Here is a 112,537-nt window from a genome sequence, read left to right on the forward strand (position 1 = left end):
CAGCAGCGGGTCGGCGAGCACCGAGCGCCGCTCGTCGGTGACCTCCGCCCAGTCCGCCACCAGCACCACGCGCAGGTCGTGCTCGTCGCTGGCGAGCAGCCGGTCGACACAGGTGCGGACCAGCTCGTACCGGCCGTGCGCCGGCACCACCGCGGTGACCAGCGGGACGGCCCAGCCGCGGTGCGCCGACGGTCGCAGGTAGCGGGGTTGGGGCATCAGGTCGGCCAGGAACGGGCGGTTGTAGCGGCGCAGCGCCTCGCCCCGGGTCATCATGTGCGACGGGCCGAGGTGCCAGCTACGGGCTCCGGGCTCCGGCACGAAGACGGCCCCCGCCTGGGCGAGCCGGTAGCCGAACTCGGTGTCCTCGCCGAGCCGCAGCTCGGTGTTGATCCCGCCGGTCTCCTCGTACAGGTCGCGGGTGAGGGCGGCGGTGGCACCGACGTGCGCCCGGAAGTTGAGGTGGTCGCCCGCCCGGAGCTGGTCGGTCTCCTCGATCAGGCGCTCCACGTAGTCGTGTGGCTCGGTCTCGGCGAGCGGGAAGAGTTCGTCGACGGTGCCGGCGGCACAGCGTTGCGCGACCTGCTCGGCGGTGGGCCAGGCGTCGGCCACGAAACGCTTGTAGCCGAGCGTCACCACCTCGTCGCTGACGTGCTGCCAGCGCACCTGCGCCGCGACGTGCTCCGGAAAAACGATCATGTCCGCGTCGAGCCAGTGCAGGATCTCGCCCTCGCTGCGGCGGGCCCCGACGTGCAGGGCGTTCGAGCGGCCCCAGCCGGTGGACGTGTCGCAGACCCGGACGATCCGGCAGTGCTCCGGGCGGATCGGCGGCAGCGCGACCGGCGGGCCGCTGCCGTCGTCGACGACCACCACCTCGAACAGGGCGGCCGGATAGGTCTGGTGGCGCAGCGCGGCCAGCGTGAGGTCCAGCGACGGCTGGCAGTTGTGCGCCGGGATGACCATCGAGACGGACCGGGTCGGCCGCCAGTCGCCCAGCTCGGGCGGGCGCAGTGGGCTCCAGTCGTTGCGGAACAACCGGATGGGGGCGCCGGCCGGGACGGCCGCGCGACTACCGCTGGACACGCGCCACAGTGTAACGACGTGATCGCGCAGGGCTGATGGATCCGAGGTAGACGCGGCCGGGTTTGTGGAAATTCTCCGCCGGGTCGGCTCGGGATCTTCCGAACCCTCCGCTACCGTGAGTGTCTTGGCGATGGCGGGGCGTGCGCCCACGATGGACGGGAAGGGCTCCGTCCGTCACCGGTCGACGAGGGGATCGGCTTGCCGAGCAGGGACAACCCGGAGAAGTACCTCCGCTGGCGGGTGACCGTCGGCGACCCGGCCGGGTGGCGGCGCCAGCGGTGGCCGCTCGCCATGCTCGGCGCCCGGCAGACCGAGGTGCCGGAGCCGGCCGGCCGGCGTACCGGCCGCCCGGTGGGGCCCTGGGAGCGGCTGTTCGCGTCCCGGATGGTCGTCGCCGCCCAGTCGGTGCGATGGCTGCGGCACCTGCTCGACCATCCGGTCTCGCTGGCCAAGGTCCGCCGGGTCACCCTCGTGGTCGACGACTGGCACATCCCGCAGCGCGGCTGGTCCGGCCGGCTCGGGCCGCTGCCGCACCTGCTCAATCAGCGGATCCGGATGCCCCGGCACGACCGGGGGCGGGCGGTGGTCGAGATCGAACTGCGGTGGTCCGTCCCGCTGCGTGCGGTGGTCGCCGCCGTGCTGCCGCTGCTCGCCCCGGGCCGTTCGATGCCGGTGCCGGCCAGCCCCGACCTGACCGCCCGGGACGTACTGCCCGGCTGGCTCGGAGCGGGCCCGACCGTCGCCGTGGTGGCCGGCGAGCTGCCGGGCAGCGACGACATCCGGGCGCACGACCTGGTGCTGGAGCCGGCCGACAGCGTCACCGACGGCGCCGGTGCCGTCGCGCCCGCGTACCGGGCACGGCTGGCCGTCGACCCGCTCGTCGCCGGGCTCAACGCCGGCCCCGGGCTGGTGCTGGTCGACCTCGAACACGCCGTGGCCACCGGCCGGTACGGCCCGTTCGGGCCGGACGCACCCCGGGCCGAGCTGACCGTCGACCCGGAGGACCGGAGCTGGCGGATCACCGGACCGGGCGGGTCCACCCCGGACGGCGGCCCGGGCGGCCTGGCCCGGGGGCGGCTCGACCGGCCCTGGCTGCCCGAGGAGGTACGGGCGGCGCTGGCCGGGATCGGTCTCGTGGAATGCCGGCTGCCCGGTCGGCATCCGGCCGGCGAGGCGGCTCTGCTGGTGCACCTGGCGCTGGCCGGAGTCCCGGTGCACGCACCCGACCTGCCGCCGGCCTGCCGGGCGCACCTGGCCGAGGAGTTCGCCGGCCCGGTCGGCGACCCGCTGCCCGACCGGTACGCCTCCGACCTGGACTGGGAGGTGCGGGCGGTACGCCAGCGGCGGACCGCGATGCGCTGTCACGGCCGGGCGACGGCGCTGCCCGCGATGGCGGCGCCCGCCTTTCCGGGCGTCGCCGAGCTGCCCTCGGTGACCGCGCTGCTGGTCACCCGCCGGTTGGGGTACGTGCTGGACGCCGTCGCCGCGATCGAGGCGCAGACCTATCCGGAGCTGGAGATCGTGCTCTGCCTGCACGGCGTCGAGCTGTCGGCCGGGCTGCGGTCCCGGCTGGCCCGGTGCGGCCGTCCACTGGAGATCCTCACGGTGCCGGCCGGGCAGAGCTTCGGGGCGGCGATGGGGCGGGCGACGGCCCGGGCCCGGGGCAGCCTGGTGACCAAGTTCGACGACGACGACACGTACGGGCCGGAGCACGTCTGGGACCTGGTGCTGGCCCGGCACCACTCCGGCGCCACGGTGGTCGGCAAGGCGGCCGAGTTCGTGTACCTGGAGACTCTGGACACCACGGTGCGCCGGGACGCCGGGGAGCCGGAGACGTTCACCAGGCTGATCGCCGGGGGCACCATGCTGATCAGCCGGGGCGACCTGGAGGAGGTCGGCGGTTGGCGCCCGGTGCCCCGGTCCGTCGACCGGGGGCTTCTCGACCGGGTCCGCCGGGCCGGCGGGCTGGTCTACCGGACCCACCCGCTGGGCTACGTCTATCAGCGGCGCACCGCCGGGCACACCTGGGACCCGGGGCTGGAGTACTTCCTGCGGGGCGGTGGCACGCAGTGGTCGGGGTTGCCCCGGCACGGCGAGTTCGGCACGCTCGGTCCGCGCGGCGCCCCCGCCCGGTAAGCCCGGCTTGGGGCGATTGACACGTTCCAATTGGTTCCAATGGGCTCGGTAACCGTCATGTCACAACATGAACATGGCACGTTTACCCGATGGGCGTAAGCGATGATCCTCGTCACAGTCATTCCGGGCTGGCCATAACGCTGCGGGGAGGTGACGGTGACAGCCGTCGCGCTCAAGGACGTCACGAAGGTGTTCCCGGACGGAACGGTGGCGGTCGACAACGTCAATCTCGACGTCAATGACGGAGAGTTCATGGTGTTGCTCGGCCCCTCCGGCTGTGGCAAGTCCACGGTCCTCCGGATGGTCGCCGGGTTGGAGGATCCGAGCAGTGGCGCCATCCTGCTCGACGGCGAACTCGCCAACGAGCTGCCGCCCCGGGAGCGCCGGATCGCGATGGTCTTCCAGGACTTCGCGCTCTACCCGCACATGACGGTGGGGGACAACATCGCCTTCCCGCTGCGGCTCGCCGGGGTGGAGCAGGGGCCGAGGAGTGAGCGGGTGGCCGACGTGGCCGCCGCGCTGGGCATCGGCGACGTGCTGGCGCGCAAGCCCGGACAGCTCTCCGGCGGGCAGCGCCAGCGGGTCGCGATGGGCCGGGCGATCGTCCGCCGGCCCGGACTGTTCCTGATGGACGAGCCGCTCTCCAACCTCGACAGCGGGCTCCGGGCCGAGCTGCGCGCGGAGATCTCCGGGCTGGTCCGCGAACTCGGGGTCAGCACCATCTACGTCACCCATGACCAGGCCGAGGCGCTGACCATGGCGGACCGGGTGGCGATCATGCGCAAGGGCGTGCTGCAGGACGTCGGCACCCCGACCCAGGTGTACGGCCGGCCGGCGACCCTCTACGTCGCCGCGTTCCTCGGCAGCCCCCGGATGAACCTGCTGGAGGCGACGGTCTACGTCCACCTCGACCGGTACGTCACGCTCAACCTCGGCGAACAGTCGCTCTACCTGCCGTGGGACGACATCCGGGCCCGCGCGGTGGCGCACTACCACGGTGAGCGGATCGTGGTGGGGATGCGGGCGGAGGCGCTGACCCCGGTCGCGCCGGACGCCCCCGGCGACGTGCTCCAGGGCCGGATCAGATATCTCGAACACCACGGGCACGAGTCGCTGGCCTTCCTCGACATCGGCGCCACCGCGATCGTGGTGGACGACCTCGGGGGCCCGGTGACCGAGGCGCGGACCGCCGGCACCGGTCAGCGGATCCGCCGGCTCGGCCAGGTGATGCAGCGGCTGGCGGGTCGCCCCGCGCCGCGGGCCACCCCGGAGAACCCGCCCGGCTCGACCCGGGACAGCGTGCTGAACGACCCGGGCCGCCACCACCGGCGGCCGGCCGAACTCGCGGTACGGCTCGCGCCGTACCCGGCCGTCTCGGCGGGCCACCCGATGGCCATCTCGGTACGGATGGACGCGCTGCACTTCTTCGACGAGCGCGGCGACCGCATCGACGTGGGATGGCGCTGACGCTGCTCGCGCCCGGCCGCCGGCGCTGACGGCGCGCGCGCCCGCTGCCGGTGTTAAGCGGGGGCCCTTCCTCTACCGAAAGCGATAACAGGGGGCCCTTCCTTACCGGCAAGCCCTGATTTTGGCCCTGAGTTCCGGCGTCCGCCCTGGACTGCGGCTCTGATAGGAAGACACGCTACATGTAGGTGTCCGAGATATCGGAGTGGTGCGGAACGGTGGGGGGCGGACGATGGCCGGCGGAGGATCGCGGCGATTGATGAAGGCGCTGGTCGGCATGCTCGCCGGGGTGCTGCTGCTCTGCGGGGCCGGCTCGGCGGTCGGCGTCCGGGTCTGGACCAGTGCCGTCGTCGACACCCGCGGGAAGGTCGACTTCGTCAACCGGCTCGCCGTGCCGCCGCTGGCGCAGTCCCGGATCGACGAGCGGGGCCGCCGGGTCTTCGACCTGCGGGCCCAGCCCGGCCGGCGCGACTTCGGTCGGGGCGGGCCCACCCCGACCTGGGGTTACAACGGCGACTACCTCGGCCCGACGCTGCGGGCGAAGCGCGGCGAGGAGGTGCTGGTCAACGTCGCCAACGGGATCGGCGAGCCGACCAGCGTGCACTGGCACGGCATGCACCTGCCGGCGGCGATGGACGGCGGCCCGCACCAGATGGTCGCCCCGGGCGCGACCTGGTCGCCGCACTGGCGGGTCGACCAGCCGGCGGCCACCCTCTGGTACCACCCGCACCCGCACGGCGAGACCGAGCAGCACGTCTACCGGGGACTGGCCGGAATGTTCATCCTGGACGACGACGAGTCGGCCCGGCTCGACCTGCCCCGGCGCTACGGCGTCGACGACATCCCGCTGATCGTCCAGGACCGTGCCTTCGAATCCGACGGCCGGTTCGACGACGGGACCGGCGAACTCGGCGGGATCGGCATCCTCGGCGACACGCTGCTGGTCAACGGCACCGTGGCGCCGTACCTCGACGTGCCGGGCGAGCGGGTCCGGCTGCGCCTGCTCAACGGCTCGAATGCCCGGACCTACGACTTCGGGCTCGCCGACAACCGGAGCTTCGCCCTGGTCGGCACCGACGGCGGGCTGCTGACCGCCCCGCACCAGACCCGCCGGATCCGGCTCTCCCCCGGGGAGCGGGCCGAGATCGTGGTGTCGATGCGCCCCGCCGAGCGGGTGACGCTGCGCAGCTATCCGCCGGAATCCGGACTCGACTTCTTCAACCGCCGGTTCACCGGCGGGTCGGACACCTTCGACGTGCTCCAACTGCGGGCCGCCGGCACGCTCCAACCCTCGCCCGAGGTGCCGACCAGGCTCGCCCCGATCGAGCGGCTCGACCCGGCCTCGGCGACCACCACCCGCCGGTTCGACCTCGCCGGCCGCGACATCAACGGCAGGCGGATGGACCTGGGCCGGATCGACGCGGTGGTCACCCGGGACAGCACCGAGATCTGGGAGATCAACAAGGTGGACGGCACCCCGCACAGCTTCCACGTGCACGACGTGCAGTTCCAGGTGCTCTCGGTCGCCGGCCGGGAACCGCCGCCGGAGCTGCGCGGCTGGAAGGACACCATCCTGCTGGAGGCGCGGCGGCCGGTCCGGATCATCGCCCGGTTCGCCGACTACGCCGACCCGGACATGCCGTACATGTTCCACTGTCACCTGCTCCGCCACGAGGACCAGGGGATGATGGGGCAGTTCGTGGTGGTGGAGCCGGGCCAGCGGCCGGGCCGGCCCCCGGCGGCCGGCGCCGGGCACGCCGGGCACGGCTGAGCGGGCTCCCCAGGGCGCGAGGCGCGGGTTCGCCCGGCGTGGGAGACCGGTAAAGCACGCCGGGCGGGGACACCCCGGTTAAGTTGTAGAGCGTGCTGGGCCTACCCGATCACGTGACGGCATGCCTCTTCGACCTGGACGGGGTGTTGACCCAGACCGCCCGGGTGCACAACGCCGCCTGGGCGCGGACGTTCGACGACTTCCTCCAGCGGCACGCGGCCCTGACCGGCGAGCCGTTCCGGCCGTACGACCCGGCCGCCGACTACAACCGGTACGTGGACGGCCGGCAGCGCGCCGACGGGGTACGCACCTTCCTCGCCTCGCGCGGGATCACCCTGCCGGAGGGGCACCCCGACGACCCGCCCGGGGCCGACACCGTCAACGGGGTCGGCAACCGGAAGAACGTCGTACTGCTCCAGCGGATCCGCACCGACGGCGTGCAGCCGTACGCGGGCTCGGTGGACTACCTGCACGCCGCCCAGCGGGCCGGGCTGCGCCGGGCGGTCGTCTCGGCCAGCGCCAACTGCGCGGACGTGGTGATGGCCGCCGGCCTGTCCCCCCTGCTGGAGGTACGCGTGGACGGCGTCGTGGCCCGGCAGCGGGGCCTGCGCGGCAAACCCTTCCCGGACACCTTCCTGGCCGCGGCGGAGGCGTTCGGCGTCCGGCCCGAACAGGCCGCCGTCTTCGAGGACGCCCTCGCCGGCGTCGCCGCCGGCCGGGCCGGCGGCTTCGGGTACGTGATCGGGGTCGACCGGGTCGGCCAGGCCGACGACCTGCGCGCGCACGGCGCCGACGTGGTGGTCCGGGACCTCGCCGAGCTGCTGACCGCCGCCGACCCCCCGCGACCCCGGGCGGGCGGCGCGGGATCGACCGAAGGCGCCGCCACGTGATCCGGGAACGGGCCTATCCGGTCGAGCCGTGGCACGTCCGGGAGACCCGGCTCGACCTGGACGTGCTGGCCCAGGCGGAGTCGGTCTTCGCGCTCTCCAACGGGCACATCGGGCTGCGCGGCAACCTGGACGAGGGGGAGCCGCACGGGCTGCCCGGCACGTACCTCAACTCCTTCTACGAGCTGCGCCCGCTGCCGTACGCCGAGGCCGGCTACGGCTTCCCCGAATCCGGCCAGACGATCGTCAACGTCACCAACGGCAAGCCGATCCGGCTCCTCGTCGACGACGAACCCTTCGACGTGCGGTACGGCGACCTGCTCAACCACGAGCGGGTGCTCGACCTGCGGGCCGGCACCCTGCACCGGGCGGTCGAGTGGCGCTCGCCGGCCGGCGACACGGTGCGGATCCGCAGCACCCGGCTGGTCTCCTTCAGCCAGCGCTCGGTCGCGGCGATCTCCTACGAGGTGGAGCCGGTCGACACCCCGCTGCGGCTGATCGTGCAGTCCGAGCTGGTCGCCAACGAGCAGTTGCCCGCGCAGAGCCGGGACCCCCGGGTGGCGGCGGTGCTGGAGTCGCCGTTGCAGGGCGAGGAGCGCCTCGTGCACAGCGACGGCGGGCTGTTGATCCACCGGACCAAGGCGAGCGGCCTGCGGGTGGCCGCCTCGATGAGCCACGAGGTGTACGGGCCGGAACGCAAGCTGGTCGGCACCGAGGCGTACGAGGACTGGGCCCGGACCACCGTGACCTGCGTACTGCGCCCCGGGGAGAAGCTGCGGATCGTCAAGTACGTGGCGTACGGCTGGTCGAGCCGCCGGTCCCGGCCGGCGCTGCGGGACCAGGTCGCCGCGGCGATCGCCGGCGCCCGTTTCTCCGGCTGGGACGGGATGTGCGCCGAGCAGCGCGCGTACCTCGACGAGTTCTGGGACGCCTCGGACGTGCGGGTCGAGGGCGACCCGGAGGTGCAGCAGGCGGTCCGGTTCGGCCTCTACCACGTGCTCCAGGCCGGCGCCCGGGCCGAACTGCGACCGATCGCGGCCAAGGGGCTGACCGGCCCCGGCTACGACGGGCACGCCTTCTGGGACACCGAGCAGTTCGTGCTGCCGGTGCTGACCTACACGCTGCCGTCCGCGGTCGCCTCCGCGCTGCGCTGGCGGCACTCCACCCTGCACCTGGCGCAGGAGCGGGCCAGGACGCTCGGGCTGCGCGGGGCCGCGTTCCCCTGGCGGACCATCCGGGGCCAGGAGACCTCGGCGTACTGGCCGGCCGGGACGGCCGCGTTCCACATCGCGGCCGACATCGCCGACGCGGTGCGACGCTACGTCCAGGCCACCGGCGACGAGCAGTTCGAGCGGGAGGTGGGGCTGGAGCTGCTGGTGGAGACGGCCCGGCTGTGGCGCTCGATCGGCCACCACGACCGGCACGGCCGGTTCCACCTCGACGGGGTGACCGGCCCGGACGAGTACACGTCGGTGAAGAGCGACAACGTCTACACCAACCTGATGGCCCAGCGGAACCTGCTCGCCGCCGCCGAGGCGGCGACCCGGCACGGCGAGGAGGCCTGGCGGCTGGGCGTCGACGACGAGGAGACCGCCGCCTGGCGGGACGCGGCCAACGACATGCACATCCCGTACGACCAGGAGCTCGGGGTGCACCCGCAGGTGGAGGGGTTCACCCGGTTCCAGGAGTGGGACTTCGCCGACACCCCGCCGGAGCAGTACCCGCTGCTGCTCAACTACCCCTACTTCGACCTGTACCGCAAGCAGGTGGTCAAGCAGGCCGACCTGGTGCTCGCCATGCACTGGCGCGGCGACGCCTTCACCGACGCCGAGAAGGCGGCCAACTTCGCCTACTACGAGCGCCGTACGGTCCGCGACTCGTCACTGTCGGCGTGCACCCAGGCGGTGCTGGCGGCCGAGGTGGGGCACCTCGAACTGGCGCACGACTATCTGGGCGAGGCCGCCCTGATGGACCTGCACGACCTCAACCAGAACACCCGGGACGGCGTGCACGTGGCCTCGCTGGCCGGCGCCTGGATCGCCCTGGTGGCCGGGTTCGGCGGGCTGCGGGACCACACCGGCACGCTGGCCTTCGCGCCCCGGCTGCCGAGCCGGCTGGAGCGGTTGGAGTTCTCGCTGATGTGGCGCGGGCTGCACCTGCGGGTCGACGTACGCCAGCGCGAGACGACGTACTCGCTGCGCAACGGTGGGGCCGGGGCCGGGATGGAGCTGCGGCACCACGGCGACCTGGTCCGGGTCACCAGCGACGAGCCGCTGACCCTGCCGGTGCCGCCGGCGCATCCGCCGGGTCCCAGGCCGGAGCAGCCGGCCGGCCGGGCGCCGGTGCGACGCACCGCCGAGCACGAGCCCTAGGCCGGCCCGTTCTACAGCAGCGACAGGTGTACGTGGTTGGTGTGGTCGCTGGACGGGTCGCCGTGCGAGGCACCGTAGGACTTCCAGCCGGTGGCCGGGAACCAGATCTGCCGGTACCAGATCACGTAGAGCACCCCCAGCCGGTCGGCGTTGCGGACGAAGAACGCGGCCAGGTTGTTGCCGTACGTCTTGTCGGCGCCGTGGGCGTCGCCGCCGAAGCCCCCGGGCGCGGAAGAGAAGTCGCAGGCCCGCCCCTTGGGGTGCTCGTAGGGGCCGCCGGGCCGGTAGCACGAGGTGTACCGCTTGAAGCCGGCGCGCCGGGCCTCGGTGTAGGCGTGCAGGGTGCGCGGCGTGACGCAGCCGGAGGTGGTCGGGTCGGCCCGGCCGCACGACTGCCTCGGCCAGGACCCGTCGCCGTTGCGCGGGGCCGGCCGGGCGACCGGTGAGTCGGCGGCGACGAAGCCGCCGGTGGACCTGCCGCCGACCAGGGCGAGGGCCCGTTCCGCCTCCCGCTTCTGCCGCTGCATCACGGCCACCTGCCGGCGCGCCTCGGTGACCTCGGCGTCGAGTGCCAGCTTCGCCCGGCTGGCGCGCTCCCTGGCCTGGTTGAGCTCGTGCAGCCGGTGGTTGTCCCACAGCGCCATGGTCTCCAGCCCCCGGGCGCGTTCCAGGAAGTCGTCCGTCGACGAGCTGTTGAGCAGTGCCAGCACCGGCCCGATCCGGCCGGTGCGGTAGGCGTTGCGGGCCAGCAGGTCGATCTCGGGCCCCAGTTCCGCGATCCGGTCCTGCACCTCGCGCAGTTCGGTGGCGAGTCGCGCCTGGCGCGCCTGGGACCGGGCCAACGCGGTCCTGGCCTGGACGTAGCCGCGACCGGTGGCCTCCAGCACGTCCCGCAGCAGTGGTGTGCCGCCCTCGTCCCCCGGTACGCCCGGAGGCGGCGACGCCGAGCCGGCGCCGGGGCGGAGCACAGCTCCGGCCAGCGCACCGACGACCACCACCACCGTCAACGCCAGCGTGCACCGCCGACGCCCCGATGCCGTCATGCACGTTCCTCCCGTCGGCCGCCTGCCGGGTTAGCTGACGGGCTCGGGACGGAACAACCCCTACCGCGGGCGCGGATTAACCCCACCTACCTGGTTCCCCGGCTCGCCATGTGGCGATTCGGCGGCGGCCGTGCCGGCGGGGGTCACCGGCGCCAGACCGCGGTCAGCTTAGCGGATTCCGGTGCCGGTCCGGGCCGAAATCGGGGCGATCAGGCAGGGAAAACTCCGCAGCGGAATCGAATGGTCACCGGTTGGGGCCGCTGGAGGGCAGCCCGGCCGAGTCGTGCGGCGGTAGCCGGCGCGGGTCGTCGAGGCTGCGCGCCTTGGCCGCCTCGTCCGCCCAGTCGCCCCGGCCGCCGGGCTCCTCCTGGCGCTCCTCCTCCGCCTCGGGGGCGGCGGTGGTGGGCTCGGATCGAGCGGGTTCCTGGCGGGTCATGGCATCCCTCACTTCGCCGAAGGTCGTCCAGCGGCCTTCCCGCCGTGCCCGCCGGCAAACGCCGGCCGCCCGGACCGGCGCCGGGGCGTACGGCCGGCCGGGCGGGGCGGTTGGCCACCGGACCAGCGGGTACGACCGGCCGAGGGCGTGGGCCGGGGAGCGGGGGCGACCGGAGCGGAGGCGACAGGATGGGTACCCGGACGACCGAGACGACGATCCCGACCGGCGGCGTCGAGCTGACCGGTGACCTCGTGGTGCCCGCCGACCCGAGCGGGATCGTGCTCTTCGCGCACGGCAGCGGCAGCTCGCGGCACAGTCCGCGCAACCGCGCCGTCGCCGGGACGCTCAACCGGTACGCGTTGGCGACCCTGCTGGTCGACCTGCTCACCCGGGGCGAGGAGGAACTCGACGACCGGACCGGAGAGCTGCGTTTCGACATCGGGCTGCTCACCGGGCGGCTGGTGGGGATCGTCGACTGGTTGCGCGGCGGTGGCGCCGGCGCCGCGCTGCCGATCGGTCTCTTCGGCGCCAGCACCGGCGCCGCCGCCGCGCTGTCCGCGGCGGCCGCCCGGCCGGCCGAGGTGCGCGCGGTGGTGTCGCGCGGCGGGCGCCCGGATCTGGCCGGTCCGGACCTGTCCCGGGTACGGGCCGCCACGCTGTTGCTGGTCGGCGGGCTGGACGAGCAGGTGATCCCGCTCAACGAGCAGGCGCTGGCCCGGATGGGGCCGGTGGCGCAGCTGCGGATCGTCCCCGGCGCGACGCACCTGTTCGAGGAGCCGGGAACCCTGGAGCAGGTGGCCCGGGACGCCGCCGGCTGGTTCGGCACCCACCTGGGCGCCGGCCCGGCGGACCCGCCCGGCCGGGCGGGATAGCCGCAGCCGCGCAGCGGCGGCAGGTGGTCCAGGTTCTTCAGGGACAGCCCACCGCACGTCGGTACCGGCGTCTCGGCCGGCGGGGGCACCGCGTGGGGAGCCGGGCGGGTCAGCTCGGCGGTGCCCCGGTCGCGGTGCGGTATGCCGCGACGCCCGGACCGGTGCTCCCGGCGACCGGTCGGGACGGCCGGCCGTCCGGCTCGGTGGGGAGCACCGGGAAGCCGTCCGAGCGGTAGCAGAGTTCGTCGGCGGTGACGATGCCCACCTCGTGACCGGGCAGGGCGGCCAGCCAGCGCAGCCCGGAGACGCCCATCGCCACCCCGGCGGTCGCGTACGCGTCGGCGCGGCCGAGGTCGGCGCCGACCACGGTCACCGAGGTCAGGCCGGTCGCCGGCACCCCCCGGTACGGGTCGACGACGTGGAAGCCGCGCTCGTACGTGCCGGAGGTGGCGATGGCGAAGTCGGTGCCGCCCAGCACCCAGCAGACCCTGTCCGGCTGCCACGGATGCCGGATGCCGATCCGCCACGGTTCACCGGGTCGGGGCCCGCCCCGGGCCCGGATGTCGCCGCCGGCGTTGATCCAGTGCGCGTCGCAGCCGGCGGCCAGCAACCGGTCCGAGGCCACCTGCACCGACCAGCCCTTGACGAAGCCGGACGGGTCGAAGCGCCCGGTCGCGTACGCGTCGAAGTAGCCGTCGGTGTCCCGCCACAGGTCGGCGCAGGCGTCCACGACCAGGCGGAAGTCGGCCGACGAGTCCTCGATGGAGAGCTCACCCCGGTCGAACCGGTTGACCTCGCTCTGCTCCTTGTACGTGCTGAACCGCAGGTCCACCTCGCGGAACCAGTCGAAGACCTCCTCGGCCAGCTCGGCCAGCCGGGCCGCCGGCAGCGGGGTGGCGAGGTGCAGGCTGATCGGCGTACCCATGATCTGTTCGACCCGGCGGAGTCCGGCGGTGGCCATCGGATCAGGCCTTCGCCTTGTCCAGCGCCGACTGGAGCGACGCCCGGTACGCCGCGCTGGTCAGGCTCGCGCCGGAGACGGTGGAGATGTCCGCGCTCTGCGCGGCGAGCGTCGCCTGGCGCAGCCTCGGGATCGCGCCGGTGTTGATGCCGACGCTGGTCGGGTCGTCGTCCGGGTAGCTGGCGTCGACGTCGGAGACCTTGCCGTCGCTGACCGTGACGGTGACCTTGATGCTGCCGTACGCGTAGGTGGCGCCGGCGCCGGCGAAGGTGCCGTCGCGCAGGCCGCTCGACGCGGGCGGCTTGGCGGTGGCCTTCTTCGCCGGCGGCGCGCTGGTCTTCCGGCCGGCCGGGGCCTTCGGGCTGGCCTCACCGCCGGCCGCCGGCGCGTCGTCGCCGGTCTCCAGCGCCACCTGGGTTTCGGAGCCCGGTGCCGGGGTGCCGAGCTTGGCCCCGACGAGCAGGGTGGTGCCGATGGCGGTGCCGAGCACGGCGAAGGCGGCGCGACGCACGGGGGGTACCTCCGGGGGGTTCTTCGGGACGGGCTCAGGTGGGGAACGGGCGCAGGACGGGACGGGCTCAGAACTCGAACGGGTCGAGGTGGATCTGCCGGCGGGGCACCCGGAGCTTGCGCATGGTGCGCAGCGAGACGTCCACCAGGCCGGGCGGCCCGCAGAGGTAGATGTCCCGGCGGCGCACGTCCGGCACCAGCTCGCGCATGCCCTTGGCGGTGAAGAGGTGGCGGGGCGCCACGTCCTCGCGGGAGCCGATGACGTACCAGACCTGCGCCTCGCGGGCCCGGGCCAGCCAGTCCAGCTCGTCGCGGAAGAGCAGCTCCTCCTCGGTACGGGAGCGGTAGATGACCACCGTGTGCTCGGGCAGGTCCTCCAGCAGGGCGCGGATCGGGGCGATGCCGCTGCCACCGGCGATGAGCAGGGCGCGCGGCCGGATCGCCCGGTTGGCGGTGAAGACCCCGGAGGGACCCTCGGCGAAGATCCGGGTACCCGGCTCCAGGTACTGGAGAGACTCGGTGTGGTCCCCGACAATCTTGACGGTCAGCCGCAGCCACTGCTCGTTCGGGGCGGCGGAGAGCGAGAACGGGTGCGCCTGCCACCAGCAGCCCTTGGTCAGGAACCGCCACCGGAAGTACTGGCCCGCCCGCGCGTCGAGCTCGTCCAGCCGGTGCCCCGAGATGTAGATGGAGACCATGTCCGAACCCTCCGGGACCACGTCCTCGACCCGGAGCCGGTGCCGCAGGTTGAACCTGATCGGCGAGATGATCCGTCCCCAGAGGACGGAGCAGATCACGAAGACGTAGAGGCCGGCCCAGAAGTACCGGCCGAAGCCCGACCGGACGAACTCCTGCCCGGTGGCGAACTGGTGCCCGTAGCTGAACAGCAGCACCAGGTAGGTGCTCAGGTGCAGGTAGTACCAGAGCTCGTAGTTCATCATCCGGCGTACGGCCCGGATCGCGAGCAGCGCGATGCCGACCATGATGCCGGTGGCCACCGCGGCGCTGATCATGTCCTCGTACGTGCTCAGCAGCCGCCAGGTGCCGTCCACCACCGGCTCGTTGGTGAGCTTGCTGTAGCCGACCGCGATGAACGCGACGTGCGCCAGGATGGCGAGCAGCAGGAACGCGCCCAGCTCCCGGTGCCAGATCAGCAGCGAGTGCGCCCCGATCCACCGTTCCAGCCAGCGGACCCGGCTCATCAGCAGCACCTGGGCCAGCAGCAGGAAGCCGCCGACCAGGCCGGTGAGCCGACCGGCGGCGATGAGGATGTCCGCGGTGGTGGCGATGGAACCGGTCGGGGTGTTCAGCCACCAGAGTTCGAGGGTGGTGGCCAGGGCCGACCAGAAGACGATGTGGAAGAAGAGCCGACCGCTGCGGTCGTACGTCTCGACCTCGGCGGTCTCCCGGTGACGCGCGTCGTTCGCGGCGTACGGTGCCGGGCGGTACGGCGGCGCGTCCTCGGCGTACGAGCGCGGCTGGCGGGCCGACGCGGTCGACCACCCGTCGGCGGACCACCGGTCGGCGGGCCGGACGGCAGGGGGCTCCGGATACCGCTCGGCGTCGACGTACCGCTCGGCGTCGACGTACCGCTCGGCGTCGACATAGCGCTCGGAGTCGGCGTAGCGCTCGGCCGAGCGGTACGCCTCGGGCTCGCGGTACTCCTCCGGCTCCCGGTAGCGGCCGGAGTCCGGGTAGTCCTCGGAGCCACCGCGCTCGGATCCACGGCGCGCCGAGCCACCGCGCTCGGATCCCCACCGCTCCGAGCCATGCCGCTCCGAGCCATGCCGCTCGGAGTCGGGGTAGCGCCCGGGTTCCGGGCGGGTTGGCAGGTTGAGCGGATCCGCGGCGGGGGCCTGCGGCACCAGGGCGGTCAGCCACTCGGTCAGCGGCTCCGCGGTATCGACGTCCCGACGGCGAGTCACGGACAAGGTCTACCGGGTCGGTGCCGGCGACACCAGCCCGAGGGGCCGGCTTAGCCGAGTCTTAAGCCTCGCCAGGGTGACGCATAAGGAACGGCACAACCGAGGGTCGGGGAAGCGTGCCGCCCGACGGCCGCGCGGTGGTGCCCGACGCGTTCGCGCCCGACACCACCGCGCCCCCCGTTGGCCGCCCTGTCCGGCCCCGTCGCGCCGCCCCCCGGCGGCCCTCCGGTGCCCCCGCCCGTCCCCGGCGCGGCGGTCTCCTCGCCGGTCCGCCCCGGCGGTCCCGCCCCCTCCCGGGCCGCGGCGGCGGAGCGTACGCCGGTCCGCCGTCAGGCGGGTCCGACGCAGAGGACGAAGTCGCGCGCCGTACCGATCGTGCTGTCCTGGTAGAGGTACATCGTGTACTCGGTGGACTCGCAGGCGCTCTCGCCGGTGGTGCCGTTCTTGCGCAGCAGCACCTGGTACGCGCCCTTGACGCCGCACCTGGCCGGCTCGACCTTGTCGGTCGCCTCGTCCACCGTCAGGCAGTCGCCCTTCTGGTAGCGGTCGAGGTCGCCCTCCACGGTCTCCTCGCTGGGATTCGGGCTGCCGCTGGCCTTCGGGTTGCCGTCGGCCTTCGGGCTCGCCTGGGAGGCGGCCGCCTCCGGGGCGGCACCCGACGGCTCGTCGTCACCGGTGAGCAGGAACGCCCCGATCCCGCCGCCGCAACAGAGCAGCACGAGCCCGAGCACGATGCCGACGATCAGCGGCGCCCGGCTCTTCCTCGGCGGCGCGGCGGCCGGCTCGGCGGGCAGCCCGGGACCGGTCGGCGTCGACGGTGCCGGCGGGCCGTACCCGGGCTGGTCCGGATACGGCCCGGAGCCCTGGCCCGGCTGCTGGGGCGGCTCGCCGGCGGGCGGGCCGTATCCCGATGGAGGATATGTGGACATCATGACCTTTCAGAAATGGTCGAGAGGGCCGGCGACCGTCCGAAGTGGGCGGTCGGGCGATCCGCGTCGGCCGGGACGTACCGGTTGACCGGCAACAGCACCGGCGGCATCACTGTCGGCGTACCCCTCGGGAGGATTCGATCTGGTCGGCACCGCCGCGCGGTGCCGACTGGCTGGCGCGGCGCGGCACGTGCCGGAAGCGCCCGGAGCGGCTCCGCCCGCGCAACTCCAGCAGCTTCGGCGGGCCCGCCACACGCCCGCCACACGGCCGCCACACCGGCGGCCCGCCGCGCCGGCCGGGGCCGTTTGCCGGCCGTAGTACGGTTTCATGTCCGTGACTGGCCCGTGGCTCGGGGAGACGGCGAGTGAAGTTCGGGGTTCTCGGCCCGCTGCGGGTCTGCACGGACGCCGGCGTCGAGGTGGTGCTGCGCAGCCGCCACCAACGGACGGTGCTGGCCGTGCTGCTGGTCCGGGCCGACCGGCTGGTACCGGTGGACCGGCTGGTGGCGGCGCTCTGGCCGGACCGGCCCCCGGCCTCGTACGCGTCGAATCTCCAGACCTACGTCTCCCGGCTGCGGGAGCGGCTGCCCGGCGTCGCGATCGAGCACCGCGGCGACGGCTACCTGCTGCGCGCCGACCCCGACGACCTGGACGTGCTGGTGTTCCGCCGCGAGCTGGCCACCGGGCGGGCGGCGCTGGCCGCGGGCGAACCCGGGGCGGCGGCGGAGGGGTTCCGGCGCGCGCTGCGACAGTGGCGGGACCGTCCCCTCGCCGACCTCTCGGTGCCGCTGCTGGAGCCCGACACCACCCAGTGGGAGCTTGAGCGGCTCGGCGCCCGGGAGGAGTGCGCGGAGGCCGAACTCGCCGCCGGCGGTGATGTGCACGCCGTCCTCGTCGACCTGCACCGGCTGGTGGCGGAGCAACCGCTGCGGGAACGGGCGTACGGCCTGCTGATGACGGCGCTGTCCCGGGCCGGGCGCCGCGCCGACGCGCTCGCCACCTACCAGGGCGCCCGGGAGACCCTGGTCGCCGAGCTGGGTGTGGAACCGGGACCCGAGTTGCGCCGGGTACACCGGGCGGTCCTGCGGGGCGAGGAGTCGACCGACCCCCGACTGCCGACGCGCTCGGCCCCGCCCGTGGGATCGGCGTCCGGTCCCGGGTCGCCGTTCCCGGTCTGCCAGTTGCCGCCACCGCCGCCGGGATTCGTCGGCCGGGGCGCGGGCGTCGCCCGGATCGAGTCACTGCTGCACCCGAGCGCCGGCACCGTGCCGCTGGTCGCGGTCTCCGGCCAGCCCGGCGTCGGCAAGAGCGCCCTGGCGGTGGTGGCCGCGCACCGGATCCGGGCCAGGTTCCCGGACGGGCAGCTCTTCGTACACCTGGCCGGCGCCTCGGCCGCGCCACGGGACCCGGCGGCGGTCCTGGCGGACCTGCTGCGGGTCCTCGGCGTACCCGGCTCGGCGGTGCCGCAGAACCTGCCCGCGCTCGCCGCCGCCTACCGGGCCCGGCTCGCCGACCGCCGGGTCCTCGTGGTGCTGGACGACGCCGCCACCCCGGCCCAGGTCCGGCCGCTGCTGCCCGGCACCCCCGGCAGCGCGGTACTGGTCACCGGCCGACGCCGGCTCACCGGGCTCATCGACGCCCAGCACCTGCCGGTCGACCCGTTGACCGACGACGAGGCGAACGCCCTGCTGGCCCACGTGGTCGGCACCGGGCGGGTCGCGGGGGAGCCCCGGCAGGCCGCCCGGATCGCCGCCGCCTGCGGCAACCTCCCGCTCGCGGTACGGATCGCCGGTACCCGGCTCGCGACCCGCTCCTGGCCGCTGGCGGTCCTCGCGGACCGGCTGGACGACGAGCGGCAGCGCCTCGACGAACTCGCCGCCGGTGACCAGCAGGTCCGGGCCAGCCTGGCGCTCAGCGTCCAGGCGCTCTCCCCGGCGACCCGGGAGGCGTTCGGCCTGCTCGGCTCCCTCGGGCCGGTCAGCGTCGCCGCGTGGGCGGTCGCCGAACTGCTCGACCGGCCGGACGCCGAGCGGATCGTCGAGGAACTGGTCGAGGCGAGCCTGTTGGAGGTGGCCGTACCGACCGGTGGGGGCGAACCGCGCTACCGCCTGCACGACCTGCTCCGGGTCTACGCGGAGGAGATCGCCGCGACCCGGGAGGCCGCCCGCGCGGCGGCGCAGCGGCGGCTGGTCGCCGCCGGGGCCGCGCTTGCCGCGACCGCCGCGCACCGGCTGCCCCGTACCCTCACCTGGGCCCGGTCGACCGAACCGGCCCTCCCGGTACGCCCGCGCCGGGCGGTGGTCGACCGGGTGGCCGCCGACCCGCTCGGCTGGCTCGGCGCCGAACTCGACCTCCTCACCGGTCTGCTCGGGCTGGCGCCGGGCTGCGGCGCCGACCGGGAGGCGGTCCGGCTCGCCGCGCGGCTCGCGCCGTTCCTCTGGGTGCACGGGCACTGGACCCAGCTACAGGCGGTGCAGCGCCTGGGCCGGCGGGCGGCGGAGCGTACCGGCGACGAACGGGCCGTGGCGCGTACCGACTTCGTCGGTGGGGTGCTGCGGTTCGCCCGTGGCGACCTGCCCGGCGCGTCGGCCCAACTCGGCCGGGCCCGGGAGCGCTTCGAGCGGATCGACGACCGGCACGGCCTGGCCTGCCTGCTCAGCGACCAGGCCGCGCTGCACGACTACCAGAACCGGGTCGGGGAGGCCGCGACGACGGCGCGGCGGGCGATGGAGCTGTTCCGCAGCGAGGGCGACCCGCTCGGCGCGATCCTGGCCGCGCCGGTGCTGTCGGCGGCCCTGCGCGGCCTCGGCCGGCTGGACGAGGCGCTGGAGGTGGACCGGGCGACGGTGGCCGAGGCCCGTGCGCTCGGGGTCGCCGAGATAGTCCTGGCCCGGTGCCTGAACGGGCTCGCGGTGACCCGGTTGCTGCGCGGCGAGGCGGCGCTGGCGTACGAGGCGGCCGAGCGGGCGGTCGCCCTGCTGCGCGCGGTGGGCGACCGGTACGTGCTGCTGGCCGCCCTGCGGCACCTCGCCTCGGCGGCGGTCTGCCTCGGCCGGCGCGCGGAGGCGGTACGGCTGCTGCGGGAGAGTCACGAGCTGGCGGTCCAGCTCGGCGACCGGCCGTGGTCCACCGGGCTGGCCCGGGACCTGGCGGTGAGCTGGATCGGCGACGGCCGGGCCGGGGCGGCGGTCGAGGTGCTGCGGGACTGCCTGCGCGCCTTCGAGGAGATGGAGATGCCCTCCGCCCAGGCGGCCACGCTCGGCATGCTCGCCCGGGCGTACGACGAACTGGGCGAGGAGGGCGCGGCCCGGGACGCGCGGTTCTGGGCGGCCCTGCTGAGCGATCCGGCCGACACCCGTACCCCCGCCCTGGCGAGGATCGTGCTGCGGCTCGCCGACGCGCCCGGCCTGCTCACCAGCACCGGCTGAACCGTCGTACCCCGTCGATAGAGTCGGCAGGTGAACCGTACCGATCGGCTTTATGCCCTGGTGGAAGAGCTGCGCGCGGTCGCCCCCAGACCCCGCAGTGCGCGTTGGCTCGCCGAGCGATTCGAGGTCGACGCGCGCACGATCAGGCGGGACATCGGCGCCCTCCAGGAGTCCGGCGTGCCCATCTACCCGGAGGTGGGGCGGCGCGGCGGCTACGTGCTGGACCGGGCCTACACGCTGCCGCCCGTCAACATCACCCCGCGCGAGGCGATCGCCGCCGCCGTCGCCCTGGAGACGATGGTCGACACGCCGTTCCTGGACGCGGCCCGTTCCGCGCTCTACAAGATCCTCGCGGTGATGTCCCGGTCCGATGTGGAGGCCGCCCGGGAGGTCGCCGGCCGGATCCATCTCCTGGCGCCGCCGGGCCCGACCGAGGCGCCGGCCCCGGCGCCGGCCCGGCAGGTGCTGCGGGCCGCCGGGGAGGCGGTGGTGACCCGGACCGTGCTCTCCATCGAGTACGTCGACCGGCACGGCACGGCGTCCCGCCGGCTGGTCGAGCCGGTGGCGCTGCTGGGCGCCGGCCGCCAGTGGTATCTGGTGAGCTGGTGTCGGCTCCGGCAGGAGGTGCGCGGATTCCGCCTGGACCGGATGCGGCAGGCCGCCGCGACGAGCGAGATCGCCCCACCCCGCGCCATCGAGCCGGCCTGGCGGGGCGGTTTCCAGCTCCCGGCCACCCGGCTGAGCCTGCCCGGCCGGCCCGCCTGAGGACGCCGGCCGGAAGCCGGCTGCCGGGGTGCCCGGGGCCTGCTGCGCCGGGGGTGCCGGCGGGTCCGTCGCGGTGCCGCCGGGGTGGGCGGGTGCAGTGGAAATCGGCGGAGATTCGTCGGGAAACGCGGACAGGATGGTGTCCCGGGCACCGTCGAGGATGGTCTCGACGAGATCGGCGCAAGCGGACGCCGAACGAGCTGGTGAGCCGGACCGGCCACCGCGCACGGGAGGAAATCTCGCGATGACCATCAACCCGAACCACGGCTCCGCCCTGGTCACGGTCGATCCCCGGCCGATGCTCTGGGAAAACTGGATGGCGCTGCGCAACGGCAACCTGTCACTCGTGGCCGAGATCATCGCTCCTGACCTGACCGTGCACCTGTCCGCCGTGGGTGACCCCGGCGGACGGCTGCGGGGTCGTGCCGCCCTCGTCGCCTGGGTGAGCGCGCTGCACGCCGCCCACCCGGCGGCGCGGCTGACCGTCGAGGTGGGGCCCGTCATCGGGCCCGACCTGATCGCCGGCCGCTGGCACCTCACCGGGATTCGGCGGGGGGTGGACTGGGGCCGTCCACTTCAGAAGATGGCGACCGGCGTCGACATCATCCGGATCGCCGGGGACCGGATCGTCGAATACTGGGGGCACGACGACGACCTCCGGCGCGAGCGGCCGCTCCGGCGCGTCGCGGCCTGACCGCGCGGGGCCGCCGGGCCGCGGGCCCGGCGGCCCGGCGCCGCGTGCGGATACTCCGGGCGCGGCGGCACCGGAGGTGCGGCTCACCCTGATAGGTGCCGAACGACGGGCACGGCTCACCGTCCGGCGGCGCTCCGGCCGCGTTTCGCCGGCCGGCCGCCGGGTACGCGGCCCGGGTGCTGTCCGGGCGCCGTACGGGTCCTTCGGGAGCGACGCCCGACCGGAAGGGGGAGGAACCGTGCGGATCGGGATCGTGGGGACCGGACACGTCGGCGGGACACTGGCGGAGCTATTCGAGAAGGCCGGGCACGAGGTGGCGGTCGCCAACTCGCGGGGCCCGGAGACGCTGCGCGGACTCAGCGAGCAGTTGGGTCCGCAGGTGCACCCGGCCACCGCCGAGGAGGCCGCCCGGTTCGGCGACATCGTGGTGGTCTCCGTACCGGTGGGGCGTTATCCCGATCTGCCGGCCGGGCCCATGGCGGGCCGGACGGTGATCGACACCGGGAACTACTACCCCGAGCGGGACGGTCACCTCCCGGAACTGGACGACGACCGGACCACCTCCAGTGAACTGTTGCAGGAACACCTGGCCGGTGCCCGGGTGGTCAAGGCGTTCAACACGATGCGCTGGGACCACCTGCGCGACCACGGGCGCCAGTCCTCGGCCATGCAGCGGTACGGCCTGCCGGTCTCCGGCGACGACGTCGGCGCGAAGCGGCAGGTCTTCGACCTGATCGAGCAGGTCGGGTTCGAGCCGGTGGACGCCGGGAGCCTGGCCGACGGCGGCCGCCGGCAGCAGCCGGGCACGGAGATCTACCTGGCCGAGTTGACCGGCGGCGAGCTGCACGACCGCCTCGGCGCACCCTGACGGACCGGCCCGTCCCCGGGTTCGGGCGACCGGACAGCGGTGATCCTGGCACCGCCTCAGCTTCCCGCGACCCCCGTGGCGTCGCCGGGACCGGACCGGGACGGCGGGTCAGCCGGCGCTCCGGTCGGGGCGTGGGCCCCGGCCCGACGGTCCTCGGAGATCGTCCGGAGCACGTTGTAGACCACGGCGGTGATGGGAACCGAGACGAAGGCACCCGCGATCCCGCCCAGCAGCGTGCCGGCGGTGACCGCCACCAGCACCACGACCGGGTGCAGGCGTACCTGCCGCTTCATGATGAGCGGCTCCAGCAGGTTGCCCTCCAGTTGCTGCACCGCGATCACCGCCGCCGCCACCAGCAGGGCGGTGGTCGGGCCCTTGGCGGCGAGCCCGACCAGCACCGCGACGCTGCCCGCGACGGTGGCGCCGATGATCGGTACGAAGCCGCCGAGAAAGGTGATCACCGCCAGCGGAAGGGCCAGCGGTACGCCGAGGATGACCAGGGCGATCCCGATCCCGATCGCGTCGATCGCGGCGATCATCACCGTCCCCCGGGTGTACGCGCCCAGGGTCCGCCAACCGGCCCCGCCGGCGTGCGTGGCCATCGGACGGCTCCGGTCGGAGGTCCGGCCCAGCACCCAGTGCCACATCGGGCGACCGTCCTTCAACAGGAAGAACAGCAGCACCAGGACGAGCAGGAGGGCGCCGGCCGCCTCGGCGACGGTGGCCGCACCGGTGACGGGGTCGGGTGCGGAACTCCGTAGCCCGCTCACCGCCCGTCGGGTCCACTCGTCGAGCTGCCCGGGGCTGATCGGCAGCGCGGAGGTGAGGAAGTCCCGGGTCCGGGTCAGCCCCTGGTCGAGTTGCTTCGCCAGGTCGGAGAACTGGTCGGCGGTGAGCCGCCAGACCAGCACGATGGCGCCGACGAGCAGGCCGAGCAGCAGAAGCAGGGTGGCGAGGGCGGCCAGGGCCGGCGGGGTCCGATGCCGGCGCAGCCAATTCGCCACCGGGTCGAGCAGTGCCGCCAGGAAGAGGGTGGCCGCGAGCGCGATCGTCAGCGGGGCGAGCAGGGCGGCGATCCGGGCCAGTACGTACACCCCGGCGGCGACGATCAACAGGCAGGCGCTGCCCACCACCGCCCACCGCAGCAACCAGGGGAGACGATCCAGGAACCGGTCGCGCCCGCCCGACCGGTCGGTCGCCTCACCCATGTCGCCTCCTTCGGCCCCGGCTGCCCGGGTACCCGGCCGACCCTCGGCGACACCTGCCGACCGGCGCCGGCCGATCCGGCACCGGCCGAGGCGGCGGCCAGCCGGGATGGCGGCCAGCCGGGGCGGAGGTCGGCCGGGGCGGCGGCCGGCCGGGCGGGCGCGGGGACCGGGCGGTGCCGGCGTCGCACGGAGCGGTCCTGCCGTCGACCGCTGGCGCGGCGCCGGACCGCCCGGTCGTACCTGAGACGTCCGGGTCAGGAGGCGGACCCGGGCCGACGCTCCGACCAGCCGGCGCCCGGCGAGGCGGCCCGGCGCGGTCGCCGTACCGGTTGGCGGGCGGCCGGCGGGCGGCGGTAGTAGTCGTCCCGGTGCGCGAACTCGACCGGCAGTGCTCCGGGCAGGTCGACGCCGCGCCCGGAGTCGGCGAGGGCGTCGGCGAACGGGGCCGTGCCGGCCCGGGCCAGCAGGGCGTCCCACTCCGGCGGGGCGAGTTCCACCGTGCCGGGGTTGGCCAACCGGAACTCGGCCACCGCCCGGCGGACCAGGGTGGCCAGTTCCCGCATGGCGCCCGCCGCGCCGAGGGAACCACCCGAGAGCGCCAGGCCGGGCTGCCCGGTGGCCCGGACCGCGTCGCAGACCAGGAGCAGTCGTTCCGGTTCCACGCCGGCCCTTGCGGCCGGCCCGGATCCCGGCAGGATGCGCAGCGCCGACGGCCACTGCCAGCGGATCTGCCCGGTCGCCACCCCGGTGCCAGCGAGGGCGGTGCGACGGCCGTGCCGGCTACCGGGCCGCAGCTCCCGGGTCTCGCCCATCCGCAGGTCCGTGCAGACGTACGCCAGCCGGCGGTCGGTGACCGTCACCCGGGCCGGTCCGGGCAGGGCCCAGGCGAGGGTGGGCGCCCCGGCGCCGGGCACCACGAACTGGCCGGCCACCTCGACCCGCTCGGTCCAGAGCACCCGCTCGCCGTCGTCGAGCAGCAGCCGTCGGTGCCAGTCGAGGCGCGGAAAGGAGATGTCGTCGTGGTCCGGGTCGTCGAAGCGGTACGGCCGGATGAAGAACGGGGACGCGTTCTCGGTCATGGGGGAGGGCCTCCCGTTTCGGAACGTTCTACCCATCAGGCTGGCGGAATTCGGATCCGGTGTCACGACGGTCGTTAGGGGGTCGGACGCTCGGCCGACCTGGGACCGGCCGATGGGGGAGCCCGGTCGATCCCCCGGTCGGCTCCGGCGACCCGACCCGTCAACTGCCGATCTCGTCGGCCCGGATCAGACCGTCCTCGATCGCCCGGGCGAGCAGCGCCGCCTTGGTCGCCGCCGGCCGCCCCGCTCGGGCGTACTTGATCCGGGCCCGGTCGACGTACTGCTTGACGGTGTGTTCGCTGATGTTCATCCGGCGGGCCACCGAGGCCTTCGACATCGACTGGAACCAGAGCAGCAGCGCCTCGCGCTCCTTCTCGGAGAGCACCGGACGGCCGGAGCGCCGGTCGCCGACGATCGCCCCGGCCAGCGCGGGCGGCACGTACGGGCGGTCGCTGGCCGCGGCGAGCACCGTCTGTACGCAGTGCTCCCGCCCCTCCTGCTTGGCCAGGAACGCGACCGCGCCGGCGTCCAGGACCGCCAGGATGGTGTCGGCGTCGGTGTGTTCGGAGTAGACCACGACGCGTCGGCCGGCGCTGCTCAGCTCGGCGAGCTTGTCGATCGCCATCCGGCCGCGCAGCCGCAGGTCGAGCAGGATCACGTCGGCCGGTGGCCGGTCGGCGGCGAGTGCGATGTCGGGGTCCTCGCCGGTCGAGACCACCGCCAGCCGGGGCTCGGACGTCAACCACGACCGGATCCCCTCGATGACCACCGGATGGTCGTCGATGATCGCCACGGTGATCCGTGACTGCTCCGGCGTCACGCCGCCCGCCAGCGGGTCTGCACCCATACCAGTTCCTCGTTCTCCTCGTGGACGTACTCGACCCGGTCGCCGCCGACCGGGTCGGGGTGGCCGCCGCTGCCGTCGGCGTGCCCGCCGGCCGGTTCGGCGGAGAAGGGGGTGACGGCGGGGGTGGTCAGGCTGACGACCACCTCGTCGGGTTGGGCGACCACCGTCACCCGGGCCCAGCCGGTGGCGGCGGCCAGCGTCGCGGTGAGCGGTTCGACCAGCCGGCGGCGGATCTCCACCGGCAGCGGCGGCAGCGCGCCGACCGCGATGAGGTCGACCGGCAGCCCGTTGCGCTCGGCCACGTCGACGCAGGCGCGCAGCTCGTGCAGCAGCGGATCGGGCACGTCGTCGGACTCGGCGATCAGCCGGCGCAGCCGGGAGGCCTCCAACGCGCAGCGGCGCTGCACGGCCGGGTCCGCCGGGTCCGCCCGCCCCTCGGTCAGCTCGGTGAGGATCGCGCCCGCGGTGCGGTCGAGGGCCGCGAGCCGCTCCCGCCGGGCCCGGTGCACCCGCCCGGCGGCGGCGCGCTCGACCTCCACCGCCGTGCGGGCGGCGGCGGCCCGGGCGGTACGGCCGGCCATCGCGCTGAGCAGGTTGATCGCGAGCATCATCGCGATCGGCAGGGTCAGGGTGCCGTAGGCGGACATGGCGTACCGGCTCAGCCCGGCCGGGTCGCCGGCGCCGCTGGCCAGCACCGCCACGAGCGCGATCAGTGCGCCGAGCGCCAGTACGGCGATCAGTGCGGGGATCCGCTGCCCCCAGAGCAGGAGCACGACGAACCAGCCGAGGGTGGCCCAGCACCAGTTCGCCGAGGTGAAGAGCAACTGTTCCGGGCTGGCCGCGAAGACCAGCGCGTCGACGCCGAGCAGTACGACGATCAGCGGCCAGACCGGTGCCGGGGTGCCGAGCAGCAGGCGGGCGGCGGCGATCGCCCCGACCGCGACGAAGAGCAGCCAGCCCACGGCGACCGTCCAGGGCAGCCGGTACGACTCCCAGTTGCCGATCATCGCCGGCAGGTTGATGGCGAGGTGCCAGCCGAAGGCGATGACCACGGCGGCGATCCGGGGACCGCGTTCGACGGTGGCCGCGACGGCACCGGGGGCACCCCGGGCGTCGGCTCCGGAGGCGGAGCCGGGGACGTCGGTGGGGCCGGCCGGGGTGGAGAGGGTCGACGCGTCAGCGGACATCGGACCACTCCAGCCGTACCCGGGTGCCCCGGCCGGGCGCCGACTCGACCTCGGCCCGCCCGCCGACCGTCGCCATTCGGCCGTGCACGGACTCGCGCAGCCCGTACCGGTGTCGGGGGACGGCGGCCGGGTCGAAGCCGGGACCGTCGTCGGCCACCTCGACCAGCACGGTGCCGTCGCGCCCGGTCAGCCGCACCGAGGCGGTGGCGCCCGGCGCGTGGCGGAGCACATTGGACAGCGCTTCGGCGGCGCTGTGGACGACCGCCTCGGCCACCGCCGCCGGCACGCCGCACGGCTCCAGCGCCATCGTCGCGCGCAGCTCCGGCAGGCGGCCCAGCATGGCCCGGAGCCATTCGTCGAGCGCGACGGTGGCTCCCTCGCCGGCCCACCCGGCGCGGGCCGGCGGGGCGTCGGTCGCGGTCCGCGTCCCGGCCAGTGCGGCGAGAGTACGCAGGTCGGCGGCGGCCCGGGTGCGCAGCAGCGGGGTCTGGCCGCCCACCCCGCCGAGACCGACCACGGTCAGCGTGGAGAGGACGGTGTCGTGCAGGTCGCGGTTCTGCTGGCGCTCGGCGGCCCGGCCCGCCCGGGCGGTCAGCGCGGCCCGGACGGCGCGCTGGTAGCCGGCGAAGGCGGCGTCGGCGAACCGGCTGCCGCGCCGGGCCACGAAGGCGAGGCCGGCGGCGCAGAGGGTCTGCACCACCAGGGTGGCGGCGTGGCCGATCGCCTCGGTGTCGTCGCCGGCCAGGTGCGCGCCGAGGCTGTACGCGGCGGCGACCAGCAGGCCGGCCGGGACCGAGGCGGCCGTCGGCAGGACGAACTGCGCGACGATGGCGGTGGTGCTGGAGAGGACCGCCACCCAGCTCATCTGCCCCGGCAGCACCTCGGGGGCGACCAGCCGCCCGATCAGCAGACAGGCGCCGGTGGTGAGGGCGACGTCGACGGCCATGGCCGCTGCCCGGTTCTCCCACCGGACGATCCAGACGGCGAAGAGCAGCGACCAGGCGGTCAACAGGCTGACCACGGCGATCAGCAGGGTGGTGTCCACCGGCGGGGTACGGACCGCGAACGCCACCACCGCGCCGGCGAGGCCGCAACTGCTCCGGAGTACGGCGGGGAAGAGCGTGAAGACCCGGTCCAGGGCGATCCGGGCGGGCATCTCGGTGTCTTCCGGCGACGTGCCGGTGACCGGGGCGGTCGGTCCGGTGGGGCCGAGGGGGACGTACCCCTCGCCGGGCGGTGGCCGGCGGGCCGAGGGGAAGACTGACATCCGCGCCGATCCTCCCGCCGAAATCACCACGGCAGATCCACGTCGAGCCGGACAGCGGTTCCGGCGGTCCCGCCGCCGGACACCCCTGATATCGAAGCGGAAGAATAACAGAGGCATAAGGGCAGGTTTCGGCCGGATCGCATCAGGTCACCGATTCGTTACGGCATGCTGGCGGGCGACGGTGGCCGCGGCCACCTCGTCACCGGTGCGGACCGGCGTTTCCGCTGCCGGGCGGGGCGGTCAGGCGTGGTCGTTGGCGGCGGGCACCGCGTTGACCGAGAGCCGGTGGATCCACACCGGATACTCCACACTGGACCGGCCGCCGGCCAGGCCGGGCGTGCGGTTCAGCTGTGCCGCCGGAATCCAGAGCTGGCCGGCCCCGTCGAGCCACATCGCGTCGCCCCACGCCAGGCGCGGGTCGGTCAGCAGCGTCTCGACCCGCCGGTCGAGCCCGATGCTCAACAGCCGGCGGTTGTCCACATCGGTCAGATAGATGACACCGGCGGCGTCGATCGCGGTGCCCCCGGTGGTCGGGGTGTCCACCCACGGCTCGACCCGTCCGGCGACGACGTCCGGCGGGATGGACGGGTCGTCGAGGCAGCGCGTCTCGATCCGGTAGAGCGGGCCGGCGGCGGACTGGTAGTAGAGGTACGCCCCGTCCGGCGAGACCTCCAGCTGGTCGGCGTGGATGCGCAGCTCGGCGCCGTCCGGGTCGCGCAGGATCTCGCCGTCCGCGCGCAGCGGCCGGCGGGCGGCGGTGCTGGGATGCTCGTCGAGCACCCGGCGGCACCCGCCGGTGTCGAGGTCGAGCACGATCAGCCCGGGTGCGCCGGCGTCGGTGAGGTAGGCGATCGCGCCGTTGAAGCGGAGATCGTCGACGTAGCTCCCCTCCCGGACCGCCGGGTCGAGGTCGTAGACCCGGACCACCTCGGCGGTGTCGGTGTCGACCACGATCACCCGGGCACCGCCCGGTACCGGCGGCGCGCCGACCCCCGGGGCGCCGGCGTCGACGATCCAGAGGTTGCCGTCCGGGCCGATCCGCAGCGCGTTGACCCTGACGAAGGCGCCGTCCGGGTCGGGCCGGTCGCGTACCTCGTTCCAGCCGGCGTCGGGGAACGGCTGGAGCCGGGTGTCGGAGACGACCTCGGCCACCTGGACACCGGGTCCGTCGGCGGAGGGGAAGCTCACGAAGACCCGGCCGTCGCCGGTGGTCGTCACACCGGTACAGACCCGGTCCAGGGCGATCACCGGGCGCAGCCGGGGATCCTGGTCGCCGTTGGCCCGCACCGGCCGAGCCTAACCGTCCGGGAGATCCGGTAAGTCGGTTTCCGTCGAGCCGGTCGGCTACCCGCCCAGCAGCGCGGCCAGCTCGGGGTCGCCCTGGCCGAGCCGGGTGCCGGGGTCGGTGCTCACCAGGATCCGTTGGCAGCCGTCCAGTTCGACGTAGACCTCGCCGCCGGCCCCGCGCACCGGGCCGAGCAGGGCGAACCGGCTCGCGGAGGTCGCGCACGGCCGCGCCGGGCCGGTCGCCGACAACGCGGCGCCGATGAGCGCCCGGCGCCGCGCCGGCAGGACCTCGCCGTACGCGAAATCGCCGGCGGGCTTCGCGCTGCCCCGCTCGCCGGGCGGCACCCGGTAGCCGCAGAGCCGCACCTCGGCGAGCCCGGCGAGCGGGTCGGCGCCGACCGCGGCCCGGGTCGGCGACCCGATCGTCGTCTCCACCGCGACCATGTCGGCGTGCGTCTGCGGGCAGCCGGAGGCCGCCGCCCCGCTCGACTCGATCTCCCGGATCGGCCGGGAACGCACCGGGGTCAGCACCAGCGCGGCGATGGCGTCGCGTACCTCGATCCGGGGCTTGCCGCAGCCGTCCACCGGTACGCCGGGCCGGGTCCACCGGCCGTCCGCGTCCAGCACCGCGAACCACCGGACGGCCGGCATCTCCGCGCTGCAGACTTCGCCGGTACGCGGTTCGTCGGGCAGCCGGAGCGCGGCAACCAGCCGGCCGACGTCGCCGGCCCGCTCCTCGGCGACGACCAGGTCGGTGCCGCCGTCGGCGCGCCGCTGCGACCGGGCCCCGCAGAACACGGCGGCGGTCGGGATGAAGTCCTCGGGCAGTCGGGGCAGCACCAGCGCGTCCGTGCCGTCGAGCGGGGGCACCGGCCGTCCTGTCGGGCCAGGGGTGCCCCGGACCGTCTCCGGCGCCCCGACCCCGCACGAGGTCCAGCGCGACTGCACCACGACCACCGCCGTCGCCCGCTCGCCGCTGGTCGGCGGCGTCATGGTCGGCGCCCCGGTCCCGCAGCCGACGAGCCCCGAGACCACGACCCCGGCCAGCAACGCCCCGGCTCGTCCCCGCATGTGATCACCCCCGCGTCCGTCCTGCCACTCCGACGGGCCGCGACCGGTCCCCGGTTCCGCCTACGGTGGCGCACATGGGTGTTCCCGGATATGTCGCCCGGATCCGCGCCGCCGTCGGATCCGACCTGCTTCTGCTGCCGTCCGCGTCGTTGGTGCTGGTCGACGCCGACGGGCGCCTGCTGCTGGTACGCCACCGCGGGCACGGCGACGACTGGGGGCTGGTCGGCGGGGCGGTCGAGATCGGAGAGTCCCCGGCCGAGGCGGCGGTACGGGAGGCGCGGGAGGAGATCGGGGTCGAGGTCCGGCTGCGCCGGCTGCTGGACGCGCTGGGCGGCCCCGACTTCGAGGTGACCTATCCGAACGGGGACCGCGGCGCGTACGTGACAGTGGTCTACGAGGCCGAGGTCGTCGACGGTTCGCCGGCCGTCGACGGCGACGAGCTGAGCGAGCTGCGGTGGTTCGGCATCGAGGAACTTCCCGGGCTCTCGCTCAGCCGGTTCGCCCGTGCCGTGCTGCGGGCCACGCATCGGCTCTGAGCACCCGGTCGGCGCCCGGCCGGAGGGCGGTCGGCCGGCAGGTCGGGCGTTTCCGGGATCCCGGCCGCCCGGCTCGGGCACGATGACCGGGTGAACCCCGTATCGGGTGGAATGCCGGCCCGCTCCCGCGCACCCGCCACCGCGCCGGCCCGCCGGGCGTACCGGCACGGCTGACGGGGGCGGTCCGAGGTGGGTACGGTCGTCGACGCCCTGGGCGCGCTCAGCGGTTGGCCCGCACTGCTGGTCGTCGGCGCGCTCGCCTTCGGGGAGGCGGCCGCGTTCATCGGGCTCTTCGTGCCGGGCGAGACGGCGCTGCTGCTCGGCGGGGCGCTGGCCGCGACCGGCCGGGTCAGCCTGGCGGCGATGGTGATCGTCTCGATCGTGGGGGCGATCGCCGGGGACAGCGTCGGCTACGAGATCGGCCGCCGCAGCGGGCCGCCGCTGCGGCGCAGCAGGCTGGGGCGCCGGGTCGGCGAGCGGCGCTGGGACCGGGCCGAGCGGTTCATCGCCCGGCACGGGCCGGTCGCGGTGCTGCTGGGGCGGTGGGTCGGGGTGCTGCGCGCCCTGGTACCGGCGCTGGCCGGGATGAACCGGATGCCGTACCGGCGGTTTCTGCTCTTCAACGCGCTCGGTGGGTCGGCCTGGGCGACCGCGGTGGTGTTGGCCGGCTACGCGGCCGGCGCGTCGTGGCGGCGGCTGGAGAGCCACTTCGGCGAGGCCGGCGCGGGCCTGGCCGCGCTGGTGGTCCTCGGGCTGCTGGCCTGGTGGGCGATCCGGCGCCGCCGCGCACACCGCCGGGCCCGGCGCACCGAGGCAGCGCCGCCCGAGCGCTGAGGGCGCGACCGACCGCCTCAACCCTCGACCGCCTCAGCCCTCGACCGGCTCAGCCCTCGGGGGAGAGCAGGTCGAGCACGGCCTGTTCGGCGGCGGGGCCCGACCGGGGCAGGTCCGGGTCGAGCCGGCCGTCCCGGTAGAGGTCGAGGATCCGCGGGTCCACATAGGAGGCGCGAGCCACGGCGGGGGTGTTGCCGAGCAGTTCGGCGACCTCCCGCATGGCGGCGGAGACGGCCCGCTTCCGGCCGGTCTCGGAGCGGGACGGCCCGGTGGCGGCCAGCGTGGTCGCCGCCCGTACGGTGGCGTGCCAGGTGCGGAAGTCCTTCGCCGTCATGTCCAGCTCGCTCACCTCCCGCAGGTACGCGTTGACGTCCTCGGCGTGCACGTCGTACCAGCGCTCGCCGTCCCAGTACCCGAATAGCCGCTCGGCGGCGTGCCGGCGGCGGCGCAGGTCGCGCAGCACCCGGCAGACCTCCCCGTCGGCGACCCGCCGGGCCTGCTCGATGCCCCCCTTCGCCGGATACTCCAGCACCACACAGCCCCGGGCGCCCCGGACGTGGTCCGGCCGCAGGGTGGCCACCCCGAAGGTGGGCTCCTCGCCGGTGGCGTACTCGTCGCTGCCGATCCGGAACATGCCCATGTCGAGCAGCCGGGTCGCCGCCGCCAGCACGCGGCAACGGGACAGTCCCGGGCCGCGCAGGTCCCCGTTCACCCGGCGGCGCAACTCCGGCAGCCGCCGGGCGACCTCCAGCACGTGGTCGAACTTGGCCCGGTCCCGCATCACCCGCCACAGCGGGTGGTAGAGGTACTGCTTGCGGCCGGCGTCGTCCATCCCGGTGGCCTGGATGTGTCCCCGGGGATCCGGGCAGATCCAGACGTCGCGCCAGGCCGGCGGGATCACCAGCTCGCGCAGCCGCCGTACCTCCTGCTCGTCGCGGATCGGCCGGCCCTGCTCGTCGAGGAAGGTCACTCCGCGCCCCCGGCGCCGCCGGCCGTAGCCGGGCTTGGCCGGGTCCGCGCGCCGCAGTCGTGCCATCGGTCCGCCCCGGCTACCGGGCCGGCGCCGGGGACCGGGTCAGCGCTCCGGCGACCGCGACGTGCCTCGACGCCATCTCTGCACCTCCGAACGAACCGGTTCGCGACGAAGATCGCCGCAGGGCTCTCCCTACCCCCGACGGCCGGTCCGTACGCCGGTGCGAATGTGAGGAAGGACTCAGCCCTTGCGCCCGCTGGTGGCGATCCCCTGCACGAAGTGCCGCTGGGCCAGGAAGAACAGGATGATCATGGGAACGGTGGCGATCACGCTGCCGGCGAGGACAATCTCCCACTCCTGCTCACCGCCGTAACCGAACCGGTCGAGGATCACCTTCAGGCCGCGCGGCAGCGTGAAGAGCGACTCGTCGCGCAGGTAGATCAGCGGCTTCATCAGGTCCGTCCAGCTCGCCTTGAACTCGAAGACGAACGCGACCAGCAGGGCGGGACGGATCAGCGGAAAGGCCATCCGCCAGAAGAGCTGCGGATAGCTGGCCCCGTCGACCCGGGCCGCCTCGAAGTACTCCCTCGGCAGGGAGAGCAGGAACTGCCGGATCAGGAAGATGTAGAACGCCGAACCGAAGAGGTTGCCGGCCCAGAGCGGCACCTGGGTGCCGGTGAGCCCCAACTCCGACCAGATCAGGTACGTCGGGATCATCGTGACCGCGAACGGCAGCATCATGGTCGCCAGCACCAGCCCGAAGAGCAGGTTGCGGCCCGGGAACCGGAAGTAGGCGAAGCCGAACGCGACCCACGCGCTGGAGAGGGTGACCGCCGCCGCGGCGGCGACCCCGACCACCACGCTGTTGAACAGCCAGGTCAGCAGCGGCACCGCCGCCCAGGCGTCCGCGTAGTTCTCCGGCCGGAACGGCACCGGCAGGATGCTGGTGGTGAAGACGTACTCCCGGGGACGCAGCGAGGCGCCGACCAGCCAGAGGAACGGCACCATGAAGATCAGGGCCGCGCCGACCAGGGCGAGCACGAGGGGCAGCCGCCGCCACCACGGGCGCCCGTCGGAGGCGTCCCGCGCCACCCGGGTACGCCGGTCCGGCGGCTCCGGCGCACCCAGCGGTACGGCCGCCCCGGCCGCTCCGCGTACCACGGTGTCGGTCATCGGTCCCCCTCGTAGTAGACGAACCGCCGGGAGAGCCGCACCTGCACCGCGGTGATACCGAGGATCACCAGGAAGAGCAGCCAGGCCATCGCCGAGGCGTAGCCCATGTGCAGGAACTGGAACGCCTCCTGGAAGAGCCGGATCACGTAGAAGGTGGCCGCGTCCGAGCTGTACGAGTCCTGGGTCAGCCGGTTGCCGAAGTACATCGTGTAGACCTCGGTGAACATCTGCACCGAGGCGATCGTGTTCACGATCAGCGTGAAGAAGAGCGAACCCGAGATCATCGGTACGGTCACGTGCCGGAACCGCGACCACGCCCCGGCCCCGTCGATGCTCGCCGCCTCGTACAGCTCGGGCGGCACGTTCTGCAACGCGGCGAGGTAGATCACCACGGTGGAGCCGAGGCTCCAGAGGCTCATCAGCAGGATCCCCGGCATCACCCAGGTCGGGTCGGTGGTCCAGGCCGGGCCGTCGATCCCGATCAGTGCCAGCCCCTGGTTGATCAGGCCGTCCTGGGTGTTGAGCAGCAGCAGGAAGAGCACACCGACCGCCACCGCCGGAGTCATCACCGGCAGGTAGAAGACCGTCCGGAAGAAGCCCTGCAACCGGCCGACCCGCAGCAGCAGCATCGCCAGGCCCAGCGAGATCGCCATCACCAGCGGTACGTGCAGCACGGTGTAGTAGAGGGTGTTGGTCAGGCTGCGCAGCACCGCCGGGTCCTCGGCGAGCCGCCGGTAGTTGTCCAGCCCGGTCCAGGTCGGTGCGTTGATCACGTCGTACTCGGTGAGGCTCAGCCACAGGCTGGCCAGCATCGGGCCGGCCTGGAAGACCAGGAAGCCCACGATCCACGGCGCGATGAAGACGTACGCCCAGCGGGCCTCGCGGCGCGCGCCGGGGCTCATCCGTCGGCGTCGGCGGGCGGGCTCCCGGGTCCGTGGCCCGCCCGCCGGGGCCGGCAGGGTGCCGGTGGTGGCCATCGCCGGCCTACTTCGCGGCCCGGTCCAGCGCGGCGGTGGCCTCGGACTGGGCCCGGCGCAGCGCCTCGGCGGGCTGGCTCTGCCCGGACAGCACCCGGTTCACCGCGTCGGTCCAGGCCTTGTCGAACTCGACGCCGGCCCGCGACGCCGGGGTGCTGAAGGCGGCGTCCTGCACCGAGAGGATGGTCTGGACCGCCTGGTCGAAGCGGGCGTTGCCGCTCGGCTGGTACACCTCGGCGAAGATCCGCCGGTCCGCCTCCACGTTGCCGGTGTAGAGGCCGGTGAACGGGGAGCCGCTGGCCTTGCGCGCCGCCAACCGGGCCTGCGCCGCCGCCACCCAGGTCTCGGTGGCCGTCATCTGCTTGACGAACGCGCAGGCGGCGTCGGGGTTCTTCGCGCCCTTCGGGATCGCCCAGGCCTGGCCGGAAGCCATGGTCAGCGGCTTGCCCTGCCGGTCGACGAAGGGCTTGACCACCAGCTCCGCCTTGGGGGTGTTCTTGGCCACCTGGTTGAGGAGCCAGTCCTCCATCGGCCAGACCGCGAGCTGCCCGCGGGCCACCGGGCTGTTCACGCCGAAGAAGTCGAAGGTGTCCCGGAAGCCCTTGAACGTGCCCCAGCCGGCCTGCTTCTGGATCAGCCGGACCCCGGTCTCCAGCGCCTCCAGCACCTTGGGGTCGTCGAGCTGGGCGGTCCGGCCGTCCGCGGAGAGCAGGTCCACGCCGTTCGCCCTGGTCCACATCGGCAGGAACTCGGGGATCTTCGGATCGAAGCCGATCCGGTTGAGCCGGCCGCCGGAGGTGTCGGCCAGCCGGGTCGTCAGCGCGTCCAGCCCGGCCCAGTCGGCGAGGTTGACCTGGTCCGGGGTCAGCCCGGCGTCCCGGAGCACGGCCTCGTTCATGTACACGACGCGGACGCTGTAGAACTCGGGGATGCCGTACAGCACGCCGTCCAGGGTCACCTGGGCCCGGGCGGCCGGCCGGTACTGCTCCAGGTTGATGTCCTGGTCCTTGACGCAGTCGGTCAGCGGCACGATCGAGCCCCGGGTGCCGTACGTCCCGATCAGCTTGCGGTCCATGTAGATCAGGTCCGGCGGGTTGCCGTCGGCCACCGCCGAGAGGAACTGCTGCTCGTCGAAACCGCCCTCGGTGATGGTCACCTCGACCTGCGGGTTGGCCTTCTTGAAGGCGTCGACCCGGGTGGTGGCGATCTCGTCGGAGAGGCTGAAACCGAGCGTGGTCAGGGCGCCGGCGCCGTTCGTGCCGTCACCGCCACCGCCGTCGCCACCGCCCACCCCACCGCAGCCGGTGACGCCGAGCACCGCCGCCAGCAGCGCGGCCAACCCGCCTGTCTTCCGCATGACTCAGCCCTCCCGAACGGTCCCGGCCGTCCCGGTGACCACAGCGGATCACTACTTCCACTCCGCCGTCGGATTGAAACACCCCGGGTCGGTTTCGGGCGTGCGGTGTCGCCACCTCGACTGATACCGGATGGTTCGCGGGATCGCCGGGAGATGTCGGGAGGGTGCTACCTCCGGCTCAGCGGGCGCTGACGGAGGCCGGGCTGGTGATCGTCGCCAGGAGTTCCTGGGCCCGGCGGGCGCGCTCGACGTCCTCGCGCTGGATCTGGTCGATGAACTGGCGTACGTCGTCGTGCCCCTCGGCGTCGCTCCGGTACCGCTCGTAGACCTGACCGCCCTTGAGCGCGTGGTACTGGATCGACACCAGGTCGTAGACGATGTCGTCGGCATGGCCGTGCGTGCTGCCCATGTTCTTCCCTCCTCCGGTCTTCCTCGGTCGGGTCGCGGCAGGGCTACCCCTTTTCGACGGATTGAACCGGGTGGGGACGGTCCGGACGGCAGGTATGTGGATTCGTAACCGGGCGGCAATCGATCCGTCTCATAGTCTCAACACCTGGACCGTGTTCTCTCTAGATCCACATCGCGCCGGGTACCCCCGACCCGGCGCGGCCTCATGGAAGGGCGTACTGGTGCCTCACTCCGTTGTGCCACCCCGGCCGCGACCCGCGCTCCGGCTCGTACTGTTCGGCACCGTCCTGGTCAGCCTCGCCGCGCTCGTCGCCACCTCCCTCGGCGCCCCCACCGAGGCGACCGGGCGGCACCGGCCGTTCCCCGTCGACCTGGAGCGAGCCGGCATCCCCCACCTTCGGGAGGCGCTGGCGGCCCGCAGGATCACCTCCGAGGAACTCGTCGAGGCGTACCTGGAGCGGATCCGGGCACTGAACACCAACGGACCCGGACTGCACGCGGTCCGGGTGCTGGCCCGGGACGCGGTCGCCCAGGCGAAGCGGGCCGACCAGGAGCGCCGGGCCGGCCGCGCCCCGGGGCCGATGCACGGCATCCCGGTGCTGATCAAGGACAACATCGACCTCAGGGGGCTGCCCACCACCGCCGGGGCGATGGCACTGGAGAACTCGTACCCGGCGGAGGACGCCTTCCTGGTCACCCGGCTGAAGGCGGCCGGGGCGATCATCCTGGGCAAGACCAACCTGACCGAGTTCGCCAACTTCACCACCAGCGGGATGCCGTCGGGCTACAGCGGGCTGGGCGGCCAGGTGCTCAACCCGTACGACGCCAGCCAGACGCCGAGCGGGTCCAGCTCGGGTTCCGGTTCGGCCGCAGCCGCCGCGCTCGCCACGGTCACCATCGGCACCGAAACCTCCGGCTCCATCCTCAGCCCGGCGGCGGCGAACTCGCTGGTCGGGGTGAAGCCGACGGTCGGCCTGGTGAGCCGCACCGGGGTGGTGCCGATCGCGGCCAGCCAGGACACCGCCGGGCCGATGACCCGCTCGGTGTACGACGCCGCCGCGCTGCTCACCGCGCTCACCGGCATCGACCCGGAGGACCCGGCCACCGGCACCAGCTCGGGCGTGGTCGGCACCGACTACACGAAGGCGCTCTCCGGCACCGCCCTGCGGGGCAGGCGGATCGGGGTGGCCAGCACCCCGACCGGCAACCAGGCGGTGCTGTTCAACGAGGCGCTGGACGTGCTGCGGGCCCGGGGCGCCACGGTCGTACCGGTCACCCTGGACACCAGCGGGCTGCCGCCGAGCATCCTGACGTACGAGTTCAAGCGGGACCTCAACGCCTACCTGGCCCGGCTGCCGCGCAGCGCGCCGATGGACTCCCTCGACGACGTGGTCCGCTACAACCTGGCCCACGCCGACGAGGGCACCATCAAGTTCGGTCAGACCCAGCTCGTCGCCTCGAACGAGGTCGACCTGACCGACCCGGCGGCCCGCGCCGAGTACGAGACCAACCGGGACACCGGCATCGCCGGGGCGCGGGGTCGGATCGACTCGGCGTTGACCGGGGCGGACCTCGACGCGCTGGTCTTCGTCGGCAGCGGGTCGGCCGGGATCGGCGCCCGCGCCCAGTACCCGTCGGTCGCTGTGCCGATCGGGTACGACCCGGCGAACGGCCGGCCGGTCGGGATGTCCTTCCTGGGCACCGCCTACACCGAGGCGCAACTGCTGGCCCTGGCGTACGACTACGAGCAGGCCTCGCTGGAGTGGCGCCCGCCGTCGCAGGTGAACCCGTCGCTGTTCCGCTGCGCCGACTTCGCCGACCGCGACCCGAGCTGCGCCCCCTAGCCCAGGTGTAAGGAGGGGCCCCCTCCTATCGTTTTTTGTATAGGAGGGGGCCCTTCCTAACCGGCTGGACATGCGTTGACCCGGAGCTGGGTAGGAGAGCGGCGCAACCGCGAGACGCCCCCGGGAGGACAGCATGCGGATCGGTTACTTCCTGTCCAGCGAGGAGTACACCCCGGCCGAGCTGCTGGAACAGGCCAGCGGCGCCGAGCGGGCCGGTTTCGAGGCACTCTGGATCTCCGACCACTACCACCCCTGGGTGGACGCGCAGGGGCAGAGCGCCTTCGTCTGGTCCATGATCGGCGCGTTGAGCCAGGTCTGCCGGCTGCCCGTCACCACCGCCGTCACCTGTCCGACGGTACGGATCCATCCGGCGGTGATCGCCCAGGCGGCGGCGACCAGCGCCGTACTGCACCAGGGGCGGTTCGTGCTCGGTGTGGGCACCGGCGAGGCGCTCAACGAGCACATCTTCGGCGACGCCTGGCCCAGCGCCGACGTCCGGCTGGAGATGCTGGAGGAGGCCGTCGAGGTGATGCGGGAGCTCTGGAAGGGCGGCTTCGTCGAGCACCGGGGCAAGCACTACACCGTGGAGAACGCCCGGATCTACACGCTGCCGGAGACCCCACCGTCGATCTACATCTCCGGGTTCGGCCCGAAGGCGGTCGACCTGGCGGCGCGGCTCGGTGACGGCTACGTGAGCACGATGCCGGACGGCGACCTGGTGAAGCGGTTCCGGGAGGGTGGCGGCGGCGACAAGCCCTGCCAGGCCGGGTTCAAGGCGGCCTTCGCGGAGAGCGCGGAGGAGGGCGCGCGGATCGCGTACGAGCGCTGGCCCAACGCGGGGGTGCCCGGCGAACTCTCCCAGGTGCTGCCCTCGCCCCGGCACTTCGAGCAGGCCTCGGAGCTGGTCACCCAGGACATGGTGGGCAAGGCGTTCGTCTGCGGCAACGACCCGCAGGCCCACCTTGAGATGATCGACAAGTACCGGCAGGCGGGCTTCGACGAGGTCTACGTCGCCAACACCGGCCCGCACTACCAGGGCCTGTTCGACCTGTACGCCAAGCACGTCCTGCCCGAGCTGCGCTGACCCGACCCCGCCGACCGGACCGGCCCGGCTCCCGCCTCGCGGGGCCGGGCCGCGCCGCGGTCAGCCCTCGGCGGTGTCCGCCGTCGCGGGCCCGGCGGTGTCCGCCGTCGCGGCCTGGTCACCGCCGTCCGGCTGCCCCGGTACCGGCGTGACGGGCCGGCCGGCCCTCCGGCGCCGGGGTGCCCGCCCCGGCGGCGACGGCGGTTCCGGCCCGGCGTCCGGCGGCTCCGGCAGCGGCAGGGTCAGCGGCTGCCCGGGAAGGAGCACCACCGGCTTGCCGTGATGCCGCAGCTCCACCCGCGCCTGCGCCGTCGCGTGCCGCGGTTCCTCCGCCGCCGCGTCGCCAAGCCCGGTCGAGTCCTCCCGGAGCAGGTACGTCGCCTCGTCCGGGCCGATGGTGAGCTGGATCCGGTGCCCCTGCCAGAAGATCGAGAAGCGCAGCCGGGTCAGCGCCGGCGGCAGCCGGGGGGCGAAGACCGGCTCACCCCGTTCGTCGCGGAACCCGCCGAAGCCCATCACCAGCGCCGACCAGACCCCGGCGAGGGCGGCCACGTGCAGCCCGTCCCGGGTCTGGTCGCTGAGGTTGTGCAGGTCGTGCAGGGCCGACTCGGCCAGGAAGGCGTAGGCGAGTTCGAGGTGTCCCAGCTCGGCCGCGAGCACCGCCTGGCTGCTCGCCGACAGCGACGAGTCCCGGACCGTACGGCGTTCGTAGTAGGCGAAGTTGCGGGCCTTCTCCTCGATGGTGAAGTCGTCACCGCAGTGCTGCATCGCCAGGACGACGTCCGCCTGCTTGACCACCTGATGCCGGTAGAGCTCCAGGTAGGGGTAGTGCAGCAGCAGCGGGTACTCGCCGGGGTCGGTGGCGGCGAAGTCCCACTCGCGCAACCGGGTGAACCCGGCACACTGCTGGTGGATCCCGCGCCGGGCGTCGTACGGCAGGTGCATCGCCTCGGCGGCCTCCCGCCACGCGGTCAGCTCGGCCTCGACGACGCCCAGCTCGCGGGCCCGGTCCGGAAACCGGCGGGCGGTCGCCACGGCGCCGCGCAGGTTGCGCCGGGCCATCAGGTTGGTGAAGACGTCGTCGTTGACCAGCGCGGTGTACTCGTCCGGCCCGGTCACCCCGTCGAGGTGGAACGCGCCGGAGTCGTCGTAGTGACCCACCCGGGACCAGAGCCGGGCCGTCTCGACCAGCAGCTCCAGGCCGGCGTCCCGGAGGAACGCGATGTCGCCGGTGGCCGCGGCGTAGCGCAGCACGGCGGCGGCGATGTCGGCGTTGACGTGCAGCGCGGCGGTGCCGGCCGGCCAGTAGCCGGAGCACTCCCGCCCGCCGATGGTCCGCCACGGGAACGCCGCGCCGGCCAGCCGCAGCGTCCGGGCCCGTTCCCGCGCCTGGTCGAGGGTGGCGTGACGCCAGCGCAGCGGTCCGGCCGCGATCTCCGGGCGCAGGTACGTCAGGACCGGCAGCACGAAGATCTCCGCGTCCCACATGGTGTGGCCGTCGTAGCCGTTGCCGCTGAGGCCCTTCGCCGGCACGGGGCGCTCCCCGGCGTGCGCGGTCGCCTGGAGGATGTGGAAGAGCGCGAACCGTACCGCCTGCTGGAGCTCCGGATCGCCGTCGAGCAGCACGTCCGCGTCGTCCCAGAAGTCGTCCAGGTAGGCCCGCTGGTCGGCGTGGAGTCCGGCCCAGCCGCGCCGGACCGCGGCGCGCCGTCGAGCGCGGCCTCCGCCGCCGCGACCAGCTCCGTGCGGGTCACGCCGCCCGCCGGTCGCGTCCGGTCACCCTCCGCGCGGGGCCGGTCGCCCGAGTGGGCGTACGAGACCAGCTTCGTCACCGTGAGCCGTTGTCCCGGTGCCAGCCGGGCGTCGACGATGGTACGGATAAGGTCCGGTTCGGCGGCCACCTCGACCCGGGTCCCGGGCGGCGGCGCCTCCCCGGACGCCCCCTCCAGCAGGTGCGTGACGGCGGCCGCCACCCGCTGCCCACTGTGCCGGGTCCGGTGCGCGAGGAGGCCGCCGGCCGGGTGGACGGCGTGTTCCTCCGCGACCAGCGGTTGCTCGATCGGCGTCGGCGCCCGGGGGTCGTCGCCGCTGCGGTCGGCGAGTTCCGGGTTGGCCCGCAGGTCGGAGTGGAGCCGGATCCGCAGCGGCCGGTCGAGCGCCGTCACCTCGCAGCGGATCGCCAGCACCGCCGGTTGGACGAGGGAGACCAGTCGGGTCCAGGTGACCCGTACCGGCTCGCCCGAGGGCGCGGTCCACTGCGCCGTCCGCTCCAGCGTGCCGGCGCGCAGGTCGAGGACGCGCTCGTGCCGGTGCGGCCCGCCGTCGCGTACGTCGAGGGGCTGGTCGGCCACGAAGAGCCGCAGCGGCGTGCCGTCCGGTGCGCCGATCACGGTCTGGGTGCGTTCCGGGAAGGCGTACCCGTTCTCCGGGTAGGTCAGCCCGGGTTCTTCGTAGAGCGAGTTGAGATAGGTGTTCGGCATGCCGCTGGCGCTGCCCTCGTCGAGGGCGCCGCGGACCCCGAGGTGACCGTTGGCGAGGGCGAAGACCGACTCCAGGTCGTCGAGTGCGTCCGGCTCGGGTGACTCCTCCCGGATCCGCCAGGTGTCGGCGTCGTCGTCCGGGGGACTCGGTTCGGTGCGGGGGCGGGGTACCGGATGCGTCGGGTGGTGCCGGGCCATTCGTCTCCGTCCTCGGGGGGCGCGATGTCTGCAATTATCCGCGCGGCGGCGGGGATCGCGGCCGAGGCGGGCGGCGCCCGCGGGTTGGTCGGCGGCCCGGCCCGACCGGGACGGCCGGCGCTGGCCGTCACCGCGCGGTGGCCGGGAGCTGTGCGTCGAGGTCGGCGAGCCGGTCCCGGAGGGCCCCGGCGGTGAGTTCGGGCCGGCCACCGGGATGGCCGACGGTCGCACCGGCGGCCGCCACCGCGTACCGGGCCGCCGCGTCGGGCGGGTCGCCGCGGAGCAGCGCCACGGTCAGCGCGGCGGTGAGGGCGTCGCCGGCGCCGGTGGTGTCGACGACCTTCTCCCGGGTCAGTGGCACCAACAGGGCCGCCGATCCGCCCGACCGGCTGTCCCGCCACACGAAGAGGTTGCCGGCGGCGCCGAGCCCGAGCGCGAGCAGGCGCGGGCCGGCGGCGAGCAGTTCGGTGGCGACCGAGCGCACCCGGTCCGGGTCGTCGGCGGGTACCCCGGTCAGCAGTTCGGTCTCCCGGTCGTCCGCCCGCACCACGTCGGCGGCGGCGAGCAGCGGCGCCCGGTGCCCGTCGTCCGCCGGCGCGCCGTCGAGCACCAGCAGCCGCCCCGCCGCCCTGGTCCGGCGCGCGGCGGCCAGCGCCGTCGCGGGTGGCTGCTGCAACTGCACGAGTACGGCGTCCGCCCGCCCGAAGGCGTCGTCGGCCGCGGTCACGTCGGCCTCGGTGAGCAGCATCCCGTCCGGGATGTGCTGGAGGTAGCGCCACCGCCCCTCGGCGTCCAGCGCCTCGACGATCAGGGCGGTCGGCGCCCCCGCCCGTCGGACGACGGACGAGACGTCGATGCCGTCCCGGCGGGCCTGGCCGAGCAGGTCCTCGGCGACCTCGTCGGCGCCGGCCACCGCGAGCAGCACCGGACGCGCCCCGAGCTGGCCGAGCGCCACCGCCTGGTTGGCGCCCTTGCCACCGAGGAGTTCGCGGCGCTCCCGGACGTCGGCCGCCGCACCCGGCGGGGGCATCCGCTCGACGGTCAGCACGACGTCACGGGCCAACTGGCCCACCACCAGGATCCGGGCATCAGTCACGGACGACTGCTACCCAGAACGGGGACCGCCTACTCGGCGTCCACCGTCGTGGCTGGTCAACGGGGCGCACGGTTGGGCTCGGCGCCGACTGGGTAGCAGGCACCACGACAGCCAACGCATCCCCCTAAGGAGGCCTGTCATGGGTATCGGCACCAGCATCTTCCTGATCGCGCTCGGTGCGATCCTCACGTTCGCGCTCAACGCCAGCCTCGGCGGGCTCGACCTGGACGTCGTCGGCTGGATCCTGATGGGCGCCGGCGTACTGGGCCTGATCATGACCACCCTGATCTGGGGCAACCGTCGCCGTACCGTGGTGACCGCCGAGCCGACGGAGTACCGCCGGGTCGAGGAGCGCCGGGACGTGGCGCCGCCGCTGTAGGCGGTCGGCGCACGGCGCGGACCGCGAACGGCTCGTCGGGTCCGCTGGGACGGCGCCGGCTGGGGTGGGGCGTTCGGTGGCTGGGGGCACCGGGCGCGTACGCCGCACCCCAGCCGGCATAGAAGAGGGCGCCCCCGGCGGGGTCCGCGTTACAGCGCTGTCCACCGGTCGAGCGGGGCGGGCCGGGGCAGCGTCACCCCGGGCGGCGGTGATCCGTTGAGGACGACGAATGCCACCTCAGGTTCACCGTCGATGCGGGCGTGACCGGGCCGGCGACCCGTCGGAACGCAGCCGTGCAGCGGGTGGCGGCGCGCGTGCCAGGGCCGTCCGCCGCAGGGAGAAAACGTGCCCACGCAGGTCCTCGACGTACGACCGATCGCGCCCACGAGCCCGCCCCCGCCGTCGACCGCCCGGCACCGGGCCGGCTTCTGGATCGTCGCCTTCACCCTCGTGGTCGCGATGGCCTTCTCGACCGCGCCGACCCCGCTCTGGGCCCTCTACCGGCAGCGCGACCACTTCTCCACCACGATGGTCACGGTCGCCTTCGCCGCGTACGCCGTCGGGGTGGTGGTCAGCCTCTTCCTCGCCGGGCACGTCTCCGACTGGCTGGGCCGCCGCCGCGTACTGCTGCCGGCGGTCCTGCTGGAGGTCGTCGCCGCCCTCGTCTTCCTGCTCTCGCCGGACCTGCCCGGACTGGTACTCGCCCGGGTCGTCACCGGCTTCGGGATCGGCATGATCACCGCGACCGCCACCGCACACCTCGGCGAGCTGCACGCGGTGGCCCGCCCCGACGACCCGCCGCTGCGCGCCGGCCTGGTCGCCACCGCCGCCAACCTCGGTGGCCTCGCCGTCGGCCCGCTGGTCGCCGGAGTGCTGGCACAGTACGTCGACGGCAAGCTGACGGTGCCGTACCTGCTCTTCCTGGTCCTGCTCGTCGGCTCCGCCGTCGGGCTGGCGCTGGTACCGGAGACGGTGCGCGGTGCCGCGCCGGGGCACCCGTACCGGCCGCAGCGGGTCGCCGTGCCCGCCACCGACCGGATCCGGTACTTCGCGGTCGCCGGCGCCGCCTTCGGCCTCTTCGCGATCCTGGGCCTGTTCACCTCGCTGGCCCCGAGCTTCCTGGCCGCCCTCGGGCAGTCGTCGCCGGCGCTGGCGGGCCTGGCCGCGTTCGGGGTGTTCGGCGCGGCGACCGTCGCGCAGCTCGTGCTCGGCCGGATGGCGCCGGCGCGGCAGCTCGGGATCGGCATCCCGGCGACCGCGCTGGGCGTCACCGTGCTGGCGGCGGGCGTGCTGCTCTCCTCCCCGGGCGGGTTCCTGCTCGGTGGTCTGGTCGCGGGTGGCGGTGCCGGCGTCCTGCTCAAGGGCTCGCTCGGTACGGCCGCGCTGCTGGCACCGCGGCACGCCCGAGCCGAGGCGGTCGCCGGAGTCTTCCTGACCGCGTACGTCGGTCTGGCGCTCCCGGTGCTCGGCCTCGGATTCGCCAGCCGTCTCGGCGTACCGCTGGCCAGCTCGCTGGTCGGGTTCGCCGGCCTGGTGCTGGCGGTGATGGCGGTGGTGGCGGCGACGCTGCGCCGACACCCCGCCCGGCCGGCCCGCCCCGGCTGACCGGCCGCCGGCCCGAGCGTCGTACCGCTGCCGTTATCCCTCGTCGCGGTCGCGCTTGGCGGCGTCCCGCGCCGTCGCCAGTTCCAGCGCCAGCACGCTGGCCAGGATCAACAGGTGGTCCTCGCCGTCGGCGATCCGCACCCCGTAGGTGTCGCGCAGGGTGAGCCACCGCTTGGAGACCGAGGCGACCTCCCGGCCGCCGCGCTCGACCGTGAACTCGTGGTCGAGCAGGTCACCGGTCATGGTCAGGTCGTCGGGGCCGGGGATGTCGATGGTGAACTTCTCCCGGAACGGGGTGAAGAAGTTCTTCCGTACCTCGGCGGCCTTCTCCCCGCCGATGGTGATCTCGTACGTCGGGCGCAGCGACACCAGGTGCCGGTGCACCGACGCCACCTCCTGCCCGGCCGGATCCTTCAGGACCAGCCTGTCGCGCACGCTCAGCACCTTCCCGTCCACGTGGAAGAGCCGGCGGCCGTCCTCGTCGAGGATGTCGAAGTCGTCGCCGATGTCGAAGAAGCGTTCCCGGATGACGTACATGGGACCGATTCTCCCGCCAGCGGCCCGGCTCGGCACGTCGGCGGCGGTCAGCGCGGCCGGCTGAGCCACTTCCAGGCCCGGCGCAGTCCCTCGCCGGCCTGTTCGCGCACGGAATCGTTCGTGGCGTCGGCGGCGACCGCGTCCTCGCTCGGTTCGTGCAGTTCGGCCCGGGGCACGGTCAGGACGACGCCCCGCTCGTGGAGGGTGCCGATCTGCTCCCGGGCGGCGAAGAGGTGCCGGTCCGACGCGGCCCGGACGACCAGACCGTGGAAGATGTCCGCGCCCTCGTCGGCGAGTACGTGCTCCACCGTGCCGATGTCGTCGCCGTTGCGGTCGTACACCGGTACGCCGTCGGTAAGGGCCAGGTACGCCACGGGCGCTCCGAGGTTGTCCACCGATCGACCGTACGCCAGCCCGCGCGGCGGCGCAGGCTTGCGCGCCGGGCCCCGGCATGTCGGGGTGGTCAGCGGGGCCGGCCGGGCGGACCGGTGAGGTCGGTCCCGGCTGCCTCGGTCCGGATGCCGGCGAGGAGCAGCCGCAGTCCGTACTCGAACTGCTCCGCCGAGCCGGCGATGAAGAGTTCGTCGCCGACGGCCTCGCCGGGCAGCTCGCCGAGCGCGTCGGCGACCTGGTGCCAGCGGGCGTCCCGCTCCCCGGCGCGCACGGCCATCGCCAACGCGGCGGCGAGGTAGGCGACGAGGGTCTGCGTCGCGCGGACCACGTCGGCGGGGGCGAGGCCGGCGTCCGCCAGCGCCACGGTCAGCGCGGTACCGAGCCGGCGGCCGTGCTCCCGCAGTGGCGGCCGGGCGGCGACGTGTCCGGCGATGCCGGGATGGGCCAGCGCGGCCCGCCGGATGCCGGTCAGCACCGTGCGCAACCGGGCCTCCCAGTCCGCCGCCGGATCGGGATCGGGCGCGTCGGCGAGGGCGAGGTCGGCGACCGCGTCCAGCAGCGCCTGCCGGTCGGGAAAGTGCCGGTAGAGCGCCATCGGGTCGCAGCCGAGTTCGGCGGCGATCCGGCGCATCGTCATCGCCGGCGCTCCCTCGCGGTCGCCGACCCGCAGGGCCGCCGCCGCGATGGCGGCCGGGGTCAGGGACCTCTGTCGGGGCATGTGGCCATCCTGCCCGGTACGGCGGGTGGCGTCTACGACGTAGACAAGCGTGGCAAACCATGTCTACGCTGTAGACATCCGCGATCTGTACCAGCCTGGAGGAACCGTGCGCACACTCCTGATCGGCCGGATCGGCGCGCTGACGCTGGGCGGCGCGACGTTCGTCTTCCTCTTCCTGCACGACTCCTGGCGCAGCGACAACCTCTTCCTCGTACCCGATCTCGTGTTGTGTGCGGTGCTGCTGGCCGCCGCCGCGCTGCCGGCGCGGCTCGTTCCGCCGCCCCTGCTGGCCGCGTTCGGATACACCGCCGGGGTGCTGGCCACCTCCGTCGCGTCGTACGCGGTCGAGGGGCGACTCGGCCTGCCCAGCCTGATCGGCGCGCTGACCGCCCTCGCGCTGGCGGTGGCGCTGGTACCGCTCGCGACGCGCGGACCGGCGTGATCGCCGCGCCGGCGGGCGGGCCGGGGAGGATCGGCTAGGTTTTCCGGCATGGGCTTGCTGGACGACGCGGTGACGGTGCTGGACGAGCGGGGCGTGCTGGACCGGCTGGGTCGGCTGATCCGGCAGGTGTACCGGCGTGCCGCGGACCGGCACGAGCCGGAGCTCGGCGACGACGCGATGAGCTTCGGGACCACCGTGTGGCGCAACCTGGTGCACCTCGGCCAGGCCGAGTTCGCCGGCGTCGAGGGGGTGCGGGTCCGGCTGGAGGACAACTCGCTGGAGGTCCTCTGCGCCGGGTACGTGGTCCGGCTCTACTCGTTGCAGGGTGGCATCGAGTCGATCCGCTGGCAGGGCAGCGAGGCCCGGCTCGGTGGCGCGGTGGAGAACAGCCGCGACGGGCAGTTGGCCTTCGACGACGAGGGACAGTTCCCGGAGGTGTTCGCCGGGGTGCTGCCGCCGAAGCGGCACGTGCGGATCGCGCACACCGGGGACATCGCCACCGGGGAGGCGACCGCGTACATCGGGTTGCCGAGGGACAACCGGGACGGCGGGTCGCCGTGGTTCGAGGTGATGCTCTGGTTCGGCGACGCGGCGTCGGCGGGCGTGCCCCTGCCGGTCCCCGGTGTGCCGGGCACGGTGCCGGCGCAGCGGCATGACGAACTGCCGCTCCCCGCGCTGGACCTGCGGGCGTTGCCGCCCCGCGACGTGGCTGGCCGTACGGCCGGCCGGTCGGCGTGACGGGCCCACCACGACCGCCGGTACCCGCTGCCGCCGCCGCCGCGGCCTTCGAACCCCACGCCCTGGGTCTGGCACGCCGGTGGCGGCGGATGCGCAAGAACGAACTCGCCCGGCAGATCGGGGCCACGGCGGCGGCGGTCAGCCAGTACGAGCTGGGCCAGGCACGTCCCTCGGCGGCGGTGCTGGCCCGGCTGGCGCTGGCGTTGGCGATGCCGGTCGAGTTCTTCGCCGCCGGGTTCCCGGTCCCACCGATGCCCGGACACGCGCACTTCCGGAGCCTGCGCGCCACGAGCCAGGCGGAGCGGGACCAGGCGGAGGCGTTCGGCGAGGTCGCCTGGCGGGTCGTCGAGGTCATCGGCCGGCACCTGCGGCTGCCCGACCTGCGACTGCCGCAGCTCGACCTGGCCGAACCCGCCGGCCCGGAGGACGTACGGGCGGCGGCGGCGACCGCCCGGGAGGCGTTCGGCCTGGCACAGTCGCCGGTGGCGCACATGGTCCGGCTGCTGGAGTCGTACGGGGTGATCGTGCTCGCCCTGCCGGACGCCTCGGAACGGGTGGACGCGTTCTCGCACTGGTACGGCGACCGCCCGTTCGTCTTCCTCAACCCGGCCAAGGACGACAGGGCCCGCTCCCGGTCCGACGCCGCCCACGAACTCGGTCACCTGCTGATGCACCACGACGCCGAACCCGGTAGCCAGCTCCTGGAACGGGAGGCCGGCGCGTTCGCCGCCGAGTTCCTCGCCCCCGGCGCGGTGCTGCGCGACGAACTGCCGGCCCGGCTCGACTTCGACCGCCTCCACGAACTCAAACGCCGGTGGGGGATCAGCCTCAAGGCCCTCGTGCACCGGGGGCACGAGCTGGGCGTCTACCGGGAACACGCCTACCGGCGCGGGATGAGCCTGCTCGCCCGGTGGGGCTGCCCGGAACCCGGTGACCTGGGGCCGCGCGAACAGCCGTCCCTGCTCGGCAGGGCCGTCGAACTGCTCGACGAGCAACGGATGACCGTCGCCAGCCTGGCCCGGCAGGCGGCCCTGCCGCCACTGCTCACGCAGACCGTGATCGGGGCCGCCACCGAACACCTCCCCGAGTTGCAGGTCGCCGCTCCCTGAACCGGACGGGCCGGCGGAGTGAGCCGCCGGTTCCGGGCCGACCGGCGTGGTCAGGAACGGTCGCGCAGCGCGGCGACGGCCCGGGCGAGCCGGCGTACGCCCTCGTCGAGAAGGGCGGGTGCTGCGGCGGCGTAGGTCAGGCGCAGGTGCGGGGCTTGCGGCTCGGCGGCGTACCAGGGGCGTCCGGGGAAGACCACGACCTGTTCGGCGGCCGCCTCGGTGGCGAGTTCGAGGTCGTCGAGGTCGTCGGGCAGGCGTACCCAGAGGTGCAGCCCGCCGCGCGGCACGGTGGCCGGAAGAAGGGCCGGCAGGTGTCGGCGCAGGGCGGCGAGCAGCGCCTCGCGGCGGCTGTGCAGGGCCGTCCGCAGGGCGCGTCGGTGTCGCGGCCAGGCGGGTGAGCTGAGGAAGTCGAGCGCGGCCTGTTGCAGCGGCCCGGCGACGAAGAGGTCGTCGAGTGTGCGGGCCGAGCGCAGCCGGGCGCCGGCGGCACCACGGGCGCCGATGGCGGCCACCCGGAGGCCGGGTGCGGCCGATTTCGTCAACGACCGCAGGTAGACCACGTGTCCGTCCGGGTCGTCGGCGGCCAGGGGTGGCGGTGGGGTGCCGTCGATGGCCAGGTCGCGGGCATAGTCGTCCTCCAGGAGGAACGCCCCGGCCGCCCGCACCGCGTCGGCGACAGCGGCACGCCGGTGCTCGGCGAGCGTGCCACCGTGCGGGTTGGCGTACAGCGGCTGGCAGTAGAAGAGCCGGGCGCCGCTGCGGGTCAGGGCCGCGGCGAGCAGGTCCGGCCGGACACCGTCGGCGTCGGCGGGTACGGGCACCACGCGGAGCCCGGCGGCCCGTGCCGCGGCCAGCGCGCCGAGGTAGGTGGGTGATTCCATCACGACCGGATCGCCGGGCGCGGCGAACGCCCGGAACGCGGTGGAGAGGCCGGCCTGCCCCCCCGGGCAGATCACCATGTCGTCGGCGTGCAGGGCGCCGCCGGCCTCGCGGGCGAACCAGGCGCGCAGGTCCTCCCGACCCTGGACCGGGCCGCGTTGCCACGAGGCCGGGTGCCGGGCGGCGCGGGCCAGGGCGGCGCCGAGCGAGGTGGTGGGTTGCAGGTCGGGGTCGAGGTAGCCGCTGGACAGGGGAATCGCGTCGGGACGGGGGATGGCGAGCAGGGCCTGCATCGCCTCCTCGCCGGGAGGCCGGGGGCCGAGCGCGATGGCCTGCCAGGACAGGTCGGGTGGAGCCGGGCGATGGTCCGGCCGGCCCGCCACGAACGTTCCCCGGCCCGGTCTCGCCTCGATCAGGTTCTCGGCGACCAGCCGGCGGATCGCCCGGGCCACGGTCACCGGTGAGGCGTGATGGCGTGCGGTCAACTCCCGCACGGACGGCAGGCGGGTGCCGGGGGCGGCGGCGGAGGCGAGGCCGCGCAGATCTTCGATAACACGGTGCGCTGCGTTATCGTCGTCCATGAAAGCTGATAGTAACGTTATCGTCGGCAACCGGGTAACGGGTAGCGCGTTCGGCGGGCTGGGCGTGCTCGCCTTCAGCCTGTCGCTACCCGCGACCCAGGTCGCGGTCGCCGAGCTGGACCCGTGGCTGGTCGCCTTCGGCCGCGCGGTCGGCGCCGGGCTGCTGGCCTGGGCCTACCTCCGCCTGGTACGGGCTCCACGGCCCACCGCCGGGCAGTGGCGACGGCTCGCGGTCGTCGCCGCCGGCGTGGTGTTCGGTTTTCCGCTGTTCACCTCGCTCGCACTCACCACGCAGACCGCGGCGCACGGCGCGGTGGTCATCGCCGTGCTGCCGGCCGTCACCGCCGTGTTCGCGGTGCTCCGCGTCGGGGAACGTCCGCCACCGAGGTTCTGGGCCGCCAGCGGCGCCGGCCTCGCCGCGGTACTCGTCTTCCTCGGCACCAGTGGCCGCGCCTCGGGGGCCGTGGAACCCGCCGACCTGTTCCTGCTCGCGGCCGTCGTCCTCTGTGGCCTCGGCTATGCCGAGGGCGGCGCGCTGGCCCGGGAACTGGGCGGCGCCCGCACGATCTGCTGGGCGCTGATCCTGTCCCTACCGGCGACCGCGCCGGTCACCGCCGTCGCGGTCCTCGCCCGACCACCGGACGCCGGCACCACCACCGCCTGGCTCGGCTTCGGGTACGTCACCGTCGTGTCGATGTTCCTCGGCTTCTTCGCCTGGTACGCCGGGCTGGCCCGGGGCGGCGTCGCACACGTGGGTCAGATCCAACTCGCCCAGCCCGTCCTCACCCTCGGCTGGGCGGCCCTGCTTCTCGACGAACCGGTCACCCTTCCGGCAGTCGGCGCCGCGCTGCTCGTCCTCGCCTGCGTCGTCGTCACCCAACGCGCCCGTACCCACGCCCCCGCCACAGCGGCCGGGACCAGCTTGCGCACCTCGTCCACCACCGGCTGAACCCGGACCGGAAGTCGCACCGTGCCCCCGCTGGCTCGGAACCCTCCTCTTCTTCCAGTTCATGCCTGCTCCACATCCCTCGACGGTCGGACCCGGCGGGCATCACGGACGCCGCAGTGCAGGATTTCCCTGGTCAGGGCCTCGGTCCACCAGCGTTCGACGTGATCGGGGTGCCAGCTCCGTTCCTCGGTGAGGGTGGTGTAGACGTCGATGTTGCAGATCGCCGCGTAGATGTCGACGGCCTTCGGCAGGTCCAGTCCTTCGCGGAGTACCCCGTCGGGCCAGGACGAGAAGACCTGGATCCTGGTTTCGTCGGCCCGCTGGCGGCCTTCGCGGTAGATGGCCGCCAGCACCGGTTCGGTGCGGCCCGCGTCGCGTACGAGCGTGATGACGTCACCGGCGCGTTCGAAGAGCCGCCGGTCGTAGGCGGCCATCGCCGCGAGCTGTCCTTCGGGGTTCTCGGCGGCCTCCAGGTCGGCGAGCGACCGTGCCGGATCGGCGGCGAGATCGGCGGCGTCCGCCAGCGCCCGGGCGAGCCCGGTCTTGTTCCCGTACGTCGCGTAGACGGTCGGCACCGAGACGCCGGCCTCGCGCGCCACGTCACGTACCGTGGTGGCCGCCCAACCCCGGGAGACGAACAGGCGCCGGGCGGCGCTGGCGATCCCGCCCCTGGTCTCCGCCGCCTGTGCGGCGCGGCGCAGCGAGTCGTACCTGCGCCTGCCTGTCCCGGCAGTCATCGCCCGGCCCCTTCGCTTTCCGCCTACTATATTGAATATATGTCACGTAGCCGCGGCGTCGAGCGGAGCACCTGGCCGTTCTCCCGGATCGCCGGCCTCGCCGCGCTCGGTTTCGCCATCCTGATCGTCTCGGTCAACGCCTTCCTGGTGCCGGCCGGCCTGCCCCACACCGGCGCCCAGACCAGCGACGTCGTCCAGTTCTTCACCACCGAGCGGGCCGCCGTCGGCCTCGCGTCGGCACTCGCGCCGATCGCCTGGGTGCTGGCCACCCTGTTCGGCGCCGGCGCGGTCTCCGTGCTCTGGCCGTCCGACCGCGAGCGGGGCACAGCCTGGTCCCTGGTCGGATTCGCCGGGGTGATCCTCCAGAACATCACCTTCGCCGGCGTGATGGCCATCCGGCTCGCGCTGGCGTCGGGGACCACGCAGGACAGCGGTACGACCGCCGGACTCTGGGCGCTGCACGACGCGCTGTTCGTCTTCAACGGCACCTTCCTGGCGCTGGCCATGACCGGCCTGTCCGTCAGCGGCCGGCGGGCCGGCCTGCTCCGCCGCTGGCACAGCGGGGCCGGCCTGCTGGCCGCCGCACTCCAGCTCGGCTCGGCCGTACTGGGCCCGCTGGTCATCGACGATCCCGGACCGGTTGGTCTGCTCGGCCTTGTCGGCTGGCTGATCTGGGTCGGGTGGATCGTCGCCTACGGCATCACCCTGATCCGTCTGTCACCCGTGGCCGATCCGGGTGCGCGGTGACCGACGCGCCGTCGGACCGCGCAGGATCGGGCATGGGCCGTACGAGCGGCGGTCACGTCGTCAGGGTCTGGTGAGGATGACGAGTTGGCGGGTCGCCCGGGTCATCGCGACGTAGCGGTCGACCGCTCCCTCGACGCCTTCGCCGAAGGCCTCCGGGTCGACGAGGACCACCAGGTCGAACTCGAGCCCCTTCGACAGCTCCGGGCTCAGCGACCGTACCCGGGACGTCGCCGGGAACGTGGGATCGCCGATGACGCAGGCGATCCCTTCGGCGTGCGTGGCGAGCCAGGTGTCGAGGATCGCGTCCCGCTCGGACGCGGATCCGTGTACGACGGGGAGGTCGCCGCTGCGGATCGAGGTCGGCACGTTGGCGTCCGGGAGCACGGCCCGGATGACCGGCTCGGCTTCCGCCATGACCTCTTTCGGGGTCCGGTAGTTGACGCTCAGGGAGGCCAGGCTGATCCGGTCGAGCCCGACCCGCTTGAGCCGTTCCTGCCACGACTCGGTGAAGCCACGCCGGGCCTGGGCGCGGTCGCCGACGATGGTGAAGCTCCGGGACGGGCAGCGCAGCAGCAGCATCTGCCACTGCGCGTCGGTCAGTTCCTGAGCCTCGTCCACGACGATGTGCGCGAACGGGCCGGCGAGCCGGTCCGGCTCGGCGCCGGGCAGTGCCGCCTCGTCGACCAGGGCGTCCTGGAGATCCAGTTGGCGCAGGCTCGTCAGCACACCTTCGCCGTCGTCATAGGCGGCGGCCTCGATCAGCTCGTCGACGACCGTGGCCATGCGGGCGCGTTCGGCGGTGACAGCGGTGTGGTGCCGGCGGTTGCGCCGGGACGCCTCCGGGTCGCCGAGCCGCTGCCGTGCCGCGTCCAGCAGCGGCAGGTCGGACTCCGTCCAGGCCCGGGCATCGCCGCGTTGCAGCTTCCGGACTTCGTCGGGGCTGAGCCAGGGGGCGCACCTGCGCAGATAGGCGGGCACCGACCACAGGTCCGCGACGAGATCGGTCGCTTCGAGCAGCGGCCAGGCGCGGGTGAAGGTCGTACGCAGCTCCCTGTTCTGGAGCAGCGACCTGCGGACCAGGTCGTCCGGCTCGTCGCCGTCGTACTTCTCCAGCAGGATCGTGAGCAGTTCCGCCCAGATCTCGTCGCGCGCCTCGTTGTGCGGGGCACCGGGGCCCGCCGCCTCGAACGCCTCGGCCCAGTCGTCGGCACTCAGCCAGATGTCGGACTCGCCGGTGGTGACCGTCATCGGCTTGGCCGGCGGCTCCTCGTAGAAGCTGACGGCCGCCTCGATCGCCTTCACCAGGTCCGCGGACGACTTCAGGCGGGCCACCTCCGGGTCGGTCTCGATCGCCGCCGCGGCTCCCTCGGCGACGAGGTCCCGCAGGGTACAGATCTGCACGTCCTCCTCTCCGAGGCTGGGCAGGACGTCGGAGACGTAGCTCAGGTAGGGCTGGTGCGGACCGACGAACAACACGCCGCCCCGGCGGTCACCGAGACGAGGGTCGGAGTAGAGGAGGTAGGCGGTGCGGTGCAGGGCGACGACCGTCTTCCCCGTACCCGGACCGCCGTCGACGACGAGAGCGCCCCGGGATCCCGCCCGGATGATGGCGTCCTGGTCGGCCTGGATGGTGCCGAGCACGTCACGCATCCGGGCCGACCGGTTGCCGCCCAGGCTGGCGATGAAGGCGGACTGGTCGTCGAGCGCGGCGTGCCCGACGAAGCCGTCCGAGGTGAACACCTCGTCCCAGTAGTCGCTGATCCGGCCGCGGGTCCAGCGGTACCTGCGGCGGCTGACCAGACCCATCGGGTTGGCGTGGGTCGCTCCGAAGAACGGCTCCGCCGCGGGGGAGCGCCAGTCGACCAACAGCCGGCGACCCGCGCTGTCGGTGAGGCCGAACCGGCCGACGTACACCGGCTCGGGGTTGTCCGCGCCGACCATGCGTCCGAGGCACAGGTCCAGACTGAAGCGACGCAGTGCGCGTAGCCGGGCGGTCAGCCGGCGGATCTCCATGTCCCGGACCACCGCCTGCCGGCCTCCGCCGCCGGGCGCCCTGCGCTCGGCGGCGAGGCGGTCGGACAGGTCAGCGGTCGACTGTTCGAGGCTCTCCGCGATGGCCGCGAAGTGCCGTTCGTCGTCGGCGATCAGCGTCGGGTCGGCCTTGGCGGAGAGCCGGCCGGGAAGGTCGAACGCGCTGTCGGTCAAAGGATTCAATTCAACGGTTCCGATCTGAGGTCGCTTACCACCACTGCACACGCCCGGCCGGCCCGGCGGTACGCCGGCAGCGACACACACATTCCGTGGCTTCCATTTCCGCAGGTTCTGGCCTTGGCCGGTGATTCTGCGGCACAACCCGGGTCTTGCCGCAAGTCCCCCCGTGCGTTATATTCTGAGAGTGGAAAGGACTGGTCACTCCCCTTTTCCGTGATCGTCCGAATCTCTCGGTGGCCCCCCGCATGCAACCGCAGAACGAGAAGTTCTTCGCTCTATTCTGCAGGTGCGGCCCGGACGTCGGCGAAACCGACGCAATTGTCCCGGAGTTCGTCGTCACCGGCCGTCAGTCAGATTGTTGGCACCCGTAATCCTGTGTGGATCGTTCGGCCGCGCGTAGGCTGAGGGCGGCTTCCGGCAATCTGCGCCAAGAGCCCTTTCGGTGCCCCGGAAACACGTACATCGGGGTAATGGTTGTCGTATCGGCCCGCGAGCAGACCCGGCCCGTCCCCGCCGTCCGATATGGACGTGCTGTCCGATGGACCGAAGGCCCCGCTGTCCGTGCATCCGTCAGCGTGGCGTACCCGAAAAGAGAGGTCACCGATGAAACGGACGAAAATCGCCGCCGCCGCGGTCGCGCTCGCGGTGCTGACCTGGCCCGGCACCGCAGCCGCGGCAGCGCCGGCCAACGACGACTTCGACAACGCGACCACCGTCACCGAGCCGCTACCGTTCACCGCGGTCTCCAGTGCTGACGCGACAACAGCGCCGGACGATCCGACGACGTGCTCCGAGGCCATCGCCACCGTCTGGTACCGCTACACCCCGACCCGCACCGGCACGTACGTGGTGACCGGCACCGCAGAACCGTACGGCGCCTACCTGTCGATCTTCACCGGCACCCGGGGCGCCCTGACCCCGGTCCTCTGCGGCAGCGGCACCAACGCCTGGTCCGCCGAGGCCGGCACCACCTACTACTTCATGGTCAGCGCCTTCCCGTGGTCGCCGCCGGGAGACTTCACGTTCACCCTGGAGGGCCCGTCCGCGATCGACGTCACGCTCGACCCGCAGGGGCGGTTCGCCCCGCACACCGGCGTCGCGCGGATCTCCGGCACCGTGACCTGCCTCGCCGTCGGACTCGCCCGGGTCGACGGCGAGCTGCGGCAGAGGGCCGGGCGTCTGATCGTCTCCGGACGCTTCACCACGGGCGCGCTCACCTGCGACGGGACGCCGAGGCGTTGGGCGGCCGAGGTCGCGGGCGACAACGGCAGGTTCGCGGGGGGCCGGGCCACCGCGCGGGTGCGTGCCGAGGGCTGCCCCGACGCCGTGACCTGCCTGAGCGACGTCGCGGAGAGCACCGTCCAGCTGACCCGGCGACGCGCGGGCTCCGTACGGTGACGCGGGGCCTGACCGTCCGTTCTCGCGGTCACATCAGGTAGGTCAGGCTGATCCGAAGACGAGGACGGAGGCGGCCAGTAGCCCGCTGAGCGTGGTTCCCAGCAGTATCAGCGCATGGTTGACCCGGAGCCCTTCATGGCGGCGAGCTGGATCAGATTGCCGCAGGTGTCGTCGAAGACGGCGGTGACCACCGGCCCCAGGTCGGTCGCGTCCTGGGTGAACTCGACGCCCAGCCCCTTGAGCCGCTCCACCTCGGCGTACACGTCGTCGACGGCGAACTGGGTGAACGGGATGCCGTCCGCGACCAGGGCACTCTTGAACGGACCCGCCGCCGGGTGGCCGTCCGGCTCCAGCAGCAGCTCGACGCCGTCCGGGTTGGCGGGGGAGACCACGGTGAGCCAGCGGGCCCCGCCGGCGGGCTCGTCGGTCTTCTTGATGAAGCCCAGCTTCTCGGTGTAGAAGGCAAGCGCCTTGGCCTGGTCGTCGACGGGCACGCTGGTGATGTTGATCCGAATCACGGGTTCGGTTCCTCTCGGTCGATGGGCCACCGCTCGACGATCGAGCGCAGCGGGCCCGTGTCGATGTGGTGGAACTTGTACCGGCCCTGCCGCCGGGTGTGCACCAGGCCGGCCTGTTCGAGGACGGCGAGGTGCTGCGAGATGGCCTGGCGCGAGGAGGCCAGGCCGTGCTTCATGGTCAGCCGGCCGCAGATTTCGAACAGTGTCTGACCGTCCCTGTCGGTCAGCTCGTCCAGGATGGTGCGTCGCGTCGCGTCACCGATGGCCCTGAACAGGTCGGAGTCTGCGTCCACGGACACAGTTATAGGCAAGTGACCACTTGCCTGTCAAGGGAATGGCCCGCACCGAGCGACTGACCCCGGACCGGCTGTCGGGGGAGAACCAGGGTGTTCCCCGATATGTCCGTCGCCCCGGCTCCGGCAGCGTCGATCTCGACGAATGCCCACGGGGGGTCGGAATGAAGCGAGTGTTTCGGTCGCTGATGACCGCGACGGCAGCCCTGGCGGTGACCGCGGTGCCGGCCGCTGCCACCGCCGGGCCGGAGGAAACCGATCGGGCCGGGCTGCAGAGTCGGCTGGACGACGTCGTCGCCGTGGGCGCGGTGGGCGCGCTGGCGGAGGTGCGTGACGAGCACGGCGTGTGGCGGGGCACCAGCGGGGTCGCCGAGGTGGGCACGACGCGGGCGGTCCCGGTCCACGGCCGGTTCCGGGCGGGCAGCATCACGAAGACGTTCCTCGCCACCGTCGTCCTGCAACTCGTCGACGGGGGTCGGCTGCGGCTGGACGACACGGTGGAGGCGTGGCTGCCCGGAGTCGTCCCGGACGGTCGCCGCATCACCCTGCGGCACCTGCTCAACCACACGAGCGGGCTGTACGACTACCTGCACACCCTGCCGATGCCACCGGAACCGGAGTTCGTGGCCAACCGGTGGCGCACCTGGACCGCGGCCGAGCTGACCCGACGCGCCCTGGCCAACCCGCCGACCTTCGAACCGCCGGGGTCGGCCTTCGCGTACTCGAACACCAACTACCTCCTGCTCGGCCAGATCGTCGAGCGGGTCACCGGCCGCCCGTACGGCAGGGAGATCGAGCGCCGGATCATCCAACCGCTGCGGTTGGGCGGTACCGAGATGCCGGGGACGTCGCCGTGGATCCGCGGGCCGCATCCGCGCGGCTACGTGCCCGGCGAGGTGCACCTCCTCGACTACACGGAGATGAACCCGTCGGTGCTGGGCGCGGGTGGAGAGCTGATCTCCACGACGGGGGATCTCAACCGGTTCTTCGCGGCACTGCTCGGTGGGCACCTGCTGCCCGATCACCTGCTCGACGAGATGCGGACCCCGGGCATCGAGGGCGGCCGGACGTACGGGCTCGGGCTGGCCTGGCGGGACACCTCCTGCGGAGTCCGGGTGTACGGCAACGACGGCGACGCTCTGACGTACCAGTCCTGGTCCTTCTCCACAGAGGACGGGCGCCGCCAGGTCACGGTCGCGCTCACGCCGGACTTCCGCGACGACCCCGACGATGTCGTCGACGCGTTCCTGGACGACGCCATCTGCGCCCCGAGCGGGGCCCTCAGCGCAGCTCCGGCGTCACCAGACCGGTCTCGTACGCCGTGATGACGAGCTGCGCCCGGTCCCGGGCGGCGAGCTTGCTGAGCAGGCGTCCGATGTGGGTCTTCACGGTACCGAGCGTCACGTGCAGGTGCTGCGCGATCTCCGTGTTGGACAGCCCGCGGGCGATCAGGGTCAGCACCTCACGTTCCCGCCCGGTGATGACCTCCAGCCCGGGTGGCGCCTTGCCGACCGGCCGGGCCTGCCGGGTGAACGTGGTGATCAGTCGTCGGGTGACCCGGGGTGCCAGCAGCGCCTCGCCGGCGGCGACCACCCGGATGCCGGCCAGCAGCTCGGCCGCCGTGACGTCCTTGACCAGGAACCCGCTGGCACCGGCCCGCAGGGCGGCGTAGACGTACTCGTCCAGGTCGAACGTGCTGAGGATGAGCACCCGTACCGGGGCGGTCTGCGACCCGGCGCAGATCTGCCGCGTCGCCTCGATGCCGTCCATGTCCGGCATCCGGACATCCATCAGCACCACGTCCGGCAGGTGCTGCCGGGCCAGCCGCACCGCCTCGGCGCCGGTGCCGGCCTCACCCACCGTGGTGAAGCCCGGCGACGCGTCGAGCAGGGCCCGGAAGCTTTCCCGGATGAGGGCGTGGTCGTCGGCGAGGAGCACCCCGATGTCCGGCGCGGAGGAGGGAGCCGGGACGGACGGTGGATCCGTCATGCGCTCTCCTCCGCCGCGACGTACGGGATGTCGGCCACCACCTGGAATCCGCCCTCCGGCCGCGGCCCGGTACGCAGGGTGCCGCCGTACATCGTCACCCGCTCGCGCATGCCGATCAGGCCCTGCCCGGGGGGCCGCCGGGCGGACGACCGCCGCGCACGGCCGTCGTCCAGGATCTCGATGTGCACACCGCCGTCCCGGGCCCGCACCGTCACCTGGCAGTGGCCGGCGTTCGCATGCTTCACCACGTTCGTCAGCGATTCCTGGACGATCCGGAAAACGGTGAGGTCGACCGCCTGCGGCAGGTCGTCGGCGCCGTCCACGCGCAGGTCCACCCGCAGCCCGGCGGACCGGAGCCGGTCGGCGAGGTCGGGCAGGTCGGCGCTCGCGGGTGACGGGCCGAGTTCGGCGGCCGGCTCGGTCTCCGACCGCAGCACGTCGAGCAGCCGTCGGATCTCGGTGAGCGCGGCCCGGCTCGTCCGCTCGATGGTCAGCAGGGCGGCCCGTGTCTCGGCCGGTCGCTGCGCGGCGATGTGGTTGGCCACGGTGGCCTTCACCGCGATCAGGCTCATGCTGTGCCCGACGATGTCGTGCAGTTCGCGGGCGATCCGCAGCCGCTCGGCGGCCACCGCGTCCCGCGCGAGTTGGCGGGCGGAGTCGGCCTGGACCGCCCGGCGCCACCGGACCACCCGACCGGTGGCCCAGGCCGCGGTCACCGCCACGGCGACCACGCCGAGCTCGACCTGCCACCACAACGGCGCCTCGCTGCCGGGCGCGTCGGCCGGGGTGATTTCGGACCGGTGGTAGAGCCACGGAATGGTGACTGCCGGCGCGGCCAGGCCGCCGGCCAGGGCGACCGTCGCCGCGACGGGGCCCGCCGAGGTGGCCGCCGGGTAGAGCGCCAGCGCGACGGGCGCGTACGTCGTCCAGATGACCCCGGTCCCCACGACGCCGAGCGTGGTCGCCGCCGCGGCGGCGACCACCACGCAGCCGAGCACCGGCAACGGCCACCGGCGGCGGACCGCCAGCGGAAGCCCCACCGCGGCGCCGGCCAGCCACGCCACCCAGGCCGGGCCGGGGTAGGCCGGACCCGGCGGGTCGAGCGTGGCGGTGGCCGCCAGATATCCCAGTACGACGGCGGTCACGGTGTCCACCACGGTGCCGCGTACCTCGAATCCGGACGGCCGCGCTCGGCCCCGGTCCTGCCCGGAACGCATGCGGTCACGCTATCCCGGCGTCCGGGACGGCGCGTCTGACCGTGGTATGACACGGATTTCCGACCATGGTCAGACGCGCGGGGCGGCCGGCCCCTGAAACCGTCTCCCTATGATCGCGGTAAGGGAGCTGACCAAGCGGTACGGAACGACACTGGCACTCGACCACCTGTCGTTCGAGGTCCGTCCGGGGGTGGTGACCGGCTTTCTCGGTCCGAACGGAGCGGGCAAGTCCACCACGCTACGAATCATGCTCGGCCTGCACCACCCGACCTCCGGCGAGGCGTTGGTCGGCAACCGTCGGTACGCCCGGATCCGCCGCCCGATCCACGAGGTGGGCGCCGTGCTCGACGCCGACGCCGCCCACCCCGGCCGCACCGCCTTCCACCACCTCGCCTGCCTCGCCCGCAGCAACGGCATCGGCAGGACCCGCGTGACGGCGGTACTGGAGCAGGTCGGCCTGGCGAGCGTGGCGCACAAACGGGTGCGCGGGTTCTCGCTCGGCATGCGGCAACGTCTCGGGATCGCCGGCGCACTGCTCGGCGACCCGGCCGTGATCCTGCTCGACGAGCCGGTCAACGGGCTGGACGCGGCCGGCATCCGGTGGATCCGCTCCACCCTGCGGTCCCTGGCCGCCCAGGGCCGCACCGTGCTGCTCTCCAGCCACCTGATGAGCGAGATGGCGGTCACCGTCGACCACGTGCTGATCATCGGCCGGGGCCGGCTGCTCGAAGAGACCTCCATGACGCGGCTGCGCGACCGGTTCGAACGCGACGTGCTCGTGCGGTCTCCGGGGGCAGCCCAGCTCGCCCCCATCCTGACCGGCCTCGGAGCGTCCGTCACGGCCACGGACGACGGCGGGCTCGTCGCGGTCGGCGTGGACGCGCCCACCATCGGCGACGCCGCCGCGGCGGCGTCGATCCCGATCCACGGGCTGACGCCGCGCAGCGCCACGCTCGAGGACGTCTACCTGGAGATGACCAGCGAGGCGGTCGAGTACCGGACCGTCGAGGAGAGGACGGCACGACCATGACCACGCTGCGAAACCCTCCGGTCGCGGTCGACGCCAGCAGGGCCGCGCTCCCGACCGTGTCGCGCTGCCGGGTGTTCCGGGACGCGGTGGCCGCCGAGTGGATGAGGATCGGAACCCTCCGGTCGACGTACGCGTTCCTCGGCGGCGGCCTGGCGGCGACCCTGCTCGGGATGCTGATCCTGTTCCTCCTGATCCAGTCCTTCGACCAGGCGACGCCGGCCGAGCGGTCGAACTACGAGACGGCCGACCCGACCGTGGTGGTCATGCCGTTCGTGATGTTCTTCGTCGGGTCGATCGGCGCCATGTCGATCACGACCGAGTTCGGTACCGGCTCCATCGGCCCCGGCCTGCTGGCCGTGCCGCAGCGCCGGCTTCTGCTGGGCGCCAAGGCGACGGTGGCCGGCACGCTGGGCTACCTCGGCGGGTTGCTGTTCGCGATGTTGTCCTTCGCCGGCGCGACCCTGTTGCTGGGCGACCGTCCGGCACCGCTCAACCCCTGGCCGAACTGGCCGGACGCGCTGCCGACGGTGTTCACCTCGGCGCTCGTCGTGCTGGTCACCAGCCTGGTGGCGCTGGGGCTGGGGACCGTGCTGCGCTCGACCGCGGCGACGCTGGCGACCCTGGGCGGCCTCGTCCTGGTGGCGCCCGTCTTCGCGCACTTCCTGCCGACGACGTGGCACCTGCGGTTCGGTTCGATCCTCCTGCCGAACCTGACACCACAGCTCGTGGGCAGCCCCCACGCGTACGTGCTGCCGCCGGCCGGAGCGGCGGCCGTGACGGTCGCGTACGTGGTCATCGCCCTCGGTGCCGGGAGCGTCGCCTTCAGTCGGCGCGACGCGGCCTGACCCGGACGTCGGCCCGCGGTACTCTGTACAATGTAAGGTGTTTAGTAGCCGTCCCCAGGAGCGTCCCGTGAACGATCAGAGCCCGTACACCGCCACCGGCTTCACCCCGACCGATGAGCAGGTCCAGGGGCTTCTCGACTGGTTCGCCGAGTACGACGCGCACGTCGTCGAGGGCGACGTCGAGGCGATGGCCGAGATGGCGTTGTTCCCACTGGTGGTGATGACGAACGACTCGGCCGGCGAGTGCGTCGCCCAGGAGTGGGACCGGGCGACGTTCGTGCGGGCAATGAGCATGGCTACCGGCGAGGCGACACCGCGGCTGGAGAATCACCGCGCGCCGGTGTTCCTCGGCCCGGACCTCGCGGTCGTCACCACGAACACCACGGCGACCACCGGCGACGAGGTCGCGTACATGCGATATGTCGACATCATGGCCAAGGCCGGCGGCCGGTGGCGGTTCAAGAGCATGGTCCAGGCCGGCTGGGGCGACATGATGCGGCAGTACCTGGACGCATAGCCCGGCGAGTCGGGGTTGTGCGAAGGGGGGCGGTACGCGTTCTCCGACCGGCCGGTCGCCGCGCCGGACCCCGGACCGGAACCGCCCACCCCACCCCACCTGAATGAAGCCCGAGGCCGGGTTCCCCGGACGTCGGCACCGCCGCACCGTCAGCGGACCGGCCCGCTCGTCGTCCCCGCGGTGCTGGTGGGGGTGTACCCGTCGATCCGCACATCCCGGCTGACCCCACCGAGGCGTTGGCCGCAACCGGACAGGCTGCCTCGGCGCCACGTGCACCCGCCGGCTCGACGACACCGGAGAGCTAGACAGCGGCACTCCGTATCACCTAGCGTCGGATGTGGATCACCCTACCCGCCCTCGGACCCGCCGGTGTCCAATGAGGAATCGGGCGGTGACCGAGCCGAGTACCCGCACCAGAAGGCCGAAGGGAGCCCTCCGGCGGCATGTCATGGCGAGCCGGCGGACTCCGCGCTGTTCCACGTCGACCGCGGACGGGGGCCGCGCCCTGGTCGCGACGTGCCCAGACCCAGGGGACCACGAGAAGGGCATCATGACCGACACGCAGTTCATCCACGAAGCGAGAGTCCGTCGGTTCTACGACGAGAGCGATGGCGAGGGTGCCGGCCGGGCGTACTCGGATCTGATGGGCCCGGTCTGGCATCACGGTGCGCGGGACGCCGAGCAGGCCGGCAAGTCCGTGCTGGAGGCGGCGGAGATCCTGGAACGCCGCCTGATGGACCTGGCCGGGCTCGGGGCCGGGATGCGTGCCCTGGACTTCGGGTCGGGGCCCGGCGGCGCGACCACGAACATGGCGCGGATGACGGGCGCCCATTTCGTCGGAGTGTCCAACACCGAGACGCTCAGTCAGCGCGCCCGTCAACTGGCCGCCGACAGGGGGTTGGACGATCAGGTCAGCTTCCTGACGATCGGCGACCGCGACTATCGCACCCTGGCCGCGTGGCCCGACGCCAGCTTCGACGCGGTCACGTTCTTCGAGTCGGTCTGCCACCTGCCTGACAAGCCGGCGTTCTTCTCCGCTGCTTTCCGGCTGCTCAAGCCGGGCGGTCGGCTGGTGGGGCTGGACTGGCTGCAACGCCCGTTCGGCCCCTACCAGACCGACGAGCAGATCCAGGCCATCATCGGCCCGGTCTGTGAGCACATCCGCCTGGCCGAGCTGGGCACGTTGCAGAGCTACACCGCCATGATGCGCGCCGCCGGGTTCGAGGTCACCGACGCGGTGGACGAGTTTGACGGGGAGCCGTGCTGGGGCAGCACCCCGCCGGAGGACCGCGAGCGGTGGCTGACCTACAGCGGCCCGTCCGGTGAGCTGTTCCAGGACGGTAAGAGGGCCTTGGACGCCGCCCGGGCCGCCGGGGTGTTCACCGTGGGTTGGTTCGCGGCAACCCGCCCCGGTCGGTAAGCGGGCGCCGGTGCTCCCGTGGGAGCAGGCAACGTGACGTCGCGAGTGGACCGTGGTACCGCCATTCTCGCCGCGCTGCGGGACAACGGCCGCCACGGTTGACGCCCGCCGATCCGGAATCGCAGGTGAATCCGAGGCCGGGGACAGCGGGGCGTAACAAGGGCGATCCGACCTCTTCGGACCGGCAAGCCGGTGTGTGAGAGTGGGTCGCCCGCCTGACCAGTACAAACAAAAGGCACCAATAGGTTTGCTGGCACACGGCCTGGTGCGAGAGTGGACACACCGGTAGGGTTGCCCACACATCGGCGTTGGCCGGCTGGGCATCGCCCGCCGGTTCTCCTCGCTGCCCATGATTGGATTGAAGTTGGCGCATAATCAGGCCGACCCCGCGAGCGTGCGAACCGGATCGAACAGCCACGATCAGCCAGCGGCGTCGAGTCGACGCCGTGGTCGACAGCAGTCCATCAAGCGCCGGGTCGTCAGGCTGGTGCTGGTCCCCAGCGTCGTTGCGGTGGTCCTGTGGCTGGTGGCGTCCGGCTATCTGGTCTTCCAGGGTTTCTACAACCGTGAGGTCGCCAACGGCGTCCGCCAGGTGTCGATTCCAGCGGTTCCCGCGCTGGCTTCGGTCCAGCAGGAGCGGCGGTTGAGCATCGCCTACCTGGCTCAGCCGTCGAGAGGACTGCAAGGACTGCTCGAGCAACGGCAGCAGACCGATCGGCAACTGTCGGCTCTGCGTACCGTCGCCGACGAGGCGCTGGGCAACGCGCCGGACTCCATCGTGGGGCGCTGGGAAACGCTGGCCGGCTATCTGGACCAGATCCCGAGCACCCGGAGCACCGTGGACGCCCGGTCGGCGAGTGGGCAGAACATCTACGATTTCTACAACCGTCTGCTCGATGCCGCGACCAGCCTCTTCGACACCCAGGCCCGGGTGGTGCCCGATGTCACCGCGACAAAGGGCGGCATCGCCGGCATCGAGACCTTCCGCGCCAGCGACCTGATGTCCCGGGCCGGTTCGACCATTGACGGCGCTTTCGGGACCCGCAGGCTCAGCCAGCAGGACTATCTCGAATTCGTGAGCCTGGTGGGCGCCTACCGTTCCGGTCTGACCAACGTCGCACCGCACCTGCATCCGGACGCACGTCAGCGGTACGAGGCCATCGTGGCGAGCGACTCCTGGAAGGCGCTCGTCGCCGCGGAGAACGCACTCGTCGTCGGTGGCGTGTGGCGCGACGGCCCACCGGAGGGGTTGGCCGCCAGCAGGGCCCGCTGGGAGACGATCACCCGTCAGGTTTCCGACGAGTTGATCAACCTGACCATCATGCAGGCCGACAAGGTCTCCGCGGAGGCTCTGCACACCGGTAACAACCAGTTGCTGATCGCGTCGCTCGGCAGCCTGGTCGCGCTCTCCATCGCGATCGCCGCGATCCTGTGGGCGCTACGTCAGTCGCAGGTGCTGGTGGACCAGGCTCTCTCCGTCCGCCTGGCGCAGCTGGGCAAGGACGCGGCCGCGGTCGTGGACCAGCGGCTGCCGGCCATCATGGAGCGCCTGCGCCGGCGCGAAACGGTCGACCTCGCCGCCGAGCTTCCGGCGGGGGACTACGGAAGCGACGAGATCGGCCAGGTGGCGGACGTCATCAACAGGTCGTTGCAGGCCGCGGCCGGCGCGGCCGTCGACGAGGCGAAGACCCGGGCCGCCGGTACCGCGATGCTGATGGGCGTCGCGCGGCGTCCGCAGCGCCCCCTCCAGCGCGGGCTGCGGGTCATCGAGGACCTGCAGAACCGGATCGGGGACGAGAAGCTGCTGACGGAACTGTTCGACATCAACCACCAGCTCACGCAGACCCGGCGCTTCCTGGAAAATCTCGTCATCCTGGCCGGCGGGCAGATCGGCCGGCGTTTCCAGAAGCCGGTGCCGGTACGTCGCGTGCTGCTGGCGGCCTTCGCGGAGACGCAGCACTACCAGCGAATCACGTTGCGCAACGCGCCGGATGTGGCGCTGGCGGGGCACGCGGTGGCCGGCACCGTCCACCTGCTCGCCGAGTTGCTGGACAACGCGCTCGCGTTCTCCCCGCCCGGCACCGAGGTCTGGGTCACGTGCAGCGAGGTCAAGCGCGGCATCGCGGTGGAGATCGAGGACGCCGGCGTGGGCATGACGTCCGAGGCGCTGGAGCGCCTGAACGAGTTGCTGGCCACCGCCCCCACGCCGGACGTGACGGCGCTGAAGGACGGCGCACAGGTCGGTCTGTACGTGGTGGCCGAGCTGGCCAAGCGGGACGGCATCCAGGTGAGCCTCCGCACCTCGGCGTACGGGGGACTGCTGGCGATCGTGCTGCTACCGGAGCGCGTCATCACCACCGAGGGGGTCGACTCGGACCTGGACCGTACGGACGGGAACGCCCGCCTGCCGGTGATGGCCGCTTCGGTCTCCTCTCCGGACAACGCCGCTGGTCGTGCCCCGCGCCCGGCCGCGGTGCCCGCTGCCGCGAGGATCACGACCATCCCGAACGGAGCGGTACGGCAGCGACGAATTCCCGAAAGCGGCGAAGGCCGACGACCCGACCGCTCGGGCGGCATGATGAGTGACCCCTTACCGAACGGCGGCAGTCCCCGACGCCCGACAACCTCCACCGGACCCGTGGTGGGCGCCGGCCAGCCCGGCACGCAGGCCGCAACCCGGCCGCCCCTGCCGACCAGGGAGCCTCAACAGCACCTCGTGCCGGAGCTGCGCGACGACGACAGCCCGGCGGCCGCCGGATCGCAGAAGCCGGCGTGGTCCCCGAGGTCACCCGAGGAGGCCCGGGACCGTCTCTCGAAGTATCAACGGGCGTGGGCCGCCGGTCGGGCAGATGAGACGGAAACCAGTGACGACCAAGGTAGGAAAGCGTGACCAACCCGACTCCGCGTAATGACCTGACCTGGATGCTGGACGGCCTGGTCGAGGTCCCCGATGTGGTCTATGCAGTCGTCCTGTCCACAGACGGGTTGATCATTCAGAAGTCGACATCGCTGGCGCAGGACGCCGCGGAGCTCCTGGCCGCCGGCGCGTCCTCGCTGCACAGCGTCGCGGCGGGAATGGGCCGGCGGTTCGACAGTGGACCGGTGCAGCAGGTCATCATCGAATACCAGGGCCAGACCCTGTTCGTCGCCGCCGCCGGGCAGAACGCGCGTCTGGCCGTACTCTGTGAGCAGTCCGTCGACATGGGGACGGTGGCCTACGAGATGAGCCGCCTTGTCGCCCGTATCGGCGAGTACCTCGGCTCCGAGGCCCGCCCCAGCGCGGCGACGTCCAACGGTCAGCACGGGGCGCCGGCCAGATGACCTATGACGTGTGGGACGGCGACGACGAGGCGGAGGCCGGGCGGTTCGTGCCCCTGTACATCCTCGTCAACGGACGCACGAGTCCAAGGAACATCAACCTGGACCTCGCGACCCAGGTCATCGCCCTGCCGATCGACGCGACGCGGTTGGAGCCCGAGTACAAGGAGATCTTCAACCAGTGCACCAGCTGGGTGTCTATAGCTGAAATAGGTGCCTACCTGCATCGGCCGCTCACCATCACGAAGGTGATGGTCGATGTGCTCCTCGACCAGGGTGTTCTGGCCATCGGGTCACCGGCGCAGCAGAAGATCGCGGATCGTCGACTACTCGAAACGGTTCTCGCCGGCCTCCAACGACTTTAGACAAAGGGACTGACTAAACGTGGATCGCAAATCGGTCAAGGTCGTTGTCGCGGGCGGCTTCGGCACCGGCAAGACCACCTTGGTCGGATCGGTCAGCGAGATTCCTCCGTTGATCACCGAGGAGGTTCTGACTCAGGCCAGCGTCGGCGTGGACGACGTCACGGGCATCGAGGACAAGACGAGCACGACGGTCGCTCTGGACTTCGGGCGCATCACCATCACCTCCGACGTCGTGCTCTATCTGTTCGGTACGCCCGGGCAGGACCGGTTCTGGTTCATCTGGGATGAACTCGCCCAGGGGGCCGTCGGCGCGATCGTACTGATCGACACCAGAAGGCTGGGTACCAGCTTCGCGGCCATCGACTACTTCGAGCGGCGGGACATTCCTTTCGTCGCCGCGGTCAACCAGTTCTTCGGCGAGTGTGAGTACAACGAAGAGGAAATCCGTGCCGCGCTGAAACTGGATCCGATTGTCCCGCTCCTGTGGTGCGACGCGAGGGATCGGGCCTCAAGCAAGAACGCACTGATCGAGCTGGTGCGGCACGCCATGTCGCGCATGGCCGTCAACAGCTGATCGGGCGGATCGGTCCTGCGGCTTGGTGTGCCGCCGATGGCACACGAAGCCGCAGGACCGGAGCCGGCACAGCACGCCCCGGACGCCGCGCCGCGCGGGCGCCGGACCCGCCCTGGCGGTCCCGACCGCCGGGACCTCCCGCCGAGGCCGCGCGACTGGTCGACCCCAAGTTGGGCGCCGCGTGACGGTGCGGTCGGTCTCCCGGTGCCGCCCCGGGACCGCGGCCGGTTCGGTCGTGCGGCAGGTGTTCCGGCCTTCACCGGATGGCGAGAATATTTCGGGTACCGGCCCGCCGGACGCTCTCCGCCCTCGTCGCGGTAAGTGATCATTCGCGCCAGACCCCTGACTCCCCTGCGTGAGCGGGGACGTCATCTCCGCACCTCGAATGAATGCGATCGGTTATGTCGAGCGCCGGTATCCGGCGGTGGTAACTGTGTGAGACCAAACCGAGTCAGGCTGTGATATAGGTCTCACTCGACACTGTCGGATGGGGCATTCACCATGTATGAAACCGTGATCGACTTCTCGGTCGGCCGAGGCTCCCAAGGGCTGACCGGACACCTACTGGCGCCGCGGAGGTAACCGTCCTGGCTGTGCAGAATGACGTCGCGGCAATCCGACTGCAACAGACAGGACCGCATCCTCGCGCAATCACGTCTCGATGCGCGGGTGGGAGACAACCAATTTAACGTGGGCCAGGCCGAAAGGGAGAGTTGATGGGTGACTTGTCCCTCTTCGAGCACCTGAGTGGTCAGTTGACGCGCATGTGCGACGTTGCCGAGACGGATCCGAGTGCGCCCCTGGAATTGCTCGGCGACCTCCTCGGGACCTCTGGTTCACGCTCACTCGCCGAAGGACCGGCGTGGCCTTCCCAGGTCGCCGACGACCATACGCCGGTCGAGTTCTCAGTCGCCTTCAACGAGGGGGAGCCCCCCACGCTGCGGATCCTGGGTGAGGTGCTGGGGACGCCACCCGGTGTGCGGGCGAATCTGTCGGCCACGCGCCGCTTCCTCAGCAGACACGCCGACCTGCACCGCCCTCGCCAGACCCGACTTGATTCGGTGCAGGACCTGTTTCTCACCGAAGACCCGCAGGGAGCGTTCGGGCTCTGGTGCTCGTTAGTGTTCCGACACGGCCGCCTGCCCGAGTTCAAGGTCTACCTCAATCCGGAGGTCAAGGGAGTCGAGCGCGCGCCGGACCTGGTGGCCGAGGCGCTGCGCCAGCTGGGGCTGGAGGGCTCGTACCGCAGGATGCTGGACCACGGGATCCGCCCGGGCGAGCTGGGCCGCCGGGATCGCCTGACGTTCTTCGCGCTGGACCTGCACGACGGCCCACAGGCCCGCGTCAAGCTGTACCTGACCCATCACGACGCCGAAGTCCGGGACGTGGTGCGCGCGGCCGGCGCCGTCGACGGCGTCGACGGCGCGGAACTCGCCGAGTTCTGTGTGGCGGCCGGTGGCGGCACGCACCTCTTCGACGGCCGGCCGCTGGTGGGCAGCTACACCTTCACCAGGGGCGCTGAGAAACCGGTCGGGTACAGCGTCTACGTGCCGATTCGGGACTACGTCAGCGACGACGAGGAAGCCCGCGAACGGGTGGTGGCGCTGCTGGCTCGGTACGGATTCGACAGCGGGGAGCTCGATCGGACCATCGCCGCCGTGACGCAACGGCCCCTCGGGGAGGGCACCGGGCTGATCGCGCACGTCTCGCTGCGGCTCGGCCCGCCCCGCCCCGGCGTGACCGTCTACCTGTCCGCCGAGGCGTACGGGGTGGGTCCCGCACGTCCGCGGCGGGTTCCGGCGGTCCGTAACCCGGTGGAAGTCCCGGCCGGTCGCTCCACGGCCGGACATCTCTGATCATCTTCAAGGAGTAGCCGTGCCCAGGGATCTGTCTGAGATGTTGCCCCCCTACCGGATCAAGGTCGTCGAACCGATCCCCTTTCCCACCCCCGAGCAACGTCGGCGGGCCCTGGCGGAGGCGGGCTACAACCCGTTCAACCTGCGCGCTGACCAGATCACCGTCGACCTGCTGTCCGACTCGGGTACCGGTGCGACCTCGGCCGCGCAGGAAGCCGCGGCAGCGCTCGGTGACGAGTCCTACGCGGGCGCACGGTCGTGGTTCCGGTTCCGCGACGAGGTTCGCGACCTCACCGGATATCGACACATCCTGCCGGTCCACCAGGGCCGGGCCGGCGAACGCATCCTGTTCACCAGCCTGCTGACACCGGGCCAGATCTGCATCAGCAACACCCACTTCGACACCACCCACGCCAACGTGACACTCGCCGGCGCGCAGCCACGGGACCTTCCGTGTCGCGAAGCGGCCGATCTGGACAGCACGGCACCGTTCAAGGGCAACATCGACCTTGACGCCCTGGAACGCGTCCTGGCCGGGCCCGAAGGGCACCGCGTCGGACTGGTCCTGATCACCATCACCAACAACGGCCTCGGTGCGCAGCCGGTGTCGATGGCCAACCTGGAGGCTGTCCGGGAGCTGTGCCGGCGCCACCGCGTTCCGTTCTTCCTCGACGCGGCGCGCTTCGCCGAGAACGCCTGGTTGGTCAGTCAGCGGGAGCCGGCCTACCGAGGCTGGACGCCGCGACAGATCGCCGCCCGCGCGTTCCAACTCGCCGACGGCTGCGTGGTGAGCCTCAAGAAGGACGGCCTGTCAGCCATCGGGGGATTCATCGGGCTCCGCGATGACGGCCTGCACGCCGTCTGCGAGGCGAACCTGATCGCCACCGAGGGATTCTCCACCTACGGCGGACTTGCCGGCCACGACCTCGAACGGCTCGCCCAAGGTCTCCGGGAGGTCGTCGACCCCGCCTACCTGCGGGCCCGTGCCGCCTCCACCGCCCGGCTGGCCCAGCTGGTCAACGACGCCGGCGTGGACACCGTCCAGCCGCCGGGCATCCACGCCCTGTACCTCAATGCCGGCCGGCTGCTGCCACACCTGTCCCCACACGAGTTTCCCGGCCACGCCCTGGGGTGCCAGCTGTACCTCGACGGTGGGATCCGCTGCGCCGAGGTGGGGTCGCTCTATCTGGGCCGCACGGACGACCAGCACCGACTGGTGACCCCGGCCCCCTTCGAACTCGTACGGCTGGCGATCCCGCGCCGGGTCTACACCGACGCACACCTCGGGTACGTGGCAGCGGTGCTCGCCGACATCGCCAAGAACCCCGAGCGGGTCCAGGGGTACCGGATTGTCTCGGCGCCGCCCCTGCTGCGCCCCTTCAAGGTGAGGTTGGAGCCGACGACGACGGCGGGGGCGGCCGGGTAACCCGCCCATCCCCGGGGGCCTCCCGGTTCCGTCCCGGCGCTGAGGGCCCCCTCCGCCGCTGCGGTACCGGCCCCGGTCACACCTCGCACGGATCGCCGTCGGGGGTTGCCGGCAGCCCCGCGATGTTCGCCGTCGCCTCGCCGATCACCACGTCCGTCCGGGCGGTGTCCAGGACGACCGCCTGCTGGGTGAAGCCGGTGGCCGTGCTCGTGCCCACGTTGAGCCGCAGTGCTCCGATCGCCAGCGGGATCGTCTGCGGCTCCGGGCCGACGGTGACCGGGACACCGTTGATTCTCAGGCTGGCGATCGTCGACGACCCGTAGTGGGACGACCTCGGGCCGGCGGGATCGGCCCGGCACATCACGCTGGCGGTGGCCCGCACCGCGCCGACTTCGATGATCGTGTGCCGGCCGACGCTGATGCTGGATCTCCGTACCCCTGCCGTGGCGGTGGCGTCGTCCCCGACCATCGGCGGAGTGCCGGCGAGGTCGTCCGGGGTCTGCTCGGTCCGGGCGTGCAGCCCGGACAGCCGGGCGGTGACGAGGCCGCCGTCGAACCGTACCTGGGCCCGCCGCACCTGGTCGTCGGCGCAGGGCGTGTTCGGCGGGTTGGCCCGGGTCGAGACGGTGCCGGCCGCCTTGAGCGCGGTCGCCTGGCAGGAGAAGATGCCGGTCCGGTTCGCCACCTCGACCCGCAGGTCGGCGAGGACCGGGCTCACCCCGCCCGGGCCGGCGCGCAGGGTCGCCCGTACCTCGAGGTAGCGGCCGTACAGTGTGTACGCCCCGGAGGCGACGCCGCCGGTCATCGGCCGGAACCACACCTCCGCCAGTTCGGCCAGGGTGTGCGCCGCCCGAGCCTCGACGGTGATGCTGGTGCCCGCCGGAACGCTGCCCTGCGCTTCGGTGTTCCAGGTGACCGTGCCCCACTGCGTGCCGAGATGGACGCCGTCCTGGACGACGCTCCAGGTGCCGGCCGGCGTCTGGGGCGAATCGAGTTGGAGCTGGTTGTTGCCGGGCCGGTCGTGGTTGACGCCGGCGAGCTCGCCCCGGTCGAAGTCCGCATCCGTGGTGTAGAGGACGTTCCGGCCGCCCACCGGCGCTGCCGACGCCGGATCGGCCACCGCGAGAAGCGCCAGCGGCAGCGCCGACAGGCCGATCAGCGCGAGCGTTCGACGGCCGGGTCCGCGCCGGCCGGGCGTACGGGCGGTTCCGGTTACCTGACGCATGGCGTTCCTTCCGGATTGGCCGCGCAGGCGTCGCCGTGCGCCGAGTACCCACCGTAACGAAACGCGGCCAGGAGTACCGTCGGCTGTTAGCGCAGAGTAGTTCTCTCATCGGTCAGCGCGGATGTCTGATCAGCGGCCCGCGCCGCCACCGGGTGCGGACGACGGTGTGGAGCGGGGTAGTGGTGACCTGTCGGCACCGACCCGGCGCGGGGGTGGCGTCGAGGTCAGCGCCGGCCCCAACCACGTTCCGTAGGACTCGAAGCGTGCTGACGAGCCCGGGTCGACGCGCTCCTGCCGGATGGAGGATGGCCAACGGCGGCGGGTCGGCGATGCTGGGTGGGTGGCGGACCTGCTGATCCGGGCAGCTCGTTTCTCGGACATTGACCACTGTGCGCGGCTGGCGGGGTCGAAAGACCGGGCCGAGGTGCGACTCCAAGCCGTCGAGCGAGGCGAGGAAAGCATGCTCGTCGCCGTGCTGGCCGGGAATGTCGTCGGCGTCGAGAGCATCCGGTGGCGCGACGGCTGCGACCCGCCCCACCCGTGGCTCTACGGACTGTCCGTCGGCGCTTCGGCGCGGGGCCGAGGCATCGGCCGCGCTCTTGTCGAGGCGGCGGAAGCGATGTGCGTGTCATCCGGCGCCGAGTCCATCAGCCTCGATGTCGACGTCGACGACGCTCGCGCCCTCGGCTTCTATGCGCACCTGGGCTACCTCGTCATCCGGGGCCACGTGCACCGGTGGCGGTCCATCGATCCCCGCACCCGGGCCGTGGTGGCGACGGGGCATGCCTCGACGTGGATCATGCGGCGCGGACTGCGCCTGCCGCCTGGCCGCAGCTGAGAGCGCACTGCTCGTCCACGGGCCCGGCCCGCCTGCCCGGCCGGAGCCTCGACCCATCCATTTCGCATTGCCCCTAGTCAATGTCGAAGATCGATGTTATGAATTGGTGTGGTCGCTGGCGACCGACCGGGCAATGCCGCCTCCACCGTCTACGATCGACGTCGTTTAGGGAGAAAAGTACATGGAAAATCAGGACGGTTGGCTGCGGGCCCGATGGCGGCGTGCCACGAGGACTGTCGTCGCCACGGCCGCGGCATCCACCGGAATCGCCGCGCTCGCCGTCGGCCTCACGGTCGGCACGGCTGCCGCAGGCGTCAGCCCCGCTGAGCGTGGCTCGCTGAACGCCCCGGTCGCCGCCCCGACGGTCTCCAGCGTCGCCGCGGGCAACGCACATACCTGCGCGGTCGGTACCGACGGGACGCTCTGGTGCTGGGGCAGCAACTACAACGGCCAGCTTGGTGACGGCACCGCCACGAACCGGAACACCCCGGTGCGGGTCGGCACCGCCACCACCTGGGCCGGTGTCGACGCCGGTCCCAGTTCCACCTGTGCGGTACAGACGGACGGGACCCTGTGGTGCTGGGGCCGCAACCACCGGAGCCAGCTCGGTGACGGCACCACCACGAGTCGGAACACCCCGGTGCGGGTCGGCACCGCCACCACCTGGGCCAGCGTCAGCGCCGGCGACAATCACACCTGCGCCATCCGGACCGACGGCACCCTGTGGTGCTGGGGCTTCAACCGCAACCGGCAACTGGGTGTCGGTGACTCCGTCTACATCGCGCCCACCCCGGTGCAGGTCGGCACGGCGACCACCTGGGCGAGCGTCACGACTGGTTTCGCACACACCTGCGCCGTGCGCACCGACAGCACCCTGTGGTGCTGGGGTGACAGTTCGAACGGCCAGCTCGGTCTCGGCATCCTGAGCTACCGGGCAACTCCGACCCGGGTCGGTACCGCGGCCACGTGGACCGGCGTGACAGCCGGGTACGCCCACACCTGCGCGGTCCGCGCCGACCGGACCCTGTGGTGCTGGGGTGAGAACGGGTACGGACAGCTGGGTGTCAGCGCCGGCTACCAGACCGCACCGGTCCAGGTTGCCGGCACCACCTGGACCAGGGTCAACGCGGGCGTCGACTCGTCGTGTGCGGCCCGCACCGACGGCAGCCTGTGGTGCTGGGGCAACAACGGGGGAGGACAGCTGGGCGACGGCACCACCACCCACCGGTACGCCCCCGTCCGGGTCGGCAACGCCACCACCTGGACCAGCGGCTTCGACGTCGCCTACCACGGCTGCGCGATCCGTACCGACAGCAGCCTGTGGTGCTGGGGCGAGAACGCGTCGGGTCAGCTGGGCGACGGCACCACCACCCGGCGGCCGACCCCGGCGCAGGTGATTCTGCCGAGCTGAGGCGTAACCACCGATCTCAGTGCCGTGTCGTCGGCCTGTACCGCTGATCCGTCCGGCGGTCAGGCCGGCGACATGAGCGCGAACCCGACCGGGGCTTCGGCCGGAGCCGCGACAGACCGTCCGGGTCCTGTTCTGGCTCACCATGAGCGCGCCACTCTGGGTCGTGGGCGGGCTGGTCGAGCCGGGCACGGTCCGCGCCCCGCTCTGGACCCTCGCGGTACTCGTCGACTACACCGGGTTGCTCCTCGGCTGGCCGACCCCCCCGGATCGGTGCGCAACGGCTCGGCGTCGGCGTACTGGCGGCCGAGCACCTGGCCGAGCGGTACCAACAGTTTCTCCTCATCGCGCTCGGTGAGGCGATCTTCGTGATCGGGCTGGCTTTCAGCGGCAGCAGGTTCCACACCGGGCAGACGGCCGGGTTCGCGCTGGCGCTGGCGCTGGCGAGCACCGTCCTGCTATGGCGGATCTACTTCCATCTGGCCGGACGGGTGCTGGGCGCGGCCATCAGCCGATCCCGAAACACCTTCCGCCTCGCCACCGACTGGCCCTCACCCACCTGGCCATGGTCGCCGGGATCGTGCTGACCGGTGTCGGCTTCGAACTGATCATCACCGAGCCGCTCACGGACCTCCCGGCGACCTGGCTCATCGCCATCCTCGGCGGCCCCGCCCTCTTCCTCGCCGGACGATCGGTCCTGGAGTTCCAGGTCTTCGCCCGGGTATCCCGATCCCGGAAAGGCAGCCTGCTGGCTCTCGGTCTGCTGACGCCGGCAACGCTGCACCTGCCGCCGCTCGCTGCGGGTGCAGCCGTCACCGTCGTGCTGTTCGGCGTCGCCGGCGCGGACGCGCGACGCTCCTACCGTCGACCGGTCGAGGAGCCCGCGCCACCGGGCTAGGTTCCACCTCGCGGATCATGACCCTCGTGGGCGTGTCTTCAGCGCCGCCCACGGTCGAGGGCGGCCACCTCGCGTACGGTCTGGGCGATGGCCCGGAAGTCCTTCTTGAGGATCGCACCGTGGTTGCTGGCCACCTTCGCGCCGATCTGGATGTTCGGGTTGTGGGCGGTCACCGCGTCGAGGCTGGTACGGATCCGTTCCTGCTCGTCACCGCGGCTTGCGAAGGACCTGCCCGAAGCGACCACGTACCGCACCGGGACGGCGATCCTGTCCAGCACGGGCCCCAACTCGCGCTCGCGGGAGAGCCTGCCGAGCTCGATGTTGCTGTTCGCCTGCTGTTCGGCGGTCATCCGCGGGGCGAGGCCCGTCGGGCGCAGCAGCGGCAGGAACCAGCTCATCCGCCGGAACAGCTTCCGAATCCGCTGCTCCATGGCCTCGTCGAGCCAGTCGTACGGGAACGCGCCGTCGACCAGGACCGCGCCCAGGGCACGCTCCGGGTTCCGGCTGGCCCAGTGCGCCCCGACGACCGCTCCGTAGGACCAGCCCACCACCAGCGCCCGGTCCACGCCCCTCGCCGCGAGAACGGCATCGACGTCCCGGACGGCCGCCTCGAAGGAGTAGTCCGCCGAGCGCTTCGATCGGCCGCGGGCCCGCTCGTCGTACGTGATGTGCCGCCACCCCGTTCCCAGCTCGGCGATGACCCGCCGCCAGTACCCCTGGGTGGCGAACTGGCCGTTGAGGTAGAGCACGGGGGTGCCGGGACCGCCGGTGTCGGTGACGGCCAGGGCCGTATCGTCGACCGGCATCATGCCGGTCCACTTCGAACTGGTCGAGGAAGCGCTGTTCTCCGTCATGGTTCCACTCCTGGTCGCTCGTACGACTTCTCCCGGGCCCGCACGCGGATCGCGGGCATCTCGGGACGGACGGCCGCGTCGTCGGTGACGACCGACCGGCTCTCGATCGCGGCGGGCCCGGCCTGACGGCCCTGGTGCCGCTCCCTCAGCGGCTGCGGGCGGTGATGTCGCCGTGGGTGGTGGTGGCGCGGATGTCGAGTTCGGCGGTGCCGTCGTTCCTGAGGGCGTTGCTGACGCGGCCGTGGCCGGTGCTGGCGTCCAGGGCGGCCGAGACGCCGCCGGCGGCGGTGACCGAGATGTCGCCCGACCGGGTACCGAGTACGACCCTGCCGCGCACGGCCTCGGTGATCCGGATGTCGCCCCGTGCCGTGCTGATCTCCGCGGGGCCGTTGAGCCGGCCGACCTCGACGTCCCCGTCGATCGCGGTGAGGCGGACGCTCGCGGCCTCGTCGATCTTGATGTTGCGGTACGCGCCCTCGAAGGCGATGTCGCCGAGGCGTCCGACGCCGCGGAGTTCGGCGCTGGCGGTCCTGGCCTCGATGCGGGAGTCGGCGGGCAGCTGGACGGTGACCGCCAGGGATCCGGAGGGGCCGAAGAGCTTGTTGTCGGGGGTCGGGGCCGTGATCCGCAGGACGCCGTCGGCGTAGGCGACGGTGGTCCGCTCGGCGGTCGCGGTGTCGCGGCTCTTGGCGGGATCGGCGGGCAGGACCTCGACGGTGGTGTCGGCGCGGTCGGCGGCGATGAACTGGATGCGTCCGGCGGGGATGTCCAGGACGGCGGAGATCGGGGCGGGGGTGTCGAACTTCTGCATCGTGCTCTCCCGTGCTCGTTCGTTGTTTCCGATGCGGGAAAAGCTACGTTGCTTTCCAGAAATCGACAACAGCTTTGTTGCATAGGATCGACATCTGTGCAGGTAGGAACTGTGGAACTGTTGCAACGAGTCTGGAGGCTAATGCAATGACGGCTGCCTCGACATTGCAATGGATAGGAAGTGAACGCTATGGTGGGCGGGTCAGGGACCGCCACGAGGGAACACCGAGGAGATCGCGATGCCGGGAGGCAGGCTCACCCAGCAGGAACGCCAGCAGATCGCGCTGGGGCTGGCCGACAGTCTCCCCTACGCCGAGATCGCCCGCCGCCTCGCCCGTCCGACCTCGACGGTCACCCGTGAGGTGATGCGCAACGGCGGCCCCACCGCCTACCGCGCCGACCTGGCCCACCGCGCCACCGAACGCCGCGCCCACCGGCGCAGGCCCGCCTCCTCCCGAGGGGCGCAGTCGACCCCGCAGCCGCACGGACGCGACGCCGAGGCCGTGGCCGAGTACGAGGAGACGCTTGCCACCGCCCTCATGGCCTCGGGCCTGCCCAAGATGACGGCCCGGGTGCTGACCTGCCTGTTCACCACCGACGCGGGCAGCCTCACCGCGTCCCAACTCGCCCAGCACCTCGGGGTCAGCCCGGCGTCCATCTCCAAGGCGATCGCCTTTCTGGAGGGCCAGAGCCTCGTCCGCCGAGAACGCGACGAACGCCGCCGCGACCGCTACGTCGTCGACGACGAACTCTTCTACCAGGCGACGATCGCCAGCGCCCGATCCAACGACCAGCTCGTCGAGACCGCACGCCGAGGCGTCGCCGTCCTCGGCCCGCACACCCCCGCCGCCAGCCGCCTGGAGAACATCGCCCGCTTCCTCGACTTCATCAGCGAAAGCATCACCCGCGCGGCCGAACAGGCCCGCGACGTCCTCCACACCAAGAGCCAGTGACCAGTCCGGGTGGAGGGCCGTGGGCCGGGTGTCGCCACCCGGCCCACGGCCGTTGTCACCGGTGCGGCCTAGTTGAGGGACCAGGTGGGCAGGGTCGGTACCCGCTCCGCGCTCCGCCGTGACGGCGGAGCCGACTCCGGATTAGCGGCCGCCGCGCAGGTCGCTCCGACCGGCGGGAGCTTCCGGTCGACCAGATAGCGGTCCACGGTGGCGATGGTGCAGGGCGTGCGGTCGTAGGCGCCGTGGCCCCAGCCCTGGTAGGTGACCAGCCGGCCGTGTCGGCCCAGCTGGTCGGCGACGTTGACCGCCCACTGGTACGGGGTCGACGGGTCGTACCGGGAGTTGAGCACCAGCAGCGGGAACTCCGTGCGCACAGCCAGCCGGTGCTGCGGGTTGCCCACCTCGCCCGGCCAGCCCAGGCAGGCGGTGACCGCGAAGAGACCGAGCGCCGAGGCGCGCACCTGGGGTGCCAGTCGCCGGTTCTCGGCGAGGTGGCGGGAGTACTGGTCGAAGTCCCGGATCGACATCGACCAGTCGTCGCAGAAGATCGGGAACGGGTACTGCACCAGCTCGGGCTCGGCGGCCCTGTCCGCCGGGTCGGCCGCCGGCCAGCCGAGCGTCCCCGCCGGGACCGGTCGCGGCGCGGGTGCCCGCTCCGAGCTGGTCCGGCCGGCGGCGCTCGGGTCACCGGAGGTCCGGTCGAGTGCGGCCAGCCATTCGGCCAGCATCGTCCAGGAGGGGCGGTATCCGGCGCTGACCACCATGTTGCTCAGGTCGAACCAGCTGAGTGCGACGTCGGTGTCCGGCTCGGTCAGTTCACCGGCGTCCGCCCGCCGGGTCAGCCGGTCGAAGACCTCGGAGACATCCTGTCCGTGCAGGGCGCACGTCTCCGTCCGGTCGCACCAGGCGGCGAACTGCTCGAACGACTCCTGCGCCCCGACCGTCTCGGTCCGCAGGAAGTCCCGGGCGCCCAGGCTGTGGTCCATGGTGCTGTCCAGCACCATCGCGCGTACCCGGTGCGGGAACTGTTCGGCATACATCTGGCCGACCAGGGTGCCGTAGGAGACTCCGTAGGTGCTGATCTTCCGCTCACCGAGGGCGGCGCGGACCGCGTCCATGTCCCGTGCCACGTCCACGCTGTCGAGGTGGTCGAAGAGCGGGCCGGTGTTCGCCCGGCAGTCGTCGTGCACCCGCCGGTTGAAGGAGAGCAGCGCGCCGTACTCGTCCGCCGTGGCGACGGCCGGGTGGGGCTGCTGGGCGAGCAGGTCGAGCGAGCAGACGATCGGATTGCTCCGGGCGACGCCGCGCGGGTCGAAGCCGATCACGTCGAAGCGCCGCAGAATCTCCGGGCTCAGCCCCCGCTCGGCGTCGAGCGCGTCGTCCACCCCGGAGCCGCCCGGACCGCCCGGGTTGACCAGCAGCGGACCGATCCGCGCGTCCGGGTCGGTGGCGGAGCGCTTGGCGATCGCCAGCGAGAAGGTCGGGCCGCTCGGCCGGGCCCAGTCGATCGGCAAGGTCAGCGTCGCGCAGCGCACGGCGGGGTCGTCGGGCAGCTCCGGACACGGCTGCCAGTCGATCGGCCCCGGACGCCAACCGCCGACGGTCTCGCCGGCCGCGTCGGGCGGCGCGGCGGCCACGGCCGGTGCGGCGCCGAGCAGGACGAGCAGGGCGGTGGCGGCGCCGACGGTGGTACGGATCGTTCGTCTCATGGGCAGCTCCCCGGTTTCGACACATCGACGAAGTGCCGCCAGTCGACCACGGCGCAGCGCCGAGCAAAAGGGACACCCGAGCCTGTCCGGGGGAGATCAGGGACAACCCGGACGGGTCAGGCCGGGATAGGTCCGCCGTTCGGACCAGTGCGGTCCGGCGCGCACCACGACCCGGGCCCGGTACCGGTACGGCGCGGCGGTCATGGCGTCCGGGACGGAGGCCCGCCTGCCGGAACCAACGGTGTCGTCGAGGGTGGCGCGCCCGGGGCGGAGCTTGCGCCATCGGACGAGACGGCAGGTCACACAGCTACGAGCGTAGGCTCGGTGGGTGGCAGATCGGCAGTTCGATGTCGTGCTTTTCGGAGCCACCGGTTTCACCGGCAGCCTGACCGCCGAATATCTCGCGGCGCACGCACCGGTCGGCACCCGCTGGGCGGTGGCCGGGCGCGACGGCGGCAGGCTGCGCGCGTTGCGTGACCGGCTGGGTGTGGATGCCGGCGTGGTCGAGGCGGACATCGCCGACCCGGGCTCGCTACGCCGGCTCGCCGAGGCGGGGCGAGTGGTGATCACGACCGTCGGGCCGTACATCCGCTACGGCGAGGGCGTCGTCGCGGCCTGCGCCGAGGCGGGCACCGACTACGTCGACCTCACCGGCGAGCCCGAGTTCGTGGACCTCAGCTACCTGCGCCACCACGCCGTCGCGGAACGCACCGGCGCCCGGCTGGTGCACGCCTGTGGCTTCGAGGCGATCCCGGCGGACCTCGGCGCGCTCTTCACCGTGCGACAGGTGCCCGAGGACCAGCCGATCTGGCTGCGCGGGTACCTCAGCGTGACCGGCCTGCCCTCCGGCGGGACATTCGATTCGGTGTTGACTGCCTTCGCCCGCTGGCGCTCCGCGGCCGTGGCGAGAGCGCAGCGCCGCCGGGTGGAGCCGACCGACCGCAGCCGCCAGATCCGCGGGGCGTCCGGCCGGCCGGGGTACGACCGTGCCGCGGGAGCGTGGGTGCTGCCAATGCCGACGATCGACCGGCAGATCGTCGTACGCTCGGCCCGTGCACTGGGCCGTTACGGCCCCGACTTCTCGTACGGTCACTTCGCGGCGCTGGGCAACCCGCTGACGGCGGCGGCGCTGGGCGCGGGCGCGATGGGCCTTTTCGCGCTGGCGCAGGTACCGCCGGCGCGGCGGGCGCTGAGCCGCCTGCGCCCGGCCGGGTCGGGACCGACGCCGCAGCAACGGGCGAAGGCCCGGTTCCGGCTGCGTTTCGTCGCGGACAGCGGCGAACGGCGGGTGGTGACCGAGGTCGCCGGAGGCGATCCCGGCTACGGGGAGACGTCGAAGATGCTCGCCGAATCGGCGCTCTGCCTCGCCCACGACCCGCTGCCGTCGAGCGCCGGGCAGATCACCACCGCCGTCGCGATGGGGGATGCGTTGCGTGCCCGGCTGGAAAGGGCCGGTGTCACCTTCCGGGTCGTGCGGCCACGGTAGCCGCGGTGACCGGGCGGCTGGTTCGGCGACCACGGCCGGCACCGCTGTCCGGCACTCCTGGCCCACGTTCATCGCAGTGGACCGGACGCACCCCGATCACGTCTGGGCCCCGCCGGACGGATGGCTCGCTCGACCAGGGCCGCCGCGACGTCCCGCACTTTTCGATTCGAGTCCTGGGACACGCTGACGAGGATGGCGAACGCCTCGTCGGCGGTGCAGCGGCGTTCGCCCATGATCATGCCCTTGGCCTGTTCGATGACGGCTCGGCTCTGCATCGCGGACCGCATCTGAGCGGCCAGGGTGGCGGTCGTGTCGTACAGGTGGGCGTTGGCCAGGGCGACCGCGGCGTACCCGGCGAACGTCTGGGCGAGGGTGACCGCGTCGTCGTCGAAGGCACCCGGCTTCCCGCCGTAGATGTTGAGGGCGCCGACAACCGACTCCTGGATCGGCAACCCGATCGACAACGAACTCAGTGCTCCGTGCTGTACGGCCCGGGCCGCCCAGCCCGGCCAACGGACCTCGGCAGCCATGTCCGCGACGGAAACGACGGCGGCGTCCCTGGCCGCGGCCAGGCATGGGCCGTGGTCGTACTCGTACTGCAGCTCATCGAGGCGCAGCGCCATCTCGCCGGTGAACGCGGCGGTCTGCGCGCCCGGCTGTCCCAACAGCGTCACCGATACCTCCTCGGCGCCGGGGATCGTCCGCTGCGCCAGCTCGGACACCCGCGTCAGCACTCCGAGCAGATCGGTCTCGCCGAGTTTGATCCGACCCAACTCGGCGAACGCCTCGGTGGGATCGGTGGGTCGCTGCGCCATGACGTCGAGATCCTCGTGGGCCGGCACGCGTACCGGTTAGGGAGGCGACGGCAGCGCGCGTGGTGGTGGCGCACCGCGGATACGGGACACCGCACGGGCTCGTCGGCTGAGTCCGTGCCGCGCCCGCTGCTGGACGCTGACTCGCCGGGGCCTCGGCCTCGGCTGCGACGATCACTATACGGTGCCACCGGCCGTGGCCTGGGCGGCCGGCCGGATCGGTTCGGCGGGAAACGGATGCCGGAACAACCCCGCCGGCACGGGGAGGCCCCTCTGCTGCCGCGTGCGGCGGGCTGGCCGCGTGAGGTGCGGCGGGACCGGCTTGAAGTCGGTTTGAAGCCGCTGAATGGTGTGCTCCGTCCTGGACGTCAACGACGTGACGTACCAGGAGGGGGATCACGTGCACACCGAAGAGCGATCGCGAGTGACGAGACAGGTGTTCCGGGCCGGGCTTTGCGTACTGGTGGTGCTGTCCGCGTTGCTGTCGTCCGGGGCCGCGAGCGGGAGCCCGGCGAGGGCGCCGGACGTGCGGGGCGGGCCCGCGGCGACGGCCGGCGAGTTCGTCGCCGTACCGGTCGTCAAGGGCTCCACCAGGGCCGAACCGCCGCCGTTCCAGTGCTTCTTCGTATGGGATGTCGACGCCGGCGGCTTCTACCCCCGGGCCTGGCTGGAGTACGGCGTGACGTACGAGTGCGGCGAGGATTTCGAGCTCGGCCCGGACATGGTCGGCGTCATCCAGGCGGGTCTGCACCTGGGCGGCGGAGGGCTGAGGATCCATACGGCTCCGGAAACCCCCTTCGTGAAGTGTTGCCCGGGCGAGCCGCCCGCCCGGAGCGGGGCCGAGTACCGGCCGCTCACCGGGCCCGGCACGTTCTTCATCCGCAGTTCGTCGGTCATCGACCTGATGCCGGAGCCGGCTGAGGGGCGCGTCTGGATCTGGATAACCATGCCCCCTGGCTGCACCGGCCTCGGGACGCCGCGCGCCGTCTGTGAGATCGACTCCGACGAGTTCCAGGTCTGACGCATGGAATCCGCAGGGGGAACGAGGATGAGAAGACCATCGCGGGTACCGGGGGCCAGGGCCCTCGCGGTCGTGACGATCGGCGGCCTGTTGGCGGGGGTGGCATCGGCGCTCGCCGGTGCCGGGCCGGCGGCGGCGGGTCCGCCGCCGACGCTGAGGCAGGCGCCGGTGAACACGTCGGCCGCGCCGGCCATCACCGGATTCTCGCCGGCCGGCGGCGATCGTGGCACGGCGTTCAGCATCCAGGGCAGCGGGTTCGTGCCGGACCCGGTGGCGAACACGGTGACCATCAACGGCGTGACCGCGACCGTCACCGCGGCGACCGAGTCACGCCTGGACGCGGTCGTCCCGTCCGGCACCGGACCCGGACGCGTCACGGTGGCCAACGCCGACGGCAGCGCGACCAGCGCCGACCACTTCGTGGTACCGCCGACCGGCTACGCATTCGCCGACATCTCCCACACCGCGACCATCAGTGTGGACGGCGCGGACGTGGTCGCCAGCATCACCGGCCAGCGGAAGGTGTCGGTGCTGCGCTTCGACGGCACCGCCGGACAGCGGATCAGTCTCGGCCTGGACCGGGGCACGATGACGTCCAGGTTCGACGTCAAGCCGTTCGGGCCGAACGGCGCGCAGTTGCGCACGCCGGACGGCTTCATCGTGCAACAGAACCTTCCGCGCGAGGGCGGCCAGTTCCTGCTCCCGCCGTTGCCGGTCACCGGCACGTACGCGTTGGTGATCGACCCGACGACGGACACCGGTGGCGGCCAGATCACGGTGACGTCGCCGAGCATCGTGGACGTCGGATCGATCAGTGCCACCGGTGACGCCGTCCAGCTCCCGTTCGCCAAGCCGTGGCAGTACACCCGGCTCGGCTTCACCGCCACGGCAGGAAAGGACTACAGCCTCACACCGAGTGAGTGGACGTTCTCGACCAGCTCCGCGCAGTCCACGATCCGGCTGTTCGACCCGGACGGCCAGCAGGTGACGTTCTTCGTGGCCAGCCGCACGGCCCGGTCCTTCGCGTTCACCGCCGAGAGGACCGGCGATTACACCATCATGGCGGTGATCGACACCCTGGGCGGCACCTCGCAGACGGGCTCGTACCGGCTGACCCTGTCCGAGCACGCCGACGTCGGCGAGGTCGTCGTCAACGGCGCGGCGAAGCCACTGAGCATCACCCGGCTCGGCCAGCACCAGAAGCTCACCTTCGCCGGGCGGGCCGGGCAGCGGCTGGGATTCGGTATCACCGACGTGCAGGACTCGGCCTTCTTTCCGGCGATCACGGTGATCACCCCGGACGGCAGCCGGCGGTGGGACCTGTTCTCCAGTCTGGACAGCGAGATCGTCGAACCGTTGCCGGTGGACGGGACGTACCAGCTCATCGTCAATCCGTTCACCACCGGGGCGTACAACCTGTGGGTGTCCGAGGACGTGGACGGCGGCGCCCTCGCGGTCGACGGGTCACCGGCGCAGGTCACCGTCGCCCGGCCCGGCCAGAACGTGCGGTTCACCGTCTCCGGCACCAGCGGGCAGCGGCTCGGCTGGGCGATGGTGCCGAGCTGGTCCAGCGGCATGATCGCGACCGTGCTGGCGCCCAGCGGCCAGCAACTGCTCGCGCAGGGCGTGTCGCGTACGGTCGACGTGCCGAGGTTGCCGGCCACCGGCGACTACCAGTTCATCGCCGACCTCGGCGTGGTCACCGGCTCGGCGACGTTCCACCTCAGCACCGACCTGGACGCCGGCCAGGTCACGGTCGGCGGCGATCCGCTGACCATGACCCTCACCCGGCCGGGCCAGAACGTCCGGGCCACCTTCGAGGGCACCGCCGGCAGCCGGTTCAGCGCCGGCTTCACCGACGCGACGCTCTCCGGGCAGTACCGGCTGAGGGTGTTCCAGCCGAACGGGCAGGAGGTCGCGGGACCCTTCCCGGACGTCCACTCGGGGCGCGACGACAAGGACATCACGCTGCCGGTCACCGGCCGGTACGAGATCGAACTCGACCCGGTCGACAGCAACGTCAACACCGGTTCGGTACGCGTGACACTGTCCACCGCGGTCGACGCCGGACCGATCACGATCGGCGGCTCCACGGTGCGGCTCGAACTGCCCCGGGCCGGTCAGGACGGCGTGGCGTCCTTCGACGCGACCGCCGGCCAGCCCCTGGTGTTGACCTTCGCCGGCAGCACCTTCGTCAACGACACCTCCACCCGTTACTACCGGGTGACGGTGTTGGCGCCGAACGGCCAGCCGGTGCCGGGGTTCAACGGCCTCCTGCAGACCGCCGACGGCGACCTGTCGCTGATCCCCACGGTCGCCGGACGGTATCGACTGATCATCGATCCGGACCGCGCCGGGACCGGCGGCGTCACGCTCGGGGTCAAGACTCCCTGACCGACGAGGGAGGGGATGGGCCAAGGCACGGGGGTGGCGCCAGGGTGCGCCACCCCCGTCATCCGCTAGCCGGGCTTGAGCCCAGGTGTCCGTGTCGGCATCGTGGCGGGGATCGGTTACGTCCGGGGAGGCTGTGCGGTGCGGTCGACGAGCGCGGCGGCGACGTCGCGGAGTTTGCGGTTGGAGTCCTGGGAGACCTTCACGAGGATCGCGAACGCCTCCTCGGAGGTGCAGCGACGTTCGCCCATGATGATGCCCTTGGCCTGTTCGATGACGGCGCGGCTGCGCATCGCGGTTTCCATCTGCTGGGCCAGCGTGGCGGTGCTGTCGTAGAGGTGGGCGTTGGCCAGGGCGACGGCGGCGTAACCGGCGAACGTCTGGGCGAGGGTGATCGAGTCCTCGTCGAAGGCCTCGGGCTTCGTGCCGTAGATGTTGAGTGCCCCCACGACCGTTTCCTGGACCGGTAGCCCGATCGACAGGGAACTGGACACCCCTTCGGTGCGGGCGCGGTCGGCCCAGTCCGGCCAGCGGCTCTCGGTCGACATGTCGGGCACGGACACGGTGTCGCGGGCCTGGGCGGCGGCCAGGCACGGACCGTGTCCGCGCTGGTACTGCAACTCGTCAAGGTTCAACGCGACCTGGCCGGTGAACGCGGCGGTCTGCGCCTCGGGGCCGCGCAGCAGGGTGACCGACACCTCCTCCGCGCCCGGAATGGTGTGTTTGGCGAGCCGTGCGATCTGCGCCAGGACGCCGTCGAGGTTGGTCTCGCTGAGCTTGATCCGCCCAAGTTGGGCGAACGCCTCGGTGGGATCCAGCGGACTGTCAGACATGCGGGAGGAATCCTTGCGGACGGCGCCCCGGCTGTGATTCACCAGCGCTGCGGGTGCGGGTGCGGTGGCGGTCCACGGTCGCGGACCGCTGCACGGGTCAAGCCGGAGCTGGACCCGGGACCCGCGCCGTTCTGCTGGACGCTGGCTCGCCGATTCCCTAAACGCCGGGCATCGGCCACAGGCCGCAACCGTACCCCGCCCCATGCCGAGCCGGTAAGGGCCGCCCTGGCAGGGCGGACGGTCACCTGGTCACCTCCGGCCATGCCTCGGTATGCTGCCTCCGGGTCAAGTCACGCGCCCGTCCTGCTCTCCGCCAAGAGAGGGGGCCCTCATGGCCGCGCGATGGTTGCCCAGATCACTACCCCTCTTCGGGCCCCGCTTCGGTGCCTCGCCTCGCCTCGCTGACGGTCGACGGGCCACGACGGGGCGGCATCGTCTCCTCCGCCCCCCGGTCGAGGTCGCCCCAGCGTTGGTCGGCCCGGGTGGGACAGCGCCTTTCACCCTGTCCTGGCACACCGAGCCGGCGGAGCCGACGAATCCGACCCGAGACGATCAACTGATCATCCTTCCGGCCGGAGATGTCGACCTCGCCACCGCGCCGCTGCTGCAGACGGCGTTGCTCACCGCCGTCGAACAGCACCCCCGGGTCTGCTGCGACCTCGGCAGGGTCACCTTCTTCAGTGCAGCCGGCGTCAGCGCGCTACTCGTCGCATACAACCGGGCAATCCAGACCGGGTCCCGCCTCACCGCGCGTCGCCCGCACGGCATCACCCGACGCGTACTACACCTCGCCGGCTTGGAACAGACGCTCGGCATCCGTACCGAATCCCAGCCGCGCCGTCGCGGCGACGACGCGGCGCAGGAACGGACACGGTAGTTCCGGCGGAAACCGCCAGCTCGTGGCCGGATGATGCGCTTGTCGAAGGCGGCGGCGACCTCGGGGTTGTGCTGTGCCTTGCCATTCAGGTCCTGGGGTGGCGGTCCCCATGGTGGGCCGGTTCAGCAGGTTGGCGGCCGAACGCGCGGAGGGTGATCTCCACGAGCGCGTCGGCGTACTCCGGGGTGAGCGGCCCGGAGCGGAGCAGCCAGCGCTGGTAGAGGGGGGCGTACAGCACCTCGAGCACGAGGTCGAGGTCGGCGTCCGCGGCCAGCTGGCCCGCCCGCTGGGCGTTGCGGAGCCGCTCCTTCTTGGCTTCGTCGACGGGGCCGGCCAGCTTCTCGCGATACAGGGCGGCGAGGGCGGGATCGCCGATGATCTCCATGTTGAGCGCCCTGATGGGTGCTTCGAACGCCGGGTCGGCGAACTCGGCGACGGTCGCCCGCATGACGGTCTTGAGGTCGACCTCCAGGTCGCCGGTGTCGGGCAGCCGCACGCCCTCCCCGCCCTCGCTGAGGGCCAGGAACGAATCGAAGATCACCGCTCCCTTGGACGGCCACCAGCGGTAGATGGTCTGCTTGCCGACTCCCGCCCGGGCGGCGATGGCCTCGATCGTGACCCTGGTGTAACCGAGGTCGGAGACCAGGTCGCGCGCGGCGTCGAGGATGGCCCGCCGGGATCGTTCGCTGCGCCGGACGGGGTCGGGTTTTCTCGGGCTGGGCACGTCCCGGAGCATATCACCGCCAAGACGAGACGTTCCGTCTTGACAGCACGGCGAGACGCCGGCAGACTCTGCCTTCCCGAGGCGGACCGTCTCGTCTCACATAAGCGAGGAGATCGCATGACAACCGCGCGAGTATGGTTCATCACCGGCGCGTCGAGGGGCCTGGGCAGGGCCTTCGCCGAGGCGGCGCTGGCTGCCGGAGACCGGGTCGTGGCCGCCGCGCGTGACCTCGGTCCGCTCGACGATCTCGCCGCCGCTCACCCGGACGGCCTCGTACGGCTGACGCTGGACGTCTGCGACCGTGCGGCCGTGCGGGAGGTGGTGGACCGGGCGGCAACGGCGTTCGGCCGGCTCGACATCGTGGTCAACAACGCCGGCGGGATGCTGCTCGGCATGGTGGAGGAGGCCACCGAGGAGCAGATCCGCGCCCAGTTCGACGTCAACTTCTTCGGCGCGGTCTGGGTGGCCCAGGCCGTCGTGCCGCACCTGCGGGCGCAACGGTCCGGCCACATCCTGCAGGTCACCTCGATGGGATCCGGAGGCGGGTTCGCGTCCGTCGGGTTCTACGCGGCGACCAAGGCCGCGCTCGACTCGGTGAGCCAGGCGCTGGCGATGGAGGTGGCGCCGTTCGGAGTCAAGGTGACGATCGTGCAGCCGGGCGGGTACGGCACGGACCTGTTCACGCGGGGCACCACGATGACGGAGCCGCGCCCGGAGTACGAGCCACTGCGCGCCTGGCTGGCCGAGGTGTGGGGCGAGGACGCCGGTCCCGCCCCGAGTACCGCCGCGCCGGTGATCATGGAGTTGGTCGGACTGGCGGAGCCGCCGCTGCGGCTGATCGTCGGCGGCGCCTCGTACGACATGGTCCAGCAGATGGATCAGTCCCGCACGGAGGAGTACCGGACCTGGGAGCACCTGAGCCGGCAGGCTCCGGGCTGAGGTCGGCACCGGTCCACACGTCGAGACGAGCCGCGGTGGACGTGGGGAATCGTTCCCGCCGGGAGGAGGAGGCGGCCTGCCGACCCGGCGGGACGCGCCGGTGAGGTGGTCGCCCCCGGCGGGCAACCCGACGCCGCTCCGGCAACGACATAGCGCTGTAGGAGGCACAGCTACCGGAGGAGTGGAGATGCGGGTGTGCGGACGACCGCCGTGCGGTTGGTGGCCGGTGGGAGAACAGGTTCGAGGATGCTGCTGAGCCGGGGAGGCGCCGAGCGGGCCGCGGCCGATGCCGAGTACACCGAGTACGTCCGCGCCGGTCTGCCGCAGTGGCGCCGTACGGCGTACCTGATGTGTGGCGACTGGCACCAGGGCGACGACATCGTGCAGCGGGTGCTCACCGAGCTGTACCGCAACTGGTCGCGGGCCCGGCGGGCCGACCACCTGAACGCCCTGGTCCGGACGATGCTGCTGCGGCGGTTGATCGACGACCGGCGACGCGGCTGGGCCCGGGTTCTGCTCACCGACCTGCTACCGGAGCGGCCCGCGCCGGCCGCCCCGGATGCCACGGACCGGCTCGATCTGGTGGCGGCGCTGTCCCAGGTCGCGCCGCGGCAGCGGGCCGTCCTGGTGCTGCGGTTCTTCCAGGACCTGTCGGTGGAGGAGACGGCGCAGGCGCTGGACTGCGCGCCCGGCACCGTCAAGAGCCAGACCGCCAAGGGGCTGGCGACGCTACGTCGTCTGCTCGCCCCCGGCCGAGCTGACGTGCTGACCGCCATCCCGACCGGCGACCCGAGCGGTGCGCCGACCAACGTGTTGACCCAGGGGAGTTGAGGGTGATCGACGAAGTGGATGTGGCGCGGTTGATGCGGGCCGAGGTCGAGTCGGCCGAGAAGCCGTCCGCCGTACTCAGCATCGATCGGGCGATGACGACCGGGCGCCGGCAGCGCTGGTACGTCCGCGGCGCCGGTGCCGTGCTGGCGGTGGCCGCCCTGGCCGTCGGCGCCGCCACGGTACCGGGTCTGGTGGCGCCGGACCGGCCGTCGGCCCCGTCACTGGAACTGGTCGGCGCCCTGGCTCCGCTGGAGCCGTACACCGGGGAGGTGCCGCCGCCCGACCCGTCCCGGATCCCGGCAGCGTTGGAGACGGTCGACCCGACCGTCCAGTACGTCCGGTTCGGTTGGCTGCCGTCGGACCTGGACGACGTGCAGTACCAGGCGGGTCTGCTGCCGAGCGGCCCGGGAGTCACCCTGATCGGGCACGCTGCCGGCTCGCCGAACCCCAACTGGTCAGGGGTGTCGTTCAACCTCTATCCGAAGGGGGTGACGCCGCCCGCGCCGCAGGTCGTCGGCATCGACGAACGGGCGCCTACCGTGAGTACGGCGCCCGCGCCCGACGTACGGGGCGGGGCGGCGACCTTCACCCAGTACGACGTCGACGGCACCGACCAACTCTGCCTCCGCTGGCGGTACGCCCCGGACGGCTGGGCCGAGGTCCGGGTCGCGCCCTGGGCGTCGGGGCAGGATGCCCGCGAGATCGCCCTGCACGTGGCGCAGGGGCTCGCGTTCAGTACGACCGAGCGGGTGCGGTTGCCGGGCCGGGTCACAGGGGTGCCGCAGGATCTGCGGCCGATCCTGACCGACGTCTCCGGGCCGCTGACCTCGGACGGCTGGCGGTGGTACACCGGCGTCACGTACAGCGCCGAACCCCCCACCGCGGATCCCGGCGCGCAGCGGGCGAAAACGCTGGACGTCAGCTTCTCCCCGTACTTCGAGCTGACCGACGAAGTCCGGGCCGAACTGAACGGTAAGGAGCCCCCGCAGCCGAACACCACCATCGACGGTCATCAGGCGTACTTCACCCTCGGGGGTGATCCGGACTGGCTCGAGTCGCTGACCGTGTACGACGTGCGAGGGCTGACGGTCATGATCGACGCACGTCGCGGGACGCTCGATGAGCAGGGCGCCAAGGGCCTGTTCCAGCAACTCGACCTCGCCGGTGCCACGCCGGACTGGCGACCCGCGCTGGTGGTCGACTGACGCGGGCAGTGGCCGCCCCGGAACTCGCCAGTCCTCGCCGACGGTTCCGGGGCGGTCCGCGTCAACGGGTGTCGGAACCGACGTCCACAGGAGCCGGAGGCGGAGGTGGCCGATCGCCGCACTCCACCGAACCATCGCACGGCGTACCTACTCGCCGCCGTCGCAGCCATCGGCGCGGTCAGCGTGCCACTGGCTACGGTCGCACTCGTACGGGCCAACCGTCGGGCACGGTGAACGGCAGTCCGCACCGAACATGATTCGGCGGTCACGTTTCCGGGACGGATCAGGTCGCCCGACCGTACAGCCGGGCGACATCGGGCGAGTCGAGCCAAGCGTTGAAGGTCGGTCCCTGCGGCCAGCCTTCCGGAGAGTCCTGCCACTCCTCCTGTCGCCCGTAGGGCAGCACATCGGCCAAGGGGAACGTAAACGTGAGCTGTTCGACGCCGCGACCGGTCGTGTGCCAGGTGCGGTAGACGGTCTCGCCGTCGCGCAGAAAGACGTTCACCGCGAACCCGCCGCCGGGTGGCGCGTCGACGTCGGCCCCGAACGGGCTGTCGGCGGTGGAGTACCACGTCATCGTGTTGCCGACGCGTTCGGCGTAGGCGAGGGCCGCCTCGATCGGGCCCTGGGTAACGATCACGAACCGTGCGTCGTAGTTGTCGAGGAAGTCCAGCCGGGTGAACGACGAGGTGAGACTGGTGCAGCCGCCGCACTGCCACTCGGCGTCCGGGTCCCACATGTGGTTGTAGACGATCAACTGTGACCTGCCGTCGAAGATATCGACGAGCCGAACCGGTCCCTCGGCCCCGACCAGGGTGTATTCGGGCATCCTCACCATCGGGAGCCTTCGTCGCTCCGCGGCGACCGCGTCGAGTTCCCGAGTGGCCGCCTTCTCGCGCACGCGCAACTCGTCGAGCGCCCTGCGCCAGGTTGGATGGTCGACAACGGGTGGCATAGCCATGATCAACATCTCCTCTGTTCGGCTCTGTCACAGGTACCCAAAGAATCCGTCGGGGTCACACCCGGCTTGATCTGCCGAAGCCGCTACACATTGGCGCCAAGGTATGCCGGTGCGAGCCGGGCAGATCCGGGTCACGTCAAAGATCTACGAGAAACGCCCAGGTGATGGCTACTCGCGTGAACCCCGGCATTCGACTTGAGTGTGACCCGGCGGCGGACCTCGGTGACGGCCCGGTTGGCCAGTTGCACGATGTGGAAGTGGTCTACGACCAGCAGCGCGTGCGGCAGGACCTGCCGGATCGCGGCTTTGAACACGGTGCACATGTCGATCGCCACCGCTTGGATCTGCACGCGCCAGGCCGGGTGGGCGGGCGGCCAGCCAGCCAGCCGGTGACCGCGGTAGTGGTGCGGCCTTCGACCTGGGCGAGTAGCCCTTGGCCGCCGGAGAGGTCACAGAAACCGACGTGCCACCGGTCCGCGGTGGTGGTCCACGAACCGGCCTGCTCGTCCCAGATCCAGCGGGGCTTGCCCCGGCGGACCTCGTCGATGCCGAGCACCGCGACCGGCTCGGGCTCGGCCGGCAACACCGCGGTGGAGTGGGTGGTGAACGACGCCGCGACGATCGGCCACGAGATGCCGTGGTCGCGGGCGGCCTGCACGATGGTGCGTCCGCCGTCGGCGACCGCCGTCCCGGCCGCCTGCCGCAGTCGTGTGGTCAGCCGTGAACGAGCCGGAACCTGGGCGACCTGCTCGGTGAACGACCTGCGCGAACAGGCCGGGGTCGGGCAGTACCAGCGTCGTTTGCGCCAGCGCAGCCGCACTGGTCGACCGGCGACTGGCAGGTCCCGCGGCCGGGTCGTGGCCCACTGCTTCACCCGAGCCGCTCGCTGCCCGCACTGTGGGCACACTCAGGTGATCATTGACGAGCTGCAGGCCCCGCCATCTGGGTCGGCTCCACCCATGAACCCTGCTCAACTCTCGGAAAAATCTGATGAGGCGAGACTCAAGCGAAACAGTCCTTGCGGATAACGGGTCCATAAGCATATAAACGAAAGAAGCCTTTCGTTGGGGAGTGCCGATGGAGCTGAACGAGCCGCAACGCCGGGTGCGCGTGCAGGACGCGACCAAACTGCGCGCGCTCGCGCACCCGTTGCGCCTGCGGCTGTTGCGCTACCTGCTGGCCGCCGGCCCGAGAACTGCCGCGCAGTGCGCCGAGGCTCTCGGCGACACCGGGTCGAACTGCAGCTACCACTTGCACCAGCTCGGCCGTCACGGACTCATCGAACGGGTTCCCGCCGAGGGGGCCAACCGGCGTGACCGGCCCTGGCGTGCCGCCTCCGTCGGGTTCGAATTCCTGCCAGAGCCGGGTGATGTCGACGGGCAGCAGGTCAACGAGGCGCTGACCGCGCTCGAGCTTGAGGAGGTCTTCCGGGCGCTGCAGCGCTACCAGCACCAGCAGCACAAGCTGACGGACGAATGGCGGGAGAGTTCGACCTTCCACAACTACACGCTCTCGCTCACCCCCGAGGAACTGCGGCACCTCACGCTGACCCTGGACGCCGTCATCCGGCCCTACCTGCGTCCGATGCGCAACGCGCCCCCCGGGGAAGCCCGGCCGGTCAGTCTCAGTCTGCAGGCCTACCCCACTCCTGAGTTCATCTGAGATGTTCACGCTGCTGCGTCACCGTGGATTCGTCCTGATCCTGATTGCCGGGCTCTCCTCGAGCGTGGCGAGTTGGCTGCTGCTCACCGGGCTGCCGATCTATGTGTTCGGGGTGACCGGCTCGGCGTTCATCACCTCCGCGGTCTTCCTCGTCGAACTGCTGTGCGGCATCACGCTGGGAACGTTCGCCGGTGCCCTGGCCGATCGCTTCGACAGATTCCGGCTCATGAGCTGCGTCGCCGTGCTGCAGGCGGTGGCGGTGATCCCCCTGCTGGGTCAACCTGAGCACCATCTGTGGATCATCTCGCTGGTCGCCGGGGCCCAGGCAGTGCTGACCCAGACGTTCGACTCCGCCCGCAACGCCGCGTTGCCGGGCATCGTCGAGGCCGCACACCTGGTGCGCGCCAACAGCATGGTGGCGCTCAACATGAGCGTGGGGCGGCTCATCGGCAGCTCGCTCGGCGGGTTTGCGATCACCCGCGAAGGCACCCGTTACCTGGCGATCGGCGCCGCCGTGGCCTTCGTGGTCGCGGCGGCGCTGATCACAGTCGCCCGCCGGGCCGCGCACCACGACGCCACCCAGCCGGGGACATCGGAGCGTACGTCGTCGTTCTTCACCGCCTGGCGGTCCGGCCTCGCGGCGATGCTGCGTAACCGCAGCGTGCGCGTGACGTTCCTGAGCGTGGCGCTGGGCGGCATCGCGCAGGGCCTGTTCGTGGTGCTCTTCGTGGTCTTCGTCAGCCGCGCGTTGCACGCCGACGGCACGCTCACCGGTGTGCTGCGGGGCGTGCAGGCGATCGGCGGCGTGGCGGGCGGGCTCATTGTCGGCATACTGGGCGCGCGGCTCAGTCCCCGGCTGCTGATGAGCCTCGGCGCCACCACGTTCGCCCTGATCAGCCTGGTCATCTGGAACGGACCGGCGGTCACCCGTCAGCCCGGGTGGTACATCCTGCTGTTCATCCTGGTCGGCGCGCCTGGCATCGCCTACAACAGCGGAGCCTTCGCGCAGATCCAACAGAGTGTGCCCGACACCGACCTGGGCCGAGCCTTCGGCGGCTACTACGCGATCTACAACGCATCACAGGGGCTGGGCATGGCAGCCGCCGGCCTGCTCGGCGACGCGCTCAGCGTCGTGCTCGTCCTCAACGTGCAGGCCGCGCTCTACCTGGCCTCCGCCGCGGTCGCCTACGTGGGCCTGCGCACCGTACTGCGGCAGCGCCCCGCCCTCCGACAGCGCTCCACCGTCGACATCGGGTAGACCGTTCTCGATCAGAAGCCGAACTCCACCGGCTCGCCACCACCATCGAAACCTGGTGGCCGCACATCCACGCGTTCCTGACCACCGGGATCACCAACGCCGGTTCCGAAGGAACCAACCGCGTGATCAAGACCGTCGCCCGCGACGCCTACGGCTTCGGCAACCCCGACAGCCAACGCCTACGCACCCGCACCGCCACCACCCGACGCCACCGCGGACACCTCAACCCCGCCCAACTTCGAAGAACCCCTCGCCTCGGCCGGGAGGAGGTCCGGCAGGGCCGGTGGGTCGCCTGTTGAAAGGGGTATCGGCAGATGCGCATGATGCGGCTGAGGCCCGATTAGTGGCCCATGTCACTCCCGATTCTGAGCCCGACGGCGGGAGGCGGTCGTCTATCTGGAGGTGAAACGAAGCCTCCAGGCCGCCGACGAGGATGACCTCACGCGCCGCGTCGCCGCTGGTGACCGGCAGGCCTTCGACGAGCTGTACCGGCGAACATCGCCGTGGCTGCTCGCCCGACTGCGTCGCCGGTGCGCCGACGACGACATCGTCGCCGACGTGATGCAGGAGACCTATCTGGCTGTCTGGCGGGCCGCGGGCAGCTTCGCCGGCTCCGCCACCTCGGGCAGCGCGGTCGGCTGGCTGTGGACCATCGCCGCTCATCGCCTCGTCGACGCGTTCCGCCGCCGGGCGCGGCAGAGCCAGGTGCCGGTGGTACCGCTCGGTGAGTCGGTCGCGCCTGCCGCCGAGGACGAGGTGATGGCCGGGCGGGTGGGTCAGGAACTGGAGCAAGCGCTGCTCACGCTCCCGTTGGAGGTACGCCAGGTGCTGCGGGCGATGGTGCTCGACGGATTCTCGGTGCGGGAGACCTCGCTGCTGCTGGGCGTACCGGAGAACACGGTGAAGTCCCGGGCTCGGCGGGCCCGAATCGCTCTACGGGAGGCGCTGTCATGACCCCGCATCCGAGCCCCGCGGTGATCGCCCGCTACACCGACCTGGAGGCACACCTCGACGAGGCCACGGTGTGGTCGGTCGAGGTGCACCTCGACGACTGTGCGGACTGCCGTGCCCTGGTGGCCGACGGCACGACGGACGACACCCGGGCGCTGCTCGACCGGGTCGCCGCAGGGGTGAGCCGGGGCAGAGCCGCCGGGCCGGCTCCGGCTCCCCGCCGGCGCCTGCCGGTAGCGCTGCACCGCTGGGCGGCCTGGCATCTGGTGCCGTGGCTCGTCATGACGGTGGCCGTTCTGGGCTGTGCGGTCCTGCTCCAGGTGCTGACACCCGGCCTGCCGTCGCTGGTGACCCTGCTGGCTCCGGTGGCGCCGCTGCCCGGGGTGGCGGTCGCGTGGAGCCGACGCCACGACCCGGCATGGGAACTGATCGCGGGCACGCCGTCGGCCGGACTGGCGATGCTGCTCCGCCGGACGGCCGCGGTGCTGGTCGTGGTCGTACCGGCGCTCGCCCTGGCGAACACCCGTACCGGCGGGTCCCTGGCCCTGACGCTGTTGCCCTGCCTGGCCTTCACCGCCGCCACCATCGCGCTGGGTGCCTTCATCGGTGTCCGCGTCGCCGCTGTCGGGCTCGGCCTCGTCTGGATGCTGGTCGCGGTGGCACCGGCCGTGGTCACCGCTGACCTGCCCGCGGTGCTGCAACCGGCCAGCTCCGGCGGGTGGGCGCTGCTCGCCCTGGCGCTGGCCGGTTTCGCCGCCACCCGGGCCGACAACTTCCGCCGGCTGGCCAGCCACGACTGATCTGTCCGGCACCACCTGTCCCGCTGTCTCGGAGGAACCTGATGCGTACGGTCACGGCGGCCGAAACGGCCCCCACCATCCATCCCTGGGCGGTGCACGCCGAAGGGCTCCGGGTGCGCGCCGGCCGGCACCTGGCCGTCGACGGGCTCGACCTGGCGCTGGATACCGGAGTGCACGGTCTGCTCGGCCCGAACGGCGCCGGCAAGACCACGCTGATGAGGGCGTGCGCCACGGTGCTGAAACCGACCGGCGGTCGGTTGACCTTGCTGGGCGAGTCCGTCGACGGCCGCGCCGACCTGCGGCGGATCCGCCGCGGGCTGGGGTACCTGCCGCAGCAGTTCGGCTTCTACCCGCGGTTCACCGTCCGGGAGTTCGTCGAGTACATGGCGTGGCTCAAGGAGATGCCGAAGACCGCGGTGCCGGGAGCGGTGCAGCGGGCGATCGACCGGGTCGACCTCGCTGCCAAGGCCGATGCCCGGATGAAGACGCTGTCCGGCGGCATGCTGCGCCGGGCCGGCATCGCGCAGGCGATCGTCAACGATCCGGAGGTTCTGCTGCTCGACGAGCCCACCGTCGGGCTCGACCCGGAGCAGCGCCTCGAATTCCGCGAACTGCTGCGTGACCTCGGCCTTGACAGTTGCGTCCTGGTCTCCACCCACCTGGTCGAGGACGTGGTGGCCGCGTGTACCGACGTCGTCATGATCAACCAGGGTCGGCTGGTCTACCAGGGAACGCCGGACGACCTGATCACCCAGGGCGGAGAGGGCGACGCCGGCGACAGCCCGGCCGAGCGGGGGTATTCCGCGCTGCTGCGCCGCCACCGGACGGAGGCCGGTCGATGAACCGCATCCTCGGTATCGAGCTACGCCGCTCCGCGGCACTCGGGTCCGCCCTGGCTCTGGCGGTGATCGGCCTCCTGCTGATCTTCTTCGCCGAGGGGATCCAGTTCGCGGAAGGCTGGATGCAACTGGCCATGACCCTGCGGTGGTTTCTGGTCCTGCTCTGGCCGCTGGCGCTGGCCGCCGGGGCGTGGCAGGCGCGCCGGGAGCACCGGTCGAACGTGGCGGAGCTGTTCGCCAGCACTCCTCGGCCGAGAGGGCTGCGCGTCGTGCCGACGCTGGGCGCGATGGCGGCCGCGATGGTGGCCGCCTATCTCGCGATCGGGCTGGGTGGGGGTCTGTGGATCGCCGGCACGGCCCGGTATTTTCCGGCGGCGGTGCTGGCCGTCGCGGCCGTCGGCGGCCTGGCCCTGATCGCGGCGGTCTGGCTCGGCATGGCGCTCGGTCGCCTGCTGCCCTCGCCGGTGACCGCTCCGGTGCTGGGCGTTGCGGGTCTGGCGGTGTTGCTGTTCATTCCCTGGGCGACGCGTCCCCGGGGCTGGCTGGCCCTGGTGTTCTCGCCGATCTACGAGATGAACATGCCGGGCGCCTATGCGACCGTCCCCGGCCGGGTAAGCGTCGCCCAGGCGTGCTGGATGGCCGCTCTCGCGGTCGCCGCGGTGCTGCTGCTGGTCTCCGATGGCCGGCGCATGCGGGTGGCCGCGCTGGTGCCGGTGCTGGCAGGTGCCGCGCTGGCGATCCCGGTCATGCCCCAGCAGAACAGGACCGTCACCGATTCGCTCGACCCGGTGGCGAGGGAGCTGGTGTGCACCCAGGACGCGCCGCGGGTGTGTGTCAGCCGGGTCCATGCCGGGCTGCTCTCCGAGGTCGTCCCGCGGGCCCGGGACGGCCTCGCGGCCCTGGCGAAACTGCCGGGCGCGCCGAAGGAGGTGCACGAGGACACCACCACGTACCCCGGCGACGGCCTCCCGGTCTGGCGTGCGGACGTCGTGCTCCTCCGCGTCGTGGTTGGCCCGAACGGTCATCTCGGCGACGGGACCACCGCGGCCAAGGTGATCGTCGGGGCCTTCGCCAGCCCACCCGACTGCGACAAGCCGACCGAACCCGCCGACATGCTGGCGGCCGCCGGCTGGCTGACCGGACAAGAACCGGCGTCGCCGAAGCTTTCGACGTCGTTCGGCGAGGTGTCCTACGACGAGGAAACCGTCGCGAACGCCGTGCAGCGGTGGCAGAGCCTGCAGGAGCTGCCCGACGCCGAGGCGCAGGCCCGCGTGGTGGCGCTGCGCCGGGCCGCAGCGACCTGCACGGCCGGCAAGGGAATGCTGATCGGGGGGAAGCCGTGAGGTGGCTGACGCTCTACCTGCGTTCCCGGCGTGTCCCGATGGCGCTGGTCACGGCCGCGGCCTGCGTGGCGGTGGCGTGGTCAGGGTGGCTGGTGGCCTCCAACAGCCGCGCCGTCGGCGTGACGATGGTCGCCCTGACCGTCCTGCTGCTGGTGGCCGCCCTGACCGCAACGCTCGGCGGCCCCGACGACGCCCTGGAGCAGACCGCCTCCTTGCGGTGGCCGTCGCGCCGGGTGATCCACCTGCTCGGCGCCTTCCTGGTCGTCGTGGTGCTGCTGGGACTCACGCTGCCGACCGGTGCCCGCTTCGGCCCGGCCTGGCTGGTGGTGCGCGACGCGGCGGGGCTGCTCGGGCTGACCGCCCTGGGCGCCGCCACGATCGGCACCGCACGGGCCTGGTTCCTGCCGCTTGGCTGGACACTGCCCGCAGCCCTGTTCACCCACTCGGAAACGCTCGCGGGGCAGATCGTGACGTGGCAGGCGCAACCTCCGTCCAGCACCGCGGCGGCCGTGACGGCGGGGCTGCTCGCGCTCGGCGGGCTGATCGCGTACGCGGCGACCGGGCCGGCCCTGCGGGCGCCCGCCGAAGCCGCCCAGCACTGACTGAGCCCCGATCCACCGACGCGGCTTCCACCGAATACCGGCTGACCATTCGGTTCTGGCCGGTTCGGCGGGAATGCGGGCGCCTCCGATCGTCCCGTCCGCGGTGACGGCCGCGACGCTGACCGGGGTGTACCCCCTGGCACGGGGAAGCTGGATCAGCCAGATTGCGCAGCGGCGCCCCATCCGCGTGCCGTACGCCGCTGCCAAGGTGCCGCTGACCCATGAGGGTGACCTCGCCGAGGCCATCACGCACGTCCTGCTGGGCGTACTGCCCAGGGAGGTTGGTCGGGATTGTGGTGACACGATCGGATGTCGTAGGCGGGTGAAGGCCTCCGGTCGTGGAGTGGAGCTGTCTGGGAACCGCTCCGGCAACAGGAGGCCTTCGGAAACGATCACATGATCACCACCGGCCGCGCGGCGCACGGCCCACGGGAGCACCTGCGGGCGCGGATCACCGTTCCGATCTGGTGGAAGCCGGGTCGCGGTCCCGGCAGTTTCGATGACGACACCACCGCGGTGGTCGGCTGATCGAGCCCGGTCCGACGCACTGGCGTCACCGCAGTTTGATCTTGCGTAGCGCGACGACGGAAACCCCGGCAACGATTGCTGTCATAACAAGTGCCGTGGCGAGGATCGATATGACATCGGCGGGGATCAGGTCACCGGAGTCCGCCACCGCGACCGAGCCGAGGTTGAGGGTGCGAGTGTTGAGCGCCTGGGGCACGAGGTATCTCAGCGGGCGCAGCGTGGGCGAGGTGATGGCGGGTACCGCGGCGACGCAGCCGACGAGGCATATCGCGATCGGTGCGCCGAATGATTTCAGCAGCATCGACAGCAGGGACTGGGCCGCGATCAGTGGCAACGCGGCGACGATTGCCAGGAGTCCGGCGAGGGTGAACTTCCAAGGGATGGCTCCGTCCACATTCAGGACGAACGTACCGGTGAACAGCGTGGCAATCACCAGCACGACCTGCATGAACGCCACTGGCACGGCGATCACGGCAATCTTGGCCAGGACGAGTGCGATCGGCCGGGTGGTCGTGGTGAGCAGCAGATTCCAGTTGGTGCCACGGTGTTCCACCCGCCACGCGGTGGCGGCGATCAGTCCGATACCCATGGAGAAGAACAGCAGCCCATAGAACAGCACGGCTTGCGAGGTAAATGATTCCCAGCCCGAATCGAGGGTGTCCGGATTGTTGGCGACATTGATCGCAGCGGTGGTGACAGCAAGAAAGGGCAGGACCAGGGCGATCAGCCACGTCGTGGAGCGCTTGAGTTTGACGAGTTCGGCACGGAACACAGCGCAATTACCTCTCGATACTGTTCAAGCGGCGGGTGCCGAGCGCGAACGCGGCGGTGGCGACGACGAGAAACGCCAGCGGCCAGGCGTACTGCGGGGTGGTGTAGGCGAACCCGTCACCGTCCTGGGTGATGTGGGTGATTACGGCGTAGTACCCCCACGGGATCAGGCGGGTGACGGCGGGAGGCATGAACAGACTGAAGACGGCGAGGAAAGCGCCGAGCATTCCGAGGCCGACGCTGACGAGTTGGTTCTCGACCTGGGCAGCGAGCCAGATGTGCAGTGCGCAAAAGGCCGTGTTGATCAGGTACAGCCAGACCGTGTAGCCGAGCCACGGACCGATGTCGGTGGGCACGTGCATCCCGGCGACGAGGCCGGCTCCGATCACGAGCAGGGTTTGGACTGCCGTGGCCGGCAGCAGGATGAGGGCGAGGGCCGCGAGTTTGGCCCGGCACAGCGCGCCCGGGGTGTATCCGGCGGTCGCGGCGAGAGTCCATCCGGCCCCGGAGTGTTCGATGTCGGTCTGACGGCTGGCGATCACGGCGGTCAGCAGCGGAGAGGTCATCGCGGCCATCAGCGTGTAGGTCAGCAGAAACGAGGCCCACGGCACCTCGCTGGGGTCATCGAACGTGTTCTGTGTACTGCTGGAGAACTGCCAGACGCTGCTGAGCAGCGCGACCGCGATAACGAGCGCGGCGACGACTGGTATCGTCCGGAGGCGCCGCATCTTGCGGAACTCCAACCTGATCGCGCGCGTCACAGCAGGCCCGCTCGTCCGGTGAGGTCCATGAAGACGTCTTCGAGGCTCTGCTGGACGCGGCGGACCTGGTGGATCGGAACCCTGGCCGTGGCGAGCCGATAGATCAGTTCGGCGGCCTGGTCCTTGTCGAGGCCCGTGACTCGCAGGCCGTCGGGCTCCTGGGTCGCGGTGATCCCCTCTCTGAGGGCGGCGGCGGGGTCCGGTGTCTCGATGATCAAGTCGGGGATCGAGTGCGCGAAGAGTTGTTCGCGGGCGCCTTGAAAAATCAGCTTTCCGTTGGCGAGGATGCCTATGACGTTGGCCATCTTGTCGATCTCGTCGAGGAGGTGGCTGGAGACCATGACCGTGATGCCCTCACCGGCGAGCGCGACCAGCAGGTCGCGAATCTCCTCGATGCCGGCCGGGTCGAGCCCGTTCGTCGGCTCGTCGAGCACGAGCAGCGACGGGTCACGAGCGAGTGCCATCGCTATACCGAGGCGCTGTTTCATGCCCAGGGAGTAGTTGCGCACGAGCTTGTCCTTGTGCGCACGGAGCCGCACGGTGGCGAGGGCTCGTTCGACCTGAGCCGGGGGCAGGTCGAGCATGTCCTGCACGATTCGCAGGTTTTCGGCCCCGCTCAGGTGGCCGTAGCCAGGTGGTGCCTCGATCATCGAGCCGATCGAGGGCAGCAGCTTGGTGCGAGATGCCGGCGTGAGCGGCTGGCCGAAGAGCTCGATCTCGCCACTCGTGGGCCGGGTGAGCCCCAGCAGCATCTTCATGGTCGTGGACTTTCCCGACCCGTTCGGGCCGAGGAAGCCGTAGATCACGCCCTGCGGGACGTGTAGATCGAGAGAGTCGACCGCTGTGTGGTTCTTGAACGCCTTGGTCAGTGCCCGGGTTTTGACAACGGCGCTCATCGGCGCTTCGCTTCATACGTCACGCCTTCCACGATCTCCGGCCCGGCCGGGCCGAGGATCATGCCGCAGGCTGAACCGCCCGGAGACCAGTTTCATACTGCGGTATGAGTCGTCCGCCCCGGCCGCGCGGTAGCGTGGCGAATCGTGGCACGTACCAGAGCGACCTCGTCGTGACGAGGCTTCCCGGCTTCGTGACTCACTCCTTAACGGGCGACATCACGGCAGGGCTCATCCTGTGCGCCATCGGCCTTCTTCGCGTGCCGCCGGTCGCATTCACGACCGGGGAGTACATCGGATACGTTCTTATCCTGGTCGGTGTGTCCCTCGCGGTGACATTCCGCCGCAGGACGCCGCGCACAGCGCTGACGGTCCTCGCGGCGCTTCTTCTGGTTCACCTCGTGGTATTCGATGTCCCCACCATCTTTGCAGGGCTCGCCTGTCTCGTTGCCGCCTACACGACGCAGACCCAGCTCGTCCCACCGTGGCGATGGCTGTTTCTGACAGCGATATACACCGGCGGACTAGCCGCCATGGCGCGGTCGACCACTCTGACTGATGATTGGCAGACACGGGGGTTCGCGGTCGCGTCCGTCAGCGCGGCGATCTCGCTTGCCGCGACCCTCGGAATCCTGCGGCGGCAGCGTCGGACGCGTTACGAGCTGGCCGTTGAACGGGCCGCGGTCCTGGAAGGGCAACTGGACACTGAACGGCGTCTCGCCGTCTTCGAAGAACGCCACCGTATCGCACGAGAGATGCACGATATCCTCGGCCACTCGCTCAACGCGATCGCCGTCCAAGCTGAGGGCGCCCGATACATTCTCGAGTCCGACCCCACCCGGGCTGACCGATCGCTCGCTGACATCGCTCGCCTCAGTCGAACGGCTGTGGACGACGTGCGAGACGTGATCGATGTCCTTCGCACCGAAGATGAGGAGGTATCCGTCCGCTCCAACCCGTCCCTGCAGGACATCGCCGATCTCATCGACACGCTCCAGACCCCGGGTGAAACCATCACACTACAGGTGGACGGAGACATCGATTCCGTCCCGAGCCGCATCAGCTCGACCACCTACCGAATCGCCCAGGAAAGCCTGACCAACGCGATGAAACATGGGTGTTCCCCGATCGCGGTCCGCCTGACCATTGATGCCGACAGACTGGACATGACGGTCGTCAACGGAGTCACGAGCACGGCGCTGAACGGTGAGCGACGTGGACACGGCCTGATCGGCATGCAGGAGCGCGCTCGCGCGTACGGCGGTGCGTTCAAAGCAGGCCGAGATGCCGCCACCGCCGAGTGGGGAGTGCATGTTCACCTGCCCTGGAGCCGGCCGTGATCACGATCGGCCTCGTTGACGACGACCCCCTGTTCACCGCCGGCCTCGCCATGATCCTCGACGCCCAGGAAGGCCTGCACGTCCTCTGGCAGGCCAGCGATGGAGCGGACGCCATCCGCCAGCACCGCCGAGCCGAGCCCGACGTTCTCTTGCTCGACATCCAGATGCCTGGCACCGACGGGCTCACCGCCGTTCGGCAACTCATCAGCGAGGGCACCCAAGCTCGAATCGTCATTTTGACCACATTCGAAACCGACGAATACGTCATCACAGCCGTCGAGGCAGGCGCGGCGGGATTCCTGCTCAAGAACACGCCACCTGACAAGCTCATCGACGCGGTTCGCACCGTCTACCGCGGTGACTCCGTAATCTCGCCCGGCCCCACCCGGCGCCTCTTTTCGACCTTCCGAAGCCACACCGCAGCCCACAACGCACCCATCACCGAGCCGCAGAGACCCGCCCACCTCACCGCCAGAGAAGGCGAGGTCCTGATACTGATCGCGCGGGGGCTGTCGAACCAGGAGATCTGCGATCAGCTCTGGCTCTCCATGCCCACCGTCAAGACCCACATCAGCAACCTCCTCGCCAAGACCCAGTCCCGCGACCGCGTCCAACTCGTCCTCTACGCGCTGCGAAACGATATCGCCTCCACACATTCACCAGGACGTTCGGCTCGCGCGTGAGCTACGAACGCGACGGCCGCGCCCGCGATGAGTCGGACTGACACCGCCGTCCGGGTCATCAGCGCCTCGCGGACCGGATATCCACCGCGCTGACCAATTCCCCCTGACGCGCTTGCCGTTTGGCTACCACCCGACCGATGACCGGCCGGTTGGAGCACTTCGATGCGCGTGCCGGCGGGTCCTACCGACTGGTCCTGGCGTACCCGGACGCGTCGGCCGCGCGGGAGGTCCGCCGTCGGCTCCGACCTGGTCCACGCCAGGGGAGGTGCACAGCGACGTCCGCGCGCACGTTCAGCGGGGACGAGGGCACCTGTTCGGCCAGCCCGGCGCCGAGGTCCAGATCCTCAGTGTCGCTGTGAGGGGCGGCGCGGATAGGTCAGGGTGCGGCGGGGAGTCCGCTGCGGCACAGTTCGAGGACGTCGTGTGCGCCGCGCAGGGCCGCGACCACGGCGGGCGAGGGCCGCACATGTACCTCGGGAAGATCCCGGTCCGCCGACCCCCGGGGAATCGGGTAGGCGAGCTGCTCGCGGTCGAGCCGGAACCGGGCATCGATGCCGGTGCGGTTGCCGCGCGGATCCTGTCGGTGCCAGCGGCAGCCGAGGTAGACGGCAACCAGACCGTGCAGGACCGGCCCGGCCTCGCCGGCCAGCTGTTGGTAGCACAGTCCGGCCGGGATACCGCCGGCCCTGGTCACGGCTACCAGCAGGTGCGACTTGGCGTAGCAGAGCCCGACGCCGGCGGAGAGCACCTCGCTGGCGGTGAGAGTGACGCGCGGGTCCCTGGCGTCGACGGAGTGCCAGATCCGGTCACGGACCCATTCATAGGCGGCCCGCGCGAAGTCGACATCACCCGGGTACCTCGCGCGCAACTCGGCGGCCAGCGCCAGCACTGCCGGATGGTCGGCCTCGACGATCTCATCACCGTCCAGGTACTCCGATGGGTCGACCGCTACCAGTCGCACGCCTGCCTCCGTTTCACGATCCAAGCCGGCGTAGCTCTCCCCTCCCGGCAAGCCCCATCCTCCCGGCCGCAACGGCACCGTCCCGATCCAGGCCAGCCGCTCTGTCACCTGAAGCTACCGCGATCCGGCGACAAGATCACGTTCCGGCAGAACGAGAGCCTGCCCAAGCGCTCGGGCGGTGCGTGCCGTGCGGGTGCGGATGGGCCGGGCAGGATTGCCGCCGACGATGGCGTACTCGGGTACGTCGTCTGTGACCACGGCGCCGGAGGCGATGACGGCGCCGTGGCCGATCCGAACACCGGGCATGACCGTCGCGCTGTGGCCGAAACCAGACGTCGTGGCCGACCACGGTGTCGCCTCGGCCGGGCAGGTTGGTGAGTTCGCCGGCGGGGCCGCCCGGACGGGTCTGGCCCGCCGGTCAGTGCGACAGCGCCTGGCTCGGTGGCAGGCGCGCCGCCCGTCCCGCCGGATACAACCCCGCCATCATCGTGGCGACGACCCCACCGGCCAGCGCCCACACCGGGATCACCGGCGACCACGACCGGTAGCCGGCATAGCCCGCCGTGACCGCACTCCCGATCAGCACTCCCGCGACCCCACCCAGCGTGGACAGCAGCAGCGACTCGCACAGGAACTGCAGCCGGATCTGGCCGCGGATGGTCCCCAGCGCCCGGCGCAGCCCGATCTCCGCCCGCCGCTCCAGCACCGAGATCACCATGGTGTTCGCGACGCCGACCCCGCCCACGACCAGGGCCACCGCACCCAGGCCCAGCAGCAGCCCGTTGAGGGCGCCGTCGGCGGCCCGGGCCGCCGACAGCGCGTCGGAGGGCCGCGAGACCTCCACCTCGTTGGCCGCTTGCGGGTTGACCGTCGCCGCCAGGACGCGGCGGACCTGCTCGACCGACTGCTCCGCCGAGCGGGTGTAGACGGTGGTCGGTGAGCCGTCGAAGTCCAGCAGGCGTTGCGCCGCCGTCCTGCCGACCAGGGCCGACCCGTCCAGTTCGGGTGCCAGCGGCACCGGTGCCAGGATGCCGACGACGCTGAACCACCGGCCGCCCAGCCGGACCCGGGGCCCGGGTGAGTCGATGCCGAGGCGCTGCGCGGTGGTCTCGGCGCGGGCGACCTCGGTGTCGTATTCGCTGGTGGGGAAGCGCAGTTCGGGTGTGATTCGGCGCTGGGTGCCCGTGCCAGTCGCGCCAGACCACCTCGTCGGCGTCTCGCGTGATCGTGACGTACAGCGGTGGCGGGAACGCTGTCGCGGGAGTGTGTCGCGGCGAGAGGTACCTCGTAGGGCTGCGTTGTGGCGCGGAGGAGGCCGCGTCCGAGCAGGGCGTCGGGCGGGTTCGGCGGCCCTTTGTCGAAGGCGGCGGCGATCGGCTTTGGGGGCCCTCACCGGCTGCGGTGTCACGCCATCGCGACGCCGACCACGACCCACGAGGTGGATCCGGAACGGCCGGTCGGAACTTCCTGCGAGGTCCTTTGCACGCTTTCGTGCTCCACCTTGCGCAGGGGATGGCCGGATCGAATTTCTCTCTGGAGGTAGTCGGTGACCTCGGGGCTGCGCAGGGTTGCGAACAGCAGGGATTGAAGCTCCTCGCGCTGGCCCGGGTTCCAGCCGAGGCAGGCCACGTGCCCGCTGCGGAATTCCTACCGTCGGAGACGGAGCGCACCCGCACTCTATGTGCGGCAGCCATCCACTGTGGGCGATCCTCGTGGCCGTGCCGCCGCGCCTGCAGGCGGGCGCGCCTGGGTCAACTGAAATCCAAATGAAGTCGACCTATGCAATTCTGTTTAACAACCTCGACAGAAGGAGGGCCTGCGAAGACGGAAGCCACGGGATTCCGTGCAGACATAGCCCAACGCCCGCCGCCTCGTCCTGGGCGCGTTCCGGGTGCGGTTTGTCCGCCGTCTACCGACAAGCAGCCTCCGGGCTGCCGTAGTTCTAATCGGGTATGACCTGCCCGAGGGAGGCACAAGTGCTAAAAAGACTGGCCGTACAGGCGGCAGTGCTCACGATCGGACTCGCCGCCCTACTCGTTAGCACCACAGCATCGCCGGCAAGTGCTCACAATCTCCGCATAGACGCAAACGGTGTAGCCCTCGAACTCTTCAACAATCATGACACGATGCGACTCTGCCGCCCCGCGGGCGCGGGGGAGGATTGGGGGGAAGTGATCTACCGCAACGGATCCTGGGTCCCGGGTTACTACGCGCCAGCGCGCGGTGGCGCCTGCATGGAATACAATTTGGACAACGTCGGGCCCAGAAGCGTCCGGCTGTGCCGTGATCCGGGCTATATCTGCACCCCCTGGCGATCAGCCTAACCTGATCGAGGTTTCCATGGGGTCAGCGGCGAAAGTGGCACGCCTGACCCGACTCTCCGAGCCGCCCCCTCCACGCAGGGGGCGGCCGAGAGGACAAGGGTTCCCCGAATCGCGCGCTACCAGTGGTTCGCAGATTGACAACCAGCGCGTCGCCTTAACTGAGCGGCGTTGTCCTCAGCCCTGGCGGGTAGGGGCTGGCTACTGTTGACGCGCGATGGCGCGTTCCGCAAACACATGGCGACGTGGTGGAGCCACCACGACATCGACGACGGGATTGTTCGCCGGTGAACCATCAGGGCCAGAACGGATGCCGCCCTTGTCAAAGAGCGCAAGCGCGGCGCGGCGTCAACGCCGGAAGCATGGCGACCTAGCTGATCGCGCGTGGGCAGACGTGAGGAAGTCGTTCGACCCTGACGCAAATCAGGTACAAAGGGTCCAGACTTTGGTTGGTCTCACAGGCCGTGGGCCTGCTCCCGGACTCGGCACATCTTCTGATACTTCAACCGGAGATGACGTCGTCGACGAAGTCGTAGTGGTCCCACCACACCGTCCGGCTGTGTTTGCGGAGCGTGTCGCCGAAGCGGGTCAACAGCAGCGCGTCACCGTTCAGGATCAGGGCGGCATCCTCGGTGTGGCTGGTGAGCAGGCGGGAAACGGCTGTCAGCATGTTTCGGACGCCGGCGTCGACGTCGCCTTCCTTGGCCATGCGGAAGGTCACGTTCACGTAGATGTCGGGTTCCCACTCCCAAATCGTGCCGTTGTCGTCGGCCTCGTAGTAGCCGTTGCGGCCATGCCGCACGATCAGCGTGAAGCCCTGCCGGTCCAGCAGGTCGGCGCTGAGCAGCCCAGGCTTGTCAGTCGGTGTGGGCCGGTTGGTGGGATCGGGCATCATGGACTCAGCCACCTGGTCGAGGGGGATCTTCCCGGCCATCGTCAACCGGTATTCGACAGCCATGCGTCAGCCTTTCCCGCTCGGGCGCGCCACGAGTTGTACGACCTTGCCGGCAGGCGTGACCGCCACCAGCTCCTTCAGCTCATCGACGGGCCAGTCGTCGAACTGTTTCCGTAGCGCGCCGAGGTCGCCCCGCCAGTCGCGCAGGTTGAGCACAACCCGCTCGGTCTGCCCATCCTCGACCTTCTCGCGTACCACGCTCCAGACGTTGCGCACCGACTTTGTTCCGCCCGGAGCGTAGCAATCGAAAACGTGGCCCTCGATCAGATAGTCGGGGTCCTTGCCCGGATGGCCCCTGTCGCCGGTACGTGCCCGTGCCTCCGCCACTTCCTGTCTGCTCGGATTCTGGTGCACCCGGTAGCCCTGGTCGGCCAGGATGTCGGCACACTCGTTCTCCCGCTCCAGCGAGCGCCGCACGCTCGCGTCCTGCCGCTGACCGACGGTTGTCCGCGAACCGGTCGGTGACCCACCGGCTCGACCAGTCGCCGGCTTGGTCCACACCGCTCCGTCGGTGTTGCTGGGGGCATCAGACGTGGGGGGAGGGCTGGCCGGCAGGCTGCCGCCAGCCCGGTCTAGTTTCCCGAGTTGCCCATCCGGCGGGCGTCGTTGACAGCGGTGGTCAGTGTCTGCTTGGCCACGCCGCCGCGCTGCGCCACCGAGGTGAGGATCTCTTTGATGGTGCCGAGCATGGACAGCAGTGGTCCCGGATCTCCGCCCTGCAGGACCCGGGTGACGAGGGTTCTGGTCTCGTCGACCCTGCTGACTGACGAGCCGACTCCCTGGTGGGCGGTATCGATCTTGTCGGTTACCCGGGTGAGGGCGGTGATGACTTCGGCTGGGGATGCCTCTTTGGGTACCGCGGCCACGGCGGCCGATGCGTCGTTGACCGATCCGCCGGCACTGTTCAGCCGGGCCTGGAGGTCCCTGATCGCCTCCCGTACCTGGGTCATGCCGGCGGCGATCCCGGTGAAGCCTGCGGCTGCGGCCTTCGCCGCCACCTGCTCAGCCTCGTGCTGGGTCGCGGCGGCGGTGGACTGGGCTCGGTCGATGCCGGCCAGCATTGCCCGCAACTCGCCGCTGATCGCGTCGGTCTGTGACATCGTTGCCGATCCTCATCGAGTCGGGGGAGACCGCGACTGACGCAGCCGGCCGAGCGGTCAGCGAGTGAACGCCGGGTCGCCTGCGTCGATGACAGGGTAGGCGACCAAGGCCTGCTGCCCGCGTCCCGGCTCGGATGAACCCCGGATTACCCGATCGGTGATCAACAGGTGTGTGCGCCATGTGTGCTCGGTCGCCGGTGACCCCTGGTGAACGACGTTGACTCATCATGCTCGCCGGCGCCGGCCCCGTGTGGTCGGTGTGTGATCCGCAGACCGTGCTACCAGCGCTGACAGGTTCTGAGGGTCCCTGCGGTACGCCGCCAGCTAGTGCCTCGTCTTGGAACGTTGATCGTGTAATCCGTTAGTTCTGAGGATCTATCGGGCAGGCTGTCTCCCAACGCTCGTGGTGGGAGGTGATGGCTGGTGGGCAGACGCCCGGAGGTGTTCGTCCGGCAGGTGTCGATGGCCGAGGGTCAGCGGTTGCAGCGGATCACCCGGACCGCGAAGGACCCGGTGAAGCTGCGCCGGGCGATCGTGGTGCTGATGTCCGCCCAGGGGCAGCCGGCCCCGGACATCGCCCACTTGTTGAAGGTGACCGAGGACTACGTGCGGGACGTGATCCATGTGTTCAACGATCGGGGGTTCGACGCGCTGGACCCAAAATGGAGCGGGGGCGCACCGAGACGGATCGATGAGCAGACCCGCGACTGGATCTGCGTCACCGCTCGGTGCGACCCCCGTTTCCTCGGCCAACCCTTCTCCTGCTGGTCGCTGACCAAGCTGCGCGACTACCTCATCGCCTCTGGTCACGTCGATGCGATCAGCGTCGAGACTGTCCGGCGGATCCTGCATGAGCGGGGGGTGTCCTGGCAGGCCACCAAGACCTGGAAGGCCAGCACGGACCCCGACTTCACCACCAAGATGCGCCGGGTCCTGGACCTCTACGACCACCCACCCGCTGACGGGCGGGTGCTCTGTGTCGACGAGTTCGGCCCGTTGAATCTGCAACCCCGCCCTGGTCGCGCATGGCGACCCCAGGGACAACCAGTTCGGCTGCGGGCCACATACACCCGTGACCAGGGCGTCCGGCACATGATCGCCGCCCTGGACCTGACCACCGGCAAGCTGCACTATCGCATCCGAGACCGCAAACGTTGGCGCGAGTTCCTCAGCTTCCTCAAGACCCTGCGTCGCCGCTGGCCCGACCAGCGCCTCTACCTCATCCTGGACAACTTCTCCCCGCACAAGCAGCCCGACGTGCGCGCCTGGTGCTCCGCCAACCAGGTGGACCTGGTCTTCCTGCCGACCTACGCGTCCTGGCTGAACTGGATCGAGGCCGAGTTCGCCGCGGTGCGGTACTTCGCCCTCAACGGCACCGACCACCGCAGCCACGCCGAGCAGGACATCGCCATCGGCGACTACATCCGCTGGCGCAACCAACACACCCGACCGAAAACCGCATTCGCCACCGGCTCCAAGATCCGCCACCCCGATTACCCGTTCAAGGCTGCATGACGAGGCACTAGGTGAACGTTTTTTATCATCTGTGTTTTGTCGTACAGGACATCCATCGTGCTACGACCGAACTCACTCGGGTACTGGGCGTGGAGTGGAGCCCCATGCGGGAAGGGCAACTGGCCGAGTGGAGCTACAGCATCGTCTTCTCGGCCGGAGGACCGCCGTTCTTCGAAGTGATCCAGGGGCCTGCCGGAAGTCCCTGGGACGCGACGGCCGGCTCTCGCTTCGACCACATCGGCTATTGGTCCAGGGACATTCGGATCGACAAGCAACTCTTGCAGGACCGGGGAGCGCCCGTGGAATTCGACTCTTGTCCTTACGGGCGGTCCTTCGCCTACCACCGCCTCGACAGTCTCGGCATCCGCGTCGAGCTGGTAGATATCGCCGTCCAAGACAGCTTCCTCGACACTTGGTTGCCGGGCGGGTCGCCCATGCCCCCGTTGAACCTTGACGGCAACCGGACGTAACAAGTACACAGCATCCGCTCATCGACAGTTCAGGATGCCGGGTGCCACGGAACGCCGAACACCAAGCGTGACGGCTCGTTGGTAACGGGTGAGGAGTCCCGGCATTCCGTTCACTCACCCGACGGCCAGCCCCCTCACCACCGATCGGGCATACGGTATCGCAGTGTCGGA

General features: G+C 71.9%; 107 protein-coding genes, 3 pseudogenes and 1 riboswitch (1 of these 111 running past the window's edge). Of the genes and pseudogenes, 58 read left to right on the forward strand and 52 right to left on the reverse strand.

Features of this window, described 5'->3' with window-relative positions; translation table 11 throughout:
• A protein-coding gene (locus ACQEUR_RS01605; RefSeq protein WP_433024267.1) for a glycosyltransferase crosses the window boundary here: on the reverse strand, positions 1–1,080 show its 5' portion. 579 nt of this gene lie to the left of the window's left edge; the window shows 1,080 of its 1,659 coding nt (coding positions 1–1,080); the start codon lies at positions 1,078–1,080; its stop codon lies beyond the left edge, outside the window.
• Between the two features lie 198 nt (positions 1,081–1,278).
• Here ACQEUR_RS01605 and ACQEUR_RS01610 point away from each other — a divergent pair, with 198 nt between their 5' ends.
• The 5 genes from ACQEUR_RS01610 to ACQEUR_RS01630 all read left to right on the forward strand — a co-directional run bounded on the left by ACQEUR_RS01610 (position 1,279) and on the right by ACQEUR_RS01630 (position 9,710).
• Positions 1,279–3,216 (forward strand): glycosyltransferase, encoded by a 1,938-nt coding sequence (locus ACQEUR_RS01610; protein ID WP_433024269.1) that lies wholly within the window; start codon positions 1,279–1,281, stop codon positions 3,214–3,216.
• A 156-nt stretch (positions 3,217–3,372) separates the two neighbouring features.
• Positions 3,373–4,683 (forward strand): ABC transporter ATP-binding protein, encoded by a 1,311-nt coding sequence (locus ACQEUR_RS01615; RefSeq protein WP_433025867.1) that lies wholly within the window; start codon positions 3,373–3,375, stop codon positions 4,681–4,683.
• A gap of 256 nt (positions 4,684–4,939) precedes the next feature.
• Complete coding sequence (locus tag ACQEUR_RS01620; protein WP_433024271.1) at positions 4,940–6,451, forward strand: multicopper oxidase family protein; 1,512 nt, start codon at positions 4,940–4,942, stop codon at positions 6,449–6,451.
• 92 nt (positions 6,452–6,543) lie between these two features.
• Positions 6,544–7,341: an HAD family hydrolase gene (locus ACQEUR_RS01625; RefSeq protein WP_433024273.1), complete on the forward strand. Its 798-nt coding sequence runs from the start codon at positions 6,544–6,546 to the stop codon at positions 7,339–7,341.
• Complete coding sequence (locus ACQEUR_RS01630; protein ID WP_433024276.1) at positions 7,338–9,710, forward strand: glycoside hydrolase family 65 protein; 2,373 nt, start codon at positions 7,338–7,340, stop codon at positions 9,708–9,710. Before ACQEUR_RS01625 ends, ACQEUR_RS01630 begins: the two co-directional genes overlap by 4 nt.
• A gap of 11 nt (positions 9,711–9,721) precedes the next feature.
• On the opposite strand, the gene ACQEUR_RS01635 is transcribed toward ACQEUR_RS01630, so the two are convergent.
• On the reverse strand, positions 9,722–10,753 hold the full coding sequence (locus ACQEUR_RS01635; RefSeq protein WP_433024278.1) for a coiled-coil domain-containing protein: 1,032 nt from the start codon (positions 10,751–10,753) through the stop codon (positions 9,722–9,724).
• Positions 10,754–10,756: 3 nt separating this feature from the next.
• Positions 10,757–10,887, reverse strand: a riboswitch (cyclic di-AMP (ydaO/yuaA leader).
• A 110-nt stretch (positions 10,888–10,997) separates the two neighbouring features.
• Positions 10,998–11,189: a hypothetical protein gene (locus tag ACQEUR_RS01640; protein ID WP_433024280.1), complete on the reverse strand. Its 192-nt coding sequence runs from the start codon at positions 11,187–11,189 to the stop codon at positions 10,998–11,000.
• Positions 11,190–11,377: 188 nt separating this feature from the next.
• On the opposite strand from ACQEUR_RS01640, the gene ACQEUR_RS01645 reads away from it, so the two are divergent.
• The gene (locus tag ACQEUR_RS01645; protein ID WP_433024282.1) at positions 11,378–12,061 is read left to right on the forward strand and encodes a dienelactone hydrolase family protein; all 684 of its coding nucleotides are present in this window, start codon (positions 11,378–11,380) and stop codon (positions 12,059–12,061) included.
• Between the two features lie 109 nt (positions 12,062–12,170).
• Here ACQEUR_RS01645 and ACQEUR_RS01650 read toward each other — a convergent pair whose 3' ends face one another.
• The 4 genes from ACQEUR_RS01650 to ACQEUR_RS01665 form a co-directional block, all read right to left on the reverse strand.
• Entirely contained in the window at positions 12,171–12,986 is an 816-nt protein-coding gene (locus tag ACQEUR_RS01650; RefSeq protein ID WP_433025870.1) for an FAD:protein FMN transferase, read from the reverse strand.
• 40 nt (positions 12,987–13,026) lie between these two features.
• Positions 13,027–13,533, reverse strand: coding sequence for an FMN-binding protein (locus ACQEUR_RS01655; RefSeq protein WP_433024284.1), 507 nt, complete (start codon positions 13,531–13,533; stop codon positions 13,027–13,029).
• A gap of 67 nt (positions 13,534–13,600) precedes the next feature.
• Complete coding sequence (locus ACQEUR_RS01660) at positions 13,601–15,457, reverse strand: ferredoxin reductase family protein (RefSeq protein ID WP_433024286.1); 1,857 nt, start codon at positions 15,455–15,457, stop codon at positions 13,601–13,603.
• A gap of 329 nt (positions 15,458–15,786) precedes the next feature.
• Positions 15,787–16,389: an LppU/SCO3897 family protein gene (locus tag ACQEUR_RS01665; RefSeq protein WP_433024288.1), complete on the reverse strand. Its 603-nt coding sequence runs from the start codon at positions 16,387–16,389 to the stop codon at positions 15,787–15,789.
• Positions 16,390–16,751: 362 nt separating this feature from the next.
• Between ACQEUR_RS01665 and ACQEUR_RS01670 the strand changes: the two genes are divergently transcribed.
• The 4 genes from ACQEUR_RS01670 (at position 16,752) to ACQEUR_RS01685 (ending at position 22,141) form a co-directional block, all read left to right on the forward strand.
• Positions 16,752–19,814 (forward strand): AfsR/SARP family transcriptional regulator, encoded by a 3,063-nt coding sequence (locus ACQEUR_RS01670; RefSeq protein ID WP_433024290.1) that lies wholly within the window; start codon positions 16,752–16,754, stop codon positions 19,812–19,814.
• Between the two features lie 30 nt (positions 19,815–19,844).
• Positions 19,845–20,579, forward strand: a complete 735-nt coding sequence (locus tag ACQEUR_RS01675; RefSeq protein WP_433024292.1) for a helix-turn-helix transcriptional regulator — start codon at positions 19,845–19,847, stop codon at positions 20,577–20,579.
• A 244-nt stretch (positions 20,580–20,823) separates the two neighbouring features.
• Positions 20,824–21,273 (forward strand): ester cyclase, encoded by a 450-nt coding sequence (locus ACQEUR_RS01680; RefSeq protein WP_433024294.1) that lies wholly within the window; start codon positions 20,824–20,826, stop codon positions 21,271–21,273.
• A 238-nt stretch (positions 21,274–21,511) separates the two neighbouring features.
• The gene (locus ACQEUR_RS01685) at positions 21,512–22,141 is read left to right on the forward strand and encodes an NADPH-dependent F420 reductase (protein ID WP_433024296.1); all 630 of its coding nucleotides are present in this window, start codon (positions 21,512–21,514) and stop codon (positions 22,139–22,141) included.
• Between the two features lie 56 nt (positions 22,142–22,197).
• On the opposite strand, the gene ACQEUR_RS01690 is transcribed toward ACQEUR_RS01685, so the two are convergent.
• The 7 genes from ACQEUR_RS01690 to ACQEUR_RS01720 form a co-directional block, all read right to left on the reverse strand.
• Entirely contained in the window at positions 22,198–23,349 is a 1,152-nt protein-coding gene (locus ACQEUR_RS01690; protein ID WP_433024298.1) for an AI-2E family transporter, read from the reverse strand.
• 254 nt (positions 23,350–23,603) lie between these two features.
• Positions 23,604–24,428, reverse strand: a complete 825-nt coding sequence (locus ACQEUR_RS01695; protein WP_433024300.1) for a hypothetical protein — start codon at positions 24,426–24,428, stop codon at positions 23,604–23,606.
• A gap of 160 nt (positions 24,429–24,588) precedes the next feature.
• Positions 24,589–25,275, reverse strand: coding sequence for a response regulator (locus ACQEUR_RS01700; RefSeq protein WP_433024302.1), 687 nt, complete (start codon positions 25,273–25,275; stop codon positions 24,589–24,591).
• The gene (locus ACQEUR_RS01705) at positions 25,245–26,462 is read right to left on the reverse strand and encodes a hypothetical protein (protein WP_433024304.1); all 1,218 of its coding nucleotides are present in this window, start codon (positions 26,460–26,462) and stop codon (positions 25,245–25,247) included. The genes ACQEUR_RS01700 and ACQEUR_RS01705 overlap by 31 nt, the downstream gene beginning before the upstream one ends.
• Positions 26,452–27,618, reverse strand: a complete 1,167-nt coding sequence (locus ACQEUR_RS01710) for a sensor histidine kinase (protein WP_433025873.1) — start codon at positions 27,616–27,618, stop codon at positions 26,452–26,454. Before ACQEUR_RS01710 ends, ACQEUR_RS01705 begins: the two co-directional genes overlap by 11 nt.
• Positions 27,619–27,969: 351 nt before the next feature.
• Positions 27,970–29,016, reverse strand: coding sequence for an L-dopachrome tautomerase-related protein (locus ACQEUR_RS01715; RefSeq protein WP_433024306.1), 1,047 nt, complete (start codon positions 29,014–29,016; stop codon positions 27,970–27,972).
• A gap of 57 nt (positions 29,017–29,073) precedes the next feature.
• Complete coding sequence (locus tag ACQEUR_RS01720) at positions 29,074–30,087, reverse strand: hypothetical protein (protein ID WP_433024308.1); 1,014 nt, start codon at positions 30,085–30,087, stop codon at positions 29,074–29,076.
• 74 nt (positions 30,088–30,161) lie between these two features.
• On the opposite strand from ACQEUR_RS01720, the gene ACQEUR_RS01725 reads away from it, so the two are divergent.
• Both ACQEUR_RS01725 and ACQEUR_RS01730 read left to right on the forward strand, forming a co-directional pair.
• A complete protein-coding gene (locus tag ACQEUR_RS01725; RefSeq protein ID WP_433024310.1) occupies positions 30,162–30,623 on the forward strand; it encodes an NUDIX domain-containing protein in 462 nt (153 codons plus the stop codon).
• A gap of 189 nt (positions 30,624–30,812) precedes the next feature.
• Positions 30,813–31,457, forward strand: coding sequence for a DedA family protein (locus ACQEUR_RS01730; protein ID WP_433024312.1), 645 nt, complete (start codon positions 30,813–30,815; stop codon positions 31,455–31,457).
• Between the two features lie 49 nt (positions 31,458–31,506).
• Here the strand turns inward: ACQEUR_RS01730 and ACQEUR_RS01735 are convergent, their stop codons facing one another.
• The 5 genes from ACQEUR_RS01735 to ACQEUR_RS01755 all read right to left on the reverse strand — a co-directional run bounded on the left by ACQEUR_RS01735 (position 31,507) and on the right by ACQEUR_RS01755 (position 36,346).
• Positions 31,507–32,493, reverse strand: a complete 987-nt coding sequence (locus tag ACQEUR_RS01735) for a DNA topoisomerase IB (protein ID WP_433024314.1) — start codon at positions 32,491–32,493, stop codon at positions 31,507–31,509.
• Between the two features lie 177 nt (positions 32,494–32,670).
• A complete protein-coding gene (locus ACQEUR_RS01740) occupies positions 32,671–33,603 on the reverse strand; it encodes a carbohydrate ABC transporter permease (RefSeq protein ID WP_433024316.1) in 933 nt (310 codons plus the stop codon).
• Complete coding sequence (locus ACQEUR_RS01745; protein ID WP_433024318.1) at positions 33,600–34,580, reverse strand: carbohydrate ABC transporter permease; 981 nt, start codon at positions 34,578–34,580, stop codon at positions 33,600–33,602. Before ACQEUR_RS01745 ends, ACQEUR_RS01740 begins: the two co-directional genes overlap by 4 nt.
• A gap of 7 nt (positions 34,581–34,587) precedes the next feature.
• Complete coding sequence (locus tag ACQEUR_RS01750; RefSeq protein WP_433024320.1) at positions 34,588–35,937, reverse strand: extracellular solute-binding protein; 1,350 nt, start codon at positions 35,935–35,937, stop codon at positions 34,588–34,590.
• Positions 35,938–36,115: 178 nt separating this feature from the next.
• A complete protein-coding gene (locus tag ACQEUR_RS01755) occupies positions 36,116–36,346 on the reverse strand; it encodes a hypothetical protein (RefSeq protein WP_433024322.1) in 231 nt (76 codons plus the stop codon).
• Between the two features lie 220 nt (positions 36,347–36,566).
• On the opposite strand from ACQEUR_RS01755, the gene ACQEUR_RS01760 reads away from it, so the two are divergent.
• Both ACQEUR_RS01760 and ACQEUR_RS01765 read left to right on the forward strand, forming a co-directional pair.
• On the forward strand, positions 36,567–38,189 hold the full coding sequence (locus ACQEUR_RS01760; RefSeq protein ID WP_433024324.1) for an amidase family protein: 1,623 nt from the start codon (positions 36,567–36,569) through the stop codon (positions 38,187–38,189).
• Positions 38,190–38,322: 133 nt separating this feature from the next.
• Positions 38,323–39,273 (forward strand): TIGR03557 family F420-dependent LLM class oxidoreductase, encoded by a 951-nt coding sequence (locus ACQEUR_RS01765; RefSeq protein WP_433024326.1) that lies wholly within the window; start codon positions 38,323–38,325, stop codon positions 39,271–39,273.
• 60 nt (positions 39,274–39,333) lie between these two features.
• Here ACQEUR_RS01765 and ACQEUR_RS01770 read toward each other — a convergent pair whose 3' ends face one another.
• The 3 genes from ACQEUR_RS01770 to ACQEUR_RS01780 all read right to left on the reverse strand — a co-directional run bounded on the left by ACQEUR_RS01770 (position 39,334) and on the right by ACQEUR_RS01780 (position 43,047).
• The gene (locus ACQEUR_RS01770) at positions 39,334–40,806 is read right to left on the reverse strand and encodes a glycosyl hydrolase family 65 protein (RefSeq protein ID WP_433025876.1); all 1,473 of its coding nucleotides are present in this window, start codon (positions 40,804–40,806) and stop codon (positions 39,334–39,336) included.
• Positions 40,725–41,951 carry a hypothetical protein gene (locus ACQEUR_RS01775; protein ID WP_433024328.1) on the reverse strand — a complete coding sequence of 409 codons (1,227 nt, stop codon included), beginning with the start codon at positions 41,949–41,951 and terminating at the stop codon, positions 40,725–40,727. Before ACQEUR_RS01775 ends, ACQEUR_RS01770 begins: the two co-directional genes overlap by 82 nt.
• Positions 41,952–42,078: 127 nt before the next feature.
• Positions 42,079–43,047, reverse strand: a complete 969-nt coding sequence (locus ACQEUR_RS01780; RefSeq protein WP_433024330.1) for a PfkB family carbohydrate kinase — start codon at positions 43,045–43,047, stop codon at positions 42,079–42,081.
• A gap of 139 nt (positions 43,048–43,186) precedes the next feature.
• Between ACQEUR_RS01780 and ACQEUR_RS01785 the strand changes: the two genes are divergently transcribed.
• Both ACQEUR_RS01785 and ACQEUR_RS01790 read left to right on the forward strand, forming a co-directional pair.
• Complete coding sequence (locus ACQEUR_RS01785; protein ID WP_433024332.1) at positions 43,187–43,426, forward strand: DUF6458 family protein; 240 nt, start codon at positions 43,187–43,189, stop codon at positions 43,424–43,426.
• Positions 43,427–43,771: 345 nt separating this feature from the next.
• The gene (locus ACQEUR_RS01790; protein ID WP_433024334.1) at positions 43,772–45,031 is read left to right on the forward strand and encodes an MFS transporter; all 1,260 of its coding nucleotides are present in this window, start codon (positions 43,772–43,774) and stop codon (positions 45,029–45,031) included.
• 33 nt (positions 45,032–45,064) lie between these two features.
• Here ACQEUR_RS01790 and ACQEUR_RS01795 read toward each other — a convergent pair whose 3' ends face one another.
• The 3 genes from ACQEUR_RS01795 to ACQEUR_RS01805 form a co-directional block, all read right to left on the reverse strand.
• Complete coding sequence (locus tag ACQEUR_RS01795) at positions 45,065–45,568, reverse strand: LURP-one-related/scramblase family protein (RefSeq protein ID WP_433024336.1); 504 nt, start codon at positions 45,566–45,568, stop codon at positions 45,065–45,067.
• A gap of 47 nt (positions 45,569–45,615) precedes the next feature.
• The gene (locus tag ACQEUR_RS01800) at positions 45,616–45,963 is read right to left on the reverse strand and encodes a PRC-barrel domain-containing protein (protein WP_433024338.1); all 348 of its coding nucleotides are present in this window, start codon (positions 45,961–45,963) and stop codon (positions 45,616–45,618) included.
• 68 nt (positions 45,964–46,031) lie between these two features.
• Complete coding sequence (locus tag ACQEUR_RS01805) at positions 46,032–46,679, reverse strand: TetR family transcriptional regulator (protein WP_433024340.1); 648 nt, start codon at positions 46,677–46,679, stop codon at positions 46,032–46,034.
• A gap of 106 nt (positions 46,680–46,785) precedes the next feature.
• Between ACQEUR_RS01805 and ACQEUR_RS01810 the strand changes: the two genes are divergently transcribed.
• The 3 genes from ACQEUR_RS01810 to ACQEUR_RS01820 are packed head-to-tail and all read left to right on the forward strand — an operon-like array spanning position 46,786 to position 48,968.
• A complete protein-coding gene (locus ACQEUR_RS01810; protein ID WP_433024342.1) occupies positions 46,786–47,121 on the forward strand; it encodes a hypothetical protein in 336 nt (111 codons plus the stop codon).
• A gap of 48 nt (positions 47,122–47,169) precedes the next feature.
• Positions 47,170–47,859 carry a hypothetical protein gene (locus tag ACQEUR_RS01815; protein WP_433024344.1) on the forward strand — a complete coding sequence of 230 codons (690 nt, stop codon included), beginning with the start codon at positions 47,170–47,172 and terminating at the stop codon, positions 47,857–47,859.
• Positions 47,856–48,968: an ImmA/IrrE family metallo-endopeptidase gene (locus tag ACQEUR_RS01820; RefSeq protein WP_433024346.1), complete on the forward strand. Its 1,113-nt coding sequence runs from the start codon at positions 47,856–47,858 to the stop codon at positions 48,966–48,968. The genes ACQEUR_RS01815 and ACQEUR_RS01820 overlap by 4 nt, the downstream gene beginning before the upstream one ends.
• Positions 48,969–49,018: 50 nt before the next feature.
• On the opposite strand, the gene ACQEUR_RS01825 is transcribed toward ACQEUR_RS01820, so the two are convergent.
• Complete coding sequence (locus ACQEUR_RS01825; RefSeq protein ID WP_433024348.1) at positions 49,019–50,428, reverse strand: PLP-dependent aminotransferase family protein; 1,410 nt, start codon at positions 50,426–50,428, stop codon at positions 49,019–49,021.
• On the opposite strand from ACQEUR_RS01825, the gene ACQEUR_RS01830 reads away from it, so the two are divergent.
• Positions 50,427–51,377 (forward strand): DMT family transporter, encoded by a 951-nt coding sequence (locus ACQEUR_RS01830; RefSeq protein WP_433024350.1) that lies wholly within the window; start codon positions 50,427–50,429, stop codon positions 51,375–51,377. The genes ACQEUR_RS01825 and ACQEUR_RS01830 overlap by 2 nt on opposite strands.
• Positions 51,378–51,436: 59 nt before the next feature.
• On the opposite strand, the gene ACQEUR_RS01835 is transcribed toward ACQEUR_RS01830, so the two are convergent.
• Positions 51,437–52,114, reverse strand: a complete 678-nt coding sequence (locus tag ACQEUR_RS01835) for a TetR/AcrR family transcriptional regulator (protein WP_433024352.1) — start codon at positions 52,112–52,114, stop codon at positions 51,437–51,439.
• A 39-nt stretch (positions 52,115–52,153) separates the two neighbouring features.
• On the opposite strand from ACQEUR_RS01835, the gene ACQEUR_RS01840 reads away from it, so the two are divergent.
• The gene (locus ACQEUR_RS01840) at positions 52,154–52,861 is read left to right on the forward strand and encodes a hypothetical protein (protein ID WP_433024354.1); all 708 of its coding nucleotides are present in this window, start codon (positions 52,154–52,156) and stop codon (positions 52,859–52,861) included.
• A 60-nt stretch (positions 52,862–52,921) separates the two neighbouring features.
• Here the strand turns inward: ACQEUR_RS01840 and helR are convergent, their stop codons facing one another.
• Positions 52,922–55,066, reverse strand: a complete 2,145-nt coding sequence (helR, locus tag ACQEUR_RS01845) for an RNA polymerase recycling motor ATPase HelR (RefSeq protein ID WP_433024356.1) — start codon at positions 55,064–55,066, stop codon at positions 52,922–52,924.
• A 609-nt stretch (positions 55,067–55,675) separates the two neighbouring features.
• Between helR and ACQEUR_RS01850 the strand changes: the two genes are divergently transcribed.
• Complete coding sequence (locus ACQEUR_RS01850) at positions 55,676–56,470, forward strand: hypothetical protein (RefSeq protein WP_433024358.1); 795 nt, start codon at positions 55,676–55,678, stop codon at positions 56,468–56,470.
• 107 nt (positions 56,471–56,577) lie between these two features.
• On the opposite strand, the gene ACQEUR_RS01855 is transcribed toward ACQEUR_RS01850, so the two are convergent.
• Both ACQEUR_RS01855 and ACQEUR_RS01860 read right to left on the reverse strand, forming a co-directional pair.
• Positions 56,578–56,985 carry a VOC family protein gene (locus ACQEUR_RS01855; protein WP_433025879.1) on the reverse strand — a complete coding sequence of 136 codons (408 nt, stop codon included), beginning with the start codon at positions 56,983–56,985 and terminating at the stop codon, positions 56,578–56,580.
• Positions 56,985–57,281 (reverse strand): ArsR/SmtB family transcription factor, encoded by a 297-nt coding sequence (locus ACQEUR_RS01860; protein WP_433024360.1) that lies wholly within the window; start codon positions 57,279–57,281, stop codon positions 56,985–56,987. Before ACQEUR_RS01860 ends, ACQEUR_RS01855 begins: the two co-directional genes overlap by 1 nt.
• A gap of 164 nt (positions 57,282–57,445) precedes the next feature.
• Between ACQEUR_RS01860 and ACQEUR_RS01865 the strand changes: the two genes are divergently transcribed.
• Positions 57,446–58,606: a serine hydrolase domain-containing protein gene (locus ACQEUR_RS01865; protein WP_433024362.1), complete on the forward strand. Its 1,161-nt coding sequence runs from the start codon at positions 57,446–57,448 to the stop codon at positions 58,604–58,606.
• Here the strand turns inward: ACQEUR_RS01865 and ACQEUR_RS01870 are convergent.
• Together ACQEUR_RS01870 and ACQEUR_RS01875 are read right to left on the reverse strand one after the other, a co-directional pair.
• Positions 58,563–59,270, reverse strand: a complete 708-nt coding sequence (locus tag ACQEUR_RS01870; RefSeq protein ID WP_433024364.1) for a response regulator — start codon at positions 59,268–59,270, stop codon at positions 58,563–58,565. The genes ACQEUR_RS01865 and ACQEUR_RS01870 overlap by 44 nt on opposite strands.
• Positions 59,267–60,487: a sensor histidine kinase gene (locus ACQEUR_RS01875; protein WP_433024366.1), complete on the reverse strand. Its 1,221-nt coding sequence runs from the start codon at positions 60,485–60,487 to the stop codon at positions 59,267–59,269. The genes ACQEUR_RS01870 and ACQEUR_RS01875 overlap by 4 nt, the downstream gene beginning before the upstream one ends.
• A gap of 109 nt (positions 60,488–60,596) precedes the next feature.
• Here ACQEUR_RS01875 and ACQEUR_RS01880 point away from each other — a divergent pair, with 109 nt between their 5' ends.
• The 10 genes from ACQEUR_RS01880 to ACQEUR_RS01925 all read left to right on the forward strand — a co-directional run bounded on the left by ACQEUR_RS01880 (position 60,597) and on the right by ACQEUR_RS01925 (position 71,838).
• Entirely contained in the window at positions 60,597–61,517 is a 921-nt protein-coding gene (locus tag ACQEUR_RS01880) for an ABC transporter ATP-binding protein (RefSeq protein WP_433024368.1), read from the forward strand.
• Positions 61,514–62,362: an ABC transporter permease gene (locus ACQEUR_RS01885; RefSeq protein WP_433024370.1), complete on the forward strand. Its 849-nt coding sequence runs from the start codon at positions 61,514–61,516 to the stop codon at positions 62,360–62,362. The genes ACQEUR_RS01880 and ACQEUR_RS01885 overlap by 4 nt, the downstream gene beginning before the upstream one ends.
• Positions 62,363–62,429: 67 nt before the next feature.
• Positions 62,430–62,879 (forward strand): DUF4440 domain-containing protein, encoded by a 450-nt coding sequence (locus tag ACQEUR_RS01890; protein ID WP_433024372.1) that lies wholly within the window; start codon positions 62,430–62,432, stop codon positions 62,877–62,879.
• Between the two features lie 550 nt (positions 62,880–63,429).
• The gene (locus ACQEUR_RS01895) at positions 63,430–64,299 is read left to right on the forward strand and encodes an SAM-dependent methyltransferase (protein ID WP_433024374.1); all 870 of its coding nucleotides are present in this window, start codon (positions 63,430–63,432) and stop codon (positions 64,297–64,299) included.
• A gap of 511 nt (positions 64,300–64,810) precedes the next feature.
• A complete protein-coding gene (locus ACQEUR_RS01900) occupies positions 64,811–67,189 on the forward strand; it encodes a nitrate- and nitrite sensing domain-containing protein (RefSeq protein ID WP_433024376.1) in 2,379 nt (792 codons plus the stop codon).
• On the forward strand, positions 67,186–67,620 hold the full coding sequence (locus tag ACQEUR_RS01905; protein WP_433024378.1) for a roadblock/LC7 domain-containing protein: 435 nt from the start codon (positions 67,186–67,188) through the stop codon (positions 67,618–67,620). The genes ACQEUR_RS01900 and ACQEUR_RS01905 overlap by 4 nt, the downstream gene beginning before the upstream one ends.
• Positions 67,617–67,982 carry a DUF742 domain-containing protein gene (locus ACQEUR_RS01910; protein WP_433024380.1) on the forward strand — a complete coding sequence of 122 codons (366 nt, stop codon included), beginning with the start codon at positions 67,617–67,619 and terminating at the stop codon, positions 67,980–67,982. The genes ACQEUR_RS01905 and ACQEUR_RS01910 overlap by 4 nt, the downstream gene beginning before the upstream one ends.
• 19 nt (positions 67,983–68,001) lie before the next feature.
• A complete protein-coding gene (locus ACQEUR_RS01915; RefSeq protein WP_433024382.1) occupies positions 68,002–68,556 on the forward strand; it encodes a GTP-binding protein in 555 nt (184 codons plus the stop codon).
• A 716-nt stretch (positions 68,557–69,272) separates the two neighbouring features.
• Positions 69,273–70,412, forward strand: a complete 1,140-nt coding sequence (locus ACQEUR_RS01920) for a tryptophan dimethylallyltransferase family protein (RefSeq protein WP_433024384.1) — start codon at positions 69,273–69,275, stop codon at positions 70,410–70,412.
• A gap of 19 nt (positions 70,413–70,431) precedes the next feature.
• On the forward strand, positions 70,432–71,838 hold the full coding sequence (locus ACQEUR_RS01925) for a tryptophanase (protein ID WP_433024386.1): 1,407 nt from the start codon (positions 70,432–70,434) through the stop codon (positions 71,836–71,838).
• Positions 71,839–71,914: 76 nt separating this feature from the next.
• Here ACQEUR_RS01925 and ACQEUR_RS01930 read toward each other — a convergent pair whose 3' ends face one another.
• Positions 71,915–73,063: a choice-of-anchor P family protein gene (locus tag ACQEUR_RS01930; protein WP_433024388.1), complete on the reverse strand. Its 1,149-nt coding sequence runs from the start codon at positions 73,061–73,063 to the stop codon at positions 71,915–71,917.
• Positions 73,064–73,403: 340 nt separating this feature from the next.
• On the opposite strand from ACQEUR_RS01930, the gene ACQEUR_RS01935 reads away from it, so the two are divergent.
• From ACQEUR_RS01935 to ACQEUR_RS01950, 4 genes are all read left to right on the forward strand, one after another.
• Positions 73,404–73,901: a GNAT family N-acetyltransferase gene (locus ACQEUR_RS01935; RefSeq protein ID WP_433024390.1), complete on the forward strand. Its 498-nt coding sequence runs from the start codon at positions 73,404–73,406 to the stop codon at positions 73,899–73,901.
• A gap of 181 nt (positions 73,902–74,082) precedes the next feature.
• Positions 74,083–75,312: an RCC1 domain-containing protein gene (locus tag ACQEUR_RS01940; RefSeq protein WP_433024392.1), complete on the forward strand. Its 1,230-nt coding sequence runs from the start codon at positions 74,083–74,085 to the stop codon at positions 75,310–75,312.
• A 266-nt stretch (positions 75,313–75,578) separates the two neighbouring features.
• Complete coding sequence (locus ACQEUR_RS01945) at positions 75,579–75,896, forward strand: low temperature requirement protein A (RefSeq protein ID WP_433025882.1); 318 nt, start codon at positions 75,579–75,581, stop codon at positions 75,894–75,896.
• Positions 75,875–76,207, forward strand: coding sequence for a low temperature requirement protein A (locus ACQEUR_RS01950; RefSeq protein WP_433024394.1), 333 nt, complete (start codon positions 75,875–75,877; stop codon positions 76,205–76,207). Before ACQEUR_RS01945 ends, ACQEUR_RS01950 begins: the two co-directional genes overlap by 22 nt.
• A gap of 38 nt (positions 76,208–76,245) precedes the next feature.
• Here ACQEUR_RS01950 and ACQEUR_RS01955 read toward each other — a convergent pair whose 3' ends face one another.
• On the reverse strand, positions 76,246–77,061 hold the full coding sequence (locus ACQEUR_RS01955) for an alpha/beta fold hydrolase (protein WP_433024396.1): 816 nt from the start codon (positions 77,059–77,061) through the stop codon (positions 76,246–76,248).
• A 145-nt stretch (positions 77,062–77,206) separates the two neighbouring features.
• Positions 77,207–77,872 (reverse strand): DUF4097 family beta strand repeat-containing protein, encoded by a 666-nt coding sequence (locus ACQEUR_RS01960; RefSeq protein WP_433024398.1) that lies wholly within the window; start codon positions 77,870–77,872, stop codon positions 77,207–77,209.
• A 238-nt stretch (positions 77,873–78,110) separates the two neighbouring features.
• Here ACQEUR_RS01960 and ACQEUR_RS01965 point away from each other — a divergent pair, with 238 nt between their 5' ends.
• Positions 78,111–78,824 carry a helix-turn-helix domain-containing protein gene (locus tag ACQEUR_RS01965; RefSeq protein WP_433024400.1) on the forward strand — a complete coding sequence of 238 codons (714 nt, stop codon included), beginning with the start codon at positions 78,111–78,113 and terminating at the stop codon, positions 78,822–78,824.
• Positions 78,825–78,892: 68 nt separating this feature from the next.
• On the opposite strand, the gene ACQEUR_RS01970 is transcribed toward ACQEUR_RS01965, so the two are convergent.
• Both ACQEUR_RS01970 and ACQEUR_RS01975 read right to left on the reverse strand, forming a co-directional pair.
• Complete coding sequence (locus ACQEUR_RS01970) at positions 78,893–80,533, reverse strand: alpha/beta hydrolase (protein ID WP_433024401.1); 1,641 nt, start codon at positions 80,531–80,533, stop codon at positions 78,893–78,895.
• Positions 80,534–80,629: 96 nt separating this feature from the next.
• A complete protein-coding gene (locus tag ACQEUR_RS01975) occupies positions 80,630–80,836 on the reverse strand; it encodes a hypothetical protein (protein WP_433024403.1) in 207 nt (68 codons plus the stop codon).
• Positions 80,837–80,861: 25 nt separating this feature from the next.
• On the opposite strand from ACQEUR_RS01975, the gene ACQEUR_RS01980 reads away from it, so the two are divergent.
• Entirely contained in the window at positions 80,862–82,019 is a 1,158-nt protein-coding gene (locus ACQEUR_RS01980) for a saccharopine dehydrogenase family protein (protein WP_433024406.1), read from the forward strand.
• A gap of 68 nt (positions 82,020–82,087) precedes the next feature.
• Here ACQEUR_RS01980 and ACQEUR_RS01985 read toward each other — a convergent pair whose 3' ends face one another.
• Positions 82,088–82,834 (reverse strand): GAF and ANTAR domain-containing protein, encoded by a 747-nt coding sequence (locus tag ACQEUR_RS01985; RefSeq protein WP_433024408.1) that lies wholly within the window; start codon positions 82,832–82,834, stop codon positions 82,088–82,090.
• 421 nt (positions 82,835–83,255) lie between these two features.
• Between ACQEUR_RS01985 and ACQEUR_RS01990 the strand changes: the two genes are divergently transcribed.
• Both ACQEUR_RS01990 and ACQEUR_RS01995 read left to right on the forward strand, forming a co-directional pair.
• Entirely contained in the window at positions 83,256–83,852 is a 597-nt protein-coding gene (locus ACQEUR_RS01990) for a hypothetical protein (protein ID WP_433024410.1), read from the forward strand.
• Positions 83,853–83,879: 27 nt separating this feature from the next.
• Positions 83,880–86,246 (forward strand): IPT/TIG domain-containing protein, encoded by a 2,367-nt coding sequence (locus ACQEUR_RS01995; protein WP_433024412.1) that lies wholly within the window; start codon positions 83,880–83,882, stop codon positions 86,244–86,246.
• A 116-nt stretch (positions 86,247–86,362) separates the two neighbouring features.
• Here the strand turns inward: ACQEUR_RS01995 and ACQEUR_RS02000 are convergent, their stop codons facing one another.
• A complete protein-coding gene (locus ACQEUR_RS02000) occupies positions 86,363–87,076 on the reverse strand; it encodes a GAF and ANTAR domain-containing protein (RefSeq protein ID WP_433024414.1) in 714 nt (237 codons plus the stop codon).
• A gap of 469 nt (positions 87,077–87,545) precedes the next feature.
• Between ACQEUR_RS02000 and ACQEUR_RS02005 the strand changes: the two genes are divergently transcribed.
• The gene (locus ACQEUR_RS02005) at positions 87,546–87,953 is read left to right on the forward strand and encodes an STAS domain-containing protein (protein WP_433024416.1); all 408 of its coding nucleotides are present in this window, start codon (positions 87,546–87,548) and stop codon (positions 87,951–87,953) included.
• Between the two features lie 85 nt (positions 87,954–88,038).
• Here ACQEUR_RS02005 and ACQEUR_RS02010 read toward each other — a convergent pair whose 3' ends face one another.
• The gene (locus ACQEUR_RS02010; protein WP_433024418.1) at positions 88,039–88,677 is read right to left on the reverse strand and encodes a TetR/AcrR family transcriptional regulator; all 639 of its coding nucleotides are present in this window, start codon (positions 88,675–88,677) and stop codon (positions 88,039–88,041) included.
• A 117-nt stretch (positions 88,678–88,794) separates the two neighbouring features.
• On the opposite strand from ACQEUR_RS02010, the gene ACQEUR_RS02015 reads away from it, so the two are divergent.
• The 3 genes from ACQEUR_RS02015 to ACQEUR_RS02025 all read left to right on the forward strand — a co-directional run bounded on the left by ACQEUR_RS02015 (position 88,795) and on the right by ACQEUR_RS02025 (position 91,652).
• Complete coding sequence (locus ACQEUR_RS02015) at positions 88,795–89,616, forward strand: SDR family NAD(P)-dependent oxidoreductase (RefSeq protein ID WP_433024420.1); 822 nt, start codon at positions 88,795–88,797, stop codon at positions 89,614–89,616.
• Positions 89,617–89,862: 246 nt separating this feature from the next.
• Positions 89,863–90,447, forward strand: coding sequence for a SigE family RNA polymerase sigma factor (locus ACQEUR_RS02020; protein WP_433024422.1), 585 nt, complete (start codon positions 89,863–89,865; stop codon positions 90,445–90,447).
• Between the two features lie 2 nt (positions 90,448–90,449).
• A complete protein-coding gene (locus tag ACQEUR_RS02025) occupies positions 90,450–91,652 on the forward strand; it encodes a hypothetical protein (RefSeq protein ID WP_433024424.1) in 1,203 nt (400 codons plus the stop codon).
• A gap of 283 nt (positions 91,653–91,935) precedes the next feature.
• On the opposite strand, the gene ACQEUR_RS02030 is transcribed toward ACQEUR_RS02025, so the two are convergent.
• Entirely contained in the window at positions 91,936–92,613 is a 678-nt protein-coding gene (locus tag ACQEUR_RS02030; protein ID WP_433024426.1) for a DUF899 domain-containing protein, read from the reverse strand.
• A 197-nt stretch (positions 92,614–92,810) separates the two neighbouring features.
• Positions 92,811–93,517, reverse strand: a pseudogene (locus ACQEUR_RS02035) (ISL3 family transposase); the annotation flags it as partial.
• Between the two features lie 173 nt (positions 93,518–93,690).
• Here ACQEUR_RS02035 and ACQEUR_RS02040 point away from each other — a divergent pair.
• From ACQEUR_RS02040 to ACQEUR_RS02080, 9 genes and pseudogenes are all read left to right on the forward strand, one after another.
• Positions 93,691–94,275, forward strand: coding sequence for a winged helix-turn-helix domain-containing protein (locus ACQEUR_RS02040; protein WP_433024428.1), 585 nt, complete (start codon positions 93,691–93,693; stop codon positions 94,273–94,275).
• 1 nt (position 94,276) lies between these two features.
• The gene (locus ACQEUR_RS02045) at positions 94,277–95,533 is read left to right on the forward strand and encodes an MFS transporter (RefSeq protein ID WP_433024430.1); all 1,257 of its coding nucleotides are present in this window, start codon (positions 94,277–94,279) and stop codon (positions 95,531–95,533) included.
• 20 nt (positions 95,534–95,553) lie between these two features.
• Positions 95,554–95,766 (forward strand): annotated as a pseudogene (locus tag ACQEUR_RS02050) (transposase); the annotation flags it as partial.
• Between the two features lie 169 nt (positions 95,767–95,935).
• Positions 95,936–96,487: an RNA polymerase sigma factor gene (locus ACQEUR_RS02055; protein WP_433024432.1), complete on the forward strand. Its 552-nt coding sequence runs from the start codon at positions 95,936–95,938 to the stop codon at positions 96,485–96,487.
• Complete coding sequence (locus ACQEUR_RS02060; protein ID WP_433024434.1) at positions 96,484–97,284, forward strand: hypothetical protein; 801 nt, start codon at positions 96,484–96,486, stop codon at positions 97,282–97,284. The genes ACQEUR_RS02055 and ACQEUR_RS02060 overlap by 4 nt, the downstream gene beginning before the upstream one ends.
• A 41-nt stretch (positions 97,285–97,325) precedes the next feature.
• Positions 97,326–98,126 (forward strand): ABC transporter ATP-binding protein, encoded by an 801-nt coding sequence (locus tag ACQEUR_RS02065; RefSeq protein WP_433024436.1) that lies wholly within the window; start codon positions 97,326–97,328, stop codon positions 98,124–98,126.
• Positions 98,123–99,466, forward strand: coding sequence for a hypothetical protein (locus ACQEUR_RS02070; RefSeq protein ID WP_433024438.1), 1,344 nt, complete (start codon positions 98,123–98,125; stop codon positions 99,464–99,466). The genes ACQEUR_RS02065 and ACQEUR_RS02070 overlap by 4 nt, the downstream gene beginning before the upstream one ends.
• Complete coding sequence (locus ACQEUR_RS02075) at positions 99,463–100,068, forward strand: hypothetical protein (RefSeq protein WP_433024440.1); 606 nt, start codon at positions 99,463–99,465, stop codon at positions 100,066–100,068. Before ACQEUR_RS02070 ends, ACQEUR_RS02075 begins: the two co-directional genes overlap by 4 nt.
• A gap of 396 nt (positions 100,069–100,464) precedes the next feature.
• Entirely contained in the window at positions 100,465–100,596 is a 132-nt protein-coding gene (locus tag ACQEUR_RS02080; protein WP_433024442.1) for a hypothetical protein, read from the forward strand.
• A 25-nt stretch (positions 100,597–100,621) separates the two neighbouring features.
• On the opposite strand, the gene ACQEUR_RS02085 is transcribed toward ACQEUR_RS02080, so the two are convergent.
• From ACQEUR_RS02085 to ACQEUR_RS02095, 3 genes are read right to left on the reverse strand one after another with little or no spacing between them, the layout of a single operon-like run.
• Positions 100,622–101,368, reverse strand: a complete 747-nt coding sequence (locus tag ACQEUR_RS02085; protein WP_433024444.1) for an ABC transporter permease — start codon at positions 101,366–101,368, stop codon at positions 100,622–100,624.
• Between the two features lie 7 nt (positions 101,369–101,375).
• Complete coding sequence (locus tag ACQEUR_RS02090; protein ID WP_433024446.1) at positions 101,376–102,128, reverse strand: ABC transporter permease; 753 nt, start codon at positions 102,126–102,128, stop codon at positions 101,376–101,378.
• Positions 102,125–103,024, reverse strand: a complete 900-nt coding sequence (locus ACQEUR_RS02095; RefSeq protein WP_433024448.1) for an ATP-binding cassette domain-containing protein — start codon at positions 103,022–103,024, stop codon at positions 102,125–102,127. The genes ACQEUR_RS02090 and ACQEUR_RS02095 overlap by 4 nt, the downstream gene beginning before the upstream one ends.
• Positions 103,025–103,194: 170 nt before the next feature.
• Here ACQEUR_RS02095 and ACQEUR_RS02100 point away from each other — a divergent pair, with 170 nt between their 5' ends.
• Both ACQEUR_RS02100 and ACQEUR_RS02105 read left to right on the forward strand, forming a co-directional pair.
• Entirely contained in the window at positions 103,195–104,361 is a 1,167-nt protein-coding gene (locus tag ACQEUR_RS02100; RefSeq protein ID WP_433024450.1) for a sensor histidine kinase, read from the forward strand.
• Positions 104,358–105,044 carry a response regulator gene (locus tag ACQEUR_RS02105; protein WP_433024452.1) on the forward strand — a complete coding sequence of 229 codons (687 nt, stop codon included), beginning with the start codon at positions 104,358–104,360 and terminating at the stop codon, positions 105,042–105,044. Before ACQEUR_RS02100 ends, ACQEUR_RS02105 begins: the two co-directional genes overlap by 4 nt.
• A 376-nt stretch (positions 105,045–105,420) precedes the next feature.
• Here ACQEUR_RS02105 and ACQEUR_RS02110 read toward each other — a convergent pair whose 3' ends face one another.
• The 7 genes and pseudogenes from ACQEUR_RS02110 to ACQEUR_RS02140 form a co-directional block, all read right to left on the reverse strand.
• Positions 105,421–106,005, reverse strand: coding sequence for a transglutaminase-like domain-containing protein (locus ACQEUR_RS02110; RefSeq protein WP_433024454.1), 585 nt, complete (start codon positions 106,003–106,005; stop codon positions 105,421–105,423).
• 189 nt (positions 106,006–106,194) lie between these two features.
• Positions 106,195–106,363, reverse strand: a pseudogene (locus ACQEUR_RS02115) (DapH/DapD/GlmU-related protein); the annotation flags it as partial.
• 60 nt (positions 106,364–106,423) lie between these two features.
• Positions 106,424–107,023: an ABC transporter permease gene (locus ACQEUR_RS02120; protein ID WP_433024456.1), complete on the reverse strand. Its 600-nt coding sequence runs from the start codon at positions 107,021–107,023 to the stop codon at positions 106,424–106,426.
• Between the two features lie 386 nt (positions 107,024–107,409).
• Positions 107,410–107,634 (reverse strand): hypothetical protein, encoded by a 225-nt coding sequence (locus ACQEUR_RS02125; RefSeq protein WP_433024458.1) that lies wholly within the window; start codon positions 107,632–107,634, stop codon positions 107,410–107,412.
• A 1,194-nt stretch (positions 107,635–108,828) separates the two neighbouring features.
• Positions 108,829–109,284, reverse strand: a complete 456-nt coding sequence (locus tag ACQEUR_RS02130; RefSeq protein ID WP_433024460.1) for a SitI3 family protein — start codon at positions 109,282–109,284, stop codon at positions 108,829–108,831.
• 3 nt (positions 109,285–109,287) lie between these two features.
• Positions 109,288–109,698: a hypothetical protein gene (locus ACQEUR_RS02135; RefSeq protein ID WP_433024462.1), complete on the reverse strand. Its 411-nt coding sequence runs from the start codon at positions 109,696–109,698 to the stop codon at positions 109,288–109,290.
• Positions 109,699–109,853: 155 nt separating this feature from the next.
• Complete coding sequence (locus tag ACQEUR_RS02140; RefSeq protein WP_433024464.1) at positions 109,854–110,381, reverse strand: DUF6244 family protein; 528 nt, start codon at positions 110,379–110,381, stop codon at positions 109,854–109,856.
• 423 nt (positions 110,382–110,804) lie between these two features.
• Between ACQEUR_RS02140 and ACQEUR_RS02145 the strand changes: the two genes are divergently transcribed.
• Together ACQEUR_RS02145 and ACQEUR_RS02150 are read left to right on the forward strand one after the other, a co-directional pair.
• On the forward strand, positions 110,805–111,896 hold the full coding sequence (locus ACQEUR_RS02145) for an IS630 family transposase (protein WP_433024466.1): 1,092 nt from the start codon (positions 110,805–110,807) through the stop codon (positions 111,894–111,896).
• An 11-nt stretch (positions 111,897–111,907) separates the two neighbouring features.
• Positions 111,908–112,366, forward strand: a complete 459-nt coding sequence (locus tag ACQEUR_RS02150; protein ID WP_433024468.1) for a VOC family protein — start codon at positions 111,908–111,910, stop codon at positions 112,364–112,366.
• Positions 112,367–112,537: the final 171 nt, after the last annotated feature.

This window comes from Plantactinospora sp. CA-290183 (assembly GCF_050936375.1).
Classification (GTDB): Bacteria; Actinomycetota; Actinomycetes; order Mycobacteriales; family Micromonosporaceae; genus Plantactinospora.

What these genes read in the sequence shown, in the direction of transcription:
- ACQEUR_RS01620 (WP_433024271.1), top strand. Translation starts at nt 4,940, where the DNA reads ATGAAGGCGCTGGTCGGCATGCTCGCCGGGGTGCTGCTGCTCTGCGGG.
- ACQEUR_RS01635 (WP_433024278.1), bottom strand. Translation starts at nt 10,753, where the DNA reads ATGACGGCATCGGGGCGTCGGCGGTGCACGCTGGCGTTGACGGTGGTG.
- ACQEUR_RS01640 (WP_433024280.1), bottom strand. Translation starts at nt 11,189, where the DNA reads ATGACCCGCCAGGAACCCGCTCGATCCGAGCCCACCACCGCCGCCCCC.
- ACQEUR_RS01645 (WP_433024282.1), top strand. Translation starts at nt 11,378, where the DNA reads ATGGGTACCCGGACGACCGAGACGACGATCCCGACCGGCGGCGTCGAG.
- ACQEUR_RS01650 (WP_433025870.1), bottom strand. Translation starts at nt 12,986, where the DNA reads ATGGGTACGCCGATCAGCCTGCACCTCGCCACCCCGCTGCCGGCGGCC.
- ACQEUR_RS01665 (WP_433024288.1), bottom strand. Translation starts at nt 16,389, where the DNA reads ATGATGTCCACATATCCTCCATCGGGATACGGCCCGCCCGCCGGCGAG.
- ACQEUR_RS01680 (WP_433024294.1), top strand. Translation starts at nt 20,824, where the DNA reads ATGACCATCAACCCGAACCACGGCTCCGCCCTGGTCACGGTCGATCCC.
- ACQEUR_RS01690 (WP_433024298.1), bottom strand. Translation starts at nt 23,349, where the DNA reads ATGGGTGAGGCGACCGACCGGTCGGGCGGGCGCGACCGGTTCCTGGAT.
- ACQEUR_RS01695 (WP_433024300.1), bottom strand. Translation starts at nt 24,428, where the DNA reads ATGACCGAGAACGCGTCCCCGTTCTTCATCCGGCCGTACCGCTTCGAC.
- ACQEUR_RS01700 (WP_433024302.1), bottom strand. Translation starts at nt 25,275, where the DNA reads ATGGGTGCAGACCCGCTGGCGGGCGGCGTGACGCCGGAGCAGTCACGG.
- ACQEUR_RS01705 (WP_433024304.1), bottom strand. Translation starts at nt 26,462, where the DNA reads ATGTCCGCTGACGCGTCGACCCTCTCCACCCCGGCCGGCCCCACCGAC.
- ACQEUR_RS01710 (WP_433025873.1), bottom strand. Translation starts at nt 27,618, where the DNA reads ATGCCCGCCCGGATCGCCCTGGACCGGGTCTTCACGCTCTTCCCCGCC.
- ACQEUR_RS01720 (WP_433024308.1), bottom strand. Translation starts at nt 30,087, where the DNA reads ATGCGGGGACGAGCCGGGGCGTTGCTGGCCGGGGTCGTGGTCTCGGGG.
- ACQEUR_RS01725 (WP_433024310.1), top strand. Translation starts at nt 30,162, where the DNA reads ATGGGTGTTCCCGGATATGTCGCCCGGATCCGCGCCGCCGTCGGATCC.
- ACQEUR_RS01735 (WP_433024314.1), bottom strand. Translation starts at nt 32,493, where the DNA reads ATGGCACGACTGCGGCGCGCGGACCCGGCCAAGCCCGGCTACGGCCGG.
- ACQEUR_RS01740 (WP_433024316.1), bottom strand. Translation starts at nt 33,603, where the DNA reads ATGACCGACACCGTGGTACGCGGAGCGGCCGGGGCGGCCGTACCGCTG.
- ACQEUR_RS01745 (WP_433024318.1), bottom strand. Translation starts at nt 34,580, where the DNA reads ATGGCCACCACCGGCACCCTGCCGGCCCCGGCGGGCGGGCCACGGACC.
- ACQEUR_RS01750 (WP_433024320.1), bottom strand. Translation starts at nt 35,937, where the DNA reads ATGCGGAAGACAGGCGGGTTGGCCGCGCTGCTGGCGGCGGTGCTCGGC.
- ACQEUR_RS01755 (WP_433024322.1), bottom strand. Translation starts at nt 36,346, where the DNA reads ATGGGCAGCACGCACGGCCATGCCGACGACATCGTCTACGACCTGGTG.
- ACQEUR_RS01765 (WP_433024326.1), top strand. Translation starts at nt 38,323, where the DNA reads ATGCGGATCGGTTACTTCCTGTCCAGCGAGGAGTACACCCCGGCCGAG.
- ACQEUR_RS01775 (WP_433024328.1), bottom strand. Translation starts at nt 41,951, where the DNA reads ATGGCCCGGCACCACCCGACGCATCCGGTACCCCGCCCCCGCACCGAA.
- ACQEUR_RS01785 (WP_433024332.1), top strand. Translation starts at nt 43,187, where the DNA reads ATGGGTATCGGCACCAGCATCTTCCTGATCGCGCTCGGTGCGATCCTC.
- ACQEUR_RS01795 (WP_433024336.1), bottom strand. Translation starts at nt 45,568, where the DNA reads ATGTACGTCATCCGGGAACGCTTCTTCGACATCGGCGACGACTTCGAC.
- ACQEUR_RS01805 (WP_433024340.1), bottom strand. Translation starts at nt 46,679, where the DNA reads ATGCCCCGACAGAGGTCCCTGACCCCGGCCGCCATCGCGGCGGCGGCC.
- ACQEUR_RS01815 (WP_433024344.1), top strand. Translation starts at nt 47,170, where the DNA reads ATGGGCTTGCTGGACGACGCGGTGACGGTGCTGGACGAGCGGGGCGTG.
- ACQEUR_RS01830 (WP_433024350.1), top strand. Translation starts at nt 50,427, where the DNA reads ATGAAAGCTGATAGTAACGTTATCGTCGGCAACCGGGTAACGGGTAGC.
- ACQEUR_RS01825 (WP_433024348.1), bottom strand. Translation starts at nt 50,428, where the DNA reads ATGGACGACGATAACGCAGCGCACCGTGTTATCGAAGATCTGCGCGGC.
- ACQEUR_RS01835 (WP_433024352.1), bottom strand. Translation starts at nt 52,114, where the DNA reads ATGACTGCCGGGACAGGCAGGCGCAGGTACGACTCGCTGCGCCGCGCC.
- ACQEUR_RS01840 (WP_433024354.1), top strand. Translation starts at nt 52,154, where the DNA reads ATGTCACGTAGCCGCGGCGTCGAGCGGAGCACCTGGCCGTTCTCCCGG.
- ACQEUR_RS01850 (WP_433024358.1), top strand. Translation starts at nt 55,676, where the DNA reads ATGAAACGGACGAAAATCGCCGCCGCCGCGGTCGCGCTCGCGGTGCTG.
- ACQEUR_RS01865 (WP_433024362.1), top strand. Translation starts at nt 57,446, where the DNA reads ATGAAGCGAGTGTTTCGGTCGCTGATGACCGCGACGGCAGCCCTGGCG.
- ACQEUR_RS01870 (WP_433024364.1), bottom strand. Translation starts at nt 59,270, where the DNA reads ATGACGGATCCACCGTCCGTCCCGGCTCCCTCCTCCGCGCCGGACATC.
- ACQEUR_RS01875 (WP_433024366.1), bottom strand. Translation starts at nt 60,487, where the DNA reads ATGCGTTCCGGGCAGGACCGGGGCCGAGCGCGGCCGTCCGGATTCGAG.
- ACQEUR_RS01880 (WP_433024368.1), top strand. Translation starts at nt 60,597, where the DNA reads ATGATCGCGGTAAGGGAGCTGACCAAGCGGTACGGAACGACACTGGCA.
- ACQEUR_RS01885 (WP_433024370.1), top strand. Translation starts at nt 61,514, where the DNA reads ATGACCACGCTGCGAAACCCTCCGGTCGCGGTCGACGCCAGCAGGGCC.
- ACQEUR_RS01895 (WP_433024374.1), top strand. Translation starts at nt 63,430, where the DNA reads ATGACCGACACGCAGTTCATCCACGAAGCGAGAGTCCGTCGGTTCTAC.
- ACQEUR_RS01910 (WP_433024380.1), top strand. Translation starts at nt 67,617, where the DNA reads ATGACCTATGACGTGTGGGACGGCGACGACGAGGCGGAGGCCGGGCGG.
- ACQEUR_RS01920 (WP_433024384.1), top strand. Translation starts at nt 69,273, where the DNA reads ATGGGTGACTTGTCCCTCTTCGAGCACCTGAGTGGTCAGTTGACGCGC.
- ACQEUR_RS01930 (WP_433024388.1), bottom strand. Translation starts at nt 73,063, where the DNA reads ATGCGTCAGGTAACCGGAACCGCCCGTACGCCCGGCCGGCGCGGACCC.
- ACQEUR_RS01940 (WP_433024392.1), top strand. Translation starts at nt 74,083, where the DNA reads ATGGAAAATCAGGACGGTTGGCTGCGGGCCCGATGGCGGCGTGCCACG.
- ACQEUR_RS01950 (WP_433024394.1), top strand. Translation starts at nt 75,875, where the DNA reads ATGGTCGCCGGGATCGTGCTGACCGGTGTCGGCTTCGAACTGATCATC.
- ACQEUR_RS01955 (WP_433024396.1), bottom strand. Translation starts at nt 77,061, where the DNA reads ATGACGGAGAACAGCGCTTCCTCGACCAGTTCGAAGTGGACCGGCATG.
- ACQEUR_RS01960 (WP_433024398.1), bottom strand. Translation starts at nt 77,872, where the DNA reads ATGCAGAAGTTCGACACCCCCGCCCCGATCTCCGCCGTCCTGGACATC.
- ACQEUR_RS01965 (WP_433024400.1), top strand. Translation starts at nt 78,111, where the DNA reads ATGCCGGGAGGCAGGCTCACCCAGCAGGAACGCCAGCAGATCGCGCTG.
- ACQEUR_RS01970 (WP_433024401.1), bottom strand. Translation starts at nt 80,533, where the DNA reads ATGAGACGAACGATCCGTACCACCGTCGGCGCCGCCACCGCCCTGCTC.
- ACQEUR_RS01985 (WP_433024408.1), bottom strand. Translation starts at nt 82,834, where the DNA reads ATGGCGCAGCGACCCACCGATCCCACCGAGGCGTTCGCCGAGTTGGGT.
- ACQEUR_RS01995 (WP_433024412.1), top strand. Translation starts at nt 83,880, where the DNA reads ATGAGAAGACCATCGCGGGTACCGGGGGCCAGGGCCCTCGCGGTCGTG.
- ACQEUR_RS02000 (WP_433024414.1), bottom strand. Translation starts at nt 87,076, where the DNA reads ATGTCTGACAGTCCGCTGGATCCCACCGAGGCGTTCGCCCAACTTGGG.
- ACQEUR_RS02015 (WP_433024420.1), top strand. Translation starts at nt 88,795, where the DNA reads ATGACAACCGCGCGAGTATGGTTCATCACCGGCGCGTCGAGGGGCCTG.
- ACQEUR_RS02020 (WP_433024422.1), top strand. Translation starts at nt 89,863, where the DNA reads ATGCTGCTGAGCCGGGGAGGCGCCGAGCGGGCCGCGGCCGATGCCGAG.
- ACQEUR_RS02030 (WP_433024426.1), bottom strand. Translation starts at nt 92,613, where the DNA reads ATGGCTATGCCACCCGTTGTCGACCATCCAACCTGGCGCAGGGCGCTC.
- ACQEUR_RS02040 (WP_433024428.1), top strand. Translation starts at nt 93,691, where the DNA reads ATGGAGCTGAACGAGCCGCAACGCCGGGTGCGCGTGCAGGACGCGACC.
- ACQEUR_RS02045 (WP_433024430.1), top strand. Translation starts at nt 94,277, where the DNA reads ATGTTCACGCTGCTGCGTCACCGTGGATTCGTCCTGATCCTGATTGCC.
- ACQEUR_RS02060 (WP_433024434.1), top strand. Translation starts at nt 96,484, where the DNA reads ATGACCCCGCATCCGAGCCCCGCGGTGATCGCCCGCTACACCGACCTG.
- ACQEUR_RS02065 (WP_433024436.1), top strand. Translation starts at nt 97,326, where the DNA reads ATGCGTACGGTCACGGCGGCCGAAACGGCCCCCACCATCCATCCCTGG.
- ACQEUR_RS02070 (WP_433024438.1), top strand. Translation starts at nt 98,123, where the DNA reads ATGAACCGCATCCTCGGTATCGAGCTACGCCGCTCCGCGGCACTCGGG.
- ACQEUR_RS02080 (WP_433024442.1), top strand. Translation starts at nt 100,465, where the DNA reads ATGATCACCACCGGCCGCGCGGCGCACGGCCCACGGGAGCACCTGCGG.
- ACQEUR_RS02095 (WP_433024448.1), bottom strand. Translation starts at nt 103,024, where the DNA reads ATGAGCGCCGTTGTCAAAACCCGGGCACTGACCAAGGCGTTCAAGAAC.
- ACQEUR_RS02130 (WP_433024460.1), bottom strand. Translation starts at nt 109,284, where the DNA reads ATGGCTGTCGAATACCGGTTGACGATGGCCGGGAAGATCCCCCTCGAC.
- ACQEUR_RS02140 (WP_433024464.1), bottom strand. Translation starts at nt 110,381, where the DNA reads ATGTCACAGACCGACGCGATCAGCGGCGAGTTGCGGGCAATGCTGGCC.